This window comes from Deltaproteobacteria bacterium HGW-Deltaproteobacteria-18, assembly GCA_002841885.1.
Lineage (GTDB): Bacteria > Desulfobacterota > Desulfovibrionia > Desulfovibrionales > Desulfomicrobiaceae > Desulfomicrobium.
This window is the reverse complement of sequence record PHBE01000010.1, coordinates 1-115,343: the sequence shown is the minus strand read 5'-3', so window position 1 is coordinate 115,343 and position 115,343 is coordinate 1. Positions and strand designations below refer to the sequence as shown.

The window sequence follows — 115,343 nt, the reverse complement described above, 5'->3', positions numbered from 1 at the left end:
ATGCGCCCTTACAAAAGCATTGGGGAAACCCGCTACCAGGATTCGGGATCATGGGCGACCCTGCCGAAGGATTTCACGACCACCAGGCAAAGGGGATCGTCCTTCCCGTCTGCCCACGCCGCAAACTCCGCAGCGGCTGCTCTCGTCCTTTTCGGCACATTCCGCAAGAAGGCAATTTGGGCTCTTCCGCTGGTGGTCGGCTGTTCGCGGATCTATCTCGGAAAACACTTTCCCATGGACGTTCTGGCGGGCTGGGCTACGGGACTGGCCGTGGCCGGGGCCATGCTCCCGCTCTATCCGTTGCTCTGGAGCCGCTTGCGTTCGCGGTGGATCAGATAGAGGTTCCGGATATAGATGATGGAACCCGTCGACTGGCCGACAATGAAAACAATGTCCTTGCGCAGGATGGCGTAGGTCAGCAGAAAAAAGCTGCCCAGCAGGCTGAAGTACCAGAAACTGATGGGAATGACGCTTTTCTTCTCCCGCTCGGAGACGACCCACTGCCAAAAAAAACGCATGAAAAAAAAGCCCTGGCCCGTAAAACCGATAGCCAGCAACCACCACTGTGTCGTTAATTCCATGTTCCGCCCAAGGCGCGCCCGCGCCATATGAAAAAATCATCCCGTCTCTGCCGCGCGACCCAAACCATGAAAAGAAGGAGTGCGCCGGAAAAGGGTGAACAAAAGGGCCCGGCCCGAAATGTCATTTCACGTTTGTATCCGAAACCACGTATTCAATATGTCGCTTTTGCATCCAGCGCACCGCGAGCAGATCATAGGCCGAGGACCAGGCCCGGTCCCAGATGCCGTACTTGGAGACGCCCTTGCTGCGTGGACGATGGTTGACGCGCACCTCAGCCACCCTTGCGCCCTCAAGCTTCATGAGGGTGGGCAGAAAGCGGTGCATGCCTGCGAACATGGGAATCCGCTTGACCATCTCTGCACGCATTACTTTAAGAGAGCAGCCCGTGTCACGGACAGTTTCGCGGCTAATCCTGTTGCGCACCCAGTTGGCGAAACGGGAAGCGTAGCGCTTGACCACGCTGTCCTGACGCTTGGCCCGCCAGCCGATGACCATGTCGACGCCCTGGGCATAGACCTGAAGCATGGCCGGAATATCGGCGGGGTCGTTCTGCAGGTCCGCATCCAGGGTCACGACCACATCACCCGCGGCATAACGGAAGCCTGCGGCAAAGGCGGCGGACTGCCCGCAGTTCCGGGCAAAGGACAGAAAGCGGACCCGCTCGTCCGCCCCGGCCAGGGCACGCATGACGGCCAGACTGGAGTCCGTGCTGCCGTCATCCACCAGGACAAGCTCCCACGGACAGGTCAATCCGGAAAGACTTCGGGTTATCTCGGAGTATAGATCCTGAAGATTTTCTTCTTCGTTATACACTGGGATAATTAAAGAAATTTTATTAATTGTGTTTTTCATAAGAGAAAAGTGAATATAGCATTTGACAAGACTTGTAAACCTACATAGAAAGCTCTTCTCACATGGCGCGGGGTGGAGCAGCATGGTAGCTCGTCGGGCTCATAACCCGAAGGCCGTAGGTTCAAATCCTGCCCCCGCTACCAAAGAAATTCAAGGCTTAAGAGCAAAACTCTTAAGCCTTTTTCTTTTGCCCCCCCACTTGCCACCTAGCATTTTCAGGCTTTTCCACTGCCTTCCTGAAATAAAATCCTGCCCCCCGACAACCTGATGACTCCGTCCACAATGAATATGCCCTGGAAAAAATTCGGCCCGAGCCGTCATGAGGCGACTCGGACGAGGGAGGCGACCATGCCGGCAGCAACCCAACGGCTTTTCTCCATCGACATCCTCATTTCAAAAGCCGCAAGAACATGTCTGGAACATTGCCACCGCGCCCGTCAGGCTTGACCCGAAGCGTACTCTTCTTACTCAGGCCACGGGCGCATCCAGGGCCTTTATGGCCTCGGCCGCGCCTTGGGGGTCGCCGCCCTGGCCGATGAGGGTCACGAATCGGTCCGGATCGGACTGTTCGGGAAAGATCGAGATCTCGTAGCGCCCGCCGACGTATTGAAACAGCAGGGCCTGCGGGGAATCCGCGAATTCGATGACTCCCTTGGCGCGAAAGATGGAAGCAGGCAGGCGGTCCACGGTTTCAAGGAACGCCTCGCGCTCAAGAGGGCGCTCAAGCCGGACGCTTTTGGCCCAAAGTCCTTCGTGCATATGCGAAAGGTGATGCAGCTTGCGTCCCTTGTCCGATAAAGTCCCGTGCAGGCGGTCCTCCACATCCAGGACCAGGGCCGGGTGAAGTTCGCCGTTCACGGCAGAAAACACGGGCGCGTGCGGATTGTGCCCTCTCACCATCTGCGTGACGGCCTCAAGGCGCTCCGCGCAGACGAGATCCTGTTTGTTGAGCATTACTATATCCGCCGCCCGAATCTGATCCACGGCGATGGGATGCTCGGCCAGGGTCCTCTCCGCGTTCGGCGCGTCCACAACGGTCAGGATGCAGTCAAAGCGGGCAAGCTCCGTCAGCTCCTCCATTTCCTCCAGCATGTTGAAAGGATTTGCCAGACCCGTGGTCTCGACGATGATAAAATCAGGGTCAAAGGACGACACGATGCCCTTCACGGCCCGGTTCAGGCTGCCGGACAGACTGCAGCAAACGCAGCCCTCGTCGATCTCGGTCACGGTGTAGTCCAGCAGCTTGCCATCCAGGCCCACGGCCCCGATCTCGTTCTGGATCACCGCCACGAAACGGCTGCGCTGGGTCTGGTATTCGATGAAATGTTTCAGAAAGCTGGTCTTGCCCGACCCCAGAAAGCCCGTCAGCACGATAAGCGGAGGTCTCTCGTCCACACCCAGAGCCTTTTTGTCGATACTGGACGCCCCCTGCAGACGATGGGCACTCCACCACGGGCTGTCCGCGAACGCCTCCGGAACCGGCTCGCCAAGGGACCAGTCATGAACAGTGCGCCACTCTGAGCTTCGTGGCGCGTCGTCTTTACCGGGCGCCCCTTCCCCGTATTGGATGGTCAGGCGCATCCTTGAATTGTCATCCACGGCCGACTCGAAAAGCTGTCCCTGAAGGGAACGCCTGAGTTCAAAACCGGGCGCACGGGTCAGGCGCAAGCCTGCCGGCGGCTGATCGAGATTGAAGGTCATGGACGCGGCCAGAACATCAAAAAATCCGCATGCCGTGGCAAAGGCCGGAAAATTTGAATCAAGCCCTCCTGACTTGATCAGGGTGATCCTTTGCCCGTCCCGTTCAACAGCCACGCCCGCCTCGCAAACAACGCGCAGCGCCTCAAGCCCTTCAAGGCTCAGCGTCAGGCTCTTCTTTTCGGCATCGACGCTCATGGTCAATTCCGCGATGTGGAAAAGATCCGCGAAACCCGGATCGGTCATGAAATCGCGCACGCGGGCCATGTAGTCCCCGGACTGGCTCAAGGCCGCGGCCTGCAGCGAACAGCGCTCGACCAGTTCCTCGTCCGGGTGTGGAAAATAATGCAGGCGAAAAATCCCCCGGACCCAATCCGGGCCCTCGACCACGCCACCAAAAAAGATCCCGAACACGCCGTCGAAGTCCCGGATCCTGGCGGTCCAGCATTCCACGGGTCCGGTCAGCTGTTTCAGGCCGCGCCATCCGATGACATGGCGCAACACCGGCACGAAATTCGTGCGCATCACGATGACCCTGAAGAGCTCCTGCATGCCCTGCGGGGCATGCAAGAACAAATCCCCCGGCAAAAAAGCGTCAAACAGCATGGCAACTCCGTGCACGACTCGCGGCTGGCAGCCGGCTCCTGTGTCCGTCGGCGACAGGCCAAACCGGCCGCCGACGGAGAGATTCATGATTTTTCCTGCGGTTAGACGTCCACGCCAAATCCGATCTTGTCACCGTTGCCCAGGTACACCGGATCCTTCGAACCGAAGCGGGCCGTTCCCTTGATCACCGGATATCCGGCCTCGACAAACTTCTTGGCGCACAGAATGCCGGTGCAATGGTTGCATCCTATTTTCTGGAAGCCGTATTTGCCCAGGGAAATGACCAGATCGTCGTATTTGGGATCCCAGTCTTCAAAGGGCGAGATGTGCAACCCTCCGTAAATTCCGTGAAGCTGATCATTTTCATACTGGATTTCCTGATAGGCGGTCTCCGCGAATTGGATGATGCTCTGATGGCAGCACCCGGTCACGCTGACGAGGCCAACGTCCTTGACGTTGAAGTACAGGGACTGCTCGCCGTAGACCCGACAAATGATCGGGACGCCGAACACATAGGAGGCGAACCCCGGAGACACGTGCTGGAGCCCGGCCTTGACCGTGACCACCTTGCCCTGGTGCCCGGCGTCCTTGAGGTATTGCAGCCCTTCTTTGTAAAAACCGTCCGGGACATAGGTGGTGATGGTCGGGTCGTACTTGAACGTGACCGGAACGCCCCAGTAGTGATCGAAATGCTCATGCGAGATGAAAAGGGCCTCGATCTCCCGGTTCTTCAGCATCACGTCGATGCCCTCGCGCTTGAAGCACTCATCCATCCATTTGTAGGACCATCCACTGTCGAGTAGGTATTTGTGCTTGGTCCCGTCCATATCCTCGACCTCGATGAGGCAGGCGAAACCTCCGGCGTTCTCGGGATGAACCGCCAGCTTCTCGGTGATGGCCCAGGCCTCTTCGAGGTCGTGGGGCAGAAGATGCTTGATCTTGGCGATGCCTGACTCGTAGCTGCCTTTGCCAAGACCCGTGCCGTCGGCAAAGGGCGGCCAGTTGTAACTGTACTGGTTGACCAAAAGTCCGCCAGCGCCCTTAATGTCGCCCATGAGGTCGGCGTTGCTGAACCAGCTCGTCTCGGAAATGTTCGTGACTTTAATGTTCTTGCAGACCCCGATATCGACCATCTTGCGCTGGGCTGTGGAAAGGAAGGACTTGCGCCACGGGCTGTACGAATAGGCGCCCATGGCGAGAATGGTCCCGCCCAGCGCCCCCATCGCGGCCCCCTTGAAGAAATTGCGTCGGCTGAACGTGTTCTGATCGTTACTCATGATTACTCCCTGCCCGGCCGGCTATTTGATGATGGTGATGGATTGATACGCCAGCGGCAGCGCCTTCAACACAATGAAGTACACCGCCACGCCGCAGGCCAGACCCACTCCAAGACCCAGCCCCTGGGCTGAACTCCAGCGCATGCCGTCGAGCTGCGCCTGTTCGGCGGCATGGTCCTCGGCGATCTCGGTCGCGGTCTTGGGGACCATCTTCCAGGCCGGCCAGTTGTCCATAAACCAGTGATGCACCAGCCAGATGTTGATCAGCCAGATGGTCGGGATCATGGGGAACTGCTGAGGATGGGAAAATCCCTTTTGCGTTCCCAGGAAAAGGTGCGAAGTCGAATAGTAGAAGAGATAGAGCACGATCGCGGCCGCGATGCTCACCACCGTGCGCACGAGCACGTTGACGGGCAGGCTGAAGCGCCGGGGCCAATTGTCGCAGTAGAAATTGATGAAAAGGGCCGGAACGAGCCAGAAGACGGCCATCTCACCGACATGCAGCCAGCGCCAGTCCGGCGCGAAATCACGGCGTGTGCCGCGGATGGCTTCACCCCAGGTCAGCTCTTGGGCAAAGTACAAAAAGAGATGCATGGCCTAGGCAATGGCGATGATGCCGAAAAACGCAACCACCCGGCGCAGCCAGTTGGTCTTTATCAGTTTGAAGGGAAAACGCTCCCAGATCGTCTCCACCATCCACACGGTCACGGTCGCGCACATGATCCATGATACATGGAAGTTTCCGGACACGGTGTCGGCGAACTGCTCCCAGTAGGGCGGCGCGATGGAGGTGAAGTACTGCCACGGGTAATAGAGTATGCCCATGTGCGAATGCATGGTCACGAAATAGACCAGGGTGCTCAGGAAAAAGGTCATGACCAGGATGCTGATGCCTTTGCCCGGCTGATTCATCCCCTTCCAGGGCACTTCTTCCAAAGCCACTACCCAAGCCGGGCTGAGCCAGGAGGCGATGGCCGCGAACATGAGGCAGGCCAGGGCCGCGTATTCGATGGCGAAAAATTCGGTGATGCCCGGAAGCTTGGTCAACTGCTCGGGATTGAAATACGCCAGCCCGAAATTGCCCAGAAAATATTCAAAGAACCCCTTGATCAGCACCCAGAGGATGACCACCGAGATGCCGGTCAAGACAGCCCCCTTGATGGCGGGGTGGGTGGTTTCGAGCCATTTGCGCCTGAAAGGCCAGAAATTGAAGATGTAGACCATCCAGATGAGCATGATCAGCCACCAGCGGGTATACATGTAACCCACGTACGGCGTGTACATGCGCATCAGTCCTCTTGGATCCTGAAAGATCCACCACGAGCCGTAAAACACCACCAGCGTCAGCACGAGGGCGACAAGCGCCGGAATCGGCTGTGGCCAGCGCTTGACAAGCTTTCGCTCCTCAAGATAATTTTCACCGTACCTCTCCATAAGTCCTCCTTGGTTGGGTTGGAATTTGTGGTATAGGTAAAGAGCGGGGCGTCCTGCGACCAACAATTCGCCCCGACTCTTTTTTATACGGTCTCAACAATCCATGCATTCACCTGCAAAACATCTCTTGTTTTAAAATCAATGTTTCAGCTCTTCGCATCCAGCATTTCCTGCTGAATCCTGCTGAAAAGCGTACTCTTGTCTTCAGGATCAACTCTAAGACGCTCCGCCTCTAATTTGATCATTTCAGGAGTGAAATCACTCCATAATGAATTCACCCCGTTTTCCACTTCATTTATTGATGAATGCGATTCTTCGCTGCAGAACGCAGTACATACGGAATCGAGAATGCGGGCAACGCTTTGCCTGAAGAAAAATCTTCGATTCAGCCGGACTTCACCTTTCATCTGCATCCTCTTCATGTGATCTGTGCGATACCGGATCCCACACAGAAAATTCGTTGCCTGCTTCCAGGGCCCTGCAAATGCTCAAGAGGTATTGCCCGGTCAACGCGGAGATCCTGCCGGCGTTTCGTTCTCGCAGCGCCTGCAGGATGTTGACATGCCCGGCAAAGATATCTTCGAGAATGTCGCGATCGGTCTGGAAGTAATGCGCAACAAAGGATGGTTCGATGCTGAACATCTGCTCCACGGTCTTTACCAGAAAATAGTTTTCGGTCTCTTGCGCGATGAGGCGGAAAAAAAGGGCGATCTCTGCCCACACCCTGCGGGGATCCCCGTCGCACATGGCCTGACTGAGCGCGATGTTGACGGCTTGCAGATCTTTAAGGCGCGGCTCGGAGATGGTTTGCAGGGCCTTGCCCAGAATGGGCGGCAGGAACAGGAATGCGGCCTTGATCTGATCGGCTACGGCCTGTGGCGATGAATGGTGAAGATGCGCGATTCCGGTCAGTCTGGTGCGCAGGAAGGTACCGCTGCCCGGCTTGATAGTGACCAGGCCCTGGGCGTCGAGGGAACGCAGAAGCCCGCGCAGCGTGTTGCGGCTTACGAGCAGTTGCTCGGCAAGTTCTCTTTCGGGCGGCAGCTTGTCGCCGGGTTGCAATCCCCTTTCAAGAACAACCAGCTCAAGCTGATTCAAGAGGCGGCCATGTTCTTCCATCGTGCAATGGTTCCTTCAAAGGCTGATTTGGTAAACCCATACACGAAAATATCGTTCCATGGCAACGCCATCTGCAATTTAATCGGCCAGTTGCGCCATGACACCGGACATGCGCTCAAAAACGGATTATTGGTAGAACCAAATAGAACCCGCAAGGGCGGGTGAATTCAGCGCCGCCCGGACTGACGCCACATTTTCACGGCTTCGTTGATGGGTTCCAGAAGATCTTCGAAGTCGCCGACAGTGACTCCCGAGAAGGTATGTGGCCTGCGCGAACACACGATAAGAACGGTGCGCAGAGCGCCGCGGCTGAAAAAGGGCTTGGCCAAATAGGAGCGAATGCCCTGGGGCACGAAAAGCGCCCAGTCGATGGGCTTGATGCTCTCCTGGGTGTCGTCCACGGTCAGATGGGAGAGCTGAAAACGGCTTATGTCCTCGGCAATGGTTCCGGAATAGGCGAACCTGTGCCCCTGTTCGAGCGGCATGGGCTGATTTCCTGCGTAATACACATAGACCTGATTCTTGCGCACATGCACGTCGGAAAACATGATCACATCGTATTTTTCGGAGGCAAGGGCGGAATCGAAAGCCACCCGCATGATGGCCTCGATGTCATCCCGGACCAGCACAAGATCCTGAATCAGCCGCAACCGGCGCGAATCATCGGAAAAAAGGCGCCGCGGCCGCGATCTCTCCCGGCTGATCTTGGGATTTACGAACTTCACACGCAAAAGACGCTTCCCGCCGCAGGACATGTGGCGGACCACGGTCTCAGAGGTGAAATAACTGCGCTTGCCGCTTTGATAAAAATCCAGCTTCCCGTTCCATTTGCGAAGCAGCAGAACCTGCTCCAGCATGTTCTCAACCGCTGTCTTCATGGATTCGCGGAACAGATCGCTCAGGGTTAACCCCAACAGTTCCCCCCGATTCAGCTCGAACAGGTCGCATGCGGCGGCGTTGACACACAGGACCTTGCGCGAATCATAATCCAGGACCAATGCCGCATTGTCCGTGTCGTCGATGAGGGACTGAATGTTGACGTCCTTGTCCATTATGGCCTTTATCTGCTCCACGGTATCGGTCACATTGAGCAGGAATCCATAATAATAGCGGGGGTCCCAGGTGTTTGTCGCCCCGGTGATCTTGAGCCAGGCGATCCTGTTCTCCGCGCACCGCGCACGGAAAATGGTGGCTGCCGTCTTCCCCTTCTTCACGGACTCCATGAAGGCCCCGATCAGGTATGCGTCCTCCGGTACAACCACGTCCTGCTGATACCGAATGTTCTTCAGCAGCAGTTTTCCGTCCAGACCGTTGGAGACGATGTAGTTGTTGTTCAGGAATTCAATGCGGGATTTGGCGATTTCGATGCGCCACAGCAGCGCCGGGAAATCGTTCATGAAGCTCAAAAGATCCTCGACGGACATGTGCACAGCGGCCAGTCCGGAGGCGCTGTCGTAGGCGTCTGGGCTATTCATGGCTGATCCGATCCGATTTTCGTGACCATCACCGGGAATTCCCGTCTGGCTCCGGCCAAACCCACCACGGGTTTGCCGCGCAGGGGGGCATGGCCCATCTCTTGGCCCGGATTTGCCCGTTCTGTAAATACGCACGGCAAAAAATCCACCGCGGTCAGCTTATTCTCCTGCCTATGAAGGCCGCCGCGAGGATGACTATCATGCCGATCACGGCATGCGGGGTCACGGAGGCGCCCCGGGTCAGGGCGACCAGCAGTACGGCCAGGGGAGGGGTCAGATAGGTGAGGTATCCGATGAGGGTCATATTGCCTGTGGTCACGGCCCGATTCCACAGCGTGAATGAGAGCCCCAGCGGCACCAGCCCCAGATACAGGGCCGAGACCAGAGCCTTGATCGGAGGCAGGGCCTGCGGAGCGCTTGCAGTGTAGACCAGGGTGGAGAAGATGGCGGCCAGGACCGTAAAGGCCGGCATGTAGTCTCGGGTGGGCCTGAGGCGCGACAGGGTTACGGAGAAGCTGCTCCAGATCAGCCCGCAACCCAGCGCCATGAGATAGCCGGGCAGATACCGGGCTTCGAAATGCAGGCTCCTGCCTCCGGACACGACCAGACCGGCGCCCACGAGCCCGGCCAGCGCCACGGCCAGAACAGGCGGGGACAGGCGTCTCTTGGCCAGGATGGAGGAAATGACGACGATCCAGAAAGACCAGGTCGTGGTCAGGATGGCTCCCTCCACCAAAGGCGCGTGATTGAGGGCCAGATAGTACAGCGCGTGGTAGCCGAAAATGCCGGCCAGGCCCAGCGCAGTGAGTTTCAAGTCCGGCCAGGGGATGGCCCGCCTCCGGGAAATGACCATTTCCTGCGCCACGAGGTAAAGCGCGGCCGGGACAAAGCTGAAGAAAAGCAGCTCAGTGACATCGAGTCCATCCAGACCGCTGCCGGTGGCCGCTGGCAGGCTGGCCCAGCACAGCACCGCGCCGAATGCGTAGAGGTAGGGCTTCATGGGCATCCTAGAAAAGCTTGCTGCCGATCTTGGCGTTGACCGCCGGTGAGACGAAGGTCGCTTCGCCGCTGCCCCTGCCCGGATATTGCACGCCAAGGACCAGCACCTCCGAGACAACATCCCCCATCCGGCGCGGTGGAAAATTGAGCACCGCAAGCACCAGCCGGCCAACCACCTCTTCCGGCGGGTGCGCGGTGAAGCGGCCGTAGCTCACTCGCTGGCCGTATTTCCCGAAATCGATGACCATCCTGTACGTGGGTTTTGGGGTCACGGCGCAAGGTTCTGCCGAAACGACGCGCCCCACGCGGATGTCCAAAAGTCCCAGGGACTCTTCAAAGTCCACGGTTGCCTTGAGTTCCGATACCACGATTACTTCTCCTTCTGATAAATGGTGGAATCAATGGGGGGGGCAGGCCTGGCTGAACGAGGCCAGAGCCAGGGTCAAGCCCAAACAGACCAGCACACAGCCGATGCCGCGCTCGATGTGATGCCGCGCGGAACCAATGGCGCGCTGGGCCGGGGTCGAGGAAAAGGCGCAGGCCACCAGCGTGAACCAGACGAGGTGCGCCGCAGACATGAAGGCTCCGTAGCCGAGCTGGACCGCAACGGGCGTGTGCGCGCTCATGACCTGGGTGAAGAGGCTGAGAACGAAAAGCGTGGTCTTGGGGTTGGTGGCGTTGGTCAGAAAGCCGATCCGAAGCGCCCCTGCGTCCGACAGCATCGGCCCTGTCGCAATGCCTGGAAGCGCGGCCTTGGTCCTGATCATGGTTATTCCAAGATAGATCAGGTATGCTGCACCAAGATATTTGATCAGGTTGAAGAGCAGGGCTGAACGGGAGATGACAAATCCCACCCCGAACAGGCTGTAGGTCACATGCACCAGCACGCCAAGACTGATGCCGACGGCAGTCAGGACTCCCGCCCGGCGCGACATCATCATGCTGTTGCGGCTGACCATGGCGAAATCCGCGCCCGGACTGATGACAGCCAGGATGGTGATGGTCGCGACGGTGAAAAGTTCGAGCATCTGCTTCTCCTAAAAAATGACCCGCCTTCGGCGCGGGCGAACTAAAAGCCCATACGCCCTGGCACATGCGTAGCGCAAGTACGGGGTTCTTGCGCCTTGTACCTGTCAGAGAACTCGGGTAATCTTTATCGTTATTGATTGCACCATCGGTTGAAGGAGTCTTCATGTCCGTCCGCGCCAAGGTATTCACCATCATCTTCGTCCTGTTCGCTTCCCTGGGCGTGGCGGATTTTTTCGTCCAGCGTTTCGTGGTCTACCCCAGCTTTCTGGAGCTCGAACATCAGCAGGCAGGACAAAACCTGCAGCGCATATTTCACGCCATCGACAGGGAAAACTATCATCTGGAGCGCATCTGTCGCGACTGGGCGACCTGGGATGATACCTACGACTTCATGACCACACGCTCCGAGACCTACAAAACGAGCAACCTTTACGATGAAGCGCTGGACAGCATCTCGGTGAATGTCATGATCTATTGCGCTCAGGACGGAACGATCGTCTGGAGCAATGCCCGCGACACAGTTCAGAAAAGCCCCCTCACCCTTGCTCTGCTGGCAAGCGAGCGCATCGCACCGGACCATCCGCTGCTGGCCATTCCAAACTCGGCGGCAGGACAAAAAGGCGTCACCGGAGCCATCAATACCGAGCTTGGCCCCCTGCTTTTTGCCACTCGCCAGATCTTGCGTTCCGACGGAAGCGGTCCCGGCAACGGATTTCTGATCATTGGACGAATCCTGAATCAGGACATGGTCAAAACCCTGAGCGAACAGACCCGCATCGCCTTTGACATTGTCTACCCCTACACAAAAGAACAGGCGCTATGCGACAAAGATGAAGTCACTCCCGCGAGCATCGACAATCTCGATTACTTCACTCTGGATAAAGGCGGGTTCGTCAAGGTCTGCAGCGCATATCCCGGACCTCCAGAGGCACCCATATTCGGCATCTCCTACCTCTTCCCCCGAGAGATTACGCAAAAGGGCATCTCGAGCATCCGCTACGCCATGGTTCTGGTGATTTCGTCGGGACTCTGTGTGCTCATATTGCTGAACGTCTTGCTCCAGGCCGTCGTGCTGAGGCCTCTGCAAAAGCTGACCAACCATGCGTCCAGACTGCAACGGGAAGAGGATTATTCCCTGCGCATCGACCTGGAGCGCGACGACGAGGTCGGAATCCTGGCCAAAAGCTTTGACAACATGGTGCAAACCATCCGCGAACGCACCGAGGACCTCAAGCGCGCCAATGAGCAGCTAAAGCAGCTCTCCCTCCTGGACGGCTTGACGGGAGTCGCCAACCGCCGAATGTTCGACAGTTGTCTGAAGCAGGAATGGCGGCGGGCCATGCGTGATCAAACCCCCATCGCCATCATCCTGGCGGATGTGGATTTCTTCAAGGATTACAACGACAGACACGGGCACCTGCAAGGCGATCAGTGCCTTATCGCAGTGGCGGCGGTCCTGCAGCGCCAGATGCAGCGCCCGGCGGATCTGGTCGCACGCTTCGGAGGCGAGGAATTTTCCGTCATCCTGGCCGACACCGATGCCGGTGGCGTCAGGCATGTGGCCGAGACCTTGCGCCAGGCGGTGCTCGATCTGCGCCTGGAGCATGGCGCATCCACGGTTGCGCCATACGTGACCTTGAGCTTTGGAGTGGCGTCCACGACTCCTCGCCTTGAAGACGGTGATAACGGCATGGCGGTGCTCTTGCAAAGAGCGGACAACGCCTTGTACGAGGCAAAGAGATCGGGTCGCAACCGGGTCGTGGCCTTGGATGACGACCACCGCGTCATGCCTTCCGAATGATTATTCCTCCGCCCCGGATATTCCGGCGCGGCCCCCTTTCTCCATCGTCACGGCTCCAAGCCGACAAGGATATATATGTCTTTTGATTCCCTTGGGCTCCCGCCCGCTCTGGTTCAGGCCCTGCTCAGCCAAAAGCTCGACGCACCTCTGCCCGTGCAGGAGGCCGCGGTGCCTGTGCTGATGGCCGGAAAATCGGCCATGCTGGTCTCACGGACCGGATCAGGCAAGACGCTCGCCTACCTGCTGCCCATTCTGGCCGGCATCAACGCCGAGAGCATGCACGTGCAGGCCGTGGTCCTGGCTCCCACCCACGAACTGGCCATGCAGATAAACCGCGTGGCCACGGACCTTGCCCGGAACGGCGGCCTTGGCGTACGCGTGCAGGCCCTCATCGGCGGAGCCGCGGTCAGCCGCCAGATTGAGGGGCTCAAGAAAAAACCCCATCTGGTGATCGGATCCGCAGGCCGCATGACGCACCTCATGGAGCTTGGAAAGCTCAAGCTCAAGGAGACCGCGTGGCTGGTCCTCGACGAAGCGGACCGCCTGCTCATCGAGGAAGGGCTGGAGCATATCCGCAAGATCACCGGCCAGCTCGGTCCCGATACCCGTTTCGTCTTCGTCTCCGCCACCGAAGGTCCCGCCACGACCCGAATAGCTCGCGGACTGGCCCCGAATCTCGAATTTGTCCGCGCGCAAGACGGGATCAGCCCGGCCATCCGGCACTGCTACCTGGTCTGCGAGGAACGCGACAAGACCGACTGGCTGCGCAAGGTGCTGCGCGGCCTTTCCCCCGAGCGGGCTCTCGTTTTCGTACACCGGGGGGCAAGCGCCGAACGCATGGCCGAACGCCTTGAGCACCACCAGTTGGCCGTGGCCGACCTGCACGGCGCGCATGACAAGTTTGAGCGCCAGGCCGCTCTGGACGATTTCCGCAAAGGCAAGGCCCAGACGCTCATCGCTTCGGACATCGCGGCCCGGGGACTCGACATTTTCGGTGTGGAACTGGTGGTCAACGTGGACGTGCCAAGCCAGAGCCGCGATTACCTGCATCGGGCGGGTCGCACTGGACGAGCCGGTGCCGCAGGCCTTGTGCTGTCCCTCATGACCGAAGCGGAAAGCCGTCTGGCCAAGCGCTACGCTCAGGATCTGGACATCGTCCTGGAGCAGGTGCAGCTCGTGCGCGGCACCCTTGTCCCGGCAACGGGTGACTCCGTGCAAAGCCTGCGACCAGCCCCGCGTCCCTTCGGTCCAGGCAAAGGCGTCAGGAAAAAGTCCGCCCCCGCTGGCCCCGAATCCAGCACGGGACCCGCCGCATCCACTCCGCCCGCTCCTGCAGGGCAGTCGCAGTCCCGGGGCAAGGCCGCCCCTCCCGTGGCACGCAAACGCGGACCCGCACTCCCTGCCAAACCCGGCAAGTCTGGGCAAAAGCCCTGGTCAGGCCCCAAGCGGAACAAACCTGCCTGATCTTTTCCAACCAGGCCCGGCGCGAAGCAAGCGCCGGGCTTTACCCTCGGACGCCGTCACTCCACAGCCCCCTGAGAACCCAACCTTTCCCTGTTCTTCCACCCTCGTACTCTCAATTAAATCTGACTGTTGACAAAAACATGGATTCCCCGGTAGCGAGGACACGAAATGTTATGATTCTTGATTCCGTGCTACTTTGAGGGACGCTTTTCGAATTCCATAGTTTCAACTTGCAAATCTTGACGCCATCCGTATTTCCGGAGACCGTACAAGACGGGAGGTGCACTGCCATGTTCAGGACTCTTGCGCTTTGTTTCACCATGATTTTCTGTTTTTCAGGCGCGGCTCTGGCCCACTTCGGTATGGTCATTCCTTCTTCAAGCATCGTCATGGAGAAAAAGGATGCAGCCGTTTCCTTTGCCCTGTCCTTTTCCCACCCCATGGAAATGGTCGGCATGCCCCTTGTCGCTCCGGCTTCGTTCAAGGTGTTCGTGGACGGTGAAGGCCAGGAGATGAAGGATTCCCTCAAATCCGCCACGACAATGGAGCACCCGTCCTGGACGGCCGAATACGTGGTCAAGAGGCCCGGTGTGTACCAGTTTGTCATGGAACCCACCCCTTACTGGGAACCGGCCGAAGACTGCTTCATCGTCCATTACACCAAGACCGTGGTCGCCGCCTTCGGCGAGGAAGAGGGCTGGGGCGAACCCCTGGGCCTCAAGACCGAGATCGTCCCGCTGACCCGGCCTTTCGGCAACTATGCCGGCAATGTCTTCCAGGGCCAGGTGCTCCTTGACGGCAAGCCCGTGGCGGGCGCTGATGTCGAGGTGGAGTTCTACAACAGGGACAGGAAGTACGAGGCGCCGAACGAATACATGATCACCCAGGTGGTCAGGACCGACGCCAACGGCGTGTTCACCTATGCCGTGCCTTTCGCCGGATGGTGGGGCTTTGCCGCCCTGAACACGGCCGAGGAGCAGATGGACCACGAGGGCACGCCCAAGGATGTGGAGCTGGGCGCCGTGCTGTGGACCCAGTTTTTTGAACCCGCTCGCAATTAAACCCCGACCCCTGCGGGGCCCGATGCCCAGGAACGGAACATGTGCCGGGCATGGACACATGCCCGGCTTTTTGTCATGCCTCGCCAAACCACGTGAAGGGAGGGCAGACACGTGCATATTTCCGAAGGAGTTCTTTCGCCCGCCATATTGGGCCTGGGCGCGGTGCTTACCGCTGGCGGCACGGCCCTGGGCCTGCGCCGGCTCGATTACGACCGCCTCATGACCGTGGCCATCCTGGCCGCGGCCTTTTTCGTCGGCTCACTCATCCACATCCCCATAGGGCCCTCCAGCGCCCACCTGATCCTGAACGGACTCCTCGGCGCCATCCTTGGCTGGGCCGCGTTTCCGGCCATTCTGGTGGCCCTCATGCTGCAATCCGTGCTCTTTCAGTACGGAGGCTTCACGGTATTGGGCGTAAACGCCTTCAACATGGCTTTTCCAGCCGTGCTCTGCTTTCTGCTTCTGCGTCCGCTGCTGTCCCGCCCCGGACGGATGCGCACGGTGGCGGCGTTTTGCTGCGGAGCCCTTTCCGTGGCCGGTGCAGGCCTGCTCACGGCCCTCTCCCTGGCCTACACGGACGAGGGCTTCCTGCAGGCCGCAAGGCTGCTCTTTCTGGCCCATGTCCCGGTCATGATCGTCGAGGGCATCGTGACCACACTGGCCGTATCCTTTCTATCCAGGGTCCGGCCTGAACTCCTGAGTTTTGCATCAAGCGCTGAAGGGGGACTCCGTGCGTAGCTTTTTCCTGCTCGTTATTTTCGCTTTCCTGACTTCGGCCCCGGCACTGGCGCACCGGGTTAACGTCTTTGCCTACGTGGAAGGAGACGAGGTCATCGTCGAGTGCAGCTACAGCAAGTCCAAGCGGGTCCGGAACGGTGCCATCGAAGTCCGTGACGCAGAGACCGGACAGATGCTGCTGCAGGGCACGACCGACGAGGAGGGGCTGTTCCGCTTTCCCGTCCCTGATCAGGCACGCAAATCCGGAACCGGCCTGCGCATCCTCTTGCAGGCCGGAGAAGGGCATCAGAATGAATGGATTGTGGATGCGGCGGAATTCATGGACGCGGGTGCTCCAAGAACTCCTGTGGCCAATGCGGACGAAGCGGCCCCGGTTGTGGCCGAAAAGAACCTGGTCAGCGCAGCCCCTGGCGCGACGGGGTTGTCGCGAACTGATGTGGAAGAAGTGGTGAATGCCGCCCTCGACGCCAAGCTCGCGCCTATCAGGCGCGCCCTGCTCGAACAAAGCCAGGCCGGGCCCGGTATGCAGGAAATTATCGGCGGCATCGGCTGGATTTTCGGATTGGTCGGCGTCGCCGCCTATTTCAAGAGCCGCCCGCGTGTTTGACGAACCTTTTGCTCAGGGCAGGTCTCTGGTGCACGGCCTTGATCCCAGGGTGCGCTTGGCCATGGCAGCGCTTTTCTCCATCTGCGTGGCCCTGCTCAAGGAACCGCTGGCTGCGGGGTCGGCTCTGATTCCGGCCATGGCGATCCTGAGCCTGAGCGCGCCGCCCCTTGGAGTGCTCTGCAAACGCGTGGCGCTGGTCAACGTCTTCATTGTTTTTCTGTGGGTTATCGTGCCCCTGACCATGCCCGGCACGCCGTTTGCCGCCCTTGGCCCCCTGACCGCAAGTCGTGAAGGCGTTGCGCTGGTTTTGCTTGCCACCCTCAAGTCCAACGCCATCCTGCTGACCTTCCTGGCCCTGGTCACGACCATGGACTCTCCGACCATGGGGCACGCCCTGGACCGTCTAGGGGTGCCGTCAAAGCTGGTATTTCTGTTCCTTTTCACTTACCGCTACCTGCACGTCATAGCCGACGAATGGCAGCGCCTGGTAACGGCGGCCAGGCTGCGCGGGTTCGCCCCCCGCACCGGCATGCACACCTACCGCACCATCGGGAACCTTCTGGCCATGGTCCTGGTCAACAGCTTCGACCGCTCAAGCCGGGTCTACCAGGCCATGGTCCTGCGCGGGTTCCAGGGACGTTTCGTGTCCGTGGTCCGCTTCAGGGCGCGCCCGAAGGACGCGGCCTTCGCCCTATTGTGGCTGGCCGCCACGGCCGGCATCGTGCTCATGGACTTTTTTCCGGAGATACGCCTTGTCTGAAACGCCCATTTTCGCCCTGCAGGACGTGTCCTTTGCCTACCCTTCCGGCCATGCGGTACTGCACAACGTGAACTTCGCCTTTGCTCCGGGACAGAAAATCGGACTTTACGGCACCAACGGCAGCGGCAAGACCACCCTGTTCCACATCGTCATGGGTCTCATGACCCCGCAACGGGGCAAGGTCCTCTTCCATGGCGAACCGGTGCGCGGTGAAAAAGAATTTCGGGCCCTGCGCCGCGAGGTCGGCATGGTCCTGCAGAACGCCGAAGACCAGCTCTTCAACCCCACGGTCCTCGACGACGTGGCTTTCGGGCCCCTGAATCTGGGAATGTCCGTGGACGAGGCACGGGAGAGGTCTCTTGCGACCCTGAAGGATCTTGGGCTGGACGGGTTCGAGGGCCGGTTGACCCACCGGCTGTCCGGAGGGGAAAAAAAGCTGGTATCCTTGGCCACGATCCTGTCCATGCAGCCAAAGGTGCTTCTGCTGGACGAGCCCACCAACGGCCTTGACCCGCAGACCAGGGAACGCATCATCGAAATCCTGGACGCCCTGCCCACGGCCCGCATCATCATTTCACACGACTGGGACTTCCTGGCGCAAACGACATCGCGGTTCATGACCATAAAAGACGGCAGCCTCGTGACCGACGTGCCACACTTGCCGCACCGCCACGTGCATGCCCATCCCCTGGGGGACGAGCCACACCATCATCACGACTGAAGCGCCCGCCACAGGGGCGGGGACAGGACAGGCTTTTTTTTTGGATGTCCGGCGCAGGAAGATGAAACGCCCGGAACAGCGCAGACCTCAGAAGAATTCAAGGGCAGGGCGGAGCCTCTCGTACACGTCGCGCGCCTCTTCCATGCGTCCGTCGCGACCGGCCAGCTCCAAGTCCCGGGCCATCTCCGCGAGCTCAACCAGTCCCATGTTGAAAAGGGCCCCTTTGAGCATATGCCCCACGTCCGCGATCTCCTGTTCGTCACATAGCGAAAAGGCAGCCTCAAGGCGGCCCAGAGTGACGACCACCGTCTGGCAACCAAGCCCATAGAGCTCATCTATGTCGTCCATGCCCAAACCGTAAACCCGGCACAAATGTTCCTTGACCCGCTGCTTCATGCTTTTCTCCGTGCGTCGCTAGTCCAGACCTGATTCGAAATTTTTTGGTCAACCCCATTTAGAGGGCGCGGTTGCAGCTGGCCAGCTCCTCTTCGTGCATGAATCCATACGGAAAGGAATGTCGAGCCCCCCTCCCATGCGCCCGCGTCCGCAAAAAATCCTGACTTGCTCCCCTCTTGTGGTTGACCCCGGCCACAAATTTTCTTTATGAAATTCCACGGTGTGAAGTTTTCCCATCCACGCACCTCCCAAGGAGAACCCCATGGACCCATCGCTGGCCAAACCCTTCATCAAAGCAACTAAAGACGTCCTCGCCGCCATGGCCGCCCTCGAAGTCGTGGCCGGCACGCCGTATGTCAAGAAAGACAAAATGGCCAGAGGCGATGTCTCCGCCGTAATTGGCATCACCGGGGACAAACAGGGAACCTTCTCCATCTCCTTCGATCGCAAGACCGCCGTGCACATCGTCAAGCAGATGCTCGGCGACGCCATCGAGGACATCCTGCAGGACGTACAGGACGCCATGGGCGAGATCACGAACATGATCTCCGGCCAAGCCCGTGTGGGTCTGGTCGACATGGGTCTCAAGCTGCAGGGCTCCACCCCGTCGGTCATCATGGGCGATAACCACACCATTGCGCACATGAGTTCGGCCCTGGCCATCGCCATACCCTTCTCCTGCGAAGCCGGGACCTTCACCCTGGAATTCTGCTTCGAATAAGCCCATGAACGGCACGGGAAACATCAACGAACAGGTCTCCGAGCTGCTGCTCGGGGCCAGCGCCAGGTCGCTGACGGCTCCCAAGGAATTCGATCTCATGGAGATGCCGCTGGAAGGAGTGGCCGCTTTTTGGCTGTCCGTGAAAAAGACCATGGACTCCAGGAAAAAAAGCGGCGATTTCCTGCTTGAGGAGGCAAAGCACACCCGCGAGCCCCACGTCAGGTTTCTGCTCGAACTGGCCGCCTCATCGTTTTCTCCCAATCGCTGCGAGGAACTGGCTCAGGTCAGAAAAAAAAACATCCTGGCCGAATTGCACCGCAAATACGTGCTCATGGCCATCGGCCTGTTGGGTATCGTGTCCAAGGAAAACCCGCAAAAAGTGATGATCCGCTTTTTGTCCAAATTCCACATCGCGCCCATTTTTGAAAAACAGGTCTTCGAGGTCGCCCAGCTCATGCTCAGGAATCTGGACAATGCCGAGCTGAACAAGACCAAGTTTCTCAACATCGACCACAAGCTCAAGATCGAGGCGTTGATCATAAACCTCATTTTCTACTGCATGCTGGCCAGAAGAAACGGAGTCGAGCATCTCCTCGGATTTCAGGAATACATCTCGTCCCAGTATTTCAAGGACGGCCTCGCGCTCATCAATGACGGGTTCGACTACGACTTTGTCAAATTCCGGCTCAATCTGGTCAAAAAGGAGATTCTCGAAGCCACGGAAATGAAGATGGACCTGTCCATGCAGATGATGTCCGCCATCAAGTCCGGGACGCCCTTCAACGACCTCTACCTTATCGCCAAAGCCTTCCTGCCCTGACCTGGGGCACGGCCCCAAGGCTCGCAAAACAGTCAAAAATCACCTTCAAGCGGCGTACATCCCGCCGCTGCCCGTCCATGCCGCGGTGTCCGCTTGCACGCCCAAAATGTTTGGCCGCTTCAAAAATTCATGATCATCAGGAGCAGGTCCTCTCCCCAGAGCAGGGTCAGGACCGCGCCAAGACAGAGAAACGGGCCGAATGGGACGGCCGTGCGCAGACCCTGGCCTTCGGGACGGCGCAGGTAGACCACGGCGACCGCAAGGGCGCACAGGGCGGAGAGAAGGATCATGAGTGGCAGCAAGGACAGGCCGACCAAGGCCCCAAGGCTGAGCATGAGTTTGATGTCCCCGGTTCCGAGGGCATCGATCCCGCGCAGCCGCAGGTAAACCTGTTGCAGGACAAGAAAGATTCCCGCGCCAAAAAAAGCGCCAAGCAAGGTCTCAACCCAGTCCACGGGCAGAAAAAGCGGGGTGGACAAAGCCAGGATGGCCGCCGGATAGGTCAAAACGTCGGGCAGAATGAAGGAGTCCAGATCGATGAAAGAGGCCACCAGAAAAATCCCCAGAAATACCATGTAGGTCAACCACTGCGCCGTCGGACCGAATTTGATCGCAAAGAGCAGGGCCAGGATTCCGGACAAAAGCTCCACAGCCGGATAGCGCCAGTGGATCTTCCCCTTGCAGGAACGGCACTTCGCACCCAGCAGCAGGTAGGACAGGACCGGAATATTTTCCCACCAGGAAAGCACGTGGCCGCAGGCCGGACAATGCGAGCCGGGACTGATCACGGACATGCCCACCAGATAGCGATGCACGCAGACATTGTAGAAACTGCCCAGGCAAAGTCCCAGAATGAGGGCAATGGTATAAAAAAAAGCGGGATAAAAAAACAGCTCAACCATGCAGGCACCTTGATGGAAAAGTATTCAGGACACAATATTATGTGGTTACGGGATGTTGCGTGGATACTCAAGCACCTGGGCCAAAACAGTCCGCCAGAAGCGGGCAGCACCGCTCAACTCGTGACCCAGATCGCCCAGATCGAGGCCTCGGCGGAGAGCCTGTTGACGAGGGTGATGGGAATTCCCATCTGCTCGGTTTTTGCCGTCAGGCGATCCCAGTTGCAACGGTCAATCTCGTCGAGCAGGGACAGCCAGACCGCATTGGGATCATCCGGATCTGTCAGGGCCCGTTTTATGGCGGGGTCCAGGGGGATCTCCTCCAGCACCCGGCCCATGGACTGGTCCAGAATGGCGTCGAGCAGGGAAAAAAAGCCCATGAGGAACATGCCATCCTGATCGAACGACGTGGGATGTTTCTGCGCCAAAAGATGAAGAAAACGGGCCCGCTGTACGGAAATGCGGACCAGTTCGTGGGCTTTGTCCTCGGTGCTGACATCGGAAAGGATGACCACCTGCAGCCACTGCCTGAGATTCCGGGATCCAAGCATGGAAACCGCACGCGGGATCGAGGTGACCTTGATTTGCAGGCCGAAGAATGCGGAATTTATGTATTTGAGCAGCCGGTAGGAAATGGACAGATCCGTCTGAATAATCTCCACCAGCCTTGAGGATTCCACGTCCGGGACGCTCAATTCCCTTAACAACTTGATCTTGTTGACTTGCGAGGCAGACAGCTTGCGCCCGGGTATGACCTCGGGGCGATTCAGAAAAAATCCTTGAAAATAGGTGAAGCCGAGCTTTCTGCAAACCTTGAAGACGTCGTGGTTCTCCACTTTCTCGGCCAAGAGCAGCGCGTCGTATTTTTTGACCCCCGCAACAATCGCCGCGACCTGCGCCGGAGTCTTGCCGAGGACATCGATCTTGATGATGTCGACCATCTCGCACAAGGGTTCAAGGCCGGGGCTGCCTTCGAAATCGTCCAAGGCCAGCGTGTACCCGCGCCTCTTGAGTTCGCTGCAGGCGCTGAGGACTTCGGGTTCGGGCATGACGCTCTCCAGGATCTCCACCACGCACTGGTCCGAAGGCAATACATAGGGAGCCTCGCCGAGGAGCACGCTGCGCGGAAAATTGACCAGCGCCCTGGCTCCATGACGCAACCCCTGCACAGCGAGGTTGTAGCCATCAGCAATGATCTGCGTCGTGGCCTGATCGCCATCGGTGAACACGGCGTCCTGAATGTTTTCTTCGTGACGAAAAAGCAGTTCGTAGCCCCATATCTGCATCTGTGCCGTGAATATGGGCTGCCGGGCGACAAAAAACTTGTCGTAAAGCTGTTCCGGATACGTCTCTTCCATTGCCAGGTCCTTTTTAAAGAGCGCAAAGCACGACCCTGAAAACCCGCCAGATCTAGAAATAAAAAAACCGTCCCTACCCTAGGACGCCCCTCCCATGACTTCGTCTGTCCACATCGCGGCCTCAATGGCGACGCTGTCGATCAGCTCCATGGGAATACCCATCTGGCCGGCCTTTTCCTCAAGATCGGCCCAGCTGCCGCGATCGAGTTCATGCAAGAGTTCGATCCAGACAGAGTGCTTGCCGTGAGGGTCAACCAGGGTGGCCTTGATGTCCGGGTCAAGGGAAATCTCTTCGAGAACCTGCTCCATTTGCTGGTCGAGGATGGCGTCGAGCAGGGAAAAAAAGCCCATCACGAACATGCTGTCCGGAGAAAACGGAGTGGGGCAGGCCGAGGCCAGAAGCTGGAGGAAACGGCCGCGCAGGACGGATATCCGGACCAGCTCCTGGCCCTTGTCCGTGGAATTGACATCGGACAGGATGACCACCTGCAGCCATTGGCGCAGGTTCTGATGGCCAAGCATGTTCACGGCGCGCTGGATGGATTCGATTTTGCCGCGCAGGCTGAACCGGGCGGAATTGATGTATTTGAGCAGGCGGTAGGAAATGGAGAGATCCGTCTGAATGATTTCCACCAGCCGGGAAAGCTCCGCCTCGGATTCATTGAGTTCCTTCAAAAGCTTGATCTTGGTGCTCTGGCTGGCGGAGAGCTTGCGGCCGGGGACTATCTCGGGCTTGCTGAAGAAATACCCTTGAAAATATTCGAAGCCAAGACGCTTGCAGACGTTGAACATGTCGATGCTCTCGACTTTCTCGGCGAGAAGCCGGGCCTTGTACCCTTTGAGGTTCTGGACGATGGCCATGACCTCGCCTGGCGTCTTGCCCAGGATATCGACCTTGATGATGTCCGCTATTTCGCACAGCGGCTCAAAACCCGGATCCCCCACAAAATCATCCAGGGCCAGGGTATAGCCGTTTGCCTTCAGCTCCCGGCAGGCCGCCATGACATCATCCTCGGGCAGCACCGTCTCCAGGATTTCCACCACGCAACGCTCGGAAGGAAGCACATAGGGCGCATGCCCGAGAAGGACATTGCGCGGAAAATTGATCAGCGCCTTGATCTTGCTGCCCATGCCCCGGACTCCCAATGCGAAGCCGTCTGCGATGACCTGGGTCGTGGCCTGGTCGCCGTCCGTGAACACGGCGGACTGGGTCTCCCCGTGCCTGAATAGAAGCTCATAGCCCCAAATATTCATTTCGGTATTGAAAATGGGCTGTCTGGCGACATATATGCTGTCGTAGAACTTTTCAGGCACCTGTTCTGTCATTAAGGGCCTCTAAGGCATGAGTGGCGCAAAAGGCAGACCGACACCCTCTTCCAGGCCCAGCATGAGGTTGGCATTGGCAACGGCCTGGCCCGAAGCGCCACGGCAAAGGTTGTCTATGGCCGACACCACGATGAGTCTGTCCGTACGCGGGTCCGTGACCAGCCCGAGATCGCAGAAATTGGTGCCTCGCACCCATCTGGTTTCAGGCAGGGATCCCTGGGGCAAAAGACGTACCCACCGCTTGCCCGCATAAAACTCCTGGTAGCAGGCCCGGATTTGCTCCAGATCCGCGCCGGGGGAAAGTTTGGCGTAGGCGGTGGTCAGGATACCCCGATTGATGGGCAACAGGTGTGTATTGAAGGAGAGGCGTATTTCCCGCCCGGCGGCAAGGCTGAGCTCCTGCTCGATCTCGGGGGTGTGGCGGTGTTTGGTCAGGTTGTAAGCCCGGAAAGTATCCGAAACCTCGCAGAAAAGAGTGCCTACTCCTGCCTTGCGACCTGCTCCGGTGGTTCCGGACTTGGAATCGATGACCAGATCTTCGGGCGAGATAAGTCCCGCTGCCAGCGCCGGATACAGGGCCAGGATGGCGGATGTCGGATAGCAGCCGGGATTGGCGACAAGTCCGGCTCCGGCGATACGTGCGGCGTAGAGCTCCGGCAGCCCGTAAACGGCTTCGGTCAAGAGGGCGGTCCGGGTATGCGGTACCTGGTACCAGCTCTCGTAAACCTCATGGTCGCGCAGACGGAAATCAGCGCTCAAGTCCACAACCCTGGCTCCAAGCCCGCGCAGCTCCGCCGCCATTTCCATGGCCGTGCAGTGGGGCACGGCCAGAAAGACGAGGTCGCAATTGGCGGCCAGAAAAGCGCTGTCCGGAGCTGTTATCTCAAGTTCGCCAAGCTCCGTGCCCTGCAGGAAAGGATAAATTTTCTGAAGGGGCTGTCCGGCCTCCTTGCGCGACGTGACCTGGGTCAGACGCAGGCCGGGGTGGCCAAGCAGGATGCGGGTCAATTCCATTCCCGTGTAGCCGGTAACCCCGACCAGACCGACGCGCTTCACCATCCGTGCCCCCTATTTCGCCTTCTGCACATATTTCATGCGCAATTCAAAAAGCATGTCCCGAAGCAGCCGGGCTTCCTGTTCCGTCAGATTGCCCTTGGTCTTGCTCTCAAGCATGCACAGGATGTCGATGGTCTGCTTGGCGGCCAGCACATTTTCCATGAACTGCCCGCTTTCGGGCTCGGGCACCTCGCCCAGATGGACCAGGGCGGAAGAACTCATGGACAGGACAAAGGTCCCGAAATCCAGCTGCGGCATTTCCGGACAGGAGCAGGACAGCTCCTCGTACTCTTCGGCCAATTTTTTCTCTTCAGTCATATTCACTCCTTACGCCCGAATTCGGGGCAGCCGTCGCGCAGCGCTTCTTCATAGGCTGCGACGGCGTCTTCCAGGTACGTCCTTGCGGCGCAATATCCGCCGGCCGCGTGCAAACCCTCACGCAGGGCATAAAGCCCTGCCAGGACGTCGCTCCAATCAACATGACCCATGTGGCCAAGCCTTACAAGACTCTTCTTGAGTTCGCCCTGGCCCCCGGCCATGACAACTCCGTATCGTTCCGCCGCCACCTTGAGCACTTCGCTCCCATCGATGCCCACAGGCAGCCTTATGGAGGTCAGGCCCCAGGTGAAATGCGTCTTGGCCAGAAGTTCAAGACCCATGCTCATCGCTCCGGCCCGGGTCATGGAGGTCAGGGCCCATTGCTTGGCGTACACGGCTTCAAGAGTCTGCTCTTTGAACAGATCAAGACTCACGGCCAGCCCTTGCAGCAAATTCACGGGAGACGTGAAAAGAGTCTGGTGCCCCAGGCTCTTGTCCCGCTCGGCCAGCAGGTTGAAATAGAAATTGGTGGAGCCGACTTCGCGTGCCTTGTCCCAGGCGCGATCGCTAAAGGCCAGCAAGGCAAGACCAGGCGGAAGCATGAGGCCCTTCTGGGACCCCGTCAGCAGACAGTCGATGTCCCAGGCGTCCATGGGACAAGGTGAAATTCCGACCGCCGAGATGCCGTCCACGACAAGGAGCACGTCCTGGTCCCGGGTCACCGCGCCAAGCTCGTTCACGGGGTGCAACACGCCGGTGGAGGTTTCCGAGGCCTGAACCAGCACGCCGCAAAGCGAAGGATCCGCCGCCAGGGCTGCTTGCACATCCGCGGCGGACACGGCGCTACCGTTTTCAAGGACCAGGGAAGTGACCGCAAGGCCATGTGCCTCGGCGATCTCACGCCAGCGCTCCCCGAATTTTCCGCCCTCGACCACGAGCACTTTTTCGCCGGGCGCAAAGAGATTTGTCACGGCCGCATGCATGGCCCCCGTGCCCGAACATGACAGGGGCAGTACCTGCTGCGTGGTACCGAACAGGTACTTGAGGCCGGGCTGAATACGCTCCATGACCTGCACGAAATCGCGCTTGCGATGATGGATCATGTCCTTGGCCAGGGCCAGGCGAACCTCCTCCGGCAGGGGAGTGGGACCGGGAGTCAGCAATCTTAATTTATTGAGCATATCGTATCCGCAAAAATGCTTGCAAAGGATGATTATTGATGAGCCGCGCTCCAGTCGTCACCAACGCCCCAGTCGACCACGAGGGGTACGGAGAGGCTGTACACGGAGGCCATGATGCCGGCGACGGCTTCGCCCACTTCCCGGGATTTGGCCTCGGGAGCTTCGAGCAGAAGTTCGTCGTGAATCTGCAGGATCAGGCTCCCGCCTAATTCGCCAATAACCTGGCTCTTGTCCACTTCGAGCATGGCCTTTTTGATGATATCCGCCGCCGAACCCTGGACCACGGTATTGATGGCCATGCGCCGGGCCTGCTGCGCCATGTTCACGTTGCGGGAATTGATTTCGGGCAGCATGCGCCTTCTCCCGGCCAGGGTGGTCACATAGCCCAGGGACTTCGCCCCGGCCTCGATCTCCTCGTAGAATTCCCGCACGCGGGACAGCTTGCTGAAGTAGACCGAGATGAACTCCTTGGCCTCCTTCAGGCTGATCCCAAGCTCACGCCCCAGCTTCTGCGGACCCATGCCGTAGAGCAGGCCGAAGTTGATGGTCTTGGCCTTGCGTCGCTCGTCGGCACTGACCTCGGCCTTGTCGAAGAGGATTCCGGCCGTGCGGGCGTGGATGTCGTCACCGGCGGCAAAGGCGTCCGTCAAGGTCGGGTCCCCGGACATGTGCGCCAGCACTCTGAGTTCGATCTGGGAATAATCCGCAGCCACAAGCCGGTTCCCCTTGGCGGCCACGAAGCAGGAGCGCATTCGCGGGCCGAGCGCCCCGCGGATGGGAATGTTCTGCAGGTTCGGATTGCTGCTCGAAAGGCGGCCGGTCGCCGTGGCAAGCTGGTTGAAGGTGGTGTGGATGCGCCCGTTCTTGTCGGTCAGCCGGGGCATGGGCTCAAGGTATGTGGAGCGCAGCTTCTCGTACATCCGGAACTCGAGCACATCGGCGACGATGGCGTGCTCCCCGGCCAACCCTTCGAGCACGCTGCTGGACGTGGACTTCGCCCCGCCCGGAGTCTTCTGCTTGCTGGACAGGCCCAGCCTGGAAAAAAGCACTTCCCCCAGCTGCTGGCTGGAGCGGATGTTGAAATCTCCTCCGGCCTGCTCATGGATTTTTTGCGTCAGCCGATCCAGCTCGGTCTGAACCATGGACAGAAAATCCTGAAACCTAGTCTCGTCGATGCGGATGCCGCGTTTCTGCATACGCACCAGCACCTCGGTCAGGGGCAGCTCAAGGTCCTGCATAAGGCCGAGCAGCTCCGAACCGGCAAGCCTCGCACGCAGCAGGCGACCAATCGCCAGCACTGCCTGACCGTGATTTTCCCGGTGCACGTCGATCTCATCGCCCAGCCCGTCGCGAATCCGCTCCAGGGTATAATTGCGATCTTCGGGGCTCAGCAGATAGGCGGCAAGCTCGATGTCGAAAACTTCGGTGCAGCCCGAGAGATCAAGGCGCCCCTGCTCGAGCACGCTCTTGTACGAAGTCACGAACACGTGCGCTCCGGTCAACGCGCGGCACAGATCCGCAGCCGGGCCCATGTACAGGATCTCTTCGGCGTCCGTACCCAGAATCCATTTCTCGTCCTCGGCGTACAGGCCCACGTCCTTTCCGGCCATGGACTCAAGGCTGGGTGCCAGACGGGGCTCGACCCGGACCGGGCCGGATTTTTCATCACCGTCCGGGACCGGATCGCTCTTCGCGGCCGCCTCCGCCTGGACGCCCGCATCCCTGATACGCCCGTTCTTGCGGGCCAGGGCCTGAAACTCCGACAACAGGGAGCGGAACTCGTATTCCTTGAAAAAATCCAGTGCTCCGGCGTCGATCTCTCCCACGGCCAGATCGTCAAGGCTGAACTCCGTGCACATGTCCGTACGCAGGGTGGTCAGCTGCCGATACACGAAGACCTGCTCCATGTGCGGAGCGAGCAGAGTCTGTTCCTTGGCCGTCAGGCGGTCGAAATTTTTCTTGAGCTCATCGAGGCTCGGGAAGCGGCGCAGAAAGCCCATGGCCGTCTTCGGCCCGACTTTGGGGATGCCGGGAATGTTGTCCGCGGCGTCGCCGGTCATGGCCTGAAAATCCGCCCACTGCTCCGGCTGAAGACCCGCCTCCTCGACAAATCCTTCGCGAGTGACAAGCTTCTCCTTGCCCTGGGCCGGGTCCCACATGACGACGTTCTCATCCAGGCACTGCCGCAGGTCCTTGTCCGCACCGACAATGACCACGCTGCGTTCTTCCTTGAAACGCCCAGCCAGGGAGGCGATGCAGTCGTCGGCCTCCCCGCCCTCGGCTTCGAGCACGCGGATGCCCAGCAGCCTGAGTCCGGCCTTCAGGGGGTCAAGCTGCGCAGCCAGACCTTCGGGCATGCGGGGCCGATTGGCCTTGTAGGTAGGCAGAAGTTCGTGCCGATACGTCGGGGCGCGGCCGTCGGTGACGAAAACGAGGTGGGATGGATTCTCTTCGCGCAGGAGCTTTAAGACCAGCTTGAAGACGATATACATGGCGCTGGTCGGAAACCCGTCGGAACGCTTGAAATCGGGATAGGCGTAAAAACCGCGATAGATGAAGGCGTGACCGTCGATCAAAAAAAGCGGCTCGGTTTTCAGTCCGAGCCTTGTTTGCAAACTCATGCGCCCTCCGTTTGGGGGAAGCGGGTCCGGTTATGAGGCCCCGTTCTGTGCTGTATCCAGCTCTTTCTTCTTTTTCTTCACTTCCGTGCCGCCATGCAGGCGCTCCCACACGAACTGGCTGGCATGCTGACAGCCCAGCTTTTCCATGGGGATCTCGGCCCGGGCCATGGACTTGTGTCCTCCGGCCGAACCCACGTCGCCGAACAGGCGCTTGGCGAACTTGCCCATGTCGCGGCGCAGGCCGTCGCCGCGAAAGACGACAACGAGCTTGTCCTCGCTGATGCCGCTGATCATGGTCGTGGACAGCCCGTGCACGCGCAGGAAAAAATCGGCCAGGACGACCAGGATGTCGGAAGAGTCGACCTTGCCCATGAAGATGGTGATGGTCTTGCCGGAGACCCGCATCTTGCGGAAAGCCTGGGTGAAGTACTTGAGCCACTCCAGGCGGAATTCCGAGCGGATGATCTTGTGCAGCAGGGGTTTGTTGTAGAATTTCGAGAGATAGCGAAAAGCCTTCATGTCGTTGTCATGAAACTCGCGCTCGAAACTCTGGGTGTCGGTCTTGATCCCGTAAAGAAGAGCCGTGGCCAGCAGCTTCCCCGGACGCAGTCCCAGGTTGTACAGATACTCGGTCATGATGGTCGCGTTGGAACCATACTCCGACACGATCTCGACAAAATCGGCTTGCACGGGCGTCCCCGCCACCTTGGGATGATGATCGATGACCACTGAAAAATGGATGTTCGCAAAATCCGGATGGTGGTGCGGCTGAGAATCAACCAGCGCAAAACGGTCGTACTGGGCCAGCAGAAGCGGGTTGAGCTTCTTGGTCGCAATACGCAAGAGACGGATCATGGCCAGGTTGTCGGGCCTGGTGATCTCGTTGACGTGGGCGATGGCGACCTGTTCCACGCGACCGGCGAGGATGCGCTTCAAGGCCATGGCCGAGGCCAAGGCATCGGGATCGGCATTGATGAGGATCAGCCAACGCTCATTTTTATTCAGCAATTCTTGAAGCTTGGCTAGCTTCGGATCCAGCTTTCGAAAATAGGCCATGACCTTCTCACTTGAGTTTTTGGGCCAACCCGGCAACGACCAGATACACACTTGTACTGATACTGGCAATTTCACGGTTGAGTTGACCCAGATCACGGGCAAATGCCCGTATTTCGCCATCGAACGCAAGAGGTCCGAGGCCCATTTCAGTCGAGACCAAAATCAGATTGCCACCTCTGTGGACCTGAAGCCGGGCGAAAAATTCCTCTCTTTTGCGTCTGGCGTCTTCGGAGTTTTCACCCGCAAGGGAAAACATCCAGAAATCAAGACTGTCCACCAGGACGCTGCCTCCAAGAGGGACAAGGGCCCCAAGCGCTCCGCCCAGGTCGGTGTCCACTTCCCGCACCGCGATATCCGCATCCCGGCTCAATCGATGGGTAATGATCTGTCGCCTAAAGGCAAGGTCCCGGGATTTTCCCGTGGCGACAAGCGTCCAGGGGCGCGGCCCCTGACACAGGAGCTCAAGCCCGAAATCGGATTTGCCGGATTTGTTGCCGCCAAGGACCAGATCAATCATGGTGCATGCCCCACCGAAGAAGCCAGGACTTGAGCAGATTCAGGGAACGGCCAAGCTCTTCAAGAGAAAAGATTTCAACCACCAGCGTTTCATTCCCCTCAAGACGCAACAGTATGTCGCGCAAAAGGTTCGGATCGGGCAACTGGTCAAGACCCGCATGCCCGCGCTCCGATTCTCCGCCATAAATGTGGAGAATGCGCACGCGCTCGAAAAATCCGGGCAGACTCATCACTCTTTGCTGACCATAACTGACCATGTGTCCCACATCCAGACAGACCCCAAGCCCAAGTGCGCCGATTTCATCCCAGATCTCGCAAAGATCCCCCTCGCGGGTGTTTTCCAGCCAGAGCATGGAGGCAAGCCCGGGCCTGTGCCGCAGCAGTCCGGAAAGGTCCCCGGGTCTGGGAGGATGGAGCACATAACCGCGTGGGCGCATAAAGGCAATTTTTTGCTCAAGGGCGAAAATCGCGTCGCCAACGGCGGCCGCTCCGTCCTTCCAAGGCAGGTCGAGGGGCAGATGGGCATGGTAGTCAAGGCCCAGTTCGGGCAGGTTCGCGGGCAGGTCGAGTTCATCGTAATCCAGGCAGCCGCGTGTCTCAAGAAGCATGAGCGCCACTTCCCTCACCATGGGGGAAAGGGCCCGGCAATTGGGCCCTACCCGATCGGGGATGACGCAGGATGGTGCGGCCAGCCGGAATTGCATGCTGGTCAAAACAGGCTCAGCTGCCGTTCGTTGCGGCGCACATGGCGCTTGATGGCGCTCTTGCGCAACATGTCCTGGGGCAGACGGCGCACCAGGGACGACAGGGCCAGTTTCAGGGTCTTGCCGAAAACGCGCCGACTGGCGCAGTGACTCAGGAAAAGCATGGACTTGGCCCGGGTCAAACCGACATAGAAGAGACGGCGCTCCTCGTCCATGTCGAGCACATTGTCGTCGCCGGGCTTGCCAAGGAGCATGTCCATCCCCGCGAAAGGCAGGATGCCCTCTTCCAGGCCGGGCAGGAACACGACCTCGAATTCAAGTCCCTTGGCCCCGTGCATGGTCATGATTTGCACTTTCTGGGCCTTGGCCCTGATGGCGCAGAGCTCGGTTTCAAGCCTGACCATGTTCAAGAGCCCGCGCCAGCCCGAGCAGGCCTGAAAGGCCTTGACCAGGTCAACAAAGGCCCTGCTCTTCCAGAACAGCGCGTCAAAGGGCGGAGTCGAGGAAAAGTGGACGGCCATGGCCAGCGGACCCTTTTCGACCACGTCCTCGGGACAGGACGGAATCTGCTCGTCCAGAGCGTCGGGCAATCCGAGCACGTTTCCGGCAATGCGCAAAATGAGATCCACCCGCGCGTCAACGAAAAAGGATTCCTCTTCCGGCACGGACACGGGTATCCCGGCGGTCTGAAGGGCTTTGGCGATAGGTCCTATGAGGGCCTTGAAGCGAACCAGAACGGCGATGTCGCCGGGAGAAATGCTTTTTCCCTCGTGCATGTCGGCCTGCCAGTGTCCCGTGCCACCCAGAAGCTCGCGCACCCGCCCAGCGATCCAGCCCGCCTCCTGCTCGGCACCCTGGGCTTCGAACAGCACCAGGGATGCGGCCAGGGATTTTTGGGCCACAAGGGTCTGTTTTTCCGTAAAAAGATGCGCTGCAAGGCTGAGTATCTGCTGCGCCGAGCGATAGTTGTGAACCAGCCTGATCCTCTTCAAATCCGGCCACAGATCGCGCAGCCTGACCTCGACATCGCGCACCGCACCGCGAAATCCGTAAATAGCCTGGTTCGGATCACCGATGGCAAAAAAACCCCGCCCGCCCTGGGAACAAAGCGCCGTGACCAGTCCGAGCTGCAGGGCGGAGAGGTCCTGCACCTCGTCGATCAGGACATGATCGTAGCCCGGAACGTAATGCCCAAGCTCCAGATGTTCGAGCCAGAATTCGAGCAGGTCGGTGTAGTCGACCAGGTTGAAGCGGACCTTGTCGTCCAGATAGCGTCTGGTGTGTTCGCCGGGGATGCGCACCCCGTTTTCGCGGGCCAGGGACTGTTCATTCCAGGCGGTTTTGAGTTCCTTGCCCTGCAGATCGGGATTGGCCGCCGCGAAAAGCCTGCGGCTGCTCTCCTCGGACAGAAGGATCGGGGCCTCACCCATGACCGAGGTCCAGTATTCGAGCCCAAGCGCATGCAGGGTGTCGGTCTTGGGCAACACGGGCAGGCCCGGACAAAGCCGCTGCAAGCGGTCTTTGAGTTCCCGCGCGGCTTTGCGGGTGAAGGTCAGAATCAGGATTCGCGCCGGATCTGCCCCCTGTTCAAGCAGGTGCCGCACCCGCCCCATGAGGGTCTGGGTCTTGCCCGTGCCCGGTCCGGCCAGGACCAGCACTGGTCCGGGCCCGGCAAGAATCGCGGCCATCTGCATTTCGTTGGCGGTCTGGGCCGTTTCCTGCGCCTCGGACGAGGCTTCCCCCATGGCCTTTCGCCAGCGCTGTCCGGGCACTTCCGGAGGCGCGGACCGGGCGGCCATGGACAGCATGCGGCCATGCCTGAATTCGAGCAACTCCTGAGGAGCGAACATGGAAATGCGTCCATACTCGCCGTCGTAGCCGGAATGCCTGTGCACCACGCCCTGACGCATCCTGCGCACGGCCTCGGCCAGAACCGTGGAGGAACGCCGCAGGTCCTCTTCAGGAGCGCACCGCAATATGTTGAATTCGGAGCCGAAATCCCGCACCAGCTGGTTGTACATGCCAAGCACTTTCTTTGTGCCAGGACCCACCCCCAGTATTTCCGAAAGAATTTCGGTCAGGGGCACCAGGGACGAGAACCCCGGATGATGGGCGGGGCGCTCGGGCAGCTCCCGGTCCGAGAGGGCAAAGATGCGATTGAGCACGCCGATGGTCAGAGGTTTGCCGCAGACCGGGCACAGTCCGCGATGCACTGCGGTCTCCTGGGGTTCAAGGACCACACCGCATTTACGATGGCCGTCGAGATGATATTTTCCTTCCTCGGGGTAGAATTCGAGGGTGCCTTCAAAACGCGTCGCCTCGCTCTGGCGCCGCAGGCCCGCGCGTATCCCCGCAAAAGACATTTCTCCTGAAAAGAGATTGACTTCCCGGCCCAGCCTTTCCCCGGAATGGGCGTCGGAATTTGAGACCAGGGTGAAACGGTCCAGGGCGCTGACCATCCAGTTCATCTCGGGATCGGAGGAGAGGCCGGTTTCCAGGGCGAAAATCTCTCCACTCAGATCCTCGAAACAATCTTCGATACGATCAAAGCCGGACTTCGACCCGAAAAGGGAAAACCAGGGAGTCCAGATGTGGGCGGGGATGAGATATGCAAGCGGATCGGTTTCAAGAACCATCTCGAGAAGATCATGCGCGTCGAGTCCGAGAATGGGGCGGCCGTCCGAGGCGAGATTGCCGACCTGCGCCAGCCGGGTGTTGAACCGTGACGCCGCGTCGATGCTCGGCATGAAAACCAGATTGTGAATTTTGCGGACTTTGCCACGCTTCTTGTAGATGGAGCTGATCTCGGTGCAGAGCATGAAACGGATTTGAGCCGTGTTCATGTTCCCGGAATACCAGGGCAGTTCCTGTTCGAGCGCCTTGCCGTCGCGCAGGCGCAAGAGACCGCTTTCCTCTGCTTCAAGCTGCTCTGTGATGATGTCCATCCAGCCCGGATGAGTGAAATCCCCGGTCGCCAGAACGTCGATACCCTTGATCCCGGCCCAGGCCACCAGATTTCTGGGTGTGAGGTTCTTGCTCGTAGCCCGGGAAAATTTGGAATGAATGTGCAGGTCGGCGATGAAATTGTTCACGTTGTGTCCTGGATATCCTTTTGGGTCCGGAAAAAGGAGAGGTCCTGAACCAGCACGGCTCTGGTTCCTCCCGTGGGAATATTGAGCAGATCGATGAATGTTCCATTCTGAGCGGCGAGCCTGCGGGCGATCGCCAGACCCAGACCAGAACCCACGGCCTTGCTGGTCACGAACGGATCGAAGCACTTGTCCAGCATATCCGAGGCCAGCCCCGGGCCATTGTCGGCGATGCTCAGGGTTCTGGCGCCGCGTCCCTGCGTCTCGCGAATGCTGATCTTCGGGTCTTGCGTGTTCTCGAGAGCCTGCATGGCGTTGACCACAAGATTTATGAGAATCTGATGCAGCTGATTGCGATCAAAATAAAACGGCTCGTTCCCGACTTCAATGTTTATGGCAACTTTCGGATACTGCAGCCTCAGGGGCATGAGCACATGCTCAAGCTCCTTTGCCAGATCAAGAGCCAATGGCTCGGGCGCCTTGGGACGGGCAAAGATCAGAAAATCCTTGAGCAGAAAATCAAGTCGGTCGATATCACGCAGTATGACCCTTGAAAGCCTGTCGGAAAATTCCTTTTCCAGATCATCCGAGAGAAGAAGCTGCAGACTGGTCTTGATCCCGGCCAGCGGATTCTTCATTTCATGGGCAAGACCGGCAGCCAGTTCGCCGACACTGGCCAGTTTCTCCATTTCCTTGACCTGCCGTTCCAGTCTCTGCACTTCGGTGATGTCGGAGAAGAGAATCATCCAGCCCTGATTTTTCGGCAATTGAGTCATCTTGAACCCGAAAACCAGGCCACGTTCGTTGCTGATGACCATGTTCCGACGCAGGCAGGATAGTTCCCGATCATTCCAGAAAGGAAGAAATTCCGGAAAATATGCATCAAATCCGGTGCCGATCATCTCGTTGCGATCGTGTCCGGGAAGCCAGTCAAGGGCGCGTTGATTGACGGTGGTGATGCGGCCGTCATTGTTGACGACCAGGAGTCCAGCATCGATCCAGTCGAAAACGCGGTACTTTATCTCCTCGGCTTTGCGCAGGGCTTCTTCCTGCTCGATGATCCTGTACAAAAGCCGGTTTTCAGCCGTACGGCTCAGTTTGACCAAAGAGCTGACCAAAATTAGCGCCAACGTCAGCAAACTGTAGTTATAGGCCAGATCGGAACCGCGAATGTGAGTCTGAGCCCAATAATGAGGATAGTAAAATTGAACGCAGGATATGATGAAAAGAAGAACCCAGACAAGTAAAGAGGATATGATTATTGTTTTGAAACCGATTATTCGGCCATAGAAAAAAAGACATAATATATAAAGAAAAGCAAAAGCACTAAATGATCCACCAGTTAATACAACCCACCATGTCGTTAAAATTATATCTGCAAAAAGCTGAATTCTGAATAACAGGAAAGAACTTACGAATCGCTTATTTGCCAGAAGATATATGATGCTGAGTGAAAAACCAGTTATAAAAAAAATAATATACTGAAAATCTCGATTTACTTCCAGCCTCATGCCTCTGTCCGAAATATTGACGATCTCGGCCAAGGCCAAAAACAAAAGAAAGACCATGATCCCGAGACGGATCACGGAGAATTTGATGTAGAAATTTTTGAATTCTTCGGAAGGTTTCAGCTCAGGGTTATTGTCCACAATCCCTAGGATCTCCCTGCAGTTTTTCCACCGCATGCTTGAGCGCGGGCAAGATGGCGTGCAAATTTTCTCGCACGGCCTTGGGGCTTCCTGGCAGATTGACAATCAGGGAGAGGCCCATGACTCCGGCCACGGCGCGGGAAATCATGGCGTGCGGAGTCTTGGCGAGGGAGGTTTGGGTCATGGCCCGCTCAAATCCCGGCAGGCGCTTGTCCAAAAGAGGCAGGGTCACTTCGGGAGTGATGTCGCGGGGGCCGACCCCGGTTCCGCCGGTGGTGAAGACAAGATCGAAGCCCTGAAAAAGACAGCAGTCCGCAAGGGCCGACTTCAGGATTTGGGGTTCGTCGGGAATGATCATTCCCCGTGCAAGGCTGATCTCCATGGCTTCCATGGCCGCATCGCGGATGGCCGGACCGCTGGCATCGACGCGCTCGCCCCGCGAACCCTTGTCGCTCAGGGTGATCCAGGCCAGGGAAAATCCCCGCCGGGAACGCGTGCAGGAAAATTCTCCGGGAAAGAACACGCCCTTTTCCTTTCGGGCAATCCAGGCGGGCATGAAGAGTCCGTCTTCCCGGCAGAGCCGGATCCGGCTTTCAAGCTGCACGGAACAGTTCGGATCGTGAATCACGTCCCCGGCCCGCAGTTCCTCATCTGCTTCGAACCAGCCGTGGATCAGCGGATGATCCGGTCCCTGACCAATGATCACCGTACCGGCGGTATAGGCATCCTTCCAGGTAACGAGCATGCAAGGCCCCTTGTACTTCGAATTATTTTGTATTGACCTGTTTTGCCTACCAAAGCCCGGCGCTGTTGTCATTACCGCAATCAGGCGGCACTTGTCCGTGAGGTGGGTCTGGAGTAGTGTTTTTCAGTCTTAAAACAGCACCAAAAGGATCAATCCCATGAAAGGAATCATTCTGGCCGGAGGATCGGGCACTCGTCTTTATCCCTTGACGCTGGGCACCAGCAAGCAGCTTCTCCCCGTTTATGACAAGCCCCTCATCTACTATCCCCTCTCCATTCTGATGCTGGCGGGGATAAAGGACATTCTCATCATCTCCACTCCCCAGGACCTGCCGCGCTTTAAAGACGTGCTTGGAGACGGCAGTGAACTTGGCCTCAGATTCTCCTATATCGTGCAGCCATCGCCCGACGGCCTGGCCCAGGCCTTCATCCTCGGCGCGGACTTCATAGGCAGCGACAGCGTGTGCCTCGTTCTGGGCGACAACATCATCTATGGCGAAGGCCTGTCCAAGGTTCTCAAGGACTGCGCCCGGCTTGACAAAGGCGGCATTGTCTTCGGCTATCCGGTCAAGGATCCGCAGCGCTACGGGGTCGTAGAATTCAACGCCGCGGGCGAAGTGGTCAGCATCGAGGAAAAGCCGCAGAAGCCGAAGTCGAAGTACGTTATCCCCGGCATTTACTTCTATGACAATGAAGTCGTCGAAATCTCGAAAAACCTCCGCCCCTCCCCGCGCGGAGAGCTCGAGATCACCGATGTCAACCGCGAGTACCTGCGCCGCGGCAGCCTCAAAGTCGAATTGCTCGGCCGCGGATATGCGTGGCTCGACGCCGGAACACACGAATCCCTTCAGCAGGCGGGCAGTTTTGTTCAGGCCATCCAGGACAGGCAGGGTTTCAAGATCGCCTGCATCGAGGAAATCGCTTTTTCAAAAGGATTCATTGACGCAGGCCAGCTTAAACTTCTGGCCGCACGATTCAAAAAAAACGAGTATGGAAAATATCTCGATGAAATTGCCGACGAGTCGATTTAAGTTCATATAAATCAATATGTTAATTTACAAAGGAACACCTGGTGAAAACTTTGTTCCAAACATGTCTCCTTGTTCCTTGTTTTTCAGGATGCCTCAATCAGGCAACCTGAAAAACAATCAACCTCATTTTTTTCAAACCTTAAAAATATAAATATTTTAATATGTTGAATCGTAAACGCACATAATGCGCCCACTAATAATTTCAATAACCTAATATTTTCTTTATTTAAGAGAGCTGAAAGCCTTCAAGATTGAGCTTCTTTTCTCACGATTGAAGTCTGAAGCCTTCTCCAGTACAGAGAAAAACCGACCAAGAAGAATCAATTATTTTCAATAGCTATACAATAATTTCAAGGAAAGTGAGGTATCCATGGACGTTATGAAAATGCCGGCGGATCTGCCCGACGTGAATCTCAATTCCAACGCAGAGTTGGTGCTCAGGAAACGTTACCAGCGAAAGGGGCTGGACGGGACTCCCATCGAGACCGCGAAGGAAATGTTCTGGAGAGTGGCGGCAAGCATAGCATCCATGGAAAAGAACTACCCCGAGTCATCGTTCAAGCCCGAGGATCTGGCACGCACTTTCTACAAGCTGATGACCGAGTACGATTTTCTGCCCAATTCACCGACGATCATGAATGCCGGCACGGAGCTGGGGCAGCTTGCGGCCTGCTTCGTTTTGCCTGTCGGCGACTCCATGGACGAGATTTTCGATGCGGTGAAGCACGCGGCACTGATCCACAAGTCCGGTGGGGGCACGGGTTTTTCCTTCACTCGCCTGCGTCCCAAGGACAGCCGGGTCGGTTCCACGGGCGGCGTCGCTTCCGGACCCATCTCCTTTCTCAAGATTTTCAACACGGCAACCGAGCAGGTCAAACAGGGCGGAACCAGACGCGGCGCCAACATGGGCATCCTGCGTGTCGACCATCCCGATATCCTGGAATTCATCCGGGCCAAGGAACGTGAAGGGGACCTCAACAACTTCAACCTGTCCGTGGCGCTGACCGAAAAATTCATGCAGGCCGTGGAGAACGATGAGGAATACCCCCTTATCGCTCCGCAATCGCAGGAGGTCATCGAAACCCTGAAGGCACGCGAGGTCTTCGAGCTTCTGGTGCGCAAGGCCTGGGAGAGCGGAGATCCGGGGATCATCTTCATCGACCGCATCAACCGCGACAATCCCAACCCCGATCAGGGCGAGATCGAGAGCACCAACCCCTGCGGCGAACAGCCCCTGCTTCCTTACGAGGCCTGCAACCTCGGCTCCATCAACCTTGCCCGTTTCGTACGTGAAAAGGACGGCGAAATCGAAATTGACTGGGACAGGCTGCGCGAAGTGGTGCATTTGAGCGTTCGCTTCCTGGATAACGTCATCGACGCTTCGGAATACCCGTTGGAGCGTATCACGGAGACTGTGCGCAAGAACAGAAAGATCGGGCTTGGCGTCATGGGCTGGGCCGATCTCCTGTATCAGCTGGGCCTGCCCTACGACAGCCGCCGGGCCATCGTGCTTGCCGAGCAGATGATGGATTTCATCCAGAAGGAATCCAGATCCGCATCCAAGAAACTTGCTGCGGAACGCGGTCCCTTTCCGTCCTATGAGACCTCCATCTACAAGGAACAGAATCTGGGGCCCTACCGCCACGCCACCACCACGACCATTGCGCCTACGGGCACCCTGTCCATCATCGCCGGATGTTCCTCCGGTGTGGAGCCTCTCTTTGCCTTGTGCTTCGTGCGCCAGGTCATGGACGGCGAAAAGCTGACCGAGGCCAACAGCTTCTTTGTCAAAGCCCTGCATGATCAGGGATGCTATTCCGAAAAGCTCATGGCCGAGGTCATCGAAAAGGGCTCGGTCCGGGACATGGATTTTCTCCCCGAGGAACTCAGGAACGTTTATGTGACCTCCATGGACATCGAGCCGCAGTGGCATCTCAAGATGCAGGCGGCCTTCCAGAAGCACACCGACAATGCCGTATCAAAGACGGTCAACCTGCCCAATTCGGCCACCCAGGAAGATATCTATAAAATCTACTGGATGGCTTACGAAGAGGGCTGCAAAGGCGTCACGGTCTACCGCGACGGCTGCAAAAGCGTGCAGGTCCTGTGCACCGGAGATGGCCAGAAGGAAGAGAAAGGCGATGATCATTGCCGTCCCATGGACCGTCCCGACATTGTCTACGGATTCACGCAGAAGGTTCGCACCGGACTTGGCGACCTGTATCTGACGGTCAACGAGGTCAACGGCAAGCCCTTCGAGGTTTTCACCACCATCGGACGGTCGGGCAGATCCATCACGGCCAAGGCCGAAGCCATTGGACGACTGGTTTCCCTGGCGCTGCGCTCCGGCGTGCATGTTCGTGAAATAGTCAAACAGCTCAAGGGGATTGGCGGAGAGCACCCGGTTTTTCAGAAAAAGGGCATGCTCCTCTCCATTCCCGACGCCGTGTCCTGGGTGCTTGAAAACAAGTATTTGCAAGGCACGAAGCCCAGTAGCTCCTACAAGTCCCTTTCCAAGACCGAGTGCCCCGAATGCACGACGGAGCTGGTCTTTCAGGAAGGGTGCTTTGTCTGCCCGTCCTGCGGCTTCACCAAGTGCGGATGATCGGTTCGGATAATGACGCAGGCTAACGGAATAGAGCAGTTTCTGCGGAGCATGATGGCCATTCTGGCCAGCAGGGCGATGAGCGCGGCCGAAAAGCTGCATTGCGGCGGCATGCTCATCCAGAAGAGGATCAAAAGCCGCAACGCCTCGGTCATGCTGTTCGACAATGACAAGCAGGAACTCAAGGTCGTGGCTGCCAGCCGCAAGGAGATAGTGGGGCTGACCCAGCCCCTCTCTCCGGACAGCATCTCCGGGTATGTCTGCACGCACAAGGCCCCGCTCCTGATCAAGGATATTGAAAGCGACCCCCGTTTTTGCTGCCGCAACGGCAACTACAAGACCAAGTCGCTCATTTCCGTGCCCCTGCTCTCCGATCAGGGGCGGGTCATCGGGGTCATCAATGTCTCCGACAAGGAAGGCGAGGTGGCTTTCACCGATTCCGATTTGTCCGCCTTGCTCGAATACGCGGGCTGGATCACTCCTCTGATCGAGAGCCTTGCCATGTTCGAAAGACTCGAGACGGAAAAGGAGCGTTATCAGGAATTGGCGCAGGAACTCGAGATCAAGCAAAAAGAGCTGATCATGGCCTCCACGGAACGCTCCGAACTGGTGCAGATGGTGGTCCACGATTTCAAGAGCCCCCTTTCGGCTGTCATCTCCAACATGGATTTGCTGTCGTATCTTGGGCCCAGTGAATCCCAGAAGCCGATCATCGAGACAGCCTTCAAGGGGGCGAGTAAACTTCTCGAAATGATTGATGAATTTTTGCACATAGCGCGTGTCGATGAGTGTCAGGAGCAGGGAGTCATTCTCCGTCCTGTCTCTTTTCTGCCCCTGGTGCATGAGCAGATCGAAGCTCTCATGCCACTGGCCCGTGAAAAAAACATGACCATTGAAAATCATTGCGAGCTTGATGTTCAGGTTCTGGGCGATCCCGTGCTGCTTGGACATCTGGCTCAGAACCTGATTTCAAACGCCATCAAGTATACGCCCGTCAGTGGCCGGATCAGGGTGGGAATGGACACTTGGGAATCGCGCAGAACGGCGGATCCTACGCATACGGTGCTCAAGTTCTGGGTCGAGGATAATGGCGAGGGGATCGAGGATCGCTACAAGGAATCCATTTTCGACAAGTTCGTGCGTACGGAAAAATCGGTTGAAAGCGGGATAAAAGGGACCGGAATCGGGCTTTTCATCTGTCGCAAGATAGTGAACATGTTCCAAGGCAAGATCTGGGTGGAGGATGTCACTCCGCACGGCAGCAGATTTTGCGTCATTCTTTTCATCCCCGAGGAAAATTGAGATGGACAAAAATATCACCGTGATGGTGGTTGAAGATATCCTGTCTGCCCGGGAGACGGTAGTGAACCTTTTGCGGGCCCTTGGCTTCTCTGTTTTTATTGAGGCGGAGAACGGAGAGGAGGCTCTTGAAAAAATCAAGGATGCAAGTCCCGGCCTGATCATTTCCGACTGGAACATGCCGAAGATGAACGGTCTCAAACTGCTGCGGGCTGTGCGTTCAAGGCCGGAATCTCCCTATATTCCCTTCATTTTTCTGACTTCAAAATCCGAGGTGGAGGATGTGGCTCTGGCCTCGGATGGCGGAGCCTCTGCGTATCTGGTCAAACCGGTGACCATCAAGGCCCTGTCCGAAGCCTTGAACACGGTTTTCGATGGCGGCTTTGAACAGGAATTTGAACTGCTCAAGGTGGAAATCCAGAACTTGTGCGCAGCAAAGGAGCAGGCCAAGGCTTTTGATCTTTTGCGCCGCTTCGGACTCCTCTATCCATCCCAGGCTCAGAGAATACGGCTTGAGCATGTGCGGGTGCTGATGGAATTGTCGGATTTTCCCAAAGCCGAAGAGATATTATGCGAAATTCTGGCCTCGAACCCGCTTTTTGCAAGAGGATGGGAAACCATGGCCAAGATCCAGTCCTGGCAGGGGAAAATGGATCAGGCACTCGCCGCCGTGGACAAGGCCGTCTCCATCAGCCCGAACAACACCGAATATTACATTCTGCGCGGCTCCATCAACCTTCACAAGGAAGACCTGCACGCGGCCCGCAAGAATTTCATGACCGCTCTCAACATTGATCGCAAGAACGATCAGATCAAGCAGGATATCTGGAACGCCTATGTCGATCTGGAGATGGTCGACGAAGTGCAGCGCGATTTCGGATCGTATATTTTCTCATCCCTGACCTGCGACACACTGAACAACATGGCCGTGGCCTATCGGCGCAAGGGCGAACTGGCCCGGGCGGTTGAAATCTACCGTGCGGCGCTGGCCAAGGAACCCGACAATCCCAAAATTCTTTTCAACGCCGCCGTGGCCTATGTGAACAGAAAACAATACGGCAAGGCCAAGTCGCTTTTGGCTCACGCCCTGGGCAATGATCCAGATTTTGAAAAAGCCAAGTCGCTCCTCAAGCAGATCAGCGCTCAAGAGCGCATAAACGACGAAGACGAGAAATCCGGGGACGAAACATGATCAGCATTTCCAAGCTTTCCTACTCCTTTGGCAGGCAGCTGGCATTGAAAGATATCAATTTTTGCATGAAGCCCGGCGAGTTCGTGTTCCTGTGCGGCCCATCCGGTGCCGGGAAGACGACCTTCATGCGCATCCTGCACGGCGCGCTTCCGGTGCAACGTGGCAAGGCCGATGTTGCCGGCTATGATTTGAACACGTTGGCCGAGAGTCGCAAGCATCTGTTGCGCCGCGATGTGAGCGTGGTCTTTCAGGATTTCAAGATCCTGCCCAACCAGACCGTTTTCGCCAACGTGGCCCTGCCACTGAAAGTGCGCGGCATCGGGCAGCATATAATCGAAAAAAGGGTTCGGGCGGTGCTCAGAAGCCTGCATCTCGATCACAAGACCGGAGCGCCCTGCGAGGAACTGTCCGGCGGAGAACAGCAACGGGTGGCTGTGGCCAGGGCCGTTGTGGTCAAGCCCAAGCTTCTCCTTGCCGATGAGCCTACGGGAAATCTCGATCACGAACTGTCCATGCGCATGATGGATATTTTTCAACAATTTCACAAGTTTGGTACTTCGATCATGATAGCGACTCATAACCGTGAAATCATGGAACGCATGGCCGATGCGCGGATCGTGACTCTGGAGGACGGGGTCATGCGCGAAGGTTGCCCCCAGGCCGGAGGCCGGTCATGAACGTGTTTTTTCAGCTCATCGTCCAAGGCGTGCGGGACCTGTTCCGGGCTCCATGGTCCCTGTGCATGACCATCGCGGCCATTACCCTGGTTTCCTTTCTTGGCGGAGCATTTCTCATGCTCGTGCACAATCTCGATCTGCAGATCGGCAACAGGCAGGGCAACGTCCAGTTTCAGGTCTTCTGGAAGGCCGATGTCGGTTCCGATGAATTAAAAGAGATCTGGTCCGGTCTTTCCTCCATGGAAGGCGTGGTCAACGTGCGCACCTTCACCCCGGACCAGGCTCTTGGCGTGCTTGAGCAGTCGTTCCAGAAAAATGTGGATCTGGACTGGATGAAAGGCAGAAGCCCCCTGCCGCCAACGGCTCTGGTCGAGTGCGATCTGCCTAAGGACGACGGGAAGAAATGGGCGGCGGGCATGGTCAAGCGTCTTGAAGCCCTGCCCAAGGTCGAGAATGTGACCTTCAATCCCCTGCAGGTGGACCTGTTGACCTCCTGGGTCGGATTGACCAAGATGGCTTTCTGGCCGGTGACCGGATTTTTGCTTGTTGTCGTGGGTCTTGTCGTCGGCAACACCATCAAGCTCGCTCTTCTGGCTCGGCGCGACGAACTGGAAATCCTGCGCTTTGTGGGCGCAAGCCGGGCGTACATACAGTTCCCGCTGCTCGTTGGCGGAGCATTTCAGGGTCTTTTGGGCGCAGGGCTCGCCCTTGGCCTGCTCAAGCTTTTGCACCACGGCATCGAGGACATGTTCAATGTTCCCCCCCTGTGGATCACCATCTCTTTTCTGCCCCAGATCCACAGCCTGGCCATTCTCGCAATTTTGGCGTCAGTCGGAGTTTTGAGCTCCCTTGTCGCTTTTCGCAATTAATCTATTCGAGGATCCTGTAATGAACCGTAGCGATAAAATGATCAAAGGTTTGGAAAAGGCGCCACATCGCTCCCTGCTTTTCGCCCTCGGCATGACCCGGGAGGAAATGCGGCGGCCACTGATCGGCGTGGTCAATTCGGCCAACGAGATCGTGCCTGGACACATGCATCTCGATATCATCGCCCAAGCGGTCAAGGACGGAGTACGCATGGCCGGAGGAACGCCCATGGAATTCCCGACCATCGGCGTGTGCGACGGACTGGCCATGAATCATGAAGGCATGAAGATGAGCCTGCCCAGCCGTGAACTTATCGCCGATTCCATCGAAATTTCGGCCACGGCCGTGCCTTTTGACGGACTTGTTTTCATTCCAAACTGCGACAAGATCGTGCCCGGCATGCTCATGGCCATGCTGCGTCTCAACATCCCTTCCATCATGATCAGCGGCGGGCCCATGCTTCCGGGCAAGTTCGAGGGAAAAACCATCGACCTCATCACGGTCTTCGAGGGTGTGGGCAAGGTCAAGAGCGGCAGCATGACCGAGGCGGAGCTTGAACGGATGGAAGAATGTGCCTGTCCCGGCTGCGGCTCCTGTGCCGGCATGTTCACTGCCAATTCCATGAACTGCCTGTCCGAGGCACTCGGACTGTCCCTGCCCGGCAACGGAACCATCCCTGCCCCGACCAGCGCCCGCATCCGTCTGGCCAAGGATGCAGGCATGCAGGTCATGCGCCTGGTCGAAAAGAACATTTGCCCCCGTGACATCGTCACGGAAAAGAGCGTGGCCAACGGCGTGACCGTGGACATGGCCCTTGGCTGTTCCACCAATACGGTCCTGCATCTCCCCGCGATTTTCCGCGAAGCCGAGCTCGATCTGACGCTGGACATTTTCGACAACATCAGCCGCAAGACCCCCAATCTTTGCAGGCTCTCTCCCGCCGGGCCGCACCATATCGCGGATCTGCACGAGGCGGGCGGCATCCCGGCCGTCATGAACGAACTGGCGGCGAGCGGTCGCATTGAGCTCGATGTCATGACCGTGACCGGCCGGACCCTGGGTGAGAATCTGGAAGCCCTGAAGCCTGCCATCCTGCGGCCGGAGGTCATCCGCACCGTGGCCGAACCGTACTCTCATGAAGGCGGCATCGCTATCCTGAAAGGCAACCTGGCCCTGGACGGCGCGGTGGTGAAACAGTCCGCCGTGGCGCCCGAAATGATGCAGCGCACGGGCGTTGCCCGGGTTTTCGAAGGCGAGGAAGACGCCGTGAGCGCGATCATGGGCAACAGGATAAAAGCCGGCGATGTGGTCGTCATCCGCAACGAAGGGCCGGTGGGCGGCCCCGGCATGCGCGAGATGCTGACTCCGACATCGGCCATCTCCGGCCTTGGTCTTGGCGGCGAAGTGGCGCTGCTGACGGATGGCCGTTTCAGCGGCGGAACCCGTGGCGCGGCCATCGGTCACATCAGCCCCGAAGCGGCCGAAGGCGGGATCATCGGTCTGGTGCAGGAAGGGGACCGGATCAAGATAGACATCCCCGCCCGCAGCCTGGAGCTTCTCGTCGATGAGGCCGAGCTCGAAAAGCGCCGTCAAAACTTCAAACCTTTTGCCAAGGAAATCCGTTCCTCCATTTTGCGCCGCTACAGCCGCATGGCTTCATCCGCGGCCAAGGGAGCGGTGACCAAGATCTGATGCGCTGGAACCGGGAAAGCGCGGTCCGCTACGACAAATGGGCCGGAAGCGTGCGGGGAAACTTTGCCCTGCAGCAGGAAAAAAAACTGCTGCAGGGCGTTATCGCGCCCTGGCCCAGACGCAAGCAGAAGCTTTTGGACATAGGCTGCGGAACGGGAATGTTTCTGGAGTTTTTCTGGTCCTGCGGATTTGACCTGACGGGCATGGACAAGAGTCCGGACATGCTGGCCCGGGCCCGGGAGAAGATGGGACATCGCGTCGATCTGCATCTTGGCAGCGCCGAGCACCTGCCCTTCGAGGACCGCGAGTTTGATTACGCTTCGCTCATGACCGTGTTCGAGTTCCTGGAAGATCCGGCCCTGGCCCTGCGCGAGGCGGCTCGTGTGGCGCGCAAGGGGATCCTGATCTGTTTTTTGAACCGGATGTCCCTCTACGGGCTGTCCGTAAGGCTGGAAAAAAGAAAATCTCCGCTAGGCGAAGCGCGCTGGTTCACCTGGCCCGAAATGCGCGGGCTGATCCAGAATAATCTTTCTCCGGGCGGCATCGAAGCCAGATCCATTCTATTGGGTCCGCCCTGCACCTGGAATCCTGCTCCAATTATCCGCTACCTGAACAGCACCCCGGCCTTTCCATGGATGGGAGCCTTTACGGCGGTGCGCGTCGACCTGACCGCCCCCCGGGCCCAGACTCCCCTCATGGCCTGGAATACCGAACCCACCACGTAGATATCTACCCCTTTCCGTGCACGAGATTGCATATGTCTTCCAGGGCCTTGGCTGGGTTTTCCTGCTGGAAGACGTTGCGTCCGATGCACATCCCGGCGACGCCGGCGTCCAGGGTTTCGCGCACCGAGCGCAGAAAGGACTTGAAGTCGACGTTGCGTGGCCCGCCACTCATGACGACGGGCACGGGGCAAGCCGCAATGGCCCGGGCGAAGCTCTGGTTGTTTCCGCAATAGGGCACCTTGACCACGTCCGCGCCAAGCTCCGCACCGATGCGGATGCTGTGCGCGACAAGGGAAGGGTCGCTCTCGTTCACGATCTGTCCGCCCCGGGCGTAGATCATGGCCAGAAGCGGCAGGCCCAGTTGATGCGCTTCTTCCACGCAGGCGCCCAGATCCGAGAGCATGCGGTCTTCAAGATCGTTGCCGATATTGATGTGCATGGAGACCATGTCCGCGCCAAGCCGCAACGCCTCCTGCACGGAACAGACCAGGGCCTTGTTGTAGGAGGGCAGGCCGTGCCGGGTTCCGGCGGAGAGATGCACAATGAGGGACTGGTCCAGACGGATCTCCCCGGCGTGGGCCATGACCATGCCCTTGTGCAGGATCACGCCCTGGGTGGGCAGATGCCGTACTCCGCGGAGCAGGCTCCCCAGATCTTCCAAACCGGGGATGTTTCCTTCGGAAAGTCCATGATCCAGCGGCAGGATGATGGTTCGTTTGGATCCCGGATGAAAAAGGCGGGCCGCCTTGCGCAGGTATCCGATCATGATGCTCTCCTGTTTGTGTTATCGATCCGACCACAGGCAACGATTGCCCTTGATCGTCAAAAAACCCAAGGGAAGTCCCTTGAAATAGAACGCGAGGCGTTTTCCCGGCCCGGACCATGACAGGCTCTGGCCGGACAGAAGTTCGCGAATTGTGGACACCTGCTCGAGTACTAGGCTTTTTTCGTCCGGTTTTGGTGGAACGAACATGCGCAGCGTGGCATCGGCCAGGATCGAATCCCCCGCGCTCTTGCCCACGGCAAAACCTTGCCAGCGGAGCTCTGCCGGAAGTCCGGCCGCCTGTTTCATGAGCAGGTAGATGCGGCCGCCCACGCGCAGAAAACAGTGCTCCGGGAGCCAGTTTGTGTCCAGTCCGGTGCGGGTCGAAAATTCCTGGCGCGTGACGAGTTCGCCGGGCAATTCCGCCTTGGGTGTGCGGGCGATCCTGACCGCTTCCCCCGGTTTTTTGAGGGCGGCCAGGAAAAATCCCTGTGCGAGGCTGCCTTCGCCGTCCACGAGCAGGCACCCCGGCAGGGAAGGGGCGAACCTGAATCCGGGAAATTCCGTCAGAGCTTTTGGTACAAGACCCAGGTGTTCCATGGCGAAACGGACCTGGTCCTCGTTTTCGCGCACATTTGTGGTGCAGGTCGAATAAAGGAGTCGTCCTCCCGGGGCAAGAATCCCGGCGGCCTTGGTCAAAAGTTCCCGCTGCAGGGCTTCAAGCGGAGCTGTTTTCTCCCCCGCCCACATCTGGGCGGCCTTGGGGTTTTTGTCCACCGTGCCCCAGCCGCTGCAGGGCGCGTCGAGCAGGATGCGCGGCCAGGAGTCGTCATGAAGGGGCAGGGACTGGCCTTCATATTTGCAGGTTGCCACGTTGTAGCAGCCAAGATGGCGCATGTTCACACGCAGGGTGGCCAGACGGTCCGGACTAGGCTCGTTGGCGAGCACCAGCCCCGTGGGTCCGACCAGACTGGAGAGGATGCCGGTCTTGCTGCCGGGACTGGCACAGAAGTCGAGCACCCGGTCGCCGGGTTCGGGAGCAAGGGCCAGGGGCGGCAGCATGGAGGACTTGTCCTGAATGTAGATGTAGCCGAACCTGGCCGCGATGCTTCGGCCAAGAGGCATGGGCTCGGCGGTGAGGGTCCGCGCCAGGGCGAAGCAGGGTTGCGGCTCGAAGCGAAAACCTTCGGCATGGAGCAGTGCTTCCACATCCTGGACCTGGTCCATTGCGCACACCAGCCTGAAAGAGCGAGTGGTATTTTTCATAGGGGGGTGGTTAAGGGCTTGTTTGACAAGAGCCCCTGTAGCCATCAAGAAAGGGCCTGTCAAAGCGGAGGGGCCATGCAGTCGGAAAGGACGTCGGTTCAGGTGGTGGAAGTCGGGCGCGAGGAAAATGGCCGCAAGCTCATATCCTTTCTGGAGGCACGGCTGGGAAGCCTTCCTGCGAGCCTGCTCATGCGTCTGGTGCGCACGGGGCAGGTACGTATCGACGGCCGCCGATGCAAGCCCTTCGACCGCGTGCTGACGGGACAGAAGGTGCGCATCCCTCCGGTCGATGTGCAGCGCAAGTCAGAGACAGACCTTGCTCTGCCCGGAATTGACGTCGTGTTCGAAAACGACGAGATGCTCCTTGTAAGCAAGCCCGCAGGGCTTCCGGTGCACGGGGGGACGGGCTGGAGCGATTCCGTGCATGACCGCCTGAAGTCACGCCATCAGGAGGGCTTTGTGCCGGTCCCGGTGCACCGTCTGGACCGCGACACGTCCGGGCTTCTGCTCTGCGCCAAGACCCATGATTTTCTGCGCTTCATGCACGCTTCATGGCCCTCGCTGACCAAGGCCTACCTGTGCTGGGTGGAAGGGGCATGGGAATCGGGCGGATGGCGGACCATTGTCTCGGAGCTGGCCAAGGCCGAGACTGGGCGCGGGGAACAGGTGATCTCCGGACAGGGCAAACGGGCCGTCTCCCACGTGCATCCATTGCTCAAGGACGGGCAGAAGAGCTTGCTGCTGGTCGTTCTCGGTACTGGCCGCACCCATCAGATCCGGGTCCATCTGGCCGACCTCGGACACGCCATTGTCGGCGACCCCCGTTACGGCCGGGGCGGCGGGCTTTTGTTGCATGCAGCCGCTCTTTCCTGGCCCGGACACGCGTTTTTCGTCCTGCCGCCCTGGCAGGGAGAGTTTGAGATTAAGCGCATTTGTGCGCAGGACATACGGGATATTCTCGCAACCGCTCCCGCCAAGGAGGGGGCCATATGACGAATCGCCAAGAATCCGCACTGTATTGGGCCTTAAGTCTTCTTTTGATTGCGGCCGCGACCCTGGCCAGATACTGGTTCGTGGCTTCCGGCCAGCTGAACCTCGCCCCGGACGAGGCCCAGTACTGGGATTGGAGCCGCAGTCTGCAGTGGTCCTATTACTCCAAGGGGCCGCTCATCGCGTTCATCAATTACGTTGGCACCGCCTTTCGGGGCGCGACGGAACTTGGCGTGCGCTCCGGCGCCATGATCGGGGCGCTGGTCATGCAGGTGGCCGTGCTGGGCTGGATCGGCATCCATCTCAAACGCATCCGCACCGCATTCTGGACGCTTTTCGTACTCAATACGACCATGCTCTTCATGGCCGGAGGTCTGCTCATGACCACGGACAATCCGCTCCTGGTCTTCTGGCTTCTGGGCATGATCTGTTTTGGCCTGGCCGTGGACAAGGGACATCTCGCGGCGTTCATCATGCTCGGGCTGTGCCTGTCGCTCGGGATTACGGCCAAATACACCATGGTGCTCTTCATTCCCCTGGCCCTTGTGGCCGCGTTCTGGATAGGGCGCAAACAGGACATGCCCGCCCTTTTTTGGCCACGGCTTCTTAAAACACTCGGAATCGGCGGTCTGGTCGGCATGCTGCCCATCCTGATCTGGAACGCCACCAACGGCTGGGTCGGGATCAAGCACGTCCTCTATCGCGGGGCCATGGCCGGGGACAAGGCTAAGGTCTTTTTCGAGCTGAAGAACTTTCCCGAATATCTGGGCAGTCAGCTGGGCGTGGTCACCCCGTGGTGGTTCGTTTTCCTGTTCATCGGGGCCTGGCTTGTCGCGGTTCAGCTCATGAAGAGCGACAAGGAGCCCGTGTTCCCCTGGCTGTCCCGGCCCATGGGCATCATCCTGACCGTCTACTTCTGGCCCGTGTGGCTCTTTTTCCTGTTCTGGAGCCTGCACACCAAGGTCGAAGCCAACTGGTCGGCCACGGCCTATCCCGCCGGCATCATGCTCGCGGCCCTGGCCGTGGAGCGGTTCGTGCACCGCGATCCGCGTCCCAGATGGCGCTTCGCCTGGCCCGCTCTTGGCGCTGTGGTTTTCATTCTGCTGCACCTGCAGGGGTTCATTCCCTTCGACAGCCCCAAGAATCCGGTGCACCGGCTCATGGGCTGGCAGGATCTGGGCGTGCAGGTGGCGCAGGCCAGGGACGAGCTTGGCCCGGAGGAAAACGTCTTTGTCTTTGGGGACGAATACGGGGTCACTGCGGAGCTGTCCTTTTACGTTCCGGGCCAAAAACGGGCATTTTGCCTGGCCGGAGGACGCAAGATGAACCAGTATGACCTGTGGCCCGGCCCGGACAGCGGGATGCAGAACGCGGTCTTTGTCTGCAAGGGCCAGGAGGACAAGGTTTCGGACAGGGTGCTGGAATTGTTCGAGAGTGTGGATGAACCAAGGGTGATCACAAGCACCCACGGGAAACGCACCGGCCAGACGTTCACCATCTTTCTGTGCCGGGGCTACAAAGGCGTTTGGCCGGAGCAGGAGGGACGTACTTTTTGACGTTACGGGGAATACATCCCCACCGCGTTTTCTTTCATCGTGATTTTAAAGCAGCCCTGCACGCAGAATGTCTCGATCAGCACATCGATGGTTCGCATTCTGCGTACGGGGCTTTTTCATATCTTCAGATCCTTCTCGCTTCTCGCCACGCCTCGAACTCGGAAAGCCGAAGCCGGTATCTGGCCAGAGTTCCGGGGTGAAGGCGTTTTAACTCGTCCTGAACCATCTCGACAAAGGCCTCCCGGTCTTGGGCCTCGACCTGATCATCCGCAAATCGTTCCATGGCCTCCAGCACATCCTGTCTCCTTGTGCGCACGATATCGACGACGATTTCCCGCAACTGCTGCCTGTAGCGCAGGCGCAGCGGATCCGGCTCGGCCAGGCTCTTGCGTACCGCCACGTACTCCCTTGCCGAGCGATCGTAGGCCCAGACAAAGAGATCCCGCAGCAGTTCGATGCGGTTCATTTCATAAACACCAAGGATCGCATCGATGTATGTGCGATCCGGAACGTCGATGAATGTCAGCGGCGAGAGGTTGTTTTTGAGCAGTGGAATATTGGCCCCGATCCGTGAGACGCGCTTGTTCACATCCTCGAATGGCTGGAGGTAAGGGAGTTGGACCAGCACGAAAAACGCCTGTTCGAAAGGATCAGTAATGGCCGCCGCCTTCTGAAGGATGCCATGAAAACATTCCTCGATGACCTGCGGCATGGCCAGGGGGATGAAGACCGAGCCGCTGATCTCCACCGGCCTGAAGCGCAGGCGCCCGGATGCATCCGGGTCAGGCATCAGGTTTTCCGAGAGCAGGCCGTGCAGGCCGAGGAATGTATGCGCGTCAAAGCCCACGGAATCGGCGTCGTCGAGCAGCAGTTCGATGGCCGCCTTGTGGTTGAGGATCATCTGGGCGTCCTGGGCTCCCTTGCCCTCTGCATGACGCCCGAATTCGATCAACTTCTGCGTATCAAGCCGGGAGTAGGTGTTGCCCTCCAGACGGCTCGAGGCCCAGGACAAGTCAATCAGGAGTCGGTTCAAGACGGCCCGGCCATGCGTGCCCGCCGGTCGGCCGAACGCTTCCGTCTCGCCAATGCTCCGCAGATGCCTTCTGGTCGCCTCGCTCAGATACCAGGTCTGGCTTGGAACGTAGTCGTCAAGAAAATTTCGGTCATAACCAATGGGGGTTCGGCCTGTGCGTGGCCGCCTTACGTAGGCGCAAATCTCTCTGCCTTGCTCTGAGAGGGGAATGCCGTCAGGGGCGTCAAACGGTGACGACGGCTCCGACAGCAGCACTGGTGCGGGGCCAAGAGAAGTGTCCAGTTGATACACGGTGGCTCTTGCGCGACCGGAAACAGTCACGACTCCGGCCGCCGCGAGCTCGGCCAGCCAGCGTTGCACCGTGCGTTGATGCGGCGGATTATGCAAAAGCGCGCTGATGGCGGTGCTGGTCAGTCCGTCAGGGTATTGGCGTAGAAGCTGCCGGATTTCTTTGTGTCTTGGGGGTTTACTCTGCATGCGCGAACCTTGTTGTGACAAATGATGACGAATCACGACACTTGATATGTCAGGATTTGTCGCGATTTACAAGGTCTGCCGTGATAAATGTCGCGATTCGTGTCGCGATTTGCACTCGTTCAGAACTTCACGTCGTGAGCGTGCAGGTAGTCCTGGGTGGCCTCGAAGGCGGCCTCGGTGTGCGGTTCGAAGGTGGCCGAGGCCTCCCGCCCGGCCAGGCCGGTCCAGAGCTGGTCCCAGGGGATCGTGCCCTCTCCGAGTCCAAGATGGGCGTCGGATTCCCCATCGTTGTCGTGCAGATGCAGGTGCAGGCGAAAAGGGGACAGCGCCTCGATCCATTCCATCAGGTTACCGCACCTGCTTCCCTCGGCGAAACAGTGCCAGTGCCCCACGTCCAGGCAGGCTCCGGCCTTGCCTGCAAGCCCCCGCAGCACGCGTACATGATGATCCGGGCTCAGTTCAAACACGTTTTCAAGGTAGAGCGGCACGCTCCCGGCCCGATCCAGCACCATCTCCCAGGTATGCAGGGAGTTTTCAAGCCATGCCTCTTCAAAAAGGGAATAGATGACGGGCTGATAGTCCAGGTGGGCGATGAAGTGGGCCGGGTCATAGATCCCGGCCGTATCCACGGCCTGCAGCAGTCGGTCTTGGCTTGCTTTGCGGATCATTGGGTCCAGGCTTCCCGGACGCAGGTCGAAAAAGGGCAGGTGCACGGCGCAGGTCAGCCCGGCGTCGTGAAAAATGCGGGCGGTCTTTTTGTGCCAATCGGCCGAAAACGTATCGAGGCTCAGGGCGTCAAGGCCGAGTTCGGGGCATAACCCACGGGTCAAGAAGAGGTCCATAAAATGGGGGTGCTCTTCGATGTAGCGCAGGGGCAGGTTGGTGAAGGTCATGGCTGCTTCGCCGTCTCGTCGCTTGCAATGAGCCAGGAGTCAAAGGCTCCGGGCAGAAAGAGGATGGTCCGGGCATGGCCGTCCGTCTGGAGTCTGGCCTCAACTCCCTCTTTGGTGACACGCACCACGGGTTCGGCGCTGTAGGGATTTTCCTTTTTGGCCGCCAGGTCGCGATCGAGTGAGGCGGCGATGGCTTCGCGGCCCTGGGCACCATTGCGGCTGCCGGTCCGGTCGTAGGCCCGCAGCAGGGTTTTGAGATCACCCTTGTCCCAGGCCTCTGCGCATTCGCGCAGGCGCTCGCGAATCTCCTTGCCGGCCAGCTGGGTGTAATTCACGCTGCCGCCCAGGTTCTGCGGAATCCATTCCTCGCCCACGATTTTCCACAACTCCACCTGGCGCATCCAGTACAGCCTGCGCCAGCCCTGTTCCCCGTGGGGAAAGGTGCGCTGGGCAAAGACCGAGACCATGTAGTCCGGTCCCTGCAGGACCTGCAGATTCTCCATGCGGATGTCGACCCACTGGGCGGTGGCGAATTCCTGCAGGGTTTTCTGCCGGAAGCGGGCAAAGCTCATATTTGATGATTTTTCAAAACGCAGGGGATCGTAGATCTCGAAAAAAGCATTCTCGCGCCGTTCCCGGGCCTTGATCCATCCCCAGGTGCCGAGAACGATTTCCGGCGGCGGGTCGGCCTTGCCCGACAGGCTCACCGATTCGGCGATGACGACCGGAGTGGCGTGGATGCGCACGTGCCGGTCCAGAGTGTCCACGTCGTAGTTCTCCAGAACCACGCAGCCAAGGGTCTGGCGCGGCCCGAAGCTGCGTCCCCGGCCGTGGATCATGATCCCGTTCCCGGTCTTGCCCTGGATGCGGTCCACAGGGTTGGGATAATTGAGGGGAAAGGCCGTGTTGCCGAAGCTGTCGAAGTCGAACCCGCCCGTGGCCTTGCCCTCCAGAAAATAGACGCCTTCGGGTGTCTTGCGGTCGCCCTCCAGGAGCTTGCCGCCGCCACGCATGCCTGTCGTGCAGGACATATCCCTCATTTTTTTGAGTTCCCCATCCTTGTTGCGGACCACAAAGGCGCGTTGCCGGCCCATGTCCACGGCCATGAATGCCGCAGGGGTGTTTGGATGTGCGGAAAAGGATGGACTCCAGCCCTGGGAACGGGCCGGAGCGGCGAAGAAGAAGGACAGGAACGCCGCGAGCAGGATGAAGGTGCGGGAACCCATGTTTTATGGGGGGAGGCCGGAGCCTCCCTAGCTTTTCGCGGTTTCGAGCAGTTCTTTACGGGTGAAGATGGTCTGCAGTTCGAATCCGGCTTTTTCCAGATTCTCCCGGCCGCCCTGCTCCCGGTCGAGCACGCCCATGATGCCGACGATGTTCAGGCCCTGGTCGCGCACGCGTTCAACCGCCGTGAGCAGCGTGCCGCCGGTGGTGATGACGTCTTCGAGCAGGCACACGTTCTGGCCCGGTTCGAAGTTTTTGAGCCCTTCAAGGTACTGGTTGGTGCCGTGCCCCTTGGACTGCTTGCGGATGATGAATCCGGGCAGGGGGTAGCCTTCCAGGTGGGAAACCACGGTCACGCTCGATACCAGTGGGTCGGCGCCCAGCGTCATTCCGCCAACGCCCTTGACCCCGCCCTTGGCGCGGATCATGTCCAGAAAAAGCTTACCGATGAGCCATGCGCCTTCGGGGTGCAGGGCCGTGTGCTTGCAATCGAAATAATAGTCGCTCTTCTTGCCCGAGGTCAGGGTGAAGTCGCCCTCGAGATAGGACTTCTCGATGAGCAGCCTGGCCAGGCGTCTCTTCAGATCAATCATTTTTCTTCCCCTGGGAGAAAACGCGGTTGAACACGGTTTGTTCGTGCCGCAGATAATAGTTCAGATCAAAGGCCTGGTCCAGGCGGGCGGCGTCGAGATGGGCGGTGATGCCCGAGTTGTCGCGCACGGCGGCCTCGAACGAGGTCCGGTCCCGCCAGCAGTCCATGGCCACGGCCTGGACCATGACATACGCCTCCTGACGCGGGAGACCCGCTTCCACCAGGGCGATGAGCACGCGCTGCGAGAAGAAGAGGCCATAGGAGCCCATCAGGTTGCGTTCCATGTTTTCGGGGATGATGCGCAGGTTCGCGAGCAGCCCATTCAAACGGTTCAGCATGTAGTTAACCATGATGGTCGAGTCGGGCATGATGACGCGCTCCACCGACGAATGGCTGATGTCGCGCTCGTGCCACAGAGCCATGTTTTCCATGGCGGCCACGGCGTTGGTGCGAACCAGGCGGGAGAGTCCGGTCAGGTTCTCGGCCGAGATGGGGTTCTTCTTGTGCGGCATGGCCGACGATCCCTTCTGCCCCTTGCCGAAACCTTCCTCCACTTCGAGCACTTCGGTGCGCTGCAGGTGCCGAAGTTCCACACAGATGCGCTCGATGCCGCCGGCGATGAGCGCCAGGGCGGTGAAATACTGGGCGTAGCGGTCGCGCTGGATGACCTGGGTGGAGATGGGGTCGACCTCAAGACCGAGGATGGTCAGAGCGCGCTCCTCGAGCTCGGGTTCGAGCTGGGCGTAGGTGCCAACGGCCCCGGAAATCTTGCCGAAGCGGATGTTCTCCAGGGCATCGACCCAGCGCTGTCTGTGACGCTGGAACTCGGCGTGAAAGACGGCCATCTTCAGACCAAAGCTGGTCGGCTCGGCGTGGATGCCGTGGGTGCGCCCCATGCACAGCCTGCCCTGGTAGGTCCTGGCCATCGTCTCAAGGGTACCCAGCAGCCTGTCCAGATCGGCCAGGATGATCCGGCCTGCCCTGGTCAGCAGCACGGCGTTGGCCGTGTCGACAATGTCCGAGGACGTGCAGCCGAGATGGATATATCTTGCCGAGGGGCCGACCTTTTCTTCCACGGCGGTCAGGAAGGCGATGACATCGTGTTTGGTGGTCTCTTCGAGTTCGAGAATTCGGTCCAGTTCGAAATCGGCCTTTTCTCTTATGGCCTGCATGTCCGAGCCCGGAATGACGCCCATGGCGTGCCAGCCTTCGCAGATGGCCAGCTCTACTTCAAGCCAGACCCGGAATTTTTGTTCCAGGGTCCAAATGTCGCCCATTTCCTTGCGGGTATAACGATCAATCATGGTGGTGTGGGTGGGTTGATGTTTGGAGTTGCGGGGCTATTCTTCGCAACAGAAAATGAAAAAGGCAGCCGGAGCTGCCTCATGTCAGGACGCCGAAGAGGTTGTGTCCGGGGCCGGTGTGGACGAGGTGTCCTTCTTTTTGCCGTTGCCGCCGGATTCCTTGCTGTAGCCGGACGCGTACCAGCCGCCTCCTTTCAATACGAAGGAAGTGTTGGAGATAAGCCTCTGGGACGTGCCCCCGCAGACCGGACAGATTTTTTCCCTGTCCTTGAAATCCTTCTGCCACTCTTCGAAGATCTGACGGCAGTCTTCACAGCAGTATTCGTAAATGGGCATGGTTACCTCCCTAAAACAGGGCCTACTTCTTGGCTGCGGCCTTGGCTTCCTTGATACGTTCCTTGATGCGCTCGGCACGACGTTTGCGACGACGATCAATCTCTTTTTTGCGTTCGATTTTTTTCTGAGCCATTATGTGTTCCTCCAATGGGATAAAAATTTTAGCGGATTCAAAGAAAGGGCACATATAATAGCGCCATCCCCTTTGTCCAGTCTCAATGTGCGTCAAAAGGCATGTCTTATACGGGCTGGAGCGCATATTCCCGCGATCCGATCCCGAGGCTTGCCGCATACTCCAGCAGATGGACGCCGCGTACGTGGCCGTGGATGGCCTCGAATTTGTCCTGTCCGGGCATTATGCCCTCGGGAAGGGCGCTTGGGTGCAGGGGTTGGGCCCGGTTGACCAGATCCAGGCAGGCCTGGTCGAGTGCCACCGGGTCCCAGGAGGCCACAAGTCCCAGATCGGGACAGATGGGCGCATCGGAGAAGCCCGTGCAATCGCAGCCGGGGCTGACCTGCTGAATGAAGTTCATGTGGAAGGTCCGCCTTGACCTCGTCAAAAGCGCTGCCGCCGCATATTCGGCCATGCGCTCAAGAAATGTGTTCACATCCACCCGCCAGTCAACTTCCAGTCCTCCTGAGCGGCAGACCAGGAAGCAGGCCGCGCAGCCCGCGCACCTGTCGCGGTCGATCCGAATCTTGCCGTTCAGGTCAAGGGTTAGGGCGCCGTGGCTGCAAACTTCCACGCAGTGCCCGCAGGCGGTGCAGTGCTCGGGATGTATGGCGGGCCCAAGGCCGCAGTGCTGCTGCATTTTGCCCTTGCGCGTGGCGCAGCCCATGCCGACGTTCTTGATGGCTCCGCCGAATCCGGCCAGATCGTGGCCCTTGAAGTGGCTGACCGTGACCATCATGTCCGCATCGACGATGTCCCCGGCCAGATAGGCGACTTCGAAATGCCTGCCGGGACAGGGAATGGCCCGTTCGTTGCCGCTTTTGAGTCCGTCGGCGATGATGACCGGTGCGCCCAGGACATTGGGGTCGTAGCCGTGGGCGGCGGCCTGCAGCCCGTGAGAAACGGACTCGCCGCGCTGGCCCACATAGAGCGTGTTGGTGTCGGTCAGGAACGGCTTGGCCCCGCATTTGCGAACAAAGGCCAGGATGGGCGCGAGCTGCAGGGGCCGCACATGACCCGTGCCTCCGCCTTCGCCGAAATGCAGCTTGATCGCGGCCAGATCGCCCGAACGAAGCTCCGCGCCAAGACCCGCCAGTTTGAGCAGGCGCTTGACCTTGGCCTCAAAAGGCGCCTTGCGCGAGGCGCGCAGGTTCCAGAAATATACGGGCGCGGCCATGGCTCACCTCGCGGGGATGGGTTCCTGGGCTTCGGTCAGCAGGAATTTGCCTTCCTGAATCCAGCGCTTGAGTTCCTCGGCCACTTCCAGGGACAAGGTGTAGCTGGTCAGGGGCGTGGTGGGCACGTCCTTGCCGTCCACCTGGATGACTCCCTTCTTCAGGTCGGCGAAGCTGGCGTGTCCGTATTTGGACGGGTAGCCGTTGGGATAGTCCTCGCCGTAATCCACAATGGGCACGAGGATGTCCTCGTCGGCCACGCCGGTGAACCAGGCCATCTCCTCGTTCAGGATGGGAATCGGGATGCCAAGGCCCACGGCCAGGGAGCAGCCGTAGCCGACTATGCTCACTCCACGCAGATAGCGGGCGGTCATGCCTTTGAGGTCGCCCTTGACCATGAGGGTCCCGGAGGCGCTCATGGGCACGCCGCGCTCGTTGCGCTGTGGGTCGGGGACATGCTGGGTGCCTTCGCCGATGACGTAGCCTACGCCTCCGCCGAGGAAGATCCGGGTACCCAGACCAATGGTCTTAAAATACGGGTCGTTCAGTAATGGGCTCAGCTCGCCGGCCGTGGCATAGTTGGCGTTGCCGATCTTCGACTTGAGCGGGCCCATGTAGGTGTATTTGAGCTTGTCCGTGCGGTTTATGGCGCAGTTGTAATTCTGGTAGCAGTTGCGCGGATTGAAGAGGATGGCGTTGCGCAGCTCGGCCAGGGAGACGTTCTTCTCGATGGCCTTGCGCGGGTAGCAGTCCGTTCCGTAGGCCTCGGCCTTCAGATGCACGCGTTTGCCGTTGACCAGATCCTCGATGACGTGACCGCCGCCGTATTTGAACTGGCCGGGGTAGACCTTGTTCAGGGGATCTTCTTCCGTCGGCTCGGTGACGCCAAGATAGGAGTCCACCGCGGCAAGACCGGCATAGCAGGGCACGCCATTGAGCCAGACCTTGGAGGTTTTGATGGTCGGAGGCTGCTGGCCGATATTGAAGAGCAGGCCGGAGGAGCACATGGGCGAGAAAGTGCCGGTGGTGACGACATCGACTTGTCTGGCGGCCTTGACCTTGCCTTCCTTGCGAACTAAACTGGTCATTTCGCTGGCGTTGAGGACGACCGCTTTACCCTGTCGGATTTTTTCATTGATTTCGGCGATGGTTCTGTGGACTTCAAATGGTGCGCTCATGCATGTCCTCCAAAATATTTTATCGGGCCGCGGGCGGTCCGCAAGGGATGACTATGTCTGATTTGTACGCCGGAGTAAACCAGCCCAGGGCCGTGGGCCACGCGGGGAGCAAGTGAGCAGCGCGCGGGTGGACGTGGCGCTGGCGCAGGCCTTTGCCCCGGAAGAGCTGGACAAATGGCGTTCATCCCTGGGTTTGAGCGTGGAAGGCACGGTGCTCACGGTGCGCTTTCCGCACAGATATTTTGCCGACTGGTTTGAAAATCACGCGCGCGCCCGTTTCGAGCAGGCCCTGGCCGGTAGCGGGCTGACCATCGTCTATGAATGCCGGGACCGAAGCCGCTCCCGCATCGTACGCGAGCCCCGGCCTGCAGGTCAGGCCCTGCCCTTTGGGTCCGAGTTCATTTTCGACAACTTCCTGGTCAACAACAAGAACTACTTCCCCCTGGCCTCGGCCCAGGAAGTGGCCCAGAGCCGGGAAGCTCCGTACAACCCGTTCGTGCTCTGCGGGGAAAGCGGATCGGGCAAGTCCTTCCTGCTGCGGGCCATCGCCAACGCCAGGAGCGAGCATGGCGCAGACGGGACCTATGTGGGCGGCATCGAGGATCTGCACGAGCTGTATTCGTCCCGGTCCGACGCGCGGAAATTTCTGACGTCCATGCAGCTTCTGGCGGTGGACGACCTGCAGGAGATCGCCCGCTACAGGTATCTGCAGGGCGAACTTCTGGCGCTCTTCGATCACTTCCATCTGCAGCGCAAACAGATGGTTTTCGCCTGCACGGGCAAGGTCGGCGGGTACACGTTTCTGGCGCCCAAGCTCAAGTCGCGTCTCGAGTGGGGCCTTAGCGTCATGCTCAAGGCTCCGGACCTGGACATCCGCACCCAATATGCCCAGTCCCGTTGCCGGGAGCGCCGGCTGGATCTTTCCAAGGACAGAATCCTGCTTCTCGCCCAGCGTTTTGCCGACCTGCGCAATCTGGAAGGATGCCTTTTGAAATTGTGGGCCTACCGGGAATTGGTCCACGACCACATTTCCGATGAAGAGTTTGACAATATTCTCAATTATCTGGACGATCGCGCGGTGACGAGCCTGAGCGTCGAACAGATTCTGGACGAGGTTTGCGCCAGACTCAACCTGAAGCCTGAGGACATCCTGTCTTCCGGCCGCAGGCATGACCTTGTTTTTGCCCGGCAGGTGGCCATGTACCTGTGTCGCAAGCATCTGGGACTGTCGTTTCCGGAGCTTGGCCGGGCCTTTGGCGGAAGGGACCACTCGACGGTGCTCTACAGCTGCCGAAAAGTCGAACAATTGCAGAGAGATGATAAAAGCATAAAAAACATGTTACATGAACTGAGCGATAAATGCCTGGCCATGAACGAAACAACCCTTGCCTAGTCAGGAGAAGGAGTCGGCGATGTTTTTGAAAGTGCGTAAGGAAGAGGTCATTGACGGACTGCTCAAGGCCGCCAACATCATCCCGTCCAAAACCGGCGCGGCCTATCTGCGCACGGTCTGGCTCAAGGCCGAAAATGACACCATTTCGATCCTGGCCACGGATTCGAGCATCGAGTTCGTGGGGGTCTATCCGGCCGTGATCAGCGATGGCGGCCTGGTCGGCGTGCAGGGCAAGAAGTTCTGCGAACTGATGCGCCGCCTCCCTCCGGGCGAGATCACGCTCAAGCTCGATCCAAGCGCCAAGCATCTGCTCATCGAACAGGGTCGGCGCAAGTACAAGCTTCCTGCCAACGAATCCTCCTGGTTCCAGGACTTCAACCCGTTCCCGGCGGATAACGCCGTGCTCTGGTCCGGGGATCTCTTCAAGGAGATCATCGATCGCATCGCTTTTTGCATTGCCGATGACGAAGACCTGACCAGCATGAACTGCATCAAGTTCGCGCCCGTGGAGAATGACGATGTGGAGATTTGCGGCTTGAACGGCCACCAGTTCGGACTGCTCCGCTTCTCAAATCCCGATATCCGCGCTGTGCTCGGGCAGGACGGGTTTCTGGTCTCCAAGAAGTATCTGCTCGAGATCCGCAAATGGCTGACCAACGACGAGATCGAGATCAGCCTTTCGGACAAGCGCCTCTTCCTGCGCACCGAGAACCGCAAGGAATCGTTCAGTCTTCCGCTCAAGGCCTACGTTTTTGCCGACTACCGCAACTTCATCAACCAGTACAAGGATCGCTTCGCCTCCAACCTGGTGGTGGACCGGCACGAGCTGACCGACGCCCTGGACCGCATCTTCGTCTTCAACACCGAAGCCAACAAGGCCACGTTCTTCGACTTCGGTCCCGAGGAACTGTCCCTCTACTGTCAGGGCCAGGACATCGGCGAGGGCACGGAGCTGATCAGCTGCCAGTATGCAGGCGAACTGTCCAAGATCGCCCTGCCGACCAAGGTCATCCTCGAGATCCTGGGGCACTTCGTGTCCGACTCCCTGACCTTTTCCTTCGTGGGCCCGTCCGAACCCTGCCGCATCACCGGCAAGGACGACCCCAACTACATGATCATCACCATGCCCGTGGAGATCACCGAAGACACCTATTACAGCGAGGAAGAGCTGTAGAAGTTCCGCGAAAGCGGAGCCTGCACTCTTTGCATGAAACAAGAACATCCTATGACAAAAGCATCAACATATACCGCAGACAATATCACCGTCCTTGAAGGTTTGTCCGCCGTCCGCATGCGCCCGGCCATGTACATCGGCTCGACCAACACCAACGGCCTGCATCACCTCGTCTACGAAGTCATCGACAACTCCATCGACGAGGCCATGGCCGGCTATTGCGACCATATCAAGGTCGTCGTGCACATGGACAACTCGGTCAGCATCGTGGACAACGGCCGCGGCATTCCCGTGGACATGCATCCCAAGGAAAAAAAGCCGGCGCTTGAAGTGGTCATGACCGTCCTGCATGCCGGCGGCAAGTTCGACAACGACACCTACAAGGTTTCGGGCGGCCTGCACGGCGTGGGCGTGTCCGTGGTCAACGCCCTGTCCGAGTACCTTGAGGTCACGGTCAGCCGTGGCGGCCAGCGCCACTATCAGCGCTATTGCCGCGGCGTGCCGCAGGCTCCCCTGGCGGTGATCGGCGAGACCGACAAGAGCGGGACCCTGGTCCGCTTCAGGCCTGACGAGGAGATCTTCGAGGAGCTTGATTTCCAGTACGATGTGCTGGCCAAGCGCTTCGAGGAACTGGCCTACCTCAATCCCGGCATCAAGATCGAATTTTTCGACGAGAAGACCCAGAACCGGGACGTGTTCAAGTACGAAGGCGGAATCATCTCCTTCGTCAAGAACAAGAACCAGGACAACGGGATTCACAAGGTTATCGGCGGGACCGGCGAGATGGAAGGGGTGAGCATCGATTTCGCTCTGCAGTACACCGCCGGTTACAAGGAAAACGTCTTCACGTTTGCCAACAACATCCGCACCAAGGAAGGCGGCACGCACCTGCAGGGCTTCAAGACGGCCCTGACCCGCGCCATCAACACCTACATCCAGAACAGCGATGTGCCCAAGAAGCTCAAACAGAAGGTGTCCGGCGATGACGTGCGCGAGGGCCTGACCGCCATCATCAGCGTCAAGATCCCCAACCCGCAGTTCGAGGGTCAGACCAAGACCAAGCTCGGCAACTCCGAGGTGGCCGGATACGTCGCGACCATGGTCTACGAGGCCTTGAACCAGTTCTTCGGCGAGAATCCCAAGGACGTGCGCCTGATCATCGAAAAGGTCATCGACGCCGCCCGCGCCCGTGACGCGGCCCGGCGGGCCAAGGATCTGGTGCGACGCAAGGGCGCCCTGTCCGACAACGCCCTGCCCGGCAAGCTTGCGGACTGCCAGAGCAAGGACCCGGCCGAGTGCGAAGTATTCATTGTCGAGGGTGATTCGGCCGGCGGCTCCGCCAAGCAGGGGCGCAATCCGAAGTTCCAGGCCATCCTGCCCCTGCGCGGCAAGATTTTGAACGTGGAGAAGACCCGCTTCGACAAGATGCTCCAGAACAAGGAGATAAAGGCCCTCATCACGGCCATGGGCGCGGGGATCGGCGAGGGCGACGTGGATCTTACACGGCTTCGCTACCACAAGATCGTGATCATGACCGACGCCGACGTGGACGGGGCGCACATCCGCACCCTGATCCTGACTTTCTTCTTCCGCCACTACGAGGAACTGATCAAGCAGGGCTACCTCTACATCGCCCAGCCGCCGCTCTACCGGGTGCACAAGGGCTCTTTCGAGCGCTACATCAAGGATGAGGACGAGATGAGCCAGTTCCTGATCCAGCGCGTGACCGAAGAGGTGGCCCTGATTCTTCCCGACCGGGAACCCCTCACGGGCGAGGAGCTCAAAGGACTTCTGAACAACATTCTGGCCCTGCGTGAACTGGCCCTGGATGTTGCAAACATGGGCATTCCCGACAGCCTGTTCATGCAGGTCGTCAACGCGCCCGGTGCGATCGAGCCCGATGAGCTGCGCGCAAACGGGCCGGACGAAGCGCTGACGGCGCACATGGCCGCGGGAGGCTTTACCCTGGAGCTGATCAGCGAACAGGACGAGCCCCAGAACGGCGAGGCGCTTGACACCGAGGCGCGTCATTACCTGCGTTTCGTTGACGGCAACAACCATGTCATCCGTCTTGGCGTGGAATTCTTCTACTCCAAGCGCTATCGCCGGGCCGTGGAACTTTTGGGCAGGATCAGGGAAGTCGGTTCCAGCCAGCTCTGGACCATCCGGCACAAGGACGTGGAACTGGAGGCGACGGGCCCCTTCGATCTTTTGCGGCAGGTTCTGGATCTGGCCCAGAAGGGGATCAACGTGCAGCGCTACAAGGGTCTGGGTGAGATGAATCCGGAGCAGCTCTGGAGCACGACCATGGATCCCGAGGTACGCACCTTCCTGCAGGTGACCATTGACGATGCGGTCGAAGCCGACGAGCTGTTCACCAAGCTCATGGGCGACAAGGTCGAACCCCGGCGTGAATTCATCGAGCGTAATGCCCTCCTGGTTTCAGACCTTGACATTTAGCTCGGGTTCAACAGCTTTTACAAGAAATTGAGGTGGATGTGTCCAACATCAGTATCGAAAAAGAACTTCAGAAATCATATCTGGAATATTCGCTGAGCGTCATCATCGGCCGGGCCATCCCGGACGTGCGCGATGGCCTTAAGCCCGTTCACCGGCGTATCCTTTTCGCCATGCACGAGCTCGGCAACACGTACAACCGGGCCTACAAGAAGTCCGCCCGCGTGGTCGGTGACGTCATCGGCAAGTTTCATCCCCATGGCGACTCGGCCGTGTACGACGCCCTGGTGCGTATGGCCCAGGAATTCAACATGCGCGATCCCCTGGTCGACGGCCAGGGCAACTTCGGTTCCATCGACGGCGACTCCGCGGCAGCCATGCGTTACACCGAGGTGCGCATGTCCCGCCTGGCCAGCTCCTTTCTGGCCGACATCGAAAAAGACACGGTGGAGTTTCGCCCCAACTACGACAACTCCCTGCAGGAGCCTTCGGTGCTGCCGACCAAGGTACCGAACCTGCTGGTCAACGGCTCCTCGGGCATCGCCGTGGGCATGGCCACCAACATTCCGCCCCACAACCTTGGCGAGGTGGTCGACGGGACGCTGCGGCTGCTCGACGAGCCCCAGATGTCCATCGACGATCTGATGCAGTACATCAAGGCCCCGGATTTTCCCACGGGCGCGCTCATCTACGGCAAGGCCGGCATCCGCGAGGCCTACCGCACGGGTCGGGGCTCGGTGCGCATCCGCTCTCGCATCGAGATCGAAAAACGCAAAGGGGACCTCGAATCCATTGTCGTAAAAGAGATCCCCTACGCCCTGAACAAGTCCACCCTGGTGGAAAAGATCGCCATGCTGGTCAACGAGCGCAAGATCGAGGGCATCTCGGACCTGCGCGACGAATCTGACATGAAGGGCATCCGCATCGTGATGGACCTCAAGAAGGGCGTCTTCTCCGATGTCATCGTCAACCAGCTCTTCAAGTTCACGTCGCTTGAGACCAGCTTCGGCATCAACATGATGGCCGTGGTCAACAACCGGCCCCAGCTGCTGAATCTGAAGCAGGTGCTCGAGTATTTTCTCGACTATCGCCGTGAAGTGGTCATCCGCCGCTCGCGCTTCGACCTCAAAAAGGCCCAGCATCGGGCGCACATCCTTGAGGGGCTGCGCATAGCCCTTGATTTCATCGACGAGGTGGTCGCGCTCATTCGCGCCTCCAAGACTCCGCAGGAGGCCAAGGAACGCCTGCGCGAGCGTTTCGGCCTGTCCGAGATCCAGGCTCAGGCCATCCTCGACATGCGCCTGCAGCGGCTGACCAACCTCGAGCGCGAAAAGCTCCTGGAGGAATATGCCGAACTCCTGAAACAGATCGAGTATCTGACCAGCGTCATCGAAAACCCCGAAGTCCTGAAGTCCGTCATCCGTCAGGAGCTCCAGGATCTGCGAGACAACTTTGCCACGCCCCGCAAGTCCGAGCTTTTGGCCCATGATCCCGACTCCATCGACATCGAGGACATCATCCCCGACGAGCCGGTGGTCATCACCCTGTCCCGCAACGGCTACCTGAAGCGCACCAGCCTGGACAACTATCGCCAGCAGCGCCGGGGCGGAACGGGCATCACCGGGGTGCAGGTCGCGGAGGAGGATTTCATCACCTTCATCCTGACCACTTCAAACCATCAGTACATGAATCTGTTCAGCAACAAGGGCAAGATGTACCAGGTCAAGGTGCACCAGATTCCCGAGGGCGGCCGCACGGCCCGGGGCAAGCATGTGGCCAACCTGCTCCCGCTGGACAGCAATGAATACATCGCCGCAGCCATGACCTGCCGCGATCTGGACCAGGAGAAATTCTACTTCTTCTACACCAAGCTCGGCGTGGTCAAACGCAGCTCGGTCCACCTCTACCGCAACATCCGCGCGGTGGGCCTCATCGCCCTTGGCATGCGGGACGACGACGAGCTCATCGGCGTGCGTGAAGTGGAGGCCGATGACGAGATGGTGCTGGTCACGGTGGACGGCTACTCCATCCGCTTCGCCTGCTCCGATGTGCGCGCCATGGGCCGCACCGCCACGGGCGTGAAGGGCCTGGCCCTGCGCAAGGGCGATCAGGTCGTGGCCGGCGTGGTGGTCAACAAGGACACCCAGCAGGAACTCTTGACCATCGCCGAGAACGGCTACGGTAAGCGCACGCAGGTCGAGCACTTCCGGGCCCAGTCGCGCGGCGGCAAGGGCATCATCAACATGCGCATCACCCCCAAGACCGGCAAGGTCGTCGGGGCCATGATGGTCTATCCCACGGACGAACTCATACTCCTGACTTCGGGCAGCAAGATCATCCGCATCGGCATCTCCGACATCAGCCTTGTCGGCCGGGCCACCCAGGGCGTGCGCCTGGTTCGCCTTGAAGATGAACAGACCGTGGTCTGCTTCGATCATGTGCCGACCGATGCTCCGGAAGTGAGCGGTGTTCCGCGCACCCCGGTGCCGGCTGCAATCGCGGCTGCGGAAGATTCCGAGGTCCTGGACGATGCGGATCTGCTGGATGACGACGAAGTCTCGGATGAACCCGAGGACGGTCAGGAATAAGTCCTGGCTCTTGAATGCCGATTCGGGCGCGCTCCTTTGGGGGCGCGCCTTTTTTTGAGCGCCCCGTCCATGCTTGCCGTTGCACTGGACGTCAAGAGCCGGGTCGTGTAAGGGCTCATGGCATGAAACGTGTACGAAAGACCGTGCGTGACGCAAGCAACAGGGACGGGCGAAAAGCCGGGTCCCTTTTTTTTGGTCACGATGCAATCACAACCCCCGCAGGGGCGGCAAGGCGGAGCTATGAATTGGCGGCATAAGGACCTTTTGGAGATTTCCCAGCTCGATCCCGATGAGATCGCCCATGTTTTCGAGACGGCGGCCCGGTTCGCGGAAGTGAACCAGCGGCCCATCAAGAAGGTGCCCATCCTGAAGGGCAAGAGCGTGGTCCTGTTTTTTGCCGAGGCCTCCACGCGCACCAAGACTTCCTTCGACATGGCCGGCAAGCGCCTGTCCGCCGACACATTCAGCCTGACCAAGTCGGGCAGCTCCCTGCAGAAAGGGGAGAGCCTCAAAGACACGGCCCTGACCCTGCAGGCCATGAATCCCGACGCCATCGTCATCCGGCACTGGGACAGCGGGGCGGCCAGGTTTCTGGCCGAACGGCTGTCCTGCTCCGTCATCAACGCCGGGGACGGCTGGCATGCCCACCCGACGCAGGCCCTCCTCGACGGATTCACCCTGCATCAGGTCTGGGGTTCCTTTGCGGGCAAGACCGTGTGTATCCTCGGCGACATCGCCCACAGCCGGGTGGCCCGCTCGGATGTGGAACTTCTGACCATGCTCGGGGCCCGGGTCCGCATCTGCGCTCCGCGCACGCTGCTGCCGGCCATGGTCCGGACCTGGCCGGTGGATGTTTTTTCCGACGTGGCCAGGGCCTGCGAAGGAGTGGACGCGGTCATCTGCCTGCGCCTGCAACTGGAGCGCCAGCAGGCGGGGCTGTTGCCGGATCTGCGCGAGTACGCCTGCACCTACGGGCTCAGCGCAAGGCATCTGGAAAAGGCCAACGCGGATGTGAAGATCATGCACCCCGGCCCCATGAACCGGGGCCTTGAGATTTCTTCCGAGCTGGCCGACTGCGGGGCGAGCCTCATCCTGGATCAGGTCGCCTCGGGCGTGGCCGTGCGCATGACCCTTCTGCACCTGTATTTGACCAGAACCCGGATCTCGGCATGATAAATTTTAAGACGGTGGTACCATGGCACATGTAGATTGTCTGATTCGCAATGTTTTCTGGGAAGATCGCAGCTGCGACCTCTTCATCGGCGAAGGCCGTGTGCTCGAACTGGCCGAGGCCGGAACCGTCGCCGCTCCTGAAGGCATGTCCGGGACCCAGATCGTCGATGCCGCCGGACTGAGCCTCCTGCCGAGCCTCATCGACGCCCACGTGCATCTGCGCGAACCCGGCCAGGAATACAAGGAGGACATCGCCTCGGGCCTGTCAGCTGCGGCTGGGGGCGGGTTCGGGCAGGTCATGGCCATGGCCAATACCAGTCCCGTCAACGACAATGCCTCAGTGACCCGCTTCATGCTGCAAAAAGCCGCCGAGAGCTTTGCGCACGGCCCCTGGGTCCGACCTGTCGGCGCGCTGACCGTGGGCCTCAAGGGCAAGGAGCTGGCCGCCGCCGGGGAGCTGGCCCGGGCCGGATGCGTGGCGTTGTCCAACGACGGCCTGCCTGTCGAGAACACGGAGCTTTTCCGGCGGGCCATGGAATATGCGGCGGATTACGGCCTGAAAGTCATCGATCACTGCGAGGACCCCTGGCTGGGGTCGGGCGGCGTCATGAACGAGGGCGAGGTTTCGAGCCGTCTGGGCCTCAAGGGCATCCCGACCGTGTCCGAAGCCATGCAGGTCGCCCGCGACATCCTGCTGGCCTCCTACCTGGACCTGCCCATCCATCTGGCCCACATCAGCTGCCGCCAGTCGGTGGAACTCATCGCCGGGGCCAAGGAGCGCGGCGTCAAGGTCACGGCGGAAACCTGCCCGCACTACCTGCTCTGGGACGAATCCAGGGTCGAGGGCTACGACACCAGCGTGCGTGTCAACCCGCCCCTGCGCACCCGCGACGATGTGCTGGCCCTGCGCCAGGCCGTGCGTACGGGAGTCATCGACATCCTGGTCACGGACCACGCACCCCATGCGGCCCACGAAAAGGAAGTGACTTTCGCCGATGCGCCCAGCGGCATTTCCGGCCTGGATACGGCCCTGTCCCTGACCTATGAACTGGTGCGCAGCGGGGAGCTTGATTTTGCCGACATAAGCCGTCTGTGGTGCTGGAACACGGCCTCCATTTTCGGCCTGCCCGCCAACCGCATGCAACCCGGCGACCCTGCGGACTTTGTGCTTTTCGACCCTGACCTGGCCTGGGTGGCCACGGCCGGGGCCCTCCTGTCCAAGGGCAAGAACACGCCCTGCCTGGACAAGGAGATTCCCGGCCGGGTCATGGCTCATTTTCTTGGCGGCCGGGCCGTTTTTTCCAGGCTGGATACGTTAACCCTGAAACGTTCGTGACGAGTGGGCCTGAACCGATTTTGCAGGCAGGGAGCACGAGAAGATAATGGCCAACATACTTATCGTAGATGACGACCTGAGCCTGCGTGAGGTTCTGGAGATCGCCCTGATCAAGAAGGGGCATTCGGTCTGGACGGCGCCCGATTCGGCTGCGGCCTTGGCCGTGCTGCACCAACATTCCATCGGCCTCATCCTCCTGGACCTGCGTCTGGGCCGGGAAAGCGGGATCGATCTGCTGATCCGCATCCGTGAGACCTGGGCGGATGTGCCCGTGCTCATGGTTACGGCCTATGCCGACGCCAAGAGCGCCATCACGGCCATGAAGCACGGCGCCAAGGACTACATCTCCAAGCCCTTCGAGCTCGACGACCTGCTCTACACGGTGGAGCGCACCCTTGAGACGGCCCGCCTCAAGGAGGAAAACGACTGGCTCAAGGGGCAGATCAGCAAGCAGTACGGCGAGATCATAGGCGGGAGCCAGCAGATGCAGGCCGTCTTCGACCTGGTGCGGCGCATCGCCCCGACAAACATCAGCGTGCTCGTGACCGGCGAGTCGGGTACGGGCAAGGAGCTTTTCGCCCGTTGCATCCACAGCCAGAGCCAGCGTGCCAAGCATCCGTTCCTGGCCATCAACTGCGGCGGCCTGCCGGACAATCTGGTGGAGAGCGAGCTGTTCGGCTACCGCAAGGGCGCTTTCACCGGCGCCGACCGGGCCAAGAAAGGCCTCCTTGAAATGGCCGAGGGCGGGACCCTTTTTTTGGACGAGGTGGGCGAATTGGCCCATTCCACCCAGGTCAAGCTTCTGCGCTACGTGCAGGAGCGCTGCTTCATTCCCCTCGGCGGCACAGAAGAGCTGCGCTCTGATGTGCGCATCATTGCGGCCACCAATCGCAATGTCGAGCAGAGCGTGGCCGACGGCGATTTCCGCGAGGATCTCTATTATCGCCTGAGCGGAGTAAAGGTCCATCTTCCGCCCCTGCGCGAACGGGGGGACGACGCGCTGACCCTGGCCGAGCATTTTCTGGAAAAGGCCTGCCGCGCCCAGAAGCGCCAGTTGCGAGGCTTCACCGCCGAAGCGCGCAAGAAGCTCCTTGCCTACGGATACCCCGGCAACGTCCGGGAACTCGAAAACATCGTGGAGCGGGCCGTGGCCCTTGAGCCAGGAGATACCGTCACGGCGGATTCCCTGGTCATCTACGAGAAAATCACTTCCACCGAGCAGGATGGAGGAATCCAGAAAGTCCTGTCCGGGCAGATGACCCTCGACGAATATCTCGCCGTGCACGAGCACAAGGTCATTTCCGAGGCGCTACGGCGCTGCGGCGGGCACAAAGGGCGGGCCGCGGAGATGGTCGGTCTCAACTTCCGGCAGTTCCGCTACCGCTTGACCAAGGCGGGGGAAAAAGATGAAGATATTTAGATTGCATCTGATTATCCGGTGCAAACCTTTTCACGAAAACGACCATTCAAGGAGACCTTGATGCCTCAGCCGATAAAAGAAGCCGCCTCCATCTGTAAAACCATCATGCGCAACGGCTATGACGCCTACGTCATCAACGCCGCGCTGCAGAGCAAGATTCTTGGAACATCCAAGGATGCCGAGGTGGAGATCTGCACGGATATCGACCTTGCCGGGCTCAAAAATCTTTTTCCCGAAATTTCCGCCGGCAGCGGGGATATCGTGGCCAGGATGAACCAGGGAAGCGCGACCTTTCTCTTTCATCCTGCCGACATGGCCGATGCCTCCCATCCCGAGGCCTGCGTTGCCCAGATTACGTCCAACATGCTCAGAAAGCTCGACAAGGACGAAGGCTTTCCGGTGAGCCTTGCCTGCCCGTTCATTCCTCGCTCCCGCGACGTGTACGACGGTTTCGAGAACATTTCCGGCGGTCAGGTCAAGTTTCAGGGCATCCCCGACGAGACCCTCAAGCACGATTATCTGCGGGCCATCCGCGCCCTGCGCTTCTCGGCCAACTACCATCTGCCCATCGAGGAGAATTCCTGGATGTCCATCATCCGCGCCTCGCGCCGGGTGCTTGATTATGTCTCGGTCACGGACATCATGGACGAATGGCGCAAGGTCGAAGCCGAGAACATGTGGCGTTTCGCCGAACTGCTTTTCGACTCCATGATCCTGCACGGGTTGGTGCCGGAGCTTGCGGCCCTGAGCCGGATCTTTCAGGTTTTCGACGAGGAGACCGGGCCTGTGTCCATCTGGGAACACACCCTGAAGGTCATGCAGCGTTACCCCGAAGAACTGCCCTACGACTGGTACGGCACCCTGGGTTGCCTCTTCCTCAATTGCGGCAAGCTCTATGCCGGTGAAGTCTATGAGGGGCGCACCACCTTCTACCAGCACCATCGCATCGGCGCCAAGGTTGCGCGCAAGATTCTGAAGCGTCTGCGCCTCAACACCGAGGAAGTGGACATGACCGTGAATCTGGTCCGCAACCACATGCGTTTTCACTTCATGTTGACGGACAAGGGCATCCGCCGCTTCAAGGCTGTGGACGACTATCCGCGCCTTATCGAGATGGCCCGGGCCGATATCAAGGCCAGAAATGCCAACTATACGGAATTCAATCACAACATGAAGATGCTGGAGCGCGCGGACATCCGTGAGGAGCTGCTCGAACCCCTGCTGAACGGCAAGCAGATCATGGACATCGCGCGCATCAAGCCCGGCCCGGCCGTAGGCCTGATTCGCGACAACCTGCTTCAGGCCCAGATTTCCGGCGACGTGAACACCCTCGAAGAAGCCGAGCGTTTCGTGGTCGCCTACAAAGCCAAGGAGCAGCTCTAGGTTCCCCGGTTCCTAGAGTTCGTTTCCTGCCGAAGGCACGAGGGGCGGCAATGTGACGCCCTTTGTGCCTTTGCGATTCCAGACAGTGGAGCATCATGCGCAACATTCTTGAACTGACCTGCCCCGAACTCGAAGAGGCCGTGCTGGCCATGGGCCATCAGGGCTTTCGGGCACGCCAGCTGTGGCAATGGCTGTGGCGCAAGGGCGTGCGCGAGTTTTCGGCCATGACCAACCTGGCCAGGGATTTCAGGGAGCAGCTCATGCGCGAGTGGGCGCTGGTCTGGCCGGAAGTGCACGAGGTCCAGACCAGCAGCGACGGGACGGTCAAGCTGCTGCTGCGCCTGGCTGACGGGGCATTGGTCGAGACCGTGCTCATTCCGGACAGAGAGCGCTTCACCCAGTGCCTGTCCTGCCAGATCGGTTGTCCCATGGGCTGCACGTTCTGCAGCACGGGGCTCATGGGCTTTTCCCGCAACATGACTGGCGGGGAGATCGCGGCCCAGGTGCTCGTGGCCAGGGATTATCTGCGCACCCACGGTCTGGGCGATGAAGTGAAGAATCTGGTCTACATGGGCATGGGCGAGCCCCTCACCAACTGGGACGAGGTGCGGCGCAGCCTGCAGATCCTCTCCAACAGCGAGGGCCTTGAATTTTCGCGGCGGCGCATCACGCTCTCGACCTGCGCCATCAAGGGCAGGATGGACGTCTTCGGGGTCGAAGGTCTGGCCCTGCCGGCCATCTCCCTGCATGCCCCGACCCAGGAGATCCGTGAACAGCTCATGCCTGGGGCCGCACGTTGGCCCATCGAAGAGCTGATCGAGACCCTGCAGGGCCTTGAGCTCAAGGCCCGGGAGCGGGTGACCATCGAATACATTCTGATCAAAGGGGTGAACGACAGCCTCCAGCATGCCCGGCAGCTGGTGCGGTTGCTTTCGCACCTGAAATGCAAGATCAATCTCATCGCCTACAATCCGGGTCCGGGCATAGAGTATGCCGCCCCGGCGCCCGAGGATGTGTTGGCTTTCGAGGCGCTCCTGCGCAAGAAGGGCTTCACCGTGACCTTGCGCAAGAGCAAGGGGCAGGATATCGCGGCTGCCTGCGGTCAGCTCAAGACCGAGGCTCAGGGCCGCATGAATTCGACGACGAGCAAGTAAGGACCAAACAATGGAACAGCCTGATTTTGATAAATGCGGTGGCCTTATCCCGGTCATCGCCCAGGAGGCGGCAAGCGGCGAAGTGCTCATGCTCGCCTACATGAACGAAGAAGCCTGGAACGAGACCTTGCGAACCGGCGAGGTGCATTATTACAGCCGCAGCCGGAAAACGCTGTGGCACAAGGGCGGCACTTCCGGGCATGTGCAGAAGGTGCGCTCCATAAGAATGGACTGCGACCGGGACACCGTGCTGGTTCAGGTCGAGCAGATCGGCGGGGCGGCCTGTCACACGGGCCGCAGAAGTTGCTTTTATCGTGAACGAGACGCACAGGGGCGGTGGACGGACTGCTCCCCCATGGTGTTCGATCCCAAGGAGGTTTACAAATAATGGTTGATGGAAAACAGATGCGCATCGGGATACCGAAGGGTTCCCTGGAAGAGGCCACAGTCAAGCTTTTCGCCAAGGCCGGCTGGAAGGTGACCTCGCACCACCGGAACTACTTCCCGGAAATAAACGACCCTGAACTGACCTGCTCACTGTGCCGGGCCCAGGAAATGGCCCGCTACGTGGAAAACGGTCTGCTTGACGCAGGCCTGACAGGCAAGGATTGGATCCTCGAGAACCAGTCGGACGTGGTCATCGTGGACGACCTCATTTATTCCAAGGCCAGCAATCGTCCGGCCAAGTGGGTGCTGGCCGTGGCCGGCGACTCTCCGTACAGGCGGCCCGAAGATCTGGCCGGGAAAAAGATCGCCACGGAATTTTTGAGCTTCACCAAGCGTTATTTCGAGGAAGCGGGAATCCCCGTCGAGGTCGAATATTCCTGGGGCGCCACCGAGGCCAAGGTCGTCGAAGGTCTGGTTGATGCCATCGTCGAGATCACCGAGACGGGCACGACCATCAAGGCCCACGGCCTGCGCATCATCGCCGAGCTGTTGCAGACCAACACCCAGCTCATCGCCAACAAGGAGTCCTGGAAGGATCCCTGGAAGCGGGCCAAGATCGAGAACATGAACACCCTCCTGCAGGGCGCGCTCAGGGCCGACAAGCTGGTGGCCCTTAAAATGAACGCTCCGGCCGATGTCGTGGACAAGGTCATGGCGCTTCTGCCGAGCATGAACTCCCCGACCATCGCCCACCTGCACAACTCCGACTGGCTGTCCATCGAGACCGTGGTCGAGACCTGCCAGGTCCGGGATCTGGTGCCGAAGCTGCAGTCGGTGGGTGCTCAGGCCATCATCGAGTACTCCCTCAACAAGGTCATCTAATCCGAGAGCCCCCAAAAGGGGGCTGTCAAGGAACACGGCCATGAAGACATGCACGATGGTTCTCGTTTTATGCTTTGTCCTTGCTGGATGCGGAGCCCGCGGGACTTCCAGGGGCGCGTCATCGGATATGGGCTCCAGGGAAGTGGATCTGCGCTTCAACCTGATCGAATCCTACATCAACAGCGATCAGCCCCAGTTGGCCTTGCAGGAACTCCTGCAGGTGGAGTCAGCGGCCAGCCATCTGTCGCGATATCATTTTGATTCGGGCATGATCTACATCGGGCTGCAGGAACTTGAGCAGGCCCGGGACGGGTTCGCAAGGGCCGTCGAGATCGACGACAATTTCGGCGAGGCCTGGAACAATCTGGGCAAGGTCGAGGAAGCCCTGGGGCGGGATAGCGAGGCCGAGGCCGCGTATCGCAAGGCGCTCAGCATCCTGACCTATGTCACTCCCGAGTTCCCCGCCTACAATCTGGGCGTGCTCCTGCTGCGCCAGGGTCGGGCCCGGGAAGCCGAGGAATTCGGGCGCAAGGCCCTGGCACGCAACTGGCGCTATATCCCGGCCTACAAGCTGCTGGCGGATGCGTTTGTGGCTCAGAACCGACTTGATGACGCCGAGTCGGTGCTCAAAAGCGGTCTGGAGGCGGACATGGACAGTGCCTCCACCCTTCTGGCTCTGGCTGAGCATCAGGTGCGCATGGGCAAGACGACGGAAGCCAGGGAGCTTTTTGCGCGTATCGTCAAGGAATATCCCAAATCCGGGGAAGCCAAGTCCGCGCGGGATTATCTGGATTTTCTGCAGTGATGCCCCGGGGATGCCAAGGCATCCCCGGCGTCAATACCCCGATTCAGGATACGCCCCCTGGTTTTTGGTCAGGTCGGTCCAGCCTGTCCCCGAGTTTCGCTCGGATTCATCACCTCCCGGATCATTTTCGGTTGCAGATCGGCCGAGGGCCTTTTCAGCCGCCGAAGAGATTCTGCCGCGCATGCTCGCTCACGGCCATGACGGCAGGATGCTTGAGACGTCTTTCCGCTGAAATGGCGAAATAGCGCACGTCGAGGTCTGTCGCCTCCCCCACCACATCCACTTCGTAGATTCGCCGGACTTCCTCCCTCATCACGCTTGGCGCCGGAAAGAGCCCAAGGCCAGCCTGGCCGAAGGTTTTCAGGAGCGCCGTGTCGTCGAATTCCCCCACCACATGCGGATGAATTCCGTGTTCGGCAAACCACCCGCCCAGCGCGCCGCGTGCGCTTCCCGCCGGCATGAGCATTGGCGCACCTTCCAGGGAGCGCGGAAAATCCGGCCGGTAGCGCCTGGCAAGGTCCGGAACCCCGAAAAATGTCATCGAACAGTTGCCAAGGGGATGGTTGAAAGCCTTTACACCGAGTCCGGAAGGCAACTGCTGGTCGGCGATGACAAGTTCGAGCCTGTGTACGGCCAATTCGGCAAACAGATTTTCCGGCCTGTCCCGGTGACAGAAAAGCCGGATGGGAGTGGCGAGTTCGAAGGCCGGAGCCAGGAGGCGGAAGGCGATGGACTTGGGAACCGAATCCGCCAGACCGACGCGGAAGGGCAAGGCCTCTTCCGGAGGGGAGGCCCGCAGCATCTCGGTCAGCTCATTGCCGATCTGAAAGATTTCGTCGGCGCGGGCCAGGGCGAGTTTGCCCGACTCGGTGATTTCGAGCCTTCGTCCCGAGCGGACGAAGAGCTTGACGCCAAGGTCCCGTTCCAGTTCGCCGATCTGCCCACTGAGCGTCTGCGGCGTCAGGTGCATGCGTTCGGCCGCGCGCCTGATGCCGCCTGCCGTGGCCACATTCCAGAAATAGTAGAGTTGCTTGTAGTTGAGCATGCCCGTCGCTTGTTGTCAGTTTTTCACGAACAATTAATCCATTAAATACGAATATACTTGCTGCTGAAAATAGACAAGTAGGTGGGTGCAAATGATCAGGTGGCCGGGAGATCATGGTATTTGCCGTGTTTCCGAAACATTTCGGCATGGCCATGCCCCTCTTTCCGGCTTTGTCCGGCATGACATCGTAATAAATCATTGGAGCACAATATGGCCCCTTTAGTCGGTGTTATCATGGGATCTTCCTCGGATTGGGAGACGATGCAGCACTGTTCCCGGACACTGGAAATCCTGATGGTCGCTCATGAGACGCGGGTGGTTTCGGCGCACAGGACTCCGAACCTGCTTTTTGAATACGCTTCCGGAGCCGAGGCGCGCGGCCTGCAGGTGATCATTGCCGGAGCCGGAGGCGCGGCCCACCTGCCGGGCATGGCCGCGGCCATGACTTTGCTTCCGGTCATCGGGGTGCCCGTGCGTTCCAAGGCCTTGAACGGCATGGACTCCCTGCTTTCCATCGCCCAGATGCCCGCCGGGGTGCCGGTGGGAACCATGGCCATCGGAAGGGCCGGAGCCGTCAACGCCGCGCTCCTGACCGCGGCCATCCTCGGTATGCAGCATCCGCGGATTCGGGAGGCTTTGGCGGAGTTCAGGCGCAAGCAGGCGCAGACCGTCCTGGACAATCCCGTTCCGGGAGATCCGCAATGATCGTCGGCGTGCTCGGAGGCGGGCAGCTTGCGCGCATGCTGGCCATGGCGGGTCTGCCCCTGGGTTTTGATTTCGTGTTCTACGATCCCGCGCCCGACCCCTGCGCCGCTCCTCTTGGCGAACATCTGCGGGGGGAATATTCCGACCGCGTCATGCTCTCGCGATTCGCACGGCGGGTGGACATCATCACCTACGAGTTCGAGAACATCCCTCTTGAATGCATCGAATTTCTCTCTCAGATCACGCCCGTGCACCCTGGCGCCCAGGCACTGGTCTGTGCCGGGGACAGACTGCGCGAGAAAATGTTATTCCAGAAACTGGGCATTCCCGTCCCTGCCTTCAGGACGGTGGACTCCTTGGCGACGCTGAACGCTGCCATCGAGGAAATCGGTCTGCCTGCCGTGCTGAAGACCCGTACTCTTGGCTATGACGGAAAAGGGCAGTTCGTGCTGCGCAGCCGTGACGATGTAGCCAGGGCGTGGGAGATGCTGGGCGGGTTTTCCCTGGTGCTGGAGAGTCTGGTCGCGTTCGAACGCGAAATTTCCATTCTTGGTGTGAGGGATCAGGCGGGCAAGATCCTGTTTTACCCGATAAGCGAAAACGTCCACCATGACGGGGTATTGCGTTTTTCCAAGAGCTGTCCGCAGGATCCGATGCAAAAGCAGGCAGAGGCGTTGGCCGGAAAACTTCTCAGACAGATGAATTATGTAGGGGTGCTCGCTCTGGAGCTTTTTCAGGTCGGGTCCACGCTGCTGGCCAATGAGATGGCGCCGCGGGTGCACAACTCCGGTCACTGGACCATCGAGGGATCCATGACGAGCCAGTTCGAGAACCACTTGCGGGCCATCGTGGGGCTGCCTTTGGGCAAGACTTCCGTTACCGGCCTTTCGGCCATGGTCAATTTCATCGGAAAGCAGCCTGATCTGGCTGGGCTATTGGCGCTGCGCGGACTGCATGTCCATCTTTACGGCAAGGCGCAGCGACCCGGACGCAAGGTTGGTCACGCCACGCTGTGGAGCAGAAGCGGAACTTCCTTCAAGGCGGGGTGCAGGGCTCTTCGGTCGTTGCTGTGACTGTTGCAGCGTGGAAGGTAGTCTGAAAACGGGCTATTTTTCCAGCAGGGGAGGCTGGAGCTGGAGTGCGTGCGGGCAAGCCCGCTGCAGGAAGGCTATTCCTCGTCTACCCGCAGCAGGTCTTCCTCGTCCAGGTCTTCGGGATATTCGCCGGAGTCCAGGTCGCAGAATCCGAAGCCTACGGAGCACATGGGCAGGCCCAGAAGTTCCACCAGGCTCAGGTGGCGATCCACGGCCAGGGAAAAGCTGCACTCCTGATCCGGACAGTGCAGGATGTCGATGATTTCTTCGCGGGTGGCGTCGGTGTTGAAGAGCTGGGCCAGCAGTTCGGGCTTGCCGCCCTGGCTTTTGGAGTCGCCCTTGCCTTCGGGGTCCAGGGACTGGGACGGCGACTTGTATGTGTCGAGCAATTCCCCGTCCGCGTAGAGCCAGTAGTTGAGGAGCTCTTCGTCCAGGGTCTGGACGGCCAGAGCCGGACATCCGAAATAGCCGGAGAGGTCCTCGGCCAGATCGGTGAGAGCGGCGGAGTCGCCCTCGTCACTGTCCATTTCATAGACAGTGGTCAGATCGTCCTCGGTTGGAGAAACAAAGGCGGAGCGGCCCTGATTGCCGAGCTCCTGCAGGATATCCTGCGCCTTAGGACCTTTGAGCGTGATGTTGGCGTACGTGGTTCCCATATGGACTTTCTTCAAACAGATTCTGGTTCAAGATGCAAGCTTATGATCGAAGAGTCTTTGAAAATATCAAGAGGCTGTTTTTTCCGGGACTTGCTGTGACGATCGGCCCTTGCGATTCCTTTGCAGGGGCTTTGGGTTCGGGCTTTGTTCCGCTTGGGACTTGAGAAAGGGCGGGGCTTCGCGTACCGCCAGACGACAAGGCGCGAACACATCCGGGGCATTCATGACCGGACCGGGCGCCTTAATGTTTGCCGTCATGCCCTTAGGCGGGGTGCTTCTTTAAGACATATTTTTTTGGAGGATTCATGAGTGCAGTGAAGGCGATGTGCGTCGGAGAGACGGGCAAGGGTGTGGTAATACAGGGCAATATGGCCTTTGCCGTTGGGTGTGTGCGGGCCGGGATTCACGCCGCGGACGGTTATCCCGGGACGCCCAGCACCGAGGTCATCGACAAGGGCCTCTCCCAGGTCCAGGACATGATCACCGTGGGATGGTCCGTGAACGAGGCCGTGGCCGCAGGCGTTGGCTTCGGCCATACCCTGGCCGGCAGCGACTGCGTCGTGACCATGAAGATTCCGGGCCTGTTCCAGGCCGCCGACGTGATAACTTCCGCCGCCTTCTACACAGGCCAGCGCGGCAGTCTCGTCTATTATATCGCCAGCGATTATACTCCAAGCTCCACCCAGCATCTGGTTGACGCGCGCTACATGCTCAAAAGCTGCTGCGTTCCGGTCTTTGAACCCCGCAACCACCAGGAAATGCACGAGGCGGCCCGCATCGCGGCGGACATTGGGCGGCAGTTCAACACTCCCGTGGCCATCATCGCCAGCGGAGTGCTCTGTCACAGCGAAGGGCTGGTGCGCCTGATGGAAACGGCCACGCGCGAAAAGGCCCCCCTGCCCGAGAAGATGAGCGATTTCATCACCCTGCCCGTACGTGCGCGCATGTTCCATGATCAGGTCCGCACCACACGCATCCCGGCCCTGCGCGGAATGGTCGAGGAGAGTCCGCTCAATGTCCTGACCAGGGGTGACGGCAAGATCGGCATCATCACCCACGGCGTGAACGATCTCTTCGTCGAGGAAGTCCGGGCTGCCACGGGCAAGAATGTGGACGTCCTGTCCCTAGGCTTCACCTACCCCCTGCCCATGGATCTTATCCGCCGCTTCTGCGAAAGCATCGACGGTCCCGTCTACGTCATCGAGGACGGCTATCGTTTCATCCAGGAGGCCATCCAGGCCGAAGGAATCGCGGTTCAGGGCAAAGGCGTGGACGAAACCGTCACCGAATGGACTCCGGCCCTTATTGCCGCCCGCCTGGGCCTGGCCGAGTCGGCCGGAAAATCCGCCGTGGCAAGCCTGCCGCGCCCGCCCATGATCTGTGCGGGCTGCCCATACCGTCTTTTCGGCCAGATCGTCGGCAAGATGCGCAAGAAGGGCAAGCTTGAGGCCGTGTTCGGCGATATCGGCTGCAATACGCTGCTGCACTTCCTGAACGCCATGGACACCGCCCTGGCCATGGGCGCGAGCGAAGCCAAGCGGCTGGGCTATGTCCTCTCCCGTCCCGAGGCCGCAAGCAAATGTCTGGCCGTGCTCGGGGACGGCACTGAGTGCCACAGCGGCATGGACGCGACCCGCAACACGATTTTCAGGAATATTCCCGGCGTCAAGGTCATCCTGAACAACGAATGGACCGCCATGACCGGCGGACAGCCTTCGCCCACTTCGCCCGCCAACCTGGCCGGGGACCCCAATATCTTTGACCTGAACGCGAGCCTGAAGGCGCATGGGGCCAACGTGGTCGAGGTCAGCGGTTACGACAAGAAGGCTCTGGAAAAGGCCCTCAAGGATTCTCTCAAGGCCGCCGAGAGCGGTACCTTCACCACCCTTGTGGTAACGGGCGTGTGCATCCGCAAGATGCCCAAGGAGTCCTACGGCGTCAAAATGGCCGTGGATCCGGAACTGTGCATCCGCTGCGGCATGTGCCAGATCTGCTCGGGCATAGAGGCCGACGCAGAGGGGCTGCCCTTCTTCAATAATATCTGCACAGGCTGCGTGAGCCAGAACCCGGCCTGCGCCCAGATGTGCCCCAAGGGCGCCATCGCTCCGGCCAAGGATCAGAGCGCCTGCGGCCTGACCAGCTGTCCTGACCTGCCCGTTCCGCCCGAGGCCATCGATCTGCCTGCCACCGGCGGCCTGCCGCCCTTTTTGTCCGTGGCCATCCGCGGCGTCGGCGGTCAGGGCAACCTCTTCTTCGGCCGCGTCCTGACCCAGCTTGCGTACCTGCTCGGCTACGACAAGCAGAACATCGTCAAGGGCGAGACCCACGGCATGGCCCAGATGGGCGGCCCGGTCATCAGCACCTTCGCCTGCGGCGCGGTCCATTCCCCCGTGCTCATGCCCGGCACTTCCCAGTGTCTGGTCTGCATGGAGCGAAGCGAAGTCTTCCGCCCCGGCTTCCTGGACATGCTGAGGCCCGGCGGCACGGTCATTCTGGCCAACACGGCCATCATGCCTCCGCTTTTCAAGGCCGAAAACTATCCGACGGTGGAAGCCGTGCGCGAAGCCTTAAGCGGCTACAAGGTCATCGACGTCGACGTGCTCGGCACGGCCCTTGGCCTTGGCGACCCCACGGGCCGCAGCGCCAACGTGGTCATGATCGGAGTCCTGAGCACCCTGGCTCCCTTCGACTCGTTCCCCAACGAGTACTGGCTGCAGGCTCTCAAGAACGTCAGCCCCAAGCCGGCCATCTGGCAGGCCAACTTTGCGGCCTTTTTGGCAGGACGGCAGTTGGGCGGGAAATAAGCGATAAAAAAGCCCTGGCCGGGCAGGATATTCATCCTCCGCGCCAGGGCATGGATCAGCAAGGGCGCCCGTTGTTTGACGGGCGCCCTTTTTTTGCGGGTGTTTAGAGACCCTGGTAGCGTTGCAGGCCCATGAGCCTGTGGAAGTCTTCGGGCTGCTCGACCAGCGCGGCGCCTGTTTTGCCTGCCCAGCCGAAGTCGCTGAAGCGCGAGCCCTGGACCTGGATGAGCGCCCGCGTGCCGCCGGGGCCAAGCACCATGGATTCATAGGCGCGCACGACCTCGGGCAGGGTGGTTGTTTTCAGGGCGTCCACCAGGCGATCCAGGCTGTCGAATTCCCGGTTGCCGAGGCGCAGGTCTGTTTCGAGCCAGCCGAACTCTTCTTCCAGGGTGTCCGGGCTCTTGGTCAGCGAGGCCAGCACGCCCTGCCGCACGCCTTCAAATTCCTCTTTTGTCACGCCGCGCATCTGCGCAAGCGCATGGAAATAGAAGGATTCAAATCTGTCCGCCAGACCTGCTGTGCCCTGCACCGGGCTTTGCACGCCGAATCCGATCCCGGCATTGTGCGCGAACATGACCGGAAAGGTCGTGGCCACATAACCAAGCTGCTCCTCGGTGCGCAGCCTGTTGAAGAAGCGGGGGGAAAGCAGCCCTTCAAGAAGCATCATGCGCGCCTTGGAACGGGGCCCGGGCGCGGGGTCGAGGAAGAGTTCGACCAGCGCGCTGTCCTCCAGCACGCTGTCCTTGCGATAATCCGCCGTCACGCCCTGTCTGGGCGCGATGCGCGTTGCCGTCGGGGGCGAGCCTGCTTCGGGGCCTATGAACGGCTCAAGGTCCCGTGTCAGCTTTTGCAGCTCCTCCCCCGTTACATTGCCGAAGCCAAAGACCGTGAACCGCAGATCCCGGCGCACGGTGCGCAGGTATTGGTTGAAGTCTTCGGGAGCCAGCCCCTTTGTCACGTCTTCGAGAGCAAGGTGATCCCACGACGGGGTTTTGAGCAGATTGCGCATCGCCCCCATGGCCTGGCCGAAGAGGCCCTGCTTTTTCATGTTGGCAAGCTCGCGCAGCTGTTCCGCCTTGGCCTGCTTGAAATCCTCCGGCGTGACTTCCTGCCTCAGGAAGTCGAGCACCCGGGGCAAGAGGTCGGCCTGGTGCTGACTGAAACCGTCAATGCGGATCACGATGCCTTCGTCTCCCGATATCGACAGTCCAAGCCCGGCTTCGATGGCCTGATAGCGCAGGCCCGCCTGTTTCTGGCTCCACAGTTCGAGCAGTACGCCCTGCAGGGCCGTCTGCTCGATGGTGGACGCGAACCGGGCGGACTGCAGCCGGGTCATGAGGATGGCTCTGGGCTCCTGACGGAACGCCGAGCGGGCGTGCCAAAGGGAGAGGCCGGGTCTGTTTGCGATTTCGCGGGGGTGTGTGTCGCCCTTGGGCGCGACCAGGGAGAAATCGTCCGGCAGGAAGGGATTCAGGTCCGGAAGACGCAGATCCATGCCGGCGGAAAGTTCGGCCCAGCGGGAGACATCGCCTTCATCGATGGGCCTTGTGCTGTAAGGCGTCTGGTAAAAAAAAGCCTTTCTGTCCACGGGCTGATCCGGGCCGACCTGAAAGATCCGTGCGTTTTCGGGTCGAAGCGCCTCGATCACCGTGTTCACGGCCTCGCGGTCGTAGGAATCCAGGCGATAGAAGCCGAAATTCACGTCTTCGACCGGATGCAGGAGCATCCCCCCGGCGGCGGAGGCGACGTAGTCGAAGCCGCTGGTCAGGGGGGCGAAGCGGAACTCCATGTTCCAGATGCTGCGCAGCTGATCGAAATAGGCCTGCTTCAGTCCCTGGGCGCGCAGCAGGTCGAAGTAGGCGAAGACTGTGGCCAGGACCTCGTCGCGGCGTCTGTCGCCTTCTTCGGTAAGCTGCACGTAGAGGGACAGGGTCACGCCGTTGCGAAGGCTGGTGGTGTCGCCGCCGGCGCTCAGGGACAGCGCCAGCCCCTTGTTGCGCAGCACCTCGATCAGGGAATGCGAGGTCTCCGTGCCGAGCACGGCGGACACGACCTGCAGGGGCTTGGTGCGATGGTCGTCCAAAGCCTGGGGCAGGACGAATTCGATGCTCAGGCTGCGGGTCTCGCGTACGGGCCGCACCCCGATGATCACGCCCTTTTCGTCGTCCGTGGCCGGGGGCACCGTGGGAACGGCCACCGTGGCCTTGCGGTCGGGGATGACGGCGAGCTCCCGTCTGGCCAGGGCTTCGAGCTCGTCCAGGCTTTGGGGTCCGTAAAGTACGCCCTTCATCAGGTTTGCCGAGTACCAGGTGCCGTGAAAGCGAACCAACTCTTCGTGCAGGAGGCTGCCCGGCTTGTCGGACAGGGTTTCGAGGTTGCCGCCCGTGAAGCGGGTGCCCGGATGCTCAGGGTTCAGGGTCGAGAGGGTCAGCATGGCCAGGCGGCGGCCATCGCTGTGCTTCTTGGATTCCATCTCGGCGTTGACCGCGTTTCTCTCCTTGTCCGAATAGACCGGGTCCAGGAGGGGATGGGCCAGGGTGTCGGCCATGCGCCGCAGGGCCTCGGCAAAGGCGGGGGGATCGACCTCCATCATGTACGTGGTGGAGGTGTAGCCCGTGGCCGCGTTGGTCTGGCCGCCGTTTCTGGTGATGAAGGCCTGATACTCCTCGGGGCCGGGGTAGGCCTTGGAGCCCAGAAAGAGCATGTGTTCCAGGTAATGGGCCAGCCCGGGCTGGGAGTCCGGATTGTCGAGGCTGCCCACGGGCAGGGCCAGGGCGGCCGCGGCCTTGGAGGCGCGCTCGTCGTGCACCAGCAGCACCTCAAGGCCCGTTTCAAGGGTCAGCGTCCGATAGGCGCGGTAGTCCGTGTCCGAGATGCGCACCTGCGCGGCCTGAGCCTGCAGGGCGATGAACAGGAAGAAAAGAACAAAACGCAATATGGGCATGGAGCCTCCTTGGACATGTTGTCAGGGCATTTGGAAAGATGGTGAAGGTCACATTTTTTGCAGCAGAAAGTCGATCTCGGGCATGGCGCGTTGAACGCATTTTCTGCCTTCTTCAATGGCTTCTTCGGCCCTGAAGAGCTCCAGTAGTCCGATGTGCGAGAGCTTGGGCGCGAGCAGGATCTCCGGAGGGTCTCCGGCAAGGCGACTGCGCGTGATGCGTTCCTGGGCGATATTCACGGAACCGGCGATGGCGTCGAAGAGGCCCGGGGGTTCGTCTTGCTCTTCGGAAAAAGAAAAGAGAGGCCCTGCATATTCCTTGACCAGATTCGAGAACGCTTCGGCCACGCCGTTCTTCTTTTCCTTTTTTGGCGTCTTCGCCAGATGCTTGCCCACGATGTCGCCGTTGAGGTTTACGCCGATGACAACGTCGGCCCCGAGGGCACGGCAGACCGAGACCGGCACCGGGTTGACCAGACCGCCATCCACGAGCCAGCGGCCTTCGTGCCGGATGGCCGGAAAAAGCCCCGGCAGGGAGATGGAGGCCCACACGGCTTCCAGCATTGGCCCTTTGGTGAACCATATCTCGCGACCGGATTCCAGATCCGTGGCCACGGAACCGTATTGCATGGCCATGTTCTCGATGCGCGTGTCCGCTTTGGCCACGTGCCTCTCCAGAAATTTGCGCAGCCTTGAGGTGTTCACGAATCCTGTGAAAGAGGAGTTCAGTTCAAAAAAGCTTGCGGTTTCAAGCCGTGTCAGGGAGCGGACCCACTCTTCGAGTCTGTCCAGATTGCCTGCGACGTGGGCTGCGCCGACAAGCGCCCCGACAGAGGTTCCGCAGACGATATCCGGGCGTATGCCCTGCTCCGCCAGAGCCCGGATGATGCCGATGTGGGCCCAGCCGCGTGAAGAGCCGCTGCCCAGGGCAAGGCCGATCTTGAGATTTGAGGTCGTGTTCATGAGTTGCTCTCCGTGAGGCCGGTCGTTCGGTCGCAAGGAAGAAGGGTAACTCCGCAGGGGGGCGCGTCAAGACCTAGTCGGAAAAAGCCAGCCGCGCTCCAAGGCCGACCAGCAGACCTGCGCCCAGGCGTCTGAGCCAGCGTGAGCCTGACCCGCCGGCCAGTCGCCGGTGTAACGTCCCGGCGGCCATGGCCAGGACAAGGCTCCACAGCGTGCTGGTGGTGACGAAAGTCAGGCCCAGCGCCAGAAAGGACAGGCCGGGATGGGCGGCGCCCGGGGCGATGAACTGCGGGATGAGTGCCATGAAGAACAGCGCCACCTTGGGATTGAGCACGCTGGTGATCACGCCCTGGACATAGATGCGGCCCGGGGTTTGCCTTCCGGGCCCGGCATGTGAGGCGTCTTCGGAGCCCGTCCGCATCATGGTCAGGCCAAGATAGACGAGATAGGCCGCCCCGGCCCATTTGATCATCTGGTAGGCCGTGGCCGAGGCCATGACCACGGCGGCCAGTCCCAGGGCGCCGAGCAGCGTGTGGATCACGCATCCGCTGGAAATTCCAAGGGCCGATGCGATTCCTGCGGCGCGGCCCTGAGCCGTGCTGCGGCTCAGGATGTAGAGGGTGTCCGGGCCGGGATAGAGATTCAGGGTCACGGCCGTAAAGATGAAAAGCGGGTAATGGATGACTTCGATCATCTTGGTCCTTGTTTGTCGGGCCTTGCACCGGAGCCAGCCAATGTGTAGCGCAGAGCCCATGCATGCTTTCATGAAACTGCTTAAAAACTCTCCGTCCGGGGCGGTCTTCAATCCGTGGCATCATCGGGATTCCGTGCACGATGCCGCGCCCGGCGCGCCGACCGTGCGGCAGGAGCAGCTCGTCTCCTATCTCGGCGAACGTCAAAAGGCCACGGTCATTCTTCTGGCCGAGGCCCTGGGCTATCAGGGCGGGCATTTCTCGGGCATAGCCATGACCTCCGAGCGCCTGCTGCTGGGGCATCTGCGCCACAAGGGGCTTGGCCCCGAGATGGTCTTTGCCGGCCAGCCCCGGCGCACGAGCCGTGAGGACATAAAGCCGGGTGGCTTCACCGAACCCACGGCCACCATCGTCTGGGGAGCCATGCACGAACTGGGCGTGGACACGCGCGACGTGATCCTGTGGAACGCTTTTCCCTGGCATCCGTACAAGCCGGACAAGGGTTTTTTGAGCAACCGCACACCCTGCGACGAGGAAGTCATGCTCGGGCAGCCCGTGTTGCGAGCGCTCATGGCCTACGCCTCCCGCGCAAAAATTCTGGCCGTGGGACAGAAATCGGCTGCATTGCTTGCGGCCATGGGCATCACCGCTCCGGCCTTGAGACATCCGGCCAACGGCGGGGCCGGGCAGTTTCGGGCCCAGTTCGGGCGGATCATGATACAACGCCGTGGATGATCCCCACGTTGACATGCTCCTCCCGGCAAGGGATATATCGCGGGAAACGTGAACACCCTGCCTGACTGCCTTAAAAATTCAAAATGCGCAGGCCGTTTTGGGCCGGCCTGCACCCCGGAGGAGATCATGAAATACCCGTCCCCCTATGCTCCCGATTTCAGCAAGCGCGATCCCCTTAATGGCGTGGCCGAGGAGTTTCCGGCCCGCTGGTCCCCGCGTTCCTTCGTCAAGACCTCCATTCCCGCCGAAGATATGAAGGTCATCTTCGACGCGGCCCGCTGGGCGCCTTCGGCCTACAACGAGCAGCCCTGGAATATTCTGATCTCAACGGAAGAGACCTTCGATACCTTCCTTGGTCTCTTGGTGGACAGCAATCAGAAGTGGGCCGTGAACGCCTCGCTCATCGGCTTCATGGTCGCCCGGAAGAATTTTGCTCAGTCCGGCAAGCCCAATCCCACGGCAGTCTACGATTGCGGCTCGGCCTGGATGTCCCTGACCCTGCAGGCCAGAAAGCTGGGGCTTTACACCCACGGCATGTCCGGAATCAGAAAAGAGGCCATTTATGACACCTTTGGCATCGACAGGGCCGACTTTGAAGTCGTGGCCGGGTTCACCATCGGCATCCTGGATACGAAGGAGAACCTGGGCAAGCCCTATGTGGACTGGGAAAGCCCGTCCCCCCGCAAGCCCCTGGACGAGATTCTGAAACAGGGCGCCTGGTAGGAAACGATTCAAAAACGGCAACGGGCCGCGATCCTGAGTGGATCGCGGCCCGTTGCCGTTTTAAGCGCATGGGCTTCATGCACCCATCAGTTTTTTGCGGAACATGAAAAAAGCCGCACCCAGAATGCACAGTCCGGCCCAGACATAGTCCATGCTTGGCTTCTCCTTCATGTACAGGATGGAGAAGGGGATGAAGACGGACAGGGCGATGCACTCCTGCAGGATCTTGAGCTGGCCGATGTTCATGACCTGATGGCCGATGCGGTTGGCCGGGACTTGCAACAGATATTCCATGAGCGCGATGCCCCAGCTGGCGAAGGCCGCTATGATCCAGGGGGTCTGCGACAGGTTGCGCAGGTGTCCGTACCAGGCAAAGGTCATGAAGATGTTGCTGAGCGACAGCAGAATGATGGTGGTGAGATAAAAGCGCATGAAACCTGCCTTGCCCTTGAAGGGGCTTGAACCGCAAAAATTGGATTGCGGCTTGATGTAGCAGGGCGATGGAAAAAAACAATGATTTCCAACAAAATTAAGTTCTTTTATTTCGGGATGATAAGTCTGCTTCTGCGCTTTTGGAGCCCTTCTTCAGGGCCGCCTGAGAAAAATGCCTTCATTGAGCCGTCCGCAAGGGTCGAAGGCCACCTTGCGGGCGAAGTGCACGGCCAGAAACGACGAGACCGTGGCGGCGGTGAAGATCGCGATCATGATCATGATCTGGTAGACTATGGCCACGGCCGGGGAGGAGCCGCCCAGGATCTGGCCGGTCATCATGCCCGGCAGAGAGACGATGCCCATGGTCGCCACCGTCCCGATCTGCGGCCCTACAGCGGCGCGCAGGGCATTGCGCAGGAAGGGCCGCACCGCTTCCGCGCCGCTTGCGCCCAGGGTCAGGTACTGAATGTGCACTTCCACATTTGCGCGCAGCTCGGAAAAAAAGCGGTCCAGGGCAACGACATTGCTGCGCAGGATGTTGCCCAGCACCATGCCCATGAGCGGAACCAGGTAGCGGGCCGAGGCGATGGTGGCGAAATCGAAGACCAGCAGAAAGCCGACCAGAATCAGAAGTGCGGTCAACAGGTGGGCGGGCAGAACCGTCCAGAGGCACTTTCTCCACGAAAGCCAGCTCTGGCGCAGGATCGATCCCGAGGCCACGACGATCATGACCAGTACCCAGGTCACGTTGACCAGCAGCATGTCGAGCTTGAAGATGTACTCCAGATACACGGCCACCAGAGCCAGTTGCACCGCCATGCGCGCCATGGAGATGAGCAGGTCCCGGGTCAGGCGCAGGCGCAGATGGCGAAAAATGAGCACCGGGAAAATCAGGATGACGGAAAACATGAGCAGGGCCGGGATGGAAATGACCATTGTCTCGTTCATTCACGCCTCCTGAGTTTTCCGGATTCGATGCTGACCTCGGTGAAGCCGAAATCCAGCCACTCGCGGTTGTGGGTCACGGCCAGCACCGTGCGCGCCTTGTCCTGGGCAAAAAAGCCTGCCACGGCGCGCATGGAATCCTGGTCCAGGCTGGAAGTGATCTCATCCAGAAGGCAGAAGCCGCGCTCAAGCTGCAGGCCCTGGATGATGGTCAGGCGCTGCTGTTCGCCCCCGGACAGTCGGGTGTACGGGCTCTTTTTCAAGGCCGGGTCCAGGTGCAGAGCCTCCATGAGCCGGTTCTGCTCCTCCGGGTTTGCATGCAGGGCGTGATTGGCGGCAAAGGTGAACGGCAGGTTCAGATATTCACCGGCCGTGCCCTCGAAGGGCAGGGGCTTCTGGCCGATGTACAGAAAGCGGGAGCGATGAACCCCCAGATCGGCCACCGTGACCTCCCGCCCGCCCCAGAGGACCGCGCCTTCATCCACCGGTTCGAACAGGAGGGCGACTTTGAGCAGCGTGGATTTCCCGGCCCCGGACGGTCCGGTCAGGGCCAGATGCTCTCCCGGCGAAACGGTGAGATTCACCCGGTCCAAAATCACTCGCCCGGCGCGGCGCAGGGTTACCTCGCGAAATTCCAGCATGCGGACTCCATTTTTTCAAGACGTGTTCCCACGGCCACATGGCAATCATCCCGCAGCGGGTCAAGGCTGGAATGGGAGGGGGCGGATTTTGCGTGACCTGGGGGGCTTGGCGCTTACGGACCGCAGGGAGTTTATGCTGGCCTGGTGATGCGCGCAGCTTCGGGCCGGACCGATCTGCGCGGCAGATCCTTTTTGATGCGTATTGTTTGATTTGGAAATTTTAATTGCAATATGGAAACATATATAACCAGCGCTGATTTTTCATTACTATTCGAATTTTAATACATATTTTAAATAATGGAAATATTTAGTTCCGAACGTATCCCCGTCTTACAATCGTGCGAAGGGCATCTGGTGTGCGGTGATGAGGCCAGACTCGCCGCAAGCCTTGCCGGCTATGGATTTACGCGGAATCTTGGTCAATGTTTGCAGCAGGCTGTTTTTGTGGTAAGCTTTTTGCCAGTAAGGTATTTTTCCACCTCACTCAACAAGGCACAAGGAGCAGGCATATGATCGTCGGAGTTCTCAAGGAAATCAAGGCGCAGGAAAATCGGGTCTGCATGACCCCGGCCGGGGTTGAAGTCATGAAGCAGCATGGTCACGATGTGCTGGTGGAGGCTTCGGCCGGTATCGGGAGCGGATTTTCCGACGCCGACTACGCGGCGGCAGGGGCACGGATCGTCGCTGCTCCGGCCGAGGTCTATGCCCAGTCCGACATGGTCATGCACGTCAAGGAGCCGCAGCCGTCCGAGTACGCGATGGTCAGGCCCGGCCAGATCGTCTTCACCTATTTTCATTTCGCGGCCGACGAGAAGCTGACCCGCGAGTTCATGAAGACCGGCTCCGTGGCCATTGCCTATGAGACCGTGACCGGGCCTCACGGGGGCCTGCCGCTTTTGACCCCCATGAGCGAGGTGGCCGGGCGCATGGCGGCCCAGGAGGCGGCCAAGTACAACGAGCGCGTGCACGGCGGGCGCGGCATCCTGCTCGGCGGTGTGACCGGCGTGGCTCCGGCCACGGTGTTGGTCATCGGCGGCGGCATCGTCGGGACCAACGCGGCCATGATGGCGGCCGGTCTTGGCGCGAAGGTCTACATTCTGGACATGAACCTCGACCGCCTGCGCTACCTGTCCGAAATCATGCCCAAGAACTGCACGCCGCTGATGAGCTCCCCGGCCATGATCCGCGAGCTGGCTTCCCAGGCCGACGCCATCATCGGCGCGGTGCTGGTCGTGGGCGCCAAGGCTCCCAAGCTCATCACCCGCGAGATGTTCAAGGACATGAAGCCCGGCTGCGTGCTGGTCGACGTGGCCATTGACCAGGGCGGCTGCTTCGAGACCTCGAAAGCGACCACCCACTCCGACCCGATCTACGAGGTGGACGGCATCATCCACTACTGCGTGGCCAACATGCCCGGCGCGGTGCCCATCACCTCGACCATGGCCCTGACCAACGCGACCCTGCCTTACGCCCTGCAGATCGCAAGCAAGGGCTGGAAGGCCGCCTGCAAGGAAAACTCGGGCCTTAAAAACGGCCTGAACATGGTCGGCGACAAGATCACCTTCAAGGGCGTGGCCGAAGCCTTCGGCCTGCCGTACACGCCTGCCGACTCCTGCCTCTAGGCGGCCTGCCGGGCACCTCCTCCCGGCTCCATGGCCGTGCCCGCTTTCAGGCCCGATGCGTATCTTGAGATGCGCACCGGGCCTGAAAGCTGCTTCTGCACCAGGCTATTTTCGCAAGCCTCCGGTTTCATCCCCGCTTTACGCCTTCCTTTTTCATGCCCGATGGTCAGGCCGCATCGCATTCCTCGACGGGCTGCGGACATGGGGGTATGCATGAGTTGACGCGTCTTGATTCAAGGCCGTTTTGCCCCGAACCTGCGACCATCCAAGGAGGCAGCCATGCGCCTCGCAGTGTTTTTTGTCTTTCTTCTCTGCCTGCCTGTCTTCGCTGCGCAGCAGGTCGAGATCATCGAACTGCGCCACCGCGTCGTGGAGGATGTCCTGCCGGTGCTCACCCCAATGCTCGAAGCGGGAGGCGCCATCTCGGGCATGAGCGGGCACCTTGTCGTGCGCACCTCACCCGCAAACCTCGAAGAGCTCCGCAAGGTGCTGGCCGTCATTGACCGTCCGCCCCGCCAGCTGCTCATCCGCGTCAGCCAGAGCCGCGACGCGACGGTCCGGCAGCGTGAAGTGGGCGTGTCCGGCCGCATCCGCATCGGGGAGAACGTGGAGATTGTTGGGCCGGGCGGCCCCAGGCTCGGGGGGAGCGAGGCCAAAATCCGTGAGGGCGGTTCTTTCGCCTCGGTTTATGGCCGGGACACTCGCCGCACCACGCAGGGCGGCGCAGACCAGTTCGTGCGGGTCATGGACGGGGGCGAGGCCCTCATCCGCATCGGTAGATCCCTGGCTGTGCCCTTTCGCCGAATCGCCGTGCGTCCGGGCGGGGTGAGGGTCAGCGAAGGGGTGGTCTACATGGACGTCGGCCAGGGTTTTTTCGCTGTACCCCGGCTGGTGGGCGAAAGTGTGAGCATCGAGATCAGGCCATTCTTTGACAGTCCCGGCCCCGGCCTCGATGTGGAAACCCAGGAACTTTCGACTACGGTCACGGGGCGGCTTGGCGAGTGGATCGAACTCGGCGGCAGTTCACAGCAGGTGCGCGAGGACACGGGACGGCTCACGGGCGCCGGATCGATGGAAACCCGCGACACCCGTAGCGTCTGGTTGCTGGTGGATGAGGAACGCTGAAGCCCGGTCGTGTCCGGACGTCAGCCCTGCAGGGGAATCTGCAGCTCGACCAGATTCTCGGGGCTGTCCTGGTCGATCCAGTGCACATAGACTTCCCGGCCCAGGGGCTGCAAGGCAAGCCCCTGCTGCAGGGCCTGCGAAGTGAAAGCGTTCCAGGCAAGGCCTATTCCGCTTATGGGCCCCCTGTACTCCGTGCACAGGCATTCATGAGCAGGAATCTCCTTGCAGATGAAAGCTCCCTGACCGCGGCAGGCGTCCACGGGGAAGGCAACCTGCAGGGAAAATTCCTTGTCTGGGGAGCCGTTGCAGCCATCGTACGTGAAGAAGCATGGGCCGGTGACAGCCAGTTCCCTGTTTTCTATCTCCGCCACGAGCATGGGAATGACCTTGCCGGCAAAAACTGCGATTTCCGGGATTGTCAGCGTGGCAGCGGCTTCAAGGACCGTCGCGGCGGGAATGTTCTTGCGCTTGATTTGCATGTTCTCTCCTTCAGGGTTTTGGCTGAATTTATTGAAACGCGCTCATGATAAGGCCGAGCTGGGCTTCGATGCGGAACGCGATGTCGACCAGTTGCTCCGGCTGAACCGGTACGAGATCCAAGACTTCCGGGTGGGCTTCGGGCGGGCCGCATTCGCCGCTGCAGCCCAGTCCCATGGCGTGGGTCAGGAGGTCGGCCAGATGCACGATGCCGGCAAGGGGCAGTCCGGCGGCCCGCGCGGGATCGTGATGGCAGCCTACAGTCCGGCTCAGGCTCACGGGCATTTGCCATCCGTCCAGCAGCCGTTCGCCCATGCCCGTATGATCGATACCGAAGAAAAGGCTCTCCTCGGTCATAAGCGGACGTTTGTGCTTGAGGGCGCTGTCTATGCAATAGCGTGAGCGCTCGGGAAAGGACGTAAAGAAATAGAGCCGTCCGATGTCGTGCAGGAGTCCGGCCACAAAAGCCTGTTCCGGCTGGGCCAGCCCGGTGGTTACCGCCAGCGCCTTGCATGTCAGGGCGCAACCGAGGCTGTGTTCGAGAAAGGAGCGCATCTCGATCACGGATTTTGGGATGACCCCGAACTGATCGACCATGAGCAGGCTGGAGGCCAGCATGCCCACTTCGCGCAGGCCGACGATGGACACGGCCCTGGAAACGGTTTCGACCTTGCGCTGGAAGCCGTAGATCGGTGTGTTCACGAGTCGTAGCAGCTTGGCCGTGAGTCCGGGACTGCGGGTGATGATCTCGACGATTTTCTTGCTGGAGGGATCGGGTGCGCTCAGGGCCAGATTGAGGTCTTGAGCCACGGCGGACAGCTGCGGAGGTTCGAAGCTGTCCAGGCAGAACATGGGCAGGTCTTGAGGCAGCTGCATCGGGCCGGCAGAGCCCCTGCAATCGCGCAGCAGGGGGGGAAGTCCTCGTTCGATGCGCTGGGCTTCGGCTTCGGTGCGCAGGCCGAGCAAGACCGGGCCGGGCGAGATGCCGAGGTCGTGCCCGGCATAGAATTTGTGCGCATTGTTGGCCGCCTGCTTCAACTGTGCGGCGCTCAGGGGCACGCGTTCGACTTCTACCTCGACATCAGTGATTCCCCGTTGCTCCATAGCCGCGATGGCGCTTTCCGACAGCGCCGCTCCCCTGGGAAATAGCAGGCGGCCTGTCTGGTCCATGAGGTCGGCCGCCAGGATTTCACCAGGCAGGACCTGTTCGATGCGTTTAAGCATGGTTTCCACTCCCTACAGATTGTATGGCCGTGCACTAACAAAGCATACTGCATTTATGCATTGGGAGGAACAAAAAAACGCAATCGCAAGGCATTCGTGACTACGAGTACCGAGCTCATGGCCATGGCCGCTCCGGCCAGCATGGGGCTCATGGTCGGCCCTCCGAAGACATGCAGGAGTCCGGCCGCGATTGGCAGCCCGATGGTGTTGAAGGCGAAAGCCCAGAACAGGTTTTGGCGGATGTTGCGCATCACGGCGCGGCTCAGGGAGAGGGCCGTGAGCACGCCAAGGAGGTCTTCGCGCATGAGCACGACGTCTCCGGACTCCATGGCAACGTCCATGCCGCCGCCCATGGCCACCCCCAGGTCGGCCCGGGCCAGGGCCGGCGCGTCATTGATCCCGTCCCCGACCATGCCGACGACGCGTCCTTCCTGCTGCAGCTCGATGATGACCTCGGCCTTGCGGTCCGGCAGCACTCCCGCGATGACCCGGTCGATGCCCAGTTGCGCGGCCACGGCGTTGGCGGCCCGCTTGGAGTCGCCGGTCAGGAGCACGATCTCCATGCCCAGGTCGCGCAGGCGCTGTACCGCCTTCGCCGATTCAGGCCTGAGCTGGTCGCTGATGGCCAGCAAGCCCGCCAGGCCATTGTCCACCGCCACATGCACCACGGTGGCCCCTTTTTCTTCCATTCGCTCGCGCACGGCTCTGGCTGCTTCGAGATTCAGGTTCCGGGCCTGCATCAGCCGCTCGTTGCCGATGGCCACGGTGCGGCCATCCACCGTGGCGGTTACGCCCTGTCCGGGAACGGACAAAAAATCCCCGGCCTTGGGCAGGGGACCCTGCGCGGCCGCGACCACGGCCTGGGCCAGAGGGTGTTCGGACTGGGCCTCGATGGATGCGGCCAGGCGCAGCAGGGCGTCCTTGTCGAGCCCGGCGGTCGGATCGATCCAGACCTCGGCCAGCACCGGTTTGCCAACGGTCAGCGTCCCGGTCTTGTCGAAGACCAGGGTGTCAAGCTCTCCGGCGCGTTGCAGGGCACGGCCGGATTTGATCAGCACTCCGAGCTGCGCGCCCCGGCCCGTGCCGACCATGATGGAGGTCGGCACGGCCAGGCCCATGGCGCAGGGACAGGCGATGACCAGCACGGAGATGGCGATGCGCAGGGCAAAGACAAAGGGTTCGTCGCTGAAGAAATACCAGGCCAGGCCCGAAGCCAGTGCCAGGGCCATGACCACGGGCACGAAATAGTAGCTGATGGTGTCGGCCAGACTGGCGATGGGCGCTTTGGAGCCTTGGGCGTCGCGGACCAGCTTCACGATGCGGGCGAGCATGGTGTCTTCGCCTACCAGAGCGGCGCGCATGACGAACGCCCCCGTGGTGTTGAGCGTGCCGCCAAAGACGCGGTCGCCGGGACCACGGCGTACCGGCAGGGGTTCGCCGGTGAGCATGGATTCGTCAACATGGCTGTCGCCTTCGGCCACGTCGCCGTCCACCGGCAGGCGCTCGCCGGGTCGGATGCGCAGGAGGTCGCCTGGTTCGATCTCCTCCACCGGGATCTTGCGCTCTTCATCGCCGTCGACAAGCGTGGCCGTATCCGGCGCCAGGGCCATGAGCGCCCGCACCGCGCTCGTGGTCTTCGACACGGAGCGGGCCTCGAAAAACTTGCCCAGCGAGATCATGGCGATGAGCACGGCGGCCGATTCGTAATAGAGGTCCATGGCGCGCGCCATGGCGTCCACCCCGAGCCATATCTCGATGGTGTTCCACAGCGAGTAGACCAGGGCCGCGCCCGTACCCACGGCCACCAGCGAATCCATGTTCGGGGCGCGCCTGACCAGGGCCGGGAAGCCGATCAGGTAGAAGCTCCGCCCGCTCCAGACCACGGGCAGGGTCAGCAGGAGCTGGCCCAGGGCAAAGGTGCCCGGTGCGTGCATGGGATCGAGGAAGTTTGGCAGGGGCATGCCCCACATGTGACCCATGGACAGGATGAGGAGCGGCAGGGCAAAGGTCATGGACCAGATCACGCTCCGCTTTTTCTCCTCGAGCCGCGCGGCTATCCGCGCCTCTTCGTCTCCAGCGCTCTGCTTTTGCGGTATGCTGGTGGTGAAACCTGCATCGTGGATGGCCTGGCGGAGTGTGCGCTGCGAGACCAGAGCCGGGTCAAAGACGAAGCGGCCGCTCTCTGCGCCAAGATTGACGCTGGCTTCCTTCACCCCTTCCAGGCGAGCGGTGACACGCTCGATGCGCGAGGAGCAGGCCGCGCAGTGCATGCCGCCGATCTTGAGTTCAAGATTGCTGGAGGAGGCAGGCGGTTCAACGGAAAAACCCAGCTCCCGCACCCGTCCCAGTATCTGGTCCAGAGAAGAGTCTTGCGGATCAAAATGCAGATCCATTTCTCCCGTGGCCAGATTGACGGAAATGTTCTCCACTCCGGGCATGCCTCCGATCACTTTTTCGATGCGGGCCGAACAGGCCGCGCAGTGCATTCCAGCCACTGGCAAACGTATTGAGCGCAACTTCGAATTCATGCTATGTCCCAAATTATATTTCTTTTGTTTCGTGCTGTTATGTAGTTCTTGCGAGGCCGCTCACAAGTGTCCTGTCGTGCCGTGTGATTGACTGATCAATTGTATTCGCGTACCATGCGTTTCAACAAAATTTCCTTTCCCGAGATTCTTCGGGCTCCCATCGTTTCTTGAAACACAAATTGGTTGTTCAACCAGGGGCCGTTGATGCAGTGGCTCCGCAATTTCGGAGGAAGTATGTCCGTTCACGCCACCATGCATGTCGCGCGGCCGGGACGCAGGGATGCGTATCTCGACTGGCTCCAGATGCTCACCGGAGTCGGGCTGGTCCTGTTCATCGCCTTCCACACCCTGCTGACCGCGTCCATCATTTTTGGGGCCGGGGCCCTGGACGCAGTGGCCGGAGCATTGGAAAACCTGCATCTGGATACCCTGGCACATATCTTTGTGCCCATTCTTTTTTTCATGCATTTCATCATCGCCGCGCGCAAGATTCCCTTTCGTTTCGAAGGCCAGGAAGTCATCTGGCGCAACGCGCGTCTGCTGAACCATCGCGACACTTGGCTGTGGCTGGTGCAGGCTGGTTCGGCCATGATCATTCTTGTCCTGGGCGCCATCCACATGTGGACCAACATCAACGACTCCGCCATCCTGGCCGCCACGTCCACGGCTCGGGTCCAGAGCGGCGGCTGGTTTCTCTTCTATCTTGTCCTGGTCCCCCTGGTGCAGCTGCATGTCTTTATCGGCGTGTACCGCATCGGGGTCAAATGGGGCTTCATCAGCGACGCCGCCCGTCCCAAGACCGTGAAAATCCTGACCATCGCCTTCGGCTGTGTTTTGGCCATCGCCTTCATTGCGTTGGTTCGCTACGCCACCATGACCGTCTAAATTCCGGGAGCATTCATGTATACCCATACTTCTGATCTGCTGGTCATCGGCGCTGGTCTGGCCGGCGAGCGCGTGGCCGTGGAGTCGGCTCTGGCCGGGTTCGACGTCGTCTGCCTGTCCATTGTTCCGGCAAGGCGTTCCCATTCTTCCGCCGCCCAGGGCGGCATGCAGGCCGCCATCGGCAACTGCGCCATGGGAGAGGGTGATAATCCTGATGTGCACTTCATGGACACGGTCAAGGGATCGGATTGGGGCTGCGACCAGGAAGTGGCTCGCATGTTCGCCGACACCGCGCCCATCGAGATGCGCCGCCTGGCCCACTGGGGCGTGCCGTGGAATCGCGTGGTGCCTGGCACTTCCTCTTATTTCAAGGGCGGAGAGAAATTCGATAAATTCGAAAAGCCCGAGAAGGAAGGCCTCATCACGGCCCGTTCCTTCGGTGGCACGGCCAAGTGGCGCACCTGCTATACCTCAGACGGCACGGGCCACGCGGTCATGTGCACCATGGACAACAAGTGCGCCGAGCTTGGCATCAGCGTCATGGACCGCAAGGAGGCCATCTCGCTGATTCATGACGGCGAGCAGTGCATGGGCGCCATCGTGCGCTGCCTGCGGACCGGCAGGCTGGAGACCTATCTGGCCAGGGCCACGGCCATCTGCACCGGCGGCTTCGGGCGTCTCTACAAGGCCACTACCAACGCGGTCATCTGCGACGGCGGCGGCCACATCCTCGCCCAGGATACGGGCGTGGTGCCCATCGGCAACCCCGAATCCATCCAGTTCCACCCTACGGGCATCGTGCCCACCGACATCCTCGTCACCGAAGGCTGCCGGGGCGACGGCGGAACGCTGCTCGACGTCAACGAAGAGCGCTTCATGCACATCTACGAGCCCGAGAAGGCCGAGCTGGCTTCCCGTGACGTGGTCGCGCGGCGCATGACCGAGCACATGCGCGCAGGCAAGGGCGTGCCCTCGGCCTACGGCGAGCACCTCTGGCTTGACATCCGGCACTTGGGCGACAAGCACATCTCCACCAAGCTGCGCGAAGTGGACGAGATCTGCCAGAACTTCCTGGGCGTCGATGCCCGCACCCAGCTCATCCCCGTGCGTCCGACCCAGCACTACACCATGGCCGGCGTGCGCACGGACAAGAACGGCGCAGCCTATGGCCTCAAAGGGCTCTTCTCGGCCGGCGAGGCCGCCTGCTGGGACATGCACGGCTTCAACCGCCTGGGCGGCAACTCCTTGGCCGAGACCGTGGTCGCCGGCGGCATCATCGGAGTCAAGATCGTCGAGTTCCTCAAAGGCAACGAGACGTCCTTCAATACCGGCGTCATCAAAGCCGAAGCCAGGCGCCAGCAGGAACGCATCGACAACCTGATCAGCGGCCGCCTGGGTCGTGAGAATGTCTACAAGGTACGCGCCGAGATGCAGGAAGCGCTCATGCAGGGCTGTTTCGTGTTCCGCAACGAAAAGGACCTGACCACGTGCGTGGAGGTGCTGCAGGGCCTGCTTGACCGTTCCGGCAGGATCGGGCTGGTCTCCAAGGGCCTTGGCGCCAACCATGAAGTGGCCGCAGCGCTCAAGATCCGGGGGCAGGTCCGCCTGGCCATGTGCATCGCCCAGGCCGCCCTGGTGCGCCGGGAGAGCCGCGGCAGCCACAACCGCGAGGATTTCCCCGCCCGCGACGACAAGAACTGGCTGAACCGCACTTTGGCCTACTGGCCCGAAGGGCGGGCCATGCCGGAGCTCAAATACGAAGAGGCGACCCCGCACTTCGAGATTCCTCCGGGAGACCGCGGCTATGGCGGCGGCAAGATCATTCATGCCGACCCACAGGAAATCGAGGCCAAGACCATCACGAAGAGCAAGTAAGAGGGACACGACATGGGACGACTGCTCCAGTTTGAAATATTCCGCTACAATCCCGAGGACAAGGAATCCACTCCGCACATGCAGACCTTTGTGCTGGAGGAGACCACCAACATGACCCTCTTCATCGCGCTCAACCGTCTGCGCGAGGAACAGGATCCGGGTCTGATCTTCGACTTCTGTTGCCGGGCGGGCATCTGCGGGGCTTGCGCCATGGTCATCAACGGCCGCCCGGGTCTGGCCTGTCAGACCAAGACCAAGGACTTGCCCGAGACCATCACGCTCATGCCCCTGCCCGTCTTCAAGCTCATCGGGGACCTGTCCGTGGACACGGGCATCTGGTTTCGCGAGATGTATCAGAAGACCGAATCCTGGATCCACACCACCAAGGAGTTCGATCCGGCCAGGGAAGAAGAGCGCATGGACAACGCCGTGGCTGAAGAGATCTACGAGCTCGAGCGCTGCATCGAATGCGGCTGCTGCATCTCGGCCTGCGGCACTGCGAGGCTGCGCGACGACTTCATGGGCGCGGCCGCCCTGAACCGTGTTGCCCGTTTTGTCATCGACCCGCGCGACCAGCGCACGGACAATCAGTACTTCGACATCATCGGCAACGATTATGGCATCTTCGGCTGCATGGGCTTACTCGCCTGCGAGGATGTCTGTCCCAAGAAGCTGCCCCTGCAGAACCAGCTCGGCTTCCTGCGGCGTAAAATGGGCATCACGGCCATCAAACAGTTTATCAGGAAATAGACATGCGAACATTGAGCGCCATCCAGGTCATCGATGCCGTGGCCAAGATGTGCATCGACTCCAACCGCTACCTGCCAGGCGACTTGCGTCGACGGTTCGCCGAATGCGCGGCCCGGGAGGAATCCCCTGCGGCAAGGGAAGTCTTTCGCCAGCTGACTGAAAACTATGAACTGGCCGAGGAAACGGGGCTGCCCCTGTGTCAGGATACTGGCCTGGCCGTCTTCTTCGTGGAGATGGGCGAGGAACTGCGGGTCGAGGGCATGAACATCCGTGAAGCCATCAATGAAGGCGTGCGCAAGGGATATGCCGACGGCTTTTTGCGCAAGTCCGCCTGCGACCCCCTGACCCGCGCCAACACAAAGGACAACACCCCGGCCATCATTCACTTCGACATCGTGCCCGGCGACAGGCTCAAAATCGCCTTCATGGCCAAGGGCGGCGGCAGCGAGAACATGTCCCGCGTGACCATGCTCGCCCCGGCCCAGGGCTGGGAAGGGATCAAGAAGTTCGTCATCGAGCGCGTGGCCGAGGCCGGGCCCAACCCCTGTCCGCCCACGGTTGTCGGCATCGGAGTGGGCGGCACCTTCGACTACGCGCCTATCCTGGCCAAGAAGGCGCTGCTCAGAAAACTCGATGACGTGAACCCCGACCCCAAACTGGCAGCCATGGAAGAGGAGCTTCTCGAAGCCCTGAACAAGCTCGGCATCGGCCCCATGGGCCTGGGCGGCAAGACCACCTGCCTTGGCGTCAAGATCGCCATGAGCCCCTGCCACATCGCGAGCCTGCCCCTGGCCGTGAACATCCAGTGTCATTCCTCCAGACATCAGGAGGTGGAAATCTGATGGCCGAGTACACATTGCAGACCCCGCTGACGGACGAGGTCATGGCCAAGCTCAAGGCCGGTGATGTGGTCAGGCTGACGGGAACCATCCATACGGCGCGCGACGCGGCCCACAAGCGGCTCATCGACCTGCTGGACAAGGGCGAGCCCCTGCCTTTCGACCTCAAGGGCTCGGTCATCTACTACGTGGGGCCAAGCCCCGCGCCTCCCGGCCGTCCCATCGGCTCGGCAGGGCCCACCACCAGCTACCGCATGGACACCTACGCCCCGCGCCTGCATTCCCTCGGCTGCAAGGCCTCGGTGGGCAAGGGCAAGAGGAGCGACGCGGTCAAGCAGGCCCTGAAAGACCATACGGCCGTGTACTTCGGCGCCACGGGCGGGGCCGGCGCGCTCCTGTCCAAATGCATCACGGCGGCCAGGGTCATAGCTTTCGAGGAGCTTGGGCCAGAGGCCATCCGCGAACTGACCGTGGTTGATTTTCCCCTGCTGGTCATCAACGATTCCCACGGAGGGGAATTGTACGTGCAGCCCGACCGCAAGGCGGCGGGGCTGGAATAGGCGGAAGAGGGCGGCCACGGGGGGCCGCCCCTACGGTTTGGTGGATTCCGGAGCGATGCATCATTGGTTCGTCCCGACGATATGGCTGGATTCTGGGACGATGCATTGTTGGGCCAACCGCCGATATGAACGGATTTTGGGGCGATGCATCGGTGGCGCGGGAAGGGTGACGGATTTCAGGGTGGTATATCGTAGGGGCGGCCCCCCGTGGCCGCCCTTCTTCCACCCGCACAAACACGCCTCCCCGTAAATCCACGCGTGACGTTTATCATTTTTATTCATGTTAGTTGCGAAAAGAGACGCCCAGACATGTTCCGTGCGAACATTGGCCGCATAAGCTGCGTAACAATCGGCAGATATGTGGGACGTCGCCTTGCGCCCCGCAAGGGGCTTGCGCCTTGACCCCTTTCAAGGGGATGCGATTGAATATCAACGTCGCTGAAGCGGCATCACATTTGGAGGACAACATGGCTCTTTTCACACCCCAGGAAGCCCTGGACTATCATTCCGAAGTGCGCCCCGGCAAAGTCGAGGTCGTGCCCGTCAAACCCTATTCCACCCAGAAGCACCTGACCATGGCCTACAGCCCGGGCGTGGCCGAGTCCTGCCTGGCCATCGCCAAGGACAAGGAACTGAGCTACAAGTACACGGGCCGCGGCAACCTCGTGGCCGTGGTCTCCAACGGCACCGCCGTCCTGGGCCTGGGCAACATCGGCGCCTACGCCGGCAAGCCCGTCATGGAAGGCAAGGGCCTGCTCTTCAAAATTTTCGCCGACATCGATGTCTACGACATCAACCTCGACGTGACCGACCCCGACAAGCTCTGTGAAATCGTCAAGGCCCTGGAGCCGACCTTCGGCGGTATCAACCTCGAAGACATCAAGTCCCCGGAATGCTTCTACATCGAGGACAAGCTCAAAAAGGAAATGAATATCCCGGTCTTCCATGACGACCAACATGGCACGGCCATCATCTCCGCTGCGGGCCTGCTCAACGCCCTGGAGATCACCGGCAAGAAGATCGAGGATCTGCGCATGGTCGTTTCCGGAGCCGGCGCCGCGGCCATCTCCTGCACCCGGCTCTACGTGGCCCTGGGCATGAAGCTCGAAAACATCGCCATGTTCGACTCCCGCGGTCACCTGCACCTGGGCCGCCCGGACCTGAACGACCAGAAGCGCGAATTCTCCACTGAAAAAGCCTTCGGCTCCCTGGCCGAGGCCATGGTTGGAGCCGACGTCTTCCTGGGCCTTTCCAAGGCAGGGGTGGTCAGCAAGGACATGGTGGGGAGCATGGCCAAGGATCCCATCATCTTCGCCTGCGCCAACCCCGTGCCCGAAATCTCCTACACCGACGCCAAGGAAGCCCGCCCCGACGCCATAATGGCCACGGGCCGCTCGGATTACCCGAACCAGATCAACAACGTCCTGGGTTTTCCCTTCATCTTCCGCGGGGCGCTTGACGTCATGGCCTCGAACATCAACGAGGAAATGAAGATGGCCGCCGCCAGGGCCCTGGCCGAACTGGCCAAGCAGCCGGTGCCGGATTACGTGCTTGAGGCCTACAACCTCGACAAGCTGGAATTCGGCATCGACTACATCATCCCCAAACCCGTGGACCTGCGCCTCATCGAGTTCGAGTCCGCAGCCGTGGCACAGGCCGCCATGGACACGGGCGTGGCTAGAAAGCCCATCGCGGATATGGACGCATACCGCGCCAACCTTCGCGAGCGCATCGCCAAGTCCCGTGAACGTTTGGACGCTTTTGTGAAGACCTATCCGCAGATTTTCTAGCGGAACCTTTCGCGGCAAAAAAGAACCGCCCCGTCAGCTAATGTGCTGGCGGGGCGGTTCTTTTTTGCCGTGTCCATCGAATCAGCGCCCGGGGCGCACCTTGGACGCAATCTGCTTGCATACCTGCTCGTAATTTTCCGGAGTGCAGAAGACGGCGATGTTCTGGGCGAATCCGCCATAGACCATGATTGTATTGCTGCTGGGGAGGTCCTTGGTTTTTTTGATGCTGCCCCATTTGACCAGCACATCCTGGCGGGACTGGGCCAGGATTCCGGCTCCTGCCGCCGCCGGTTTTCCCGAGAGCAGACCGAGCACGACAGTGAGGCCGTTGATGATGCGGTTCTGTTTGGCCTGACGTGCGGCGGTTCTGCAGCGGACGCCTTTGTTGTCGACAATGAACTCGGCATCGTATTTTCCGCCCCAGACAATCATGATGAAGAGCCAGGTCAAAAAAAAGAGCGCGCCTATGAGGATGGCCGGATAGAGAAGGTCGGCGGGTTTTGCGCCGCTCAGGAGCATGATCACGAAAATCAGTCCGAAGGGAATGCCTATGGCCAGTCCCATCTGCCGCAGGATGATGGGGTTCCGAAAGATTGGAACCTTTATCGACCACTCGATTCTTTCGCTCATGTTGGACCTGCCTTGGGATGGGTGCGGGAGGGCGGATAGCCGGATGGCGACCTGCAAAATCATATATCAGAGCCCGGGGTTCTGGCAACGCCCGGACCGGGCATGACCGGAGCCGATCATGAAAAGGCCCTGGCCTAGCGCAGCCTGAAATGGATGGGCAGAATGACCTGACAGGCCACGGGTCTGCCTTTGAAGGTCGCGGGGCGAAAACGCGAAAGCAGGACCGCTTCCCGGGAAGCCTCCTCCGTGCCGAATCCCACGCCCCGCAGAACTTCCACATCGCGCACTGTCCCGGCTTCATCCAGGGAAAGCTTCAGGAGCACGATCCCTTCCTTGCCCAAGCGTCTGGCTTCGTGCGGATATCTGGGCTGGGCCATGCGGACGATGCCCGGACCGCCTGGCGTGCCGAACTTTGCCACGCTGCTGTCAACTCCGCCGCTTCCAGTGCCTGCTGAGCCTTGTGAGCCTGCGCCGACTCCGGCTCCGGATGCGCCGGAGCGATTCTCTTGGCCCATGCCTTGCGGAAGGCTCGCGGCTCCGGCCTGAAGTTTTCGGGGTCCGGCCTGTTGCTCCGTGGCTTCGGGGCGGCCAGTCTCGTCCCCATGTGAATTCAGGACTTGTTCCGGCGGTGATGCTGCGGCGACGATGTCTGCGCTGAGCGGCTTCTCCGGGTTCCGGATTACGGGCTCGGCGGCAGGCTGTCGAACAGGAGGCTGTTCCTGCGGAATCTGTTTTGGGGAATGACGCTCGACCGGCGTCTGACTGATGGGTGTTGGTTCGGGCGTCGGTTCGGGCGTCGGTTCGGGTGTCGGCTCGGGCGCCGGCTCGGGCGTCTGCGTCGAGGCGTGCGAGGCAGGGGTGGGCGATGCGTCCCGGGCCTGAGTTTCCGCTTTGGAAGCCGGGGGCGCGAAGGGTGCCCCTGCGGTCCGGGCGGAGGATGGCACTGTGTCCGGATTGCCCAGCAAGGGCAGCAGGGTTGACTCGTCGGTCCCGGCCTGTCCCCCGGAAGAGAGGCCGCCCCCTGAGCCGCCACCGGAAAGTTCCAGGGCCATGAGCATGAGGCCGCCCGATCCTTCGCCCCCGGGGCCGAGCCAGATCCCGAATGCGGCCAGGACCACGGCATGGATCAGCAGCGCGCAGAGCACGGAGACGAGGCACTGCCGGACCTGAAATGGCCGGTTCCTGGCGGCCGTTGCCTGCCAGCCTTGCTGCGGGGCGTGATTTTTCCCGTGGACGCTTTCGGTGGCTTTTCCTATGTCTTGCGCAGCCGTCACGCTTTCGGCGTGCAGGACTTCACCGCGCGGGGCATCCCCATGCGCAGCAAGGAAATCATCGTGGACCCACAACTCATCATCGTCGCGGGGCGGGAAAAATCTCTGCTCAGGCGTCATCCCTGGATCTTTTCCGGTGCCGTGGCCACTGTCAAGGGCAGACCCGCATCCGGGCAGACCGTTGAAGTCCTCGGGCAGAACGGACAATGGCTGGCCCGGGCCTCATATTCTCCCAAATCGCAGATCATGGGCCGGGTCTGGACCTTTGATGCCGGGGAGGCCATCGACGAGGAATTCTTTTTGCGCCGCATTCTTCAGTCGATCGGCAGGAGAAAGGATTTTGAAAACTCAAGCAATGCGCTGCGTCTGGTGCATTCCGAATCCGACGGGCTGCCCGGGCTGATTCTGGACCGTTACGACGGGGTTCTTGTTTTTCAGTTGCTGACCGCAGGCACGGAATTCTGGCGTGAAGCCATTGTCGGGGCATTGCGGAGCATCTTCCCCGAAGACGCCATCCTGGAGCGCTCGGATGTGGATGTGCGGGCCAAGGAAGGTCTGGCCGCAAGGACTTCGGTCGTGCACGGGCAGGTTCCGGAGCAGGTCGCGATTCACGAAAACGGCGTCAAATATCTGGTCGATGTGCATGGCGGCCACAAGACCGGCTTCTATCTGGACCAGCGCGACAGCCGCCTCGCCGTGGCCAGGGCCGCAGGGGGACGCGAGGTGCTGAACTGCTTCTCCTACACCGGCGGTTTCGGTCTGGCCGCGCTCGGCGGCGGCGCGGCGCATGTGACCCAGCTCGACGCCTCGGCCCCGGCTCTGGCCCTGGCCGAACGCAACCGGGAATTGAACGGTTTCGCGGCCGGGAGCATGGACACGGTCTGCGGTGACGCCTTTCAGATCCTGCGCAACTGGCACAAGGAAGGACGCACCTTTGACCTCATCGTCCTCGACCCTCCCAAATTCGTCGACTCCAAGGCCAGCCTGAACCGCGCCTGCCGGGGCTACAAGGACGTCAACCTGAGCGCCTTGCGTCTCCTGAATCCAGGAGGACGGCTTTTCACCTTCTCCTGCTCCGGCCTCATGGAAGATGGCCTGTTCCAGAAAATCGTGTCCGACGCCGCCCTGGACGCTGGCCGCACCGGCCGCATCATCCACCGCCTGACCCAGGCCGGTGACCATCCCGTCTCCCTGGCCTTTCCGGAAGGAGCATATCTGAAGGGGCTTGAGGTGCTGGTGGAGTGATCCTCCAGCCGCCTCAAGCCGTCACCTCCATACGCGGCATCCGGTGGTGCAGGCCCGTCAGTCAGGGCGTTGCGTCACCGGCCTCTTGATTCTTCAGGGCGCGACCACCTCGTTTTCGACCCCGCTCCTCTTCTGATCCAGATAGTACATCACCGGCACCACCATCCTTGAAAACAGCGTCGCCGCCACCTCCCCGGCCAGAAGCGAGATGGCCAGGCCCTGGAAGATGGGGTCGAAGAGGATGACGAAGGCTCCCGCGACCACGGACAGGGCGGTCAGCACCATGGGCCTGAAGCGGACGGCCCCGGCTTCGACCACGGCGTTTTCGAGAGTTTCGCCCTGTTCGCGGCGCATGGTGATGAAGTCGACCAGGATGATGGAGTTGCGCACCACGATGCCCGCTCCGGCGATGAAGCCGATCATGGACGTGGCCGTGAAGAAGGAGCCGGAGATGGCGTGGGCCGGGATGATGCCGATGAGCGAGAGCGGGATGGGGATCATGATGGCCAGCGGCGTCGTGTACGACCCGAACCAGCCCACCACCAGGATGGCGATGAGCACCAGCACCACGGCAAAGGCCACGCCCATGTCCCGGAAGACCTCGTAGGTGATCTGCCATTCCCCGTCCCACTTCAAGGCAATTTCGTGGGTCGTGTCCGCGCCGCTGGTGTATAGGCGGGTCAGGGGCCGCGTGTCCCCGGCCTGCCATGCGCCCTGGCCGGTCGCTGCCAGTTCGTCCAAAGCCTCGTCGATGCGGGCCATCCCGTAGACCGGGCTCTCTTCCGCTCCCGCCATGTCGGCAGTCACGTAGATCACGGGCAGCATGTTCTTGTGGTAGATATAACCCGGCGCGACTCCCTGCGTCAGGCTCGCGATCTGGTCGAGGGAAACCATCTGTCCATTCTCTCCGCGTACGGGCAGGGTTTTGAGATCTTCCGGGTGTGAGCGCCGGGAGATGGGCAGGCGGACCACGATGGGGATGTCCTCCCGGGCGCGCGGATCATGCAGGATGCCGACCTGCATGCCACCAACGGAGGTGGCCAGGACCTGTCTGGCCCGGTCCGGGCTGATGCCGTTTTGCAGGGCTTTTTCCGGGTTGACCCTCACTCTCGTCTCGGGGCGCGGATCGTTCACGTACCAGTCCACATCCACCACGCTTGGCGTCCGGGTAAAGATATCCTTGACCTGTAAGGCCACGGCCTGCCTTGAGTCGTGGGTCGGGCCATAGATTTCGGCCACCAGGGTTTGCAGCACCGGCGGACCTGGCGGCACTTCCACCACCTTGATTCTGGCCCCGAGTTCCCTGGCACGTGGCGCGATGGCTGTCCGCACCCGACCCGCGATCTCGTGGCTGGAGGCGTCGCGATCTCCCCGGCCGACCAGGTTGACCTGAATCTGGGCCACGTTTGGACCCTGGCGCAGGTAATAGTGACGCACCAGCCCGTTGAAGGAAAAAGGCGCGGCCGTGCCCACATAGAGTTGCACGTCGGTCACCTCCGGCTCCGTGATTACGGAGCGCGACAGCTCCTCCGCGGCGGCCATGGTGGTCTCAAGGCCCGTTCCGTCGGGCATGTCGATGACGATCTCGAATTCGCTCTTGTTGTCGAAGGGCAGCATCTTCACCAGTACTGCCTTGAGCGGAAAGAGACTGACGGCCAGCAGGAGCAGGGCGGCCATCGCGGCCAGAAACAGGGCGCGGAAGCGGGGCCGCTCGATGAGATGGCGCATGAGCCAGATGTAGCCACGCGTGAAGATGTCGTCGTGGGATTCGGGCTCGTGGCTGTCCGAAGGTTTGAGAACCCGTTTGGCCAGCCAGGGGGTGATGACGAAGGCCACGGCCATGGACAGAAGCATGGCCATGCTGGCTCCCACCGGCATGGGGCGCATGTATGGTCCCATCAGTCCGCCCACGAAGGCCATGGGCATGATGGCCGCGATGACCGTGAACGTGGCCAGAACCAGGGGTGCGCGCACTTCGCTGACGGCCTCGATGATGACTTGGGAAAAGGGCCGCCCCGCCGATCCCGGCAGGCGCACGTGGCGCACGATGTTCTCCACGTCCACAATGGGGTCGTCGACCAGAATGCCGATGCAGAAGATGAGCGCAAAGAGGGTCACCCGGTTCAGGGTGTAGCCCAGCAGCCAGTAGGTGGCCAGGGTCACGGCCAGGGTCACGGGTACTGCCACCATGACCACCACGCTGGCCCGGTTGCCCAGGAAAAAAGCCACGATGCCGCCCACGGACAGGGCCGCTATGGCCAGATGAAAGAGCAGTTCGTCGGATTTGTGTTTGGCCGTCTCGCCGTAGTCGCGCACGATGACGGTCTGCATGTCTGCCGGGATGACCGTCCCGCGCAGGCTCTCGATGGTCGCCAGGGCCTTCTGGCAAAGCTCGGTGGCGTTGATGCCCGGGCGCTTGGCCACGGTCAGGGTGATGGCGGGCTGGAGTTGCCCGGTCCCGGCGGCCAGCCCCTTGGATTCGGCCCGCGTACCCGGGGCAAAGAGGACATAATCCTCGGGTTCGGCCCAGCCGTCGCGGATATCCGCCACGTTGCCCAGGGTCACGGGGTGGCCGCCCTGCACGGCGATGACCGTCCCCGCCACATCGGCGGCGGAGCGCAGGGCATTGTCCAGACGGACCTGGCGGCTGGCTCCGGCCGAAGTCATGAGTCCGCTCTGGTCGGCCTGATTCTGGCTCGCGATGGCCGCAGCCACATCCACGCTGTCCAGATTCAGGGCACGCAGCCGCTCCGGGTTCACTTCCACGGTCAGGGCCCGCTTACGGCCGCCGATGAGGCTCACTTCCGAGATTCCGTTTATGGCCCGCAGGCTCTCGGCCACCTCGGCCGCGACCTGGCGCAGGGTCCGGCTGTCATGGGTGTCGGAGGTCAGGGCCACGGCCAGGACCGGCACGTCGTCGATGGAGCGCGGTTTCAGGATGGGCTGCGTGCATCCGGGCGGAATCCAGTCCAGATGCTGATAGAGCTTGCTATAGGCCTTGATCAGGCTCTTTTCCACATCCTCTCCGACCAGAAAGCGGACCACGGTCAGGGCCTTGCCGTCCATGGCCGTGGAATAGACGTATTCCACTCCCGAAATCTCCCACAGCATCTTTTCCATGGGTCCGACGACGCGCTTTTCGATCTCTTCCGGCATGGCGCCGGGCATTTCGACCATGATGTCGATCATGGGCACGATGATCTGCGGCTCTTCCTCGCTCGGAGTGCGCAGCACGGCAAAGACGCCGAGAAAAATGGAAAAAACGATGATGAGCGGGACGAGCTTGGAGTCCACGAAGCTCGAAGTGATGCGGGTCAAAAAATCGTGGTTGTGCGCAGGGTGATTCGACATGGGCTACTCCCGGACCAGCCGGTCGCCTTCGCGGGCCACGGCGGGCGCGCTGAGGACCACCTCGTCGTCCGGGGAGAGGCCGGACAGCACCTCGACCAGGATCTCGGCCCCTGTGGGCGCCGTGCTCAGCTGGTCCGTCCCGGTCTGGAGGATGAAGGTCTGCCCGTCCAGTACGGCTTTCTGATAGACGCCGCCGATTTTTACGATGCGCAGTCGCAGCGTGGATTCGTCGTCGACGATGAGCGCCGTGGTCAGTTCCCCGCGCGGCCTCAAGGCGGAGTGCGGGACCAGCAGTTTTTTGGCCGTGCCCACGGGTACGCAGATCTTGCCGTACATGCCGGGGCTGGGCGTGGAGTCCAGGGCGGCCTTGACCCTGAAGGATCGGCTGGCGGGGTCCACCTGGCCGATCACGGCCGAGAGGGTGGTCAGGAACGGAGCCTCGGACAGGGACGGAATGAGCGCGACCACGTTCATGCCCTGTTCGATGCGCCCGAGCAGGGATTCGTCGGCCTGGGCCACGAGGTCGAAGCCGCTCTTCAGATCATCCACCTCGGCCAGGGGTGTTCCGGCCTGTACGAACGATCCAAGGTCGACATGGCGGCGGGTCAGCACCCCGCCCAATGGGGATGTCACGGTGCTGTATTGCATCAGCGCGCGGATTTCAGCGCCCTGGAAACCGGCGGCGCTGGACTGTGCGGCCATGGCCTTTTCCTGACTGGCCAGGGCCTCGTATTCGGCCTGGGCCCGGTCCACATCGTCGCGGCTCACGGCTGCCTGGCGCAGCAGTTTTTGCATGCGCTCCAGGGTGGCCTTGGCCTGGGCCTTGCGCGCCGCCAGCGCCTTGCTCTCCAGCCCGGCCTGTCCGGCAGTGGCGCGCATGCTTTTTTCGCGCTGCTGCAGTTCGGCGTCGTCGATGCGCAGGATGATCTGTCCCGCCGTGAGCACATCCCCTTCCCTGGCCAGGATTTCAGTCACGGTGCCGCTGGTCTTGCTGGCCAGGGTCACACTGTTGCGCGACTCGACCTGTCCGGGGAGGCTCCTGCATTCGTGCGCCTCAGTCCGGGCCAGGCGCAAAGTCTGAGCCTTTATTGTTCGTGGTTCGGCCTTGGAGGGGGCGTCGCCCTGGCTGCATGCGGCAAGGAACAGAAGGATTATCAAAAACAGGGCGGGTCGGAGGGATGGATGCATGATGGGTTCCCCGTGGTGAAGGTGTGTCTTGTCGTTTGTATACCCGGGAGTGAGCGGAATTCAACCTCCGTTCGACGGATTTGTTATCTTGAGCGGGTTTGTCGGAAATGCCCCCGCCTTTGTACGCTTTTTCTTGAACAACCCATGTTCAGATCTGTTTTATCATAAATCCGATAATGTGGCTCGAAGAGCTGGTCTTCCGGGGCGTGGTTCTTCGGGATTTCGTATTTAAGGAAGATTGGTCCGCGTGCCTCGATACCACGGGTGTCTTCCCGAAGTGTTTTTTTTCATGGTTTGCTTCCGAATGGGGAACCATGGCGTACCGCGTCTTTGGCGTCGATTCCGTATGACTCTCGGCCTTTCGCGGGCCTTTTTCACCAGAATCATGCCGCGAAAGTACATATTTCCCCGAATTTTTCTGATGCTGCGATACTGGCATAATGAACCAAAAACTTTCGCCGTGACACGGCGCAGGGAGGTTCAATGCGGCATCCGACAGCAGACAGTTCCTGGTTCACCTTCGAGACCCCCGCCATTCCCGGCTTCAGAGTCTATGCCTTCTCCGGCGTCGAGGAAATGCATCGCCCCTACGAGTTCGGGATCGAACTTGTCCACGACCTCGACAACCTCGATTTCGCCGCGCTTCTGGGCCGGACCGCCTGCCTGTCCATCCGGGACAAGAGCGGCGGCGTGCGGCATGTGCACGGCGTCATCCACCGCTTCCGGCAGCTGCACACGTCAAACCAGCGCACCCACTACCGTTGCCTGCTCGTACCCAGACTTCATTTTCTGAATCAGGTCACGGACCACCGCATCTTCCAGAACATGAACGTGACCCAGGTCATCGAGCAGATCCTGAAAGAGCAGAACTTCACGGGCGACTCCTTCGCTTTCAAATGCTTCTTCGACTACGCGCCGCGCGAGTACTGCGTGCAGTACGGCGAAACGCACCTTCATTTCATCTCCCGCCTCTGCGAGGAGGAAGGCCTCTATTTCTACTTCGATCACTTCAAGGACCGGCACGTGCTCTGCTTCTCGGACATGCCGGACGGCCCTCGGATCGAAGGGGAAAGCCTGGTGCGCTTCCACCCCGGCGCCGGGACCGAGACGGATACGGCCACCGTGCGCAGCATCGAGATGGACCGGGACATCCGCAGCGACTCTTTCACCTTCAGGGAGTGGAACTTCGAGAAGACGCGTCTGGACCTGCAGGTCAGGCTGGCCGAGACCGACCCCGTCAAGGCGCCTGTCCCGGTGGGCATGAACCTGGAGCAGTACCGTTACCCGCACCTGTACCAGTTGCAGAAGGACGGCAAGCGCTATGTGAACCTCGAACTCCTGCGCAATTTCAGCATGAGCGCCTGGGTCGACGTGACGACCGATGTCTCTCGGATGACGCCGGGATACGTGTTCGAACTCTTCGAACACCGCCGACAGGACTACAATGCGAAATGGTGGGTGGTCCGCGTTGAGCACCGGGGTGAGCAACCCCAAGTCCTGGAACACGAGGCCCCGGACCGGGGCATGATGTACGGAGCAAACGTGCGGGCCATCCCCAATACGACCCGCTTCATACCTGCTTCGGACCATCCCAGGAACCCCATCTACGGGGTGCAGACGGCCATTGTCACGGGGCCCGACGGGGAGGAGATCTTCCCGGACCAGTACGGCCGCGTGAAGGTGCAGTTTCACTGGGACAGAGAAGGGCGGCGCGACGAGAACACCACCTGCTGGATTCGTGCCTCCCAGGGCTGGGCCGGAGGACAGTTCGGAACCATGGCCATCCCGCGCATCGGCCAAGAGGTGCTGGTCACCTTCCTGGAAGGCGACCCGGACCGCCCCGTCATAACGGGCCGGGTCTTCAACTCCGCGAGCCCTGTGCCCTACCCCCTGCCCGCAAACAAGACGCGCACGGTCTTCAAGTCCATGTCAACGCCTGGAGCCGAGGGCGAACCACGCGGGTTCAACGAACTGCGCATCGAAGACAAGAAGGGCCAGGAAGAAATCTACGCCCACGCGGAAAAGGACGTGAACGTCTACGTCAAGAACGACTGGAAGGAGCACATCCTGCACGACCAGCACCGCACCATCGACAATTTCTCGTACTCGCTGGTCAAGGGCGAAGACCATCAGACCGTGCACAAGGATCGCAAGGTCGAGCTGCTGTCGGACGACCACCTGACGGTCAAGGGCAACAGTCATCGCAAGATCACCGAAAAATGGCTGGTCCGGGCCGGGGCCGAGACGCACCTCAAATCCGACATCAAGACGGTCTTCGAGGCCGGCACGGAACTGACCATCAAGGCCGGCGGCAGCTTCATCAAGATCGACCCGTCGGGGGTGACCATCAACGGGGCCAAGATCAAACTCAACTCCGGGGGCAGCCCTAGGTCGGGATCGGGGGCGAGGCCGCTGCTGCCTGGCGATGCGCGTCTCCCAGAAATCGAAGAAGCTTGGCGCCTCGATGGTGACGAGCTTTCGGCCCTGCAGGACTCATCGTCCGGGTCCAGGCGGATCGGCATGCCTTTCTGCGCTACCTGCGCACCACTCACGGAGGAGAAATGAGTATGCCGAACGAGAATGATCTCTGCATTTTCAGCAAGCTCTCGTCGCACGATCTTGCCGCCATGTTTGCCACCGCCCGGCAAAACGGTCTGTACATTGACGCCATTGTCGCCGTCGATGCGACTGTGCAGATGCTTGACGACTATTATTCCCTGAAGGGCAATGACGCCTTTCATCCCCTGCTCAAGGATACTCCGTACGCCGCACTTTGGGCTTCGATGCCCTACCTGAACCGGCTTGGGTCGGATTCCAGACTCGAAACCTATCTCATTGCCGAACAGTCGGCTTGGGGATTCTTTGCCGTCACGGCGGCAAGTGAACAGGCGCATTGCGGCCACTGGCGGAGTCTGTGCGAAGTCCTTCTGCCTTCGGGCATGAAATCGTTCTTCAGGTTTCAGGATCCTGGAGGATTGGAAAAGTTGCTTACGACCTTCAGCGACCAGGAACGGGGCTGGTTTCTTGGGCCTGCCGCGCGTCTGCTCATCCCAAGTCGAAATCATGACGGGGAGAGGGTGTGGCTGGATGTCCCGAATCCAGTCTTGTCCGGGCGCACGGAGCGCGAGGTGGCAGATTTATACCGGCCGGCTTCGGGCCGTCCCTGGTGGGAAGTCAGGGAGGAACATCTGGAAGGCATGGCGCAGGAAAACCGAGCGGCTCTCATCTACAACCTTTCCCAGGATCTCAAGGAACAAGCGCCCGTTACGGCGTCACTGGCGGCGGAGTATTACGGCTCGCTGGAAACGGCGGTTGGGGAATATGTGGATGCGGCTATGGAATACGGGTTTGCGGACGAGACCCATATCTACATCTTTCTTCGTTTGTGCCTGACCATGCCTTTTGGCGCTCAAAGGGGGCGTGCTGTTCAAGAAGCGATGAGAAACGCTTCCCAGGATCCCATCTCGGCCATCGACCAACTCCGCATACTGACTCTGCTGAAAGGAGAATCAAGATGATCATGCAAACCAGGGTGTTGCGGATGAACCTTATGGCAGGAGCGGTATGATGAAAAAACCGATCCGGGTAATTCTTCTTCGACACCCAGTTGATCGTGCTGCGTGACGACGGGATAGAAGTGGCTCAGTTTATTTGAACAGATTCGCCTGATTTTTAGGTGGAATCTCCGCCATTCTTACATCGCCATTTTTACCAGGGGCATCTGTTCGGCA

96 protein-coding genes, 1 tRNA gene and 1 pseudogene (1 of these 98 running past the window's edge) are annotated in these 115,343 nt (G+C 60.1%); 49 read left to right on the top strand and 49 right to left on the bottom strand.

Annotated elements, in window-relative coordinates:
• Positions 1-339, top strand: partial view of a phosphatase PAP2 family protein gene (locus CVU60_10975; GenBank protein ID PKN41531.1) — the 3' portion only. It extends 330 nt beyond the left edge of the window; only the last 339 of its 669 coding nucleotides appear in the window; its start codon lies off the left edge, out of view; it ends in the stop codon at positions 337-339.
• On the opposite strand, the gene CVU60_10970 is transcribed toward CVU60_10975, so the two are convergent.
• Together CVU60_10970 and CVU60_10965 are read right to left on the bottom strand one after the other, a co-directional pair.
• The gene (locus tag CVU60_10970) at positions 294-608 is read right to left on the bottom strand and encodes a lipid A biosynthesis acyltransferase (GenBank protein PKN41530.1); all 315 of its coding nucleotides are present in this window, start codon (positions 606-608) and stop codon (positions 294-296) included. The two genes, CVU60_10975 and CVU60_10970, sit on opposite strands and share 46 nt — an antisense overlap.
• A 94-nt stretch (positions 609-702) precedes the next feature.
• On the bottom strand, positions 703-1,434 hold the full coding sequence (locus CVU60_10965; protein ID PKN41529.1) for a glycosyltransferase: 732 nt from the start codon (positions 1,432-1,434) through the stop codon (positions 703-705).
• 66 nt (positions 1,435-1,500) lie between these two features.
• On the opposite strand from CVU60_10965, the gene CVU60_10960 reads away from it, so the two are divergent.
• Positions 1,501-1,577: transfer RNA gene (locus tag CVU60_10960), tRNA-Met, on the top strand.
• A gap of 325 nt (positions 1,578-1,902) precedes the next feature.
• Here the strand turns inward: CVU60_10960 and CVU60_10955 are convergent.
• The 8 genes and pseudogenes from CVU60_10955 to CVU60_10920 all read right to left on the bottom strand — a co-directional run bounded on the left by CVU60_10955 (position 1,903) and on the right by CVU60_10920 (position 11,070).
• Positions 1,903-3,825: a hypothetical protein gene (locus CVU60_10955; protein PKN41528.1), complete on the bottom strand. Its 1,923-nt coding sequence runs from the start codon at positions 3,823-3,825 to the stop codon at positions 1,903-1,905.
• Positions 3,826-3,839: 14 nt separating this feature from the next.
• Positions 3,840-5,015 carry an MBL fold metallo-hydrolase gene (locus tag CVU60_10950; protein ID PKN41527.1) on the bottom strand — a complete coding sequence of 392 codons (1,176 nt, stop codon included), beginning with the start codon at positions 5,013-5,015 and terminating at the stop codon, positions 3,840-3,842.
• 21 nt (positions 5,016-5,036) lie between these two features.
• Positions 5,037-6,449, bottom strand: a pseudogene (locus CVU60_10945) (hypothetical protein).
• Positions 6,450-6,845: 396 nt separating this feature from the next.
• Positions 6,846-7,568 carry a hypothetical protein gene (locus CVU60_10940; protein ID PKN41526.1) on the bottom strand — a complete coding sequence of 241 codons (723 nt, stop codon included), beginning with the start codon at positions 7,566-7,568 and terminating at the stop codon, positions 6,846-6,848.
• A 167-nt stretch (positions 7,569-7,735) separates the two neighbouring features.
• Positions 7,736-9,043 (bottom strand): hypothetical protein, encoded by a 1,308-nt coding sequence (locus tag CVU60_10935; GenBank protein ID PKN41525.1) that lies wholly within the window; start codon positions 9,041-9,043, stop codon positions 7,736-7,738.
• Positions 9,044-9,197: 154 nt separating this feature from the next.
• The gene (locus CVU60_10930) at positions 9,198-10,043 is read right to left on the bottom strand and encodes an EamA/RhaT family transporter (GenBank protein PKN41524.1); all 846 of its coding nucleotides are present in this window, start codon (positions 10,041-10,043) and stop codon (positions 9,198-9,200) included.
• 7 nt (positions 10,044-10,050) lie between these two features.
• The gene (locus tag CVU60_10925) at positions 10,051-10,410 is read right to left on the bottom strand and encodes a tRNA-binding protein (protein PKN41523.1); all 360 of its coding nucleotides are present in this window, start codon (positions 10,408-10,410) and stop codon (positions 10,051-10,053) included.
• 30 nt (positions 10,411-10,440) lie between these two features.
• Entirely contained in the window at positions 10,441-11,070 is a 630-nt protein-coding gene (locus tag CVU60_10920) for an amino acid transporter (GenBank protein ID PKN41522.1), read from the bottom strand.
• Between the two features lie 164 nt (positions 11,071-11,234).
• Here CVU60_10920 and CVU60_10915 point away from each other — a divergent pair, with 164 nt between their 5' ends.
• From CVU60_10915 to CVU60_10885, 7 genes are all read left to right on the top strand, one after another.
• Positions 11,235-12,872, top strand: a complete 1,638-nt coding sequence (locus tag CVU60_10915; protein PKN41521.1) for a diguanylate cyclase — start codon at positions 11,235-11,237, stop codon at positions 12,870-12,872.
• Between the two features lie 75 nt (positions 12,873-12,947).
• Positions 12,948-14,336 carry an ATP-dependent helicase gene (locus tag CVU60_10910; protein PKN41520.1) on the top strand — a complete coding sequence of 463 codons (1,389 nt, stop codon included), beginning with the start codon at positions 12,948-12,950 and terminating at the stop codon, positions 14,334-14,336.
• Between the two features lie 290 nt (positions 14,337-14,626).
• Positions 14,627-15,397: a DUF4198 domain-containing protein gene (locus CVU60_10905; GenBank protein ID PKN41519.1), complete on the top strand. Its 771-nt coding sequence runs from the start codon at positions 14,627-14,629 to the stop codon at positions 15,395-15,397.
• Positions 15,398-15,508: 111 nt separating this feature from the next.
• A complete protein-coding gene (locus CVU60_10900) occupies positions 15,509-16,135 on the top strand; it encodes a cobalamin biosynthesis protein CbiM (GenBank protein ID PKN41518.1) in 627 nt (208 codons plus the stop codon).
• Positions 16,128-16,742, top strand: a complete 615-nt coding sequence (locus CVU60_10895; protein ID PKN41517.1) for a cobalamin biosynthesis protein CbiL — start codon at positions 16,128-16,130, stop codon at positions 16,740-16,742. Before CVU60_10900 ends, CVU60_10895 begins: the two co-directional genes overlap by 8 nt.
• Entirely contained in the window at positions 16,735-17,502 is a 768-nt protein-coding gene (gene cbiQ / locus CVU60_10890; GenBank protein PKN41516.1) for a cobalt ECF transporter T component CbiQ, read from the top strand. The genes CVU60_10895 and cbiQ overlap by 8 nt, the downstream gene beginning before the upstream one ends.
• Positions 17,495-18,223 carry an ABC transporter ATP-binding protein gene (locus tag CVU60_10885; GenBank protein ID PKN41515.1) on the top strand — a complete coding sequence of 243 codons (729 nt, stop codon included), beginning with the start codon at positions 17,495-17,497 and terminating at the stop codon, positions 18,221-18,223. The genes cbiQ and CVU60_10885 overlap by 8 nt, the downstream gene beginning before the upstream one ends.
• 87 nt (positions 18,224-18,310) lie before the next feature.
• Here CVU60_10885 and CVU60_10880 read toward each other — a convergent pair whose 3' ends face one another.
• Complete coding sequence (locus CVU60_10880; protein ID PKN41514.1) at positions 18,311-18,619, bottom strand: hypothetical protein; 309 nt, start codon at positions 18,617-18,619, stop codon at positions 18,311-18,313.
• Between the two features lie 262 nt (positions 18,620-18,881).
• Between CVU60_10880 and CVU60_10875 the strand changes: the two genes are divergently transcribed.
• Both CVU60_10875 and CVU60_10870 read left to right on the top strand, forming a co-directional pair.
• On the top strand, positions 18,882-19,340 hold the full coding sequence (locus tag CVU60_10875) for a chemotaxis protein CheX (protein ID PKN41513.1): 459 nt from the start codon (positions 18,882-18,884) through the stop codon (positions 19,338-19,340).
• A gap of 4 nt (positions 19,341-19,344) precedes the next feature.
• Positions 19,345-20,160, top strand: coding sequence for a hypothetical protein (locus CVU60_10870; GenBank protein ID PKN41512.1), 816 nt, complete (start codon positions 19,345-19,347; stop codon positions 20,158-20,160).
• A 119-nt stretch (positions 20,161-20,279) separates the two neighbouring features.
• On the opposite strand, the gene CVU60_10865 is transcribed toward CVU60_10870, so the two are convergent.
• From CVU60_10865 to CVU60_10805, 13 genes are all read right to left on the bottom strand, one after another.
• Positions 20,280-21,062 carry a prepilin peptidase gene (locus tag CVU60_10865; protein PKN41511.1) on the bottom strand — a complete coding sequence of 261 codons (783 nt, stop codon included), beginning with the start codon at positions 21,060-21,062 and terminating at the stop codon, positions 20,280-20,282.
• Positions 21,063-21,175: 113 nt separating this feature from the next.
• A complete protein-coding gene (locus CVU60_10860; protein ID PKN41510.1) occupies positions 21,176-22,417 on the bottom strand; it encodes a diguanylate phosphodiesterase in 1,242 nt (413 codons plus the stop codon).
• A 78-nt stretch (positions 22,418-22,495) separates the two neighbouring features.
• Positions 22,496-23,743, bottom strand: a complete 1,248-nt coding sequence (locus CVU60_10855; GenBank protein ID PKN41509.1) for a diguanylate phosphodiesterase — start codon at positions 23,741-23,743, stop codon at positions 22,496-22,498.
• A gap of 9 nt (positions 23,744-23,752) precedes the next feature.
• Complete coding sequence (locus tag CVU60_10850; GenBank protein ID PKN41508.1) at positions 23,753-24,802, bottom strand: N-acetyl-gamma-glutamyl-phosphate reductase; 1,050 nt, start codon at positions 24,800-24,802, stop codon at positions 23,753-23,755.
• Between the two features lie 9 nt (positions 24,803-24,811).
• Positions 24,812-25,117, bottom strand: coding sequence for a DUF1844 domain-containing protein (locus CVU60_10845; GenBank protein ID PKN41507.1), 306 nt, complete (start codon positions 25,115-25,117; stop codon positions 24,812-24,814).
• Between the two features lie 2 nt (positions 25,118-25,119).
• Positions 25,120-26,298 carry an alanine--glyoxylate aminotransferase family protein gene (locus CVU60_10840; GenBank protein PKN41506.1) on the bottom strand — a complete coding sequence of 393 codons (1,179 nt, stop codon included), beginning with the start codon at positions 26,296-26,298 and terminating at the stop codon, positions 25,120-25,122.
• Between the two features lie 32 nt (positions 26,299-26,330).
• Positions 26,331-28,919 (bottom strand): DNA polymerase I, encoded by a 2,589-nt coding sequence (locus CVU60_10835; GenBank protein ID PKN41505.1) that lies wholly within the window; start codon positions 28,917-28,919, stop codon positions 26,331-26,333.
• 30 nt (positions 28,920-28,949) lie between these two features.
• Positions 28,950-29,975 (bottom strand): phosphoesterase, encoded by a 1,026-nt coding sequence (locus CVU60_10830; GenBank protein PKN41504.1) that lies wholly within the window; start codon positions 29,973-29,975, stop codon positions 28,950-28,952.
• Between the two features lie 7 nt (positions 29,976-29,982).
• Positions 29,983-30,492, bottom strand: a complete 510-nt coding sequence (locus CVU60_10825) for a cobalamin biosynthesis protein (protein ID PKN41503.1) — start codon at positions 30,490-30,492, stop codon at positions 29,983-29,985.
• On the bottom strand, positions 30,485-31,204 hold the full coding sequence (locus CVU60_10820) for a hypothetical protein (protein PKN41502.1): 720 nt from the start codon (positions 31,202-31,204) through the stop codon (positions 30,485-30,487). The genes CVU60_10825 and CVU60_10820 overlap by 8 nt, the downstream gene beginning before the upstream one ends.
• Positions 31,201-34,287 (bottom strand): DNA helicase UvrD, encoded by a 3,087-nt coding sequence (locus CVU60_10815; GenBank protein PKN41501.1) that lies wholly within the window; start codon positions 34,285-34,287, stop codon positions 31,201-31,203. Before CVU60_10815 ends, CVU60_10820 begins: the two co-directional genes overlap by 4 nt.
• Positions 34,284-35,969 (bottom strand): hypothetical protein, encoded by a 1,686-nt coding sequence (locus tag CVU60_10810; GenBank protein PKN41500.1) that lies wholly within the window; start codon positions 35,967-35,969, stop codon positions 34,284-34,286. Before CVU60_10810 ends, CVU60_10815 begins: the two co-directional genes overlap by 4 nt.
• Positions 35,923-36,678, bottom strand: a complete 756-nt coding sequence (locus tag CVU60_10805) for a molybdenum cofactor biosynthesis protein (protein ID PKN41499.1) — start codon at positions 36,676-36,678, stop codon at positions 35,923-35,925. The genes CVU60_10810 and CVU60_10805 overlap by 47 nt, the downstream gene beginning before the upstream one ends.
• A 157-nt stretch (positions 36,679-36,835) precedes the next feature.
• On the opposite strand from CVU60_10805, the gene rfbA reads away from it, so the two are divergent.
• From rfbA to CVU60_10765, 8 genes are all read left to right on the top strand, one after another.
• On the top strand, positions 36,836-37,708 hold the full coding sequence (gene rfbA, locus CVU60_10800) for a glucose-1-phosphate thymidylyltransferase (GenBank protein PKN41498.1): 873 nt from the start codon (positions 36,836-36,838) through the stop codon (positions 37,706-37,708).
• Between the two features lie 370 nt (positions 37,709-38,078).
• Positions 38,079-40,313 (top strand): ribonucleoside-diphosphate reductase, adenosylcobalamin-dependent, encoded by a 2,235-nt coding sequence (locus CVU60_10795; GenBank protein ID PKN41497.1) that lies wholly within the window; start codon positions 38,079-38,081, stop codon positions 40,311-40,313.
• A 12-nt stretch (positions 40,314-40,325) separates the two neighbouring features.
• A complete protein-coding gene (locus CVU60_10790) occupies positions 40,326-41,615 on the top strand; it encodes a hypothetical protein (GenBank protein PKN41496.1) in 1,290 nt (429 codons plus the stop codon).
• The gene (locus tag CVU60_10785; GenBank protein ID PKN41495.1) at positions 41,557-42,804 is read left to right on the top strand and encodes a hypothetical protein; all 1,248 of its coding nucleotides are present in this window, start codon (positions 41,557-41,559) and stop codon (positions 42,802-42,804) included. Before CVU60_10790 ends, CVU60_10785 begins: the two co-directional genes overlap by 59 nt.
• Complete coding sequence (locus tag CVU60_10780; GenBank protein ID PKN41494.1) at positions 42,801-43,481, top strand: cell division ATP-binding protein FtsE; 681 nt, start codon at positions 42,801-42,803, stop codon at positions 43,479-43,481. The genes CVU60_10785 and CVU60_10780 overlap by 4 nt, the downstream gene beginning before the upstream one ends.
• Positions 43,478-44,350 carry a hypothetical protein gene (locus CVU60_10775; protein ID PKN41493.1) on the top strand — a complete coding sequence of 291 codons (873 nt, stop codon included), beginning with the start codon at positions 43,478-43,480 and terminating at the stop codon, positions 44,348-44,350. Before CVU60_10780 ends, CVU60_10775 begins: the two co-directional genes overlap by 4 nt.
• Before the next feature lie 19 nt (positions 44,351-44,369).
• A complete protein-coding gene (ilvD, locus tag CVU60_10770; GenBank protein ID PKN41492.1) occupies positions 44,370-46,040 on the top strand; it encodes a dihydroxy-acid dehydratase in 1,671 nt (556 codons plus the stop codon).
• Positions 46,040-46,765 (top strand): class I SAM-dependent methyltransferase, encoded by a 726-nt coding sequence (locus CVU60_10765; GenBank protein ID PKN41491.1) that lies wholly within the window; start codon positions 46,040-46,042, stop codon positions 46,763-46,765. The genes ilvD and CVU60_10765 overlap by 1 nt, the downstream gene beginning before the upstream one ends.
• Before the next feature lie 4 nt (positions 46,766-46,769).
• Here the strand turns inward: CVU60_10765 and CVU60_10760 are convergent, their stop codons facing one another.
• Both CVU60_10760 and CVU60_10755 read right to left on the bottom strand, forming a co-directional pair.
• On the bottom strand, positions 46,770-47,531 hold the full coding sequence (locus tag CVU60_10760; GenBank protein PKN41490.1) for a fructose-bisphosphate aldolase: 762 nt from the start codon (positions 47,529-47,531) through the stop codon (positions 46,770-46,772).
• Positions 47,532-47,549: 18 nt separating this feature from the next.
• Complete coding sequence (locus tag CVU60_10755) at positions 47,550-48,794, bottom strand: RNA methyltransferase (protein PKN41489.1); 1,245 nt, start codon at positions 48,792-48,794, stop codon at positions 47,550-47,552.
• On the opposite strand from CVU60_10755, the gene CVU60_10750 reads away from it, so the two are divergent.
• Together CVU60_10750 and CVU60_10745 are read left to right on the top strand one after the other, a co-directional pair.
• The gene (locus CVU60_10750) at positions 48,720-49,787 is read left to right on the top strand and encodes an RluA family pseudouridine synthase (protein ID PKN41553.1); all 1,068 of its coding nucleotides are present in this window, start codon (positions 48,720-48,722) and stop codon (positions 49,785-49,787) included. The genes CVU60_10755 and CVU60_10750 overlap by 75 nt on opposite strands.
• Entirely contained in the window at positions 49,784-51,340 is a 1,557-nt protein-coding gene (locus CVU60_10745; GenBank protein PKN41488.1) for a dolichyl-phosphate-mannose--protein mannosyltransferase, read from the top strand. Before CVU60_10750 ends, CVU60_10745 begins: the two co-directional genes overlap by 4 nt.
• Before the next feature lie 124 nt (positions 51,341-51,464).
• Here the strand turns inward: CVU60_10745 and CVU60_10740 are convergent, their stop codons facing one another.
• The 8 genes from CVU60_10740 to CVU60_10705 all read right to left on the bottom strand — a co-directional run bounded on the left by CVU60_10740 (position 51,465) and on the right by CVU60_10705 (position 59,724).
• The gene (locus tag CVU60_10740; protein PKN41487.1) at positions 51,465-52,850 is read right to left on the bottom strand and encodes a cell filamentation protein Fic; all 1,386 of its coding nucleotides are present in this window, start codon (positions 52,848-52,850) and stop codon (positions 51,465-51,467) included.
• Between the two features lie 119 nt (positions 52,851-52,969).
• Positions 52,970-53,743 (bottom strand): sugar phosphate isomerase/epimerase, encoded by a 774-nt coding sequence (locus CVU60_10735; protein PKN41486.1) that lies wholly within the window; start codon positions 53,741-53,743, stop codon positions 52,970-52,972.
• The gene (locus CVU60_10730) at positions 53,740-54,969 is read right to left on the bottom strand and encodes a hypothetical protein (GenBank protein ID PKN41485.1); all 1,230 of its coding nucleotides are present in this window, start codon (positions 54,967-54,969) and stop codon (positions 53,740-53,742) included. The genes CVU60_10735 and CVU60_10730 overlap by 4 nt, the downstream gene beginning before the upstream one ends.
• 27 nt (positions 54,970-54,996) lie before the next feature.
• The gene (gene pyrE / locus CVU60_10725; GenBank protein ID PKN41484.1) at positions 54,997-55,560 is read right to left on the bottom strand and encodes an orotate phosphoribosyltransferase; all 564 of its coding nucleotides are present in this window, start codon (positions 55,558-55,560) and stop codon (positions 54,997-54,999) included.
• A complete protein-coding gene (locus CVU60_10720) occupies positions 55,553-56,863 on the bottom strand; it encodes an adenylosuccinate lyase (protein PKN41483.1) in 1,311 nt (436 codons plus the stop codon). The genes pyrE and CVU60_10720 overlap by 8 nt, the downstream gene beginning before the upstream one ends.
• 84 nt (positions 56,864-56,947) lie before the next feature.
• A complete protein-coding gene (locus CVU60_10715) occupies positions 56,948-57,199 on the bottom strand; it encodes a zinc ribbon domain-containing protein (protein ID PKN41482.1) in 252 nt (83 codons plus the stop codon).
• A gap of 239 nt (positions 57,200-57,438) precedes the next feature.
• Positions 57,439-58,548, bottom strand: coding sequence for a FeS-binding protein (locus CVU60_10710; GenBank protein ID PKN41481.1), 1,110 nt, complete (start codon positions 58,546-58,548; stop codon positions 57,439-57,441).
• Positions 58,549-58,551: 3 nt separating this feature from the next.
• Positions 58,552-59,724, bottom strand: a complete 1,173-nt coding sequence (locus CVU60_10705; GenBank protein PKN41480.1) for a hypothetical protein — start codon at positions 59,722-59,724, stop codon at positions 58,552-58,554.
• Positions 59,725-59,836: 112 nt separating this feature from the next.
• On the opposite strand from CVU60_10705, the gene CVU60_10700 reads away from it, so the two are divergent.
• From CVU60_10700 to CVU60_10645, 12 genes are all read left to right on the top strand, one after another.
• Positions 59,837-61,117: a chromosomal replication initiator DnaA gene (locus CVU60_10700; protein PKN41479.1), complete on the top strand. Its 1,281-nt coding sequence runs from the start codon at positions 59,837-59,839 to the stop codon at positions 61,115-61,117.
• 19 nt (positions 61,118-61,136) lie between these two features.
• Entirely contained in the window at positions 61,137-62,291 is a 1,155-nt protein-coding gene (locus tag CVU60_10695; protein ID PKN41478.1) for a DNA polymerase III subunit beta, read from the top strand.
• A gap of 51 nt (positions 62,292-62,342) precedes the next feature.
• Entirely contained in the window at positions 62,343-64,751 is a 2,409-nt protein-coding gene (gyrB, locus tag CVU60_10690; GenBank protein PKN41477.1) for a DNA topoisomerase (ATP-hydrolyzing) subunit B, read from the top strand.
• Between the two features lie 38 nt (positions 64,752-64,789).
• Positions 64,790-67,336 (top strand): DNA gyrase subunit A, encoded by a 2,547-nt coding sequence (locus CVU60_10685; protein PKN41552.1) that lies wholly within the window; start codon positions 64,790-64,792, stop codon positions 67,334-67,336.
• Positions 67,337-67,576: 240 nt separating this feature from the next.
• The gene (locus CVU60_10680) at positions 67,577-68,509 is read left to right on the top strand and encodes an aspartate carbamoyltransferase (protein ID PKN41476.1); all 933 of its coding nucleotides are present in this window, start codon (positions 67,577-67,579) and stop codon (positions 68,507-68,509) included.
• Positions 68,510-68,531: 22 nt separating this feature from the next.
• Positions 68,532-69,845 (top strand): dihydroorotase, encoded by a 1,314-nt coding sequence (locus CVU60_10675; GenBank protein PKN41475.1) that lies wholly within the window; start codon positions 68,532-68,534, stop codon positions 69,843-69,845.
• Positions 69,846-69,891: 46 nt separating this feature from the next.
• Positions 69,892-71,265, top strand: coding sequence for a sigma-54-dependent Fis family transcriptional regulator (locus CVU60_10670; protein ID PKN41474.1), 1,374 nt, complete (start codon positions 69,892-69,894; stop codon positions 71,263-71,265).
• A 60-nt stretch (positions 71,266-71,325) separates the two neighbouring features.
• Positions 71,326-72,648 (top strand): HD family phosphohydrolase, encoded by a 1,323-nt coding sequence (locus tag CVU60_10665; GenBank protein PKN41473.1) that lies wholly within the window; start codon positions 71,326-71,328, stop codon positions 72,646-72,648.
• A gap of 95 nt (positions 72,649-72,743) precedes the next feature.
• Entirely contained in the window at positions 72,744-73,802 is a 1,059-nt protein-coding gene (locus tag CVU60_10660) for a 23S rRNA (adenine(2503)-C(2))-methyltransferase RlmN (GenBank protein PKN41472.1), read from the top strand.
• A 10-nt stretch (positions 73,803-73,812) separates the two neighbouring features.
• Positions 73,813-74,190: a phosphoribosyl-AMP cyclohydrolase gene (locus tag CVU60_10655; GenBank protein ID PKN41471.1), complete on the top strand. Its 378-nt coding sequence runs from the start codon at positions 73,813-73,815 to the stop codon at positions 74,188-74,190.
• Positions 74,190-75,071: an ATP phosphoribosyltransferase gene (locus CVU60_10650; protein PKN41470.1), complete on the top strand. Its 882-nt coding sequence runs from the start codon at positions 74,190-74,192 to the stop codon at positions 75,069-75,071. The genes CVU60_10655 and CVU60_10650 overlap by 1 nt, the downstream gene beginning before the upstream one ends.
• A 40-nt stretch (positions 75,072-75,111) precedes the next feature.
• Positions 75,112-75,876 (top strand): hypothetical protein, encoded by a 765-nt coding sequence (locus tag CVU60_10645; GenBank protein ID PKN41469.1) that lies wholly within the window; start codon positions 75,112-75,114, stop codon positions 75,874-75,876.
• A 154-nt stretch (positions 75,877-76,030) separates the two neighbouring features.
• On the opposite strand, the gene CVU60_10640 is transcribed toward CVU60_10645, so the two are convergent.
• Entirely contained in the window at positions 76,031-76,921 is an 891-nt protein-coding gene (locus tag CVU60_10640) for a LysR family transcriptional regulator (GenBank protein ID PKN41468.1), read from the bottom strand.
• A gap of 210 nt (positions 76,922-77,131) precedes the next feature.
• Between CVU60_10640 and purE the strand changes: the two genes are divergently transcribed.
• A complete protein-coding gene (purE, locus tag CVU60_10635; protein PKN41467.1) occupies positions 77,132-77,626 on the top strand; it encodes a 5-(carboxyamino)imidazole ribonucleotide mutase in 495 nt (164 codons plus the stop codon).
• Positions 77,623-78,699 carry a 5-(carboxyamino)imidazole ribonucleotide synthase gene (locus CVU60_10630; GenBank protein PKN41466.1) on the top strand — a complete coding sequence of 359 codons (1,077 nt, stop codon included), beginning with the start codon at positions 77,623-77,625 and terminating at the stop codon, positions 78,697-78,699. The genes purE and CVU60_10630 overlap by 4 nt, the downstream gene beginning before the upstream one ends.
• Before the next feature lie 95 nt (positions 78,700-78,794).
• Here CVU60_10630 and CVU60_10625 read toward each other — a convergent pair whose 3' ends face one another.
• The gene (locus CVU60_10625; protein PKN41465.1) at positions 78,795-79,376 is read right to left on the bottom strand and encodes a hypothetical protein; all 582 of its coding nucleotides are present in this window, start codon (positions 79,374-79,376) and stop codon (positions 78,795-78,797) included.
• A 305-nt stretch (positions 79,377-79,681) separates the two neighbouring features.
• Here CVU60_10625 and CVU60_10620 point away from each other — a divergent pair, with 305 nt between their 5' ends.
• Positions 79,682-82,180, top strand: a complete 2,499-nt coding sequence (locus CVU60_10620) for a pyruvate ferredoxin oxidoreductase (protein PKN41464.1) — start codon at positions 79,682-79,684, stop codon at positions 82,178-82,180.
• Positions 82,181-82,283: 103 nt separating this feature from the next.
• Here CVU60_10620 and CVU60_10615 read toward each other — a convergent pair whose 3' ends face one another.
• The 3 genes from CVU60_10615 to CVU60_10605 all read right to left on the bottom strand — a co-directional run bounded on the left by CVU60_10615 (position 82,284) and on the right by CVU60_10605 (position 86,778).
• Positions 82,284-85,124, bottom strand: a complete 2,841-nt coding sequence (locus CVU60_10615; GenBank protein PKN41463.1) for a hypothetical protein — start codon at positions 85,122-85,124, stop codon at positions 82,284-82,286.
• 48 nt (positions 85,125-85,172) lie between these two features.
• The gene (locus CVU60_10610) at positions 85,173-86,084 is read right to left on the bottom strand and encodes a patatin (GenBank protein ID PKN41462.1); all 912 of its coding nucleotides are present in this window, start codon (positions 86,082-86,084) and stop codon (positions 85,173-85,175) included.
• A 73-nt stretch (positions 86,085-86,157) separates the two neighbouring features.
• Complete coding sequence (locus CVU60_10605) at positions 86,158-86,778, bottom strand: lysine transporter LysE (GenBank protein PKN41461.1); 621 nt, start codon at positions 86,776-86,778, stop codon at positions 86,158-86,160.
• 40 nt (positions 86,779-86,818) lie between these two features.
• Between CVU60_10605 and CVU60_10600 the strand changes: the two genes are divergently transcribed.
• Positions 86,819-87,511 (top strand): hypothetical protein, encoded by a 693-nt coding sequence (locus CVU60_10600; GenBank protein PKN41460.1) that lies wholly within the window; start codon positions 86,819-86,821, stop codon positions 87,509-87,511.
• 126 nt (positions 87,512-87,637) lie between these two features.
• A complete protein-coding gene (locus CVU60_10595) occupies positions 87,638-88,234 on the top strand; it encodes a hypothetical protein (GenBank protein ID PKN41459.1) in 597 nt (198 codons plus the stop codon).
• Between the two features lie 75 nt (positions 88,235-88,309).
• Here the strand turns inward: CVU60_10595 and CVU60_10590 are convergent, their stop codons facing one another.
• The 3 genes from CVU60_10590 to CVU60_10580 form a co-directional block, all read right to left on the bottom strand.
• Positions 88,310-88,666, bottom strand: coding sequence for a hypothetical protein (locus CVU60_10590; GenBank protein ID PKN41458.1), 357 nt, complete (start codon positions 88,664-88,666; stop codon positions 88,310-88,312).
• A gap of 153 nt (positions 88,667-88,819) precedes the next feature.
• Positions 88,820-89,614, bottom strand: coding sequence for an ABC transporter permease (locus CVU60_10585; GenBank protein PKN41457.1), 795 nt, complete (start codon positions 89,612-89,614; stop codon positions 88,820-88,822).
• The gene (locus CVU60_10580; protein PKN41456.1) at positions 89,611-90,252 is read right to left on the bottom strand and encodes a hypothetical protein; all 642 of its coding nucleotides are present in this window, start codon (positions 90,250-90,252) and stop codon (positions 89,611-89,613) included. The genes CVU60_10585 and CVU60_10580 overlap by 4 nt, the downstream gene beginning before the upstream one ends.
• 509 nt (positions 90,253-90,761) lie before the next feature.
• Here CVU60_10580 and ald point away from each other — a divergent pair.
• Positions 90,762-91,874: an alanine dehydrogenase gene (ald, locus tag CVU60_10575; GenBank protein ID PKN41455.1), complete on the top strand. Its 1,113-nt coding sequence runs from the start codon at positions 90,762-90,764 to the stop codon at positions 91,872-91,874.
• A gap of 279 nt (positions 91,875-92,153) precedes the next feature.
• On the top strand, positions 92,154-92,999 hold the full coding sequence (locus tag CVU60_10570) for a hypothetical protein (protein ID PKN41454.1): 846 nt from the start codon (positions 92,154-92,156) through the stop codon (positions 92,997-92,999).
• Positions 93,000-93,019: 20 nt separating this feature from the next.
• Here CVU60_10570 and CVU60_10565 read toward each other — a convergent pair whose 3' ends face one another.
• The 3 genes from CVU60_10565 to CVU60_10555 are packed head-to-tail and all read right to left on the bottom strand — an operon-like array spanning position 93,020 to position 97,228.
• On the bottom strand, positions 93,020-93,478 hold the full coding sequence (locus CVU60_10565; GenBank protein ID PKN41453.1) for a hypothetical protein: 459 nt from the start codon (positions 93,476-93,478) through the stop codon (positions 93,020-93,022).
• A gap of 28 nt (positions 93,479-93,506) precedes the next feature.
• Positions 93,507-94,700 (bottom strand): hypothetical protein, encoded by a 1,194-nt coding sequence (locus CVU60_10560; GenBank protein ID PKN41452.1) that lies wholly within the window; start codon positions 94,698-94,700, stop codon positions 93,507-93,509.
• A gap of 53 nt (positions 94,701-94,753) precedes the next feature.
• Positions 94,754-97,228 carry a copper-translocating P-type ATPase gene (locus tag CVU60_10555; GenBank protein ID PKN41451.1) on the bottom strand — a complete coding sequence of 825 codons (2,475 nt, stop codon included), beginning with the start codon at positions 97,226-97,228 and terminating at the stop codon, positions 94,754-94,756.
• A 234-nt stretch (positions 97,229-97,462) separates the two neighbouring features.
• Here CVU60_10555 and CVU60_10550 point away from each other — a divergent pair, with 234 nt between their 5' ends.
• From CVU60_10550 to CVU60_10525, 6 genes are all read left to right on the top strand, one after another.
• On the top strand, positions 97,463-98,113 hold the full coding sequence (locus CVU60_10550; GenBank protein PKN41450.1) for a succinate dehydrogenase/fumarate reductase cytochrome b subunit: 651 nt from the start codon (positions 97,463-97,465) through the stop codon (positions 98,111-98,113).
• 15 nt (positions 98,114-98,128) lie between these two features.
• Complete coding sequence (locus CVU60_10545) at positions 98,129-99,988, top strand: fumarate reductase flavoprotein subunit (GenBank protein ID PKN41449.1); 1,860 nt, start codon at positions 98,129-98,131, stop codon at positions 99,986-99,988.
• 12 nt (positions 99,989-100,000) lie between these two features.
• Positions 100,001-100,738 (top strand): succinate dehydrogenase/fumarate reductase iron-sulfur subunit, encoded by a 738-nt coding sequence (gene frdB / locus CVU60_10540; GenBank protein ID PKN41448.1) that lies wholly within the window; start codon positions 100,001-100,003, stop codon positions 100,736-100,738.
• A 2-nt stretch (positions 100,739-100,740) separates the two neighbouring features.
• Entirely contained in the window at positions 100,741-101,580 is an 840-nt protein-coding gene (locus CVU60_10535; protein ID PKN41447.1) for a fumarate hydratase, read from the top strand.
• Positions 101,580-102,137: a fumarate hydratase gene (locus CVU60_10530; GenBank protein PKN41446.1), complete on the top strand. Its 558-nt coding sequence runs from the start codon at positions 101,580-101,582 to the stop codon at positions 102,135-102,137. The genes CVU60_10535 and CVU60_10530 overlap by 1 nt, the downstream gene beginning before the upstream one ends.
• Positions 102,138-102,604: 467 nt before the next feature.
• Complete coding sequence (locus CVU60_10525) at positions 102,605-103,927, top strand: malate dehydrogenase (GenBank protein ID PKN41551.1); 1,323 nt, start codon at positions 102,605-102,607, stop codon at positions 103,925-103,927.
• A gap of 81 nt (positions 103,928-104,008) precedes the next feature.
• On the opposite strand, the gene CVU60_10520 is transcribed toward CVU60_10525, so the two are convergent.
• Positions 104,009-104,557, bottom strand: a complete 549-nt coding sequence (locus CVU60_10520; protein ID PKN41445.1) for a hypothetical protein — start codon at positions 104,555-104,557, stop codon at positions 104,009-104,011.
• Between the two features lie 134 nt (positions 104,558-104,691).
• Positions 104,692-105,675, bottom strand: a complete 984-nt coding sequence (locus tag CVU60_10515; protein ID PKN41444.1) for a hypothetical protein — start codon at positions 105,673-105,675, stop codon at positions 104,692-104,694.
• A 216-nt stretch (positions 105,676-105,891) separates the two neighbouring features.
• On the opposite strand from CVU60_10515, the gene CVU60_10510 reads away from it, so the two are divergent.
• Positions 105,892-107,073 carry a 23S rRNA (cytosine(1962)-C(5))-methyltransferase RlmI gene (locus tag CVU60_10510; GenBank protein PKN41550.1) on the top strand — a complete coding sequence of 394 codons (1,182 nt, stop codon included), beginning with the start codon at positions 105,892-105,894 and terminating at the stop codon, positions 107,071-107,073.
• Positions 107,074-107,166: 93 nt separating this feature from the next.
• Here the strand turns inward: CVU60_10510 and CVU60_10505 are convergent, their stop codons facing one another.
• Together CVU60_10505 and CVU60_10500 are read right to left on the bottom strand one after the other, a co-directional pair.
• Entirely contained in the window at positions 107,167-110,424 is a 3,258-nt protein-coding gene (locus CVU60_10505; GenBank protein PKN41443.1) for a multidrug transporter AcrB, read from the bottom strand.
• A gap of 3 nt (positions 110,425-110,427) precedes the next feature.
• A complete protein-coding gene (locus tag CVU60_10500) occupies positions 110,428-111,612 on the bottom strand; it encodes an efflux RND transporter periplasmic adaptor subunit (GenBank protein PKN41442.1) in 1,185 nt (394 codons plus the stop codon).
• A gap of 483 nt (positions 111,613-112,095) precedes the next feature.
• On the opposite strand from CVU60_10500, the gene CVU60_10495 reads away from it, so the two are divergent.
• Both CVU60_10495 and CVU60_10490 read left to right on the top strand, forming a co-directional pair.
• Positions 112,096-114,177, top strand: a complete 2,082-nt coding sequence (locus tag CVU60_10495; protein PKN41441.1) for a type VI secretion system tip protein VgrG — start codon at positions 112,096-112,098, stop codon at positions 114,175-114,177.
• The gene (locus CVU60_10490; GenBank protein PKN41440.1) at positions 114,174-115,130 is read left to right on the top strand and encodes a hypothetical protein; all 957 of its coding nucleotides are present in this window, start codon (positions 114,174-114,176) and stop codon (positions 115,128-115,130) included. The genes CVU60_10495 and CVU60_10490 overlap by 4 nt, the downstream gene beginning before the upstream one ends.
• Positions 115,131-115,343 lie beyond the last annotated feature (213 nt).

Excerpts from the sequence above, each read along its gene's own strand:
- CVU60_10970 (PKN41530.1), bottom strand. The coding sequence starts at position 608 with ATGGCGCGGGCGCGCCTTGGGCGGAACATGGAATTAACGACACAGTGG.
- CVU60_10965 (PKN41529.1), bottom strand. The coding sequence starts at position 1,434 with ATGAAAAACACAATTAATAAAATTTCTTTAATTATCCCAGTGTATAAC.
- CVU60_10955 (PKN41528.1), bottom strand. The coding sequence starts at position 3,825 with ATGAATCTCTCCGTCGGCGGCCGGTTTGGCCTGTCGCCGACGGACACA.
- CVU60_10950 (PKN41527.1), bottom strand. The coding sequence starts at position 5,015 with ATGAGTAACGATCAGAACACGTTCAGCCGACGCAATTTCTTCAAGGGG.
- CVU60_10940 (PKN41526.1), bottom strand. The coding sequence starts at position 7,568 with ATGGAAGAACATGGCCGCCTCTTGAATCAGCTTGAGCTGGTTGTTCTT.
- CVU60_10935 (PKN41525.1), bottom strand. The coding sequence starts at position 9,043 with ATGAATAGCCCAGACGCCTACGACAGCGCCTCCGGACTGGCCGCTGTG.
- CVU60_10930 (PKN41524.1), bottom strand. The coding sequence starts at position 10,043 with ATGAAGCCCTACCTCTACGCATTCGGCGCGGTGCTGTGCTGGGCCAGC.
- CVU60_10920 (PKN41522.1), bottom strand. The coding sequence starts at position 11,070 with ATGCTCGAACTTTTCACCGTCGCGACCATCACCATCCTGGCTGTCATC.
- CVU60_10915 (PKN41521.1), top strand. The coding sequence starts at position 11,235 with ATGTCCGTCCGCGCCAAGGTATTCACCATCATCTTCGTCCTGTTCGCT.
- CVU60_10910 (PKN41520.1), top strand. The coding sequence starts at position 12,948 with ATGTCTTTTGATTCCCTTGGGCTCCCGCCCGCTCTGGTTCAGGCCCTG.
- CVU60_10905 (PKN41519.1), top strand. The coding sequence starts at position 14,627 with ATGTTCAGGACTCTTGCGCTTTGTTTCACCATGATTTTCTGTTTTTCA.
- CVU60_10880 (PKN41514.1), bottom strand. The coding sequence starts at position 18,619 with ATGAAGCAGCGGGTCAAGGAACATTTGTGCCGGGTTTACGGTTTGGGC.
- CVU60_10875 (PKN41513.1), top strand. The coding sequence starts at position 18,882 with ATGGACCCATCGCTGGCCAAACCCTTCATCAAAGCAACTAAAGACGTC.
- CVU60_10870 (PKN41512.1), top strand. The coding sequence starts at position 19,345 with ATGAACGGCACGGGAAACATCAACGAACAGGTCTCCGAGCTGCTGCTC.
- CVU60_10865 (PKN41511.1), bottom strand. The coding sequence starts at position 21,062 with ATGGTTGAGCTGTTTTTTTATCCCGCTTTTTTTTATACCATTGCCCTC.
- CVU60_10860 (PKN41510.1), bottom strand. The coding sequence starts at position 22,417 with ATGGAAGAGACGTATCCGGAACAGCTTTACGACAAGTTTTTTGTCGCC.
- CVU60_10855 (PKN41509.1), bottom strand. The coding sequence starts at position 23,743 with ATGACAGAACAGGTGCCTGAAAAGTTCTACGACAGCATATATGTCGCC.
- CVU60_10850 (PKN41508.1), bottom strand. The coding sequence starts at position 24,802 with ATGGTGAAGCGCGTCGGTCTGGTCGGGGTTACCGGCTACACGGGAATG.
- CVU60_10845 (PKN41507.1), bottom strand. The coding sequence starts at position 25,117 with ATGACTGAAGAGAAAAAATTGGCCGAAGAGTACGAGGAGCTGTCCTGC.
- CVU60_10840 (PKN41506.1), bottom strand. The coding sequence starts at position 26,298 with ATGCTCAATAAATTAAGATTGCTGACTCCCGGTCCCACTCCCCTGCCG.
- CVU60_10835 (PKN41505.1), bottom strand. The coding sequence starts at position 28,919 with ATGAGTTTGCAAACAAGGCTCGGACTGAAAACCGAGCCGCTTTTTTTG.
- CVU60_10830 (PKN41504.1), bottom strand. The coding sequence starts at position 29,975 with ATGGCCTATTTTCGAAAGCTGGATCCGAAGCTAGCCAAGCTTCAAGAA.
- CVU60_10825 (PKN41503.1), bottom strand. The coding sequence starts at position 30,492 with ATGATTGATCTGGTCCTTGGCGGCAACAAATCCGGCAAATCCGATTTC.
- CVU60_10810 (PKN41500.1), bottom strand. The coding sequence starts at position 35,969 with ATGCGGTGGAAAAACTGCAGGGAGATCCTAGGGATTGTGGACAATAAC.
- CVU60_10805 (PKN41499.1), bottom strand. The coding sequence starts at position 36,678 with ATGCTCGTTACCTGGAAGGATGCCTATACCGCCGGTACGGTGATCATT.
- rfbA (PKN41498.1), top strand. The coding sequence starts at position 36,836 with ATGAAAGGAATCATTCTGGCCGGAGGATCGGGCACTCGTCTTTATCCC.
- CVU60_10795 (PKN41497.1), top strand. The coding sequence starts at position 38,079 with ATGGACGTTATGAAAATGCCGGCGGATCTGCCCGACGTGAATCTCAAT.
- CVU60_10790 (PKN41496.1), top strand. The coding sequence starts at position 40,326 with ATGACGCAGGCTAACGGAATAGAGCAGTTTCTGCGGAGCATGATGGCC.
- CVU60_10785 (PKN41495.1), top strand. The coding sequence starts at position 41,557 with ATGTCACTCCGCACGGCAGCAGATTTTGCGTCATTCTTTTCATCCCCG.
- CVU60_10780 (PKN41494.1), top strand. The coding sequence starts at position 42,801 with ATGATCAGCATTTCCAAGCTTTCCTACTCCTTTGGCAGGCAGCTGGCA.
- CVU60_10775 (PKN41493.1), top strand. The coding sequence starts at position 43,478 with ATGAACGTGTTTTTTCAGCTCATCGTCCAAGGCGTGCGGGACCTGTTC.
- ilvD (PKN41492.1), top strand. The coding sequence starts at position 44,370 with ATGAACCGTAGCGATAAAATGATCAAAGGTTTGGAAAAGGCGCCACAT.
- CVU60_10765 (PKN41491.1), top strand. The coding sequence starts at position 46,040 with ATGCGCTGGAACCGGGAAAGCGCGGTCCGCTACGACAAATGGGCCGGA.
- CVU60_10760 (PKN41490.1), bottom strand. The coding sequence starts at position 47,531 with ATGATCGGATACCTGCGCAAGGCGGCCCGCCTTTTTCATCCGGGATCC.
- CVU60_10750 (PKN41553.1), top strand. The coding sequence starts at position 48,720 with ATGGAGCAGTGCTTCCACATCCTGGACCTGGTCCATTGCGCACACCAG.
- CVU60_10755 (PKN41489.1), bottom strand. The coding sequence starts at position 48,794 with ATGAAAAATACCACTCGCTCTTTCAGGCTGGTGTGCGCAATGGACCAG.
- CVU60_10745 (PKN41488.1), top strand. The coding sequence starts at position 49,784 with ATGACGAATCGCCAAGAATCCGCACTGTATTGGGCCTTAAGTCTTCTT.
- CVU60_10740 (PKN41487.1), bottom strand. The coding sequence starts at position 52,850 with ATGCAGAGTAAACCCCCAAGACACAAAGAAATCCGGCAGCTTCTACGC.
- CVU60_10735 (PKN41486.1), bottom strand. The coding sequence starts at position 53,743 with ATGACCTTCACCAACCTGCCCCTGCGCTACATCGAAGAGCACCCCCAT.
- CVU60_10730 (PKN41485.1), bottom strand. The coding sequence starts at position 54,969 with ATGGGTTCCCGCACCTTCATCCTGCTCGCGGCGTTCCTGTCCTTCTTC.
- pyrE (PKN41484.1), bottom strand. The coding sequence starts at position 55,560 with ATGATTGATCTGAAGAGACGCCTGGCCAGGCTGCTCATCGAGAAGTCC.
- CVU60_10720 (PKN41483.1), bottom strand. The coding sequence starts at position 56,863 with ATGATTGATCGTTATACCCGCAAGGAAATGGGCGACATTTGGACCCTG.
- CVU60_10715 (PKN41482.1), bottom strand. The coding sequence starts at position 57,199 with ATGCCCATTTACGAATACTGCTGTGAAGACTGCCGTCAGATCTTCGAA.
- CVU60_10710 (PKN41481.1), bottom strand. The coding sequence starts at position 58,548 with ATGGCCGCGCCCGTATATTTCTGGAACCTGCGCGCCTCGCGCAAGGCG.
- CVU60_10705 (PKN41480.1), bottom strand. The coding sequence starts at position 59,724 with ATGAGCGCACCATTTGAAGTCCACAGAACCATCGCCGAAATCAATGAA.
- CVU60_10695 (PKN41478.1), top strand. The coding sequence starts at position 61,137 with ATGTTTTTGAAAGTGCGTAAGGAAGAGGTCATTGACGGACTGCTCAAG.
- gyrB (PKN41477.1), top strand. The coding sequence starts at position 62,343 with ATGACAAAAGCATCAACATATACCGCAGACAATATCACCGTCCTTGAA.
- CVU60_10680 (PKN41476.1), top strand. The coding sequence starts at position 67,577 with ATGAATTGGCGGCATAAGGACCTTTTGGAGATTTCCCAGCTCGATCCC.
- CVU60_10675 (PKN41475.1), top strand. The coding sequence starts at position 68,532 with ATGGCACATGTAGATTGTCTGATTCGCAATGTTTTCTGGGAAGATCGC.
- CVU60_10670 (PKN41474.1), top strand. The coding sequence starts at position 69,892 with ATGGCCAACATACTTATCGTAGATGACGACCTGAGCCTGCGTGAGGTT.
- CVU60_10665 (PKN41473.1), top strand. The coding sequence starts at position 71,326 with ATGCCTCAGCCGATAAAAGAAGCCGCCTCCATCTGTAAAACCATCATG.
- CVU60_10660 (PKN41472.1), top strand. The coding sequence starts at position 72,744 with ATGCGCAACATTCTTGAACTGACCTGCCCCGAACTCGAAGAGGCCGTG.
- CVU60_10655 (PKN41471.1), top strand. The coding sequence starts at position 73,813 with ATGGAACAGCCTGATTTTGATAAATGCGGTGGCCTTATCCCGGTCATC.
- CVU60_10650 (PKN41470.1), top strand. The coding sequence starts at position 74,190 with ATGGTTGATGGAAAACAGATGCGCATCGGGATACCGAAGGGTTCCCTG.
- CVU60_10645 (PKN41469.1), top strand. The coding sequence starts at position 75,112 with ATGAAGACATGCACGATGGTTCTCGTTTTATGCTTTGTCCTTGCTGGA.
- CVU60_10640 (PKN41468.1), bottom strand. The coding sequence starts at position 76,921 with ATGCTCAACTACAAGCAACTCTACTATTTCTGGAATGTGGCCACGGCA.
- purE (PKN41467.1), top strand. The coding sequence starts at position 77,132 with ATGGCCCCTTTAGTCGGTGTTATCATGGGATCTTCCTCGGATTGGGAG.
- CVU60_10630 (PKN41466.1), top strand. The coding sequence starts at position 77,623 with ATGATCGTCGGCGTGCTCGGAGGCGGGCAGCTTGCGCGCATGCTGGCC.
- CVU60_10625 (PKN41465.1), bottom strand. The coding sequence starts at position 79,376 with ATGGGAACCACGTACGCCAACATCACGCTCAAAGGTCCTAAGGCGCAG.
- CVU60_10620 (PKN41464.1), top strand. The coding sequence starts at position 79,682 with ATGAGTGCAGTGAAGGCGATGTGCGTCGGAGAGACGGGCAAGGGTGTG.
- CVU60_10615 (PKN41463.1), bottom strand. The coding sequence starts at position 85,124 with ATGCCCATATTGCGTTTTGTTCTTTTCTTCCTGTTCATCGCCCTGCAG.
- CVU60_10610 (PKN41462.1), bottom strand. The coding sequence starts at position 86,084 with ATGAACACGACCTCAAATCTCAAGATCGGCCTTGCCCTGGGCAGCGGC.
- CVU60_10605 (PKN41461.1), bottom strand. The coding sequence starts at position 86,778 with ATGATCGAAGTCATCCATTACCCGCTTTTCATCTTTACGGCCGTGACC.
- CVU60_10600 (PKN41460.1), top strand. The coding sequence starts at position 86,819 with ATGTGTAGCGCAGAGCCCATGCATGCTTTCATGAAACTGCTTAAAAAC.
- CVU60_10595 (PKN41459.1), top strand. The coding sequence starts at position 87,638 with ATGAAATACCCGTCCCCCTATGCTCCCGATTTCAGCAAGCGCGATCCC.
- CVU60_10590 (PKN41458.1), bottom strand. The coding sequence starts at position 88,666 with ATGCGCTTTTATCTCACCACCATCATTCTGCTGTCGCTCAGCAACATC.
- CVU60_10585 (PKN41457.1), bottom strand. The coding sequence starts at position 89,614 with ATGAACGAGACAATGGTCATTTCCATCCCGGCCCTGCTCATGTTTTCC.
- CVU60_10580 (PKN41456.1), bottom strand. The coding sequence starts at position 90,252 with ATGCTGGAATTTCGCGAGGTAACCCTGCGCCGCGCCGGGCGAGTGATT.
- ald (PKN41455.1), top strand. The coding sequence starts at position 90,762 with ATGATCGTCGGAGTTCTCAAGGAAATCAAGGCGCAGGAAAATCGGGTC.
- CVU60_10570 (PKN41454.1), top strand. The coding sequence starts at position 92,154 with ATGCGCCTCGCAGTGTTTTTTGTCTTTCTTCTCTGCCTGCCTGTCTTC.
- CVU60_10565 (PKN41453.1), bottom strand. The coding sequence starts at position 93,478 with ATGCAAATCAAGCGCAAGAACATTCCCGCCGCGACGGTCCTTGAAGCC.
- CVU60_10560 (PKN41452.1), bottom strand. The coding sequence starts at position 94,700 with ATGCTTAAACGCATCGAACAGGTCCTGCCTGGTGAAATCCTGGCGGCC.
- CVU60_10555 (PKN41451.1), bottom strand. The coding sequence starts at position 97,228 with ATGAATTCGAAGTTGCGCTCAATACGTTTGCCAGTGGCTGGAATGCAC.
- CVU60_10550 (PKN41450.1), top strand. The coding sequence starts at position 97,463 with ATGTCCGTTCACGCCACCATGCATGTCGCGCGGCCGGGACGCAGGGAT.
- CVU60_10545 (PKN41449.1), top strand. The coding sequence starts at position 98,129 with ATGTATACCCATACTTCTGATCTGCTGGTCATCGGCGCTGGTCTGGCC.
- frdB (PKN41448.1), top strand. The coding sequence starts at position 100,001 with ATGGGACGACTGCTCCAGTTTGAAATATTCCGCTACAATCCCGAGGAC.
- CVU60_10535 (PKN41447.1), top strand. The coding sequence starts at position 100,741 with ATGCGAACATTGAGCGCCATCCAGGTCATCGATGCCGTGGCCAAGATG.
- CVU60_10530 (PKN41446.1), top strand. The coding sequence starts at position 101,580 with ATGGCCGAGTACACATTGCAGACCCCGCTGACGGACGAGGTCATGGCC.
- CVU60_10525 (PKN41551.1), top strand. The coding sequence starts at position 102,605 with ATGGCTCTTTTCACACCCCAGGAAGCCCTGGACTATCATTCCGAAGTG.
- CVU60_10520 (PKN41445.1), bottom strand. The coding sequence starts at position 104,557 with ATGAGCGAAAGAATCGAGTGGTCGATAAAGGTTCCAATCTTTCGGAAC.
- CVU60_10505 (PKN41443.1), bottom strand. The coding sequence starts at position 110,424 with ATGTCGAATCACCCTGCGCACAACCACGATTTTTTGACCCGCATCACT.
- CVU60_10500 (PKN41442.1), bottom strand. The coding sequence starts at position 111,612 with ATGCATCCATCCCTCCGACCCGCCCTGTTTTTGATAATCCTTCTGTTC.
- CVU60_10495 (PKN41441.1), top strand. The coding sequence starts at position 112,096 with ATGCGGCATCCGACAGCAGACAGTTCCTGGTTCACCTTCGAGACCCCC.
- CVU60_10490 (PKN41440.1), top strand. The coding sequence starts at position 114,174 with ATGAGTATGCCGAACGAGAATGATCTCTGCATTTTCAGCAAGCTCTCG.